Source organism: Nakamurella sp., assembly GCF_044224575.1.
GTDB lineage: Bacteria > Actinomycetota > Actinomycetes > Mycobacteriales > Nakamurellaceae > Nakamurella.
In genome coordinates, this window is the sequence record NZ_JBGAKE010000021.1 from 1 (window position 1) to 97,792 (window position 97,792).

Annotated in this window: 99 protein-coding genes, 1 tRNA gene and 2 pseudogenes; 56 read left to right on the forward strand and 46 right to left on the reverse strand. The window is 71.3% G+C overall.

What is annotated here, in order from left to right; genetic code table 11:
- Positions 1-477, forward strand: a 477-nt coding sequence (locus ACILSK_RS19570; RefSeq protein WP_395728862.1) for a hypothetical protein, incomplete at its 5' end; no start/stop codon positions are given.
- Here the strand turns inward: ACILSK_RS19570 and ACILSK_RS19575 are convergent.
- Entirely contained in the window at positions 456-1,262 is an 807-nt protein-coding gene (locus ACILSK_RS19575; RefSeq protein ID WP_395728863.1) for a hypothetical protein, read from the reverse strand. The two genes, ACILSK_RS19570 and ACILSK_RS19575, sit on opposite strands and share 22 nt — an antisense overlap.
- A gap of 95 nt (positions 1,263-1,357) precedes the next feature.
- The gene (locus ACILSK_RS19580; protein ID WP_395728864.1) at positions 1,358-2,452 is read right to left on the reverse strand and encodes a site-specific integrase; all 1,095 of its coding nucleotides are present in this window, start codon (positions 2,450-2,452) and stop codon (positions 1,358-1,360) included.
- A gap of 322 nt (positions 2,453-2,774) precedes the next feature.
- Between ACILSK_RS19580 and ACILSK_RS19585 the strand changes: the two genes are divergently transcribed.
- Positions 2,775-2,981: a hypothetical protein gene (locus tag ACILSK_RS19585; RefSeq protein WP_395728865.1), complete on the forward strand. Its 207-nt coding sequence runs from the start codon at positions 2,775-2,777 to the stop codon at positions 2,979-2,981.
- 6 nt (positions 2,982-2,987) lie between these two features.
- On the opposite strand, the gene ACILSK_RS19590 is transcribed toward ACILSK_RS19585, so the two are convergent.
- Both ACILSK_RS19590 and ACILSK_RS19595 read right to left on the reverse strand, forming a co-directional pair.
- Entirely contained in the window at positions 2,988-4,325 is a 1,338-nt protein-coding gene (locus ACILSK_RS19590) for a tyrosine-type recombinase/integrase (RefSeq protein WP_395728866.1), read from the reverse strand.
- 78 nt (positions 4,326-4,403) lie between these two features.
- Positions 4,404-4,486: transfer RNA gene (locus ACILSK_RS19595), tRNA-Leu, on the reverse strand.
- Positions 4,487-4,585: 99 nt separating this feature from the next.
- Between ACILSK_RS19595 and ACILSK_RS19600 the strand changes: the two genes are divergently transcribed.
- Positions 4,586-5,908, forward strand: a complete 1,323-nt coding sequence (locus ACILSK_RS19600) for a M20/M25/M40 family metallo-hydrolase (RefSeq protein ID WP_395728952.1) — start codon at positions 4,586-4,588, stop codon at positions 5,906-5,908.
- Between the two features lie 131 nt (positions 5,909-6,039).
- On the opposite strand, the gene ACILSK_RS19605 is transcribed toward ACILSK_RS19600, so the two are convergent.
- From ACILSK_RS19605 to ACILSK_RS19620, 4 genes are read right to left on the reverse strand one after another with little or no spacing between them, the layout of a single operon-like run.
- Entirely contained in the window at positions 6,040-6,354 is a 315-nt protein-coding gene (locus tag ACILSK_RS19605) for an AzlD domain-containing protein (protein WP_395728867.1), read from the reverse strand.
- Positions 6,351-7,100, reverse strand: a complete 750-nt coding sequence (locus ACILSK_RS19610) for an AzlC family ABC transporter permease (RefSeq protein WP_395728868.1) — start codon at positions 7,098-7,100, stop codon at positions 6,351-6,353. The genes ACILSK_RS19605 and ACILSK_RS19610 overlap by 4 nt, the downstream gene beginning before the upstream one ends.
- A gap of 9 nt (positions 7,101-7,109) precedes the next feature.
- Positions 7,110-7,400, reverse strand: coding sequence for a DUF5703 family protein (locus ACILSK_RS19615; protein ID WP_395728869.1), 291 nt, complete (start codon positions 7,398-7,400; stop codon positions 7,110-7,112).
- Positions 7,401-7,407: 7 nt separating this feature from the next.
- Complete coding sequence (locus tag ACILSK_RS19620; RefSeq protein ID WP_395728870.1) at positions 7,408-9,354, reverse strand: AAA family ATPase; 1,947 nt, start codon at positions 9,352-9,354, stop codon at positions 7,408-7,410.
- 725 nt (positions 9,355-10,079) lie between these two features.
- Here ACILSK_RS19620 and ACILSK_RS19625 point away from each other — a divergent pair.
- Complete coding sequence (locus ACILSK_RS19625) at positions 10,080-10,922, forward strand: type IV toxin-antitoxin system AbiEi family antitoxin (RefSeq protein ID WP_395728871.1); 843 nt, start codon at positions 10,080-10,082, stop codon at positions 10,920-10,922.
- A gap of 533 nt (positions 10,923-11,455) precedes the next feature.
- On the opposite strand, the gene ACILSK_RS19630 is transcribed toward ACILSK_RS19625, so the two are convergent.
- Complete coding sequence (locus tag ACILSK_RS19630; protein WP_395728872.1) at positions 11,456-12,379, reverse strand: aldo/keto reductase; 924 nt, start codon at positions 12,377-12,379, stop codon at positions 11,456-11,458.
- Between the two features lie 170 nt (positions 12,380-12,549).
- Here ACILSK_RS19630 and ACILSK_RS19635 point away from each other — a divergent pair, with 170 nt between their 5' ends.
- From ACILSK_RS19635 to mshC, 8 genes are all read left to right on the forward strand, one after another.
- Entirely contained in the window at positions 12,550-13,602 is a 1,053-nt protein-coding gene (locus ACILSK_RS19635; RefSeq protein ID WP_395728953.1) for an LLM class F420-dependent oxidoreductase, read from the forward strand.
- Positions 13,599-14,441, forward strand: a complete 843-nt coding sequence (locus ACILSK_RS19640; protein ID WP_395728873.1) for an undecaprenyl-diphosphate phosphatase — start codon at positions 13,599-13,601, stop codon at positions 14,439-14,441. The genes ACILSK_RS19635 and ACILSK_RS19640 overlap by 4 nt, the downstream gene beginning before the upstream one ends.
- A 140-nt stretch (positions 14,442-14,581) precedes the next feature.
- A complete protein-coding gene (locus tag ACILSK_RS19645; RefSeq protein WP_395728954.1) occupies positions 14,582-15,304 on the forward strand; it encodes an MSMEG_4193 family putative phosphomutase in 723 nt (240 codons plus the stop codon).
- A 29-nt stretch (positions 15,305-15,333) separates the two neighbouring features.
- The gene (locus ACILSK_RS19650) at positions 15,334-15,894 is read left to right on the forward strand and encodes a DUF3090 domain-containing protein (protein ID WP_395728874.1); all 561 of its coding nucleotides are present in this window, start codon (positions 15,334-15,336) and stop codon (positions 15,892-15,894) included.
- Complete coding sequence (locus tag ACILSK_RS19655) at positions 15,887-16,687, forward strand: SCO1664 family protein (protein WP_395728875.1); 801 nt, start codon at positions 15,887-15,889, stop codon at positions 16,685-16,687. The genes ACILSK_RS19650 and ACILSK_RS19655 overlap by 8 nt, the downstream gene beginning before the upstream one ends.
- Before the next feature lie 34 nt (positions 16,688-16,721).
- Complete coding sequence (locus ACILSK_RS19660; RefSeq protein WP_395728876.1) at positions 16,722-17,477, forward strand: matrixin family metalloprotease; 756 nt, start codon at positions 16,722-16,724, stop codon at positions 17,475-17,477.
- A gap of 67 nt (positions 17,478-17,544) precedes the next feature.
- Complete coding sequence (locus ACILSK_RS19665) at positions 17,545-19,797, forward strand: hypothetical protein (protein ID WP_395728877.1); 2,253 nt, start codon at positions 17,545-17,547, stop codon at positions 19,795-19,797.
- A 354-nt stretch (positions 19,798-20,151) separates the two neighbouring features.
- On the forward strand, positions 20,152-21,369 hold the full coding sequence (gene mshC / locus ACILSK_RS19670; RefSeq protein WP_395728878.1) for a cysteine--1-D-myo-inosityl 2-amino-2-deoxy-alpha-D-glucopyranoside ligase: 1,218 nt from the start codon (positions 20,152-20,154) through the stop codon (positions 21,367-21,369).
- A 4-nt stretch (positions 21,370-21,373) separates the two neighbouring features.
- Here mshC and ACILSK_RS19675 read toward each other — a convergent pair whose 3' ends face one another.
- Positions 21,374-22,549 carry an ROK family transcriptional regulator gene (locus tag ACILSK_RS19675; protein ID WP_395728879.1) on the reverse strand — a complete coding sequence of 392 codons (1,176 nt, stop codon included), beginning with the start codon at positions 22,547-22,549 and terminating at the stop codon, positions 21,374-21,376.
- A gap of 170 nt (positions 22,550-22,719) precedes the next feature.
- Here ACILSK_RS19675 and ACILSK_RS19680 point away from each other — a divergent pair, with 170 nt between their 5' ends.
- The 3 genes from ACILSK_RS19680 (at position 22,720) to ACILSK_RS19690 (ending at position 25,937) form a co-directional block, all read left to right on the forward strand.
- Complete coding sequence (locus ACILSK_RS19680; RefSeq protein ID WP_395728880.1) at positions 22,720-23,112, forward strand: WhiB family transcriptional regulator; 393 nt, start codon at positions 22,720-22,722, stop codon at positions 23,110-23,112.
- Positions 23,113-23,303: 191 nt separating this feature from the next.
- Complete coding sequence (locus ACILSK_RS19685; protein ID WP_395728881.1) at positions 23,304-23,696, forward strand: hypothetical protein; 393 nt, start codon at positions 23,304-23,306, stop codon at positions 23,694-23,696.
- Between the two features lie 168 nt (positions 23,697-23,864).
- On the forward strand, positions 23,865-25,937 hold the full coding sequence (locus ACILSK_RS19690) for an AAA family ATPase (protein WP_395728882.1): 2,073 nt from the start codon (positions 23,865-23,867) through the stop codon (positions 25,935-25,937).
- Between the two features lie 13 nt (positions 25,938-25,950).
- Here ACILSK_RS19690 and ACILSK_RS19695 read toward each other — a convergent pair whose 3' ends face one another.
- Positions 25,951-26,811, reverse strand: coding sequence for a PAC2 family protein (locus ACILSK_RS19695; RefSeq protein ID WP_395728883.1), 861 nt, complete (start codon positions 26,809-26,811; stop codon positions 25,951-25,953).
- A 151-nt stretch (positions 26,812-26,962) separates the two neighbouring features.
- On the opposite strand from ACILSK_RS19695, the gene metH reads away from it, so the two are divergent.
- Complete coding sequence (metH, locus tag ACILSK_RS19700) at positions 26,963-30,526, forward strand: methionine synthase (RefSeq protein WP_395728884.1); 3,564 nt, start codon at positions 26,963-26,965, stop codon at positions 30,524-30,526.
- 22 nt (positions 30,527-30,548) lie between these two features.
- On the opposite strand, the gene ACILSK_RS19705 is transcribed toward metH, so the two are convergent.
- The gene (locus tag ACILSK_RS19705; RefSeq protein ID WP_395728885.1) at positions 30,549-31,337 is read right to left on the reverse strand and encodes a methyltransferase; all 789 of its coding nucleotides are present in this window, start codon (positions 31,335-31,337) and stop codon (positions 30,549-30,551) included.
- Between the two features lie 106 nt (positions 31,338-31,443).
- On the opposite strand from ACILSK_RS19705, the gene ACILSK_RS19710 reads away from it, so the two are divergent.
- Both ACILSK_RS19710 and ACILSK_RS19715 read left to right on the forward strand, forming a co-directional pair.
- The gene (locus ACILSK_RS19710; protein ID WP_395728886.1) at positions 31,444-32,121 is read left to right on the forward strand and encodes an HAD family hydrolase; all 678 of its coding nucleotides are present in this window, start codon (positions 31,444-31,446) and stop codon (positions 32,119-32,121) included.
- 7 nt (positions 32,122-32,128) lie between these two features.
- Entirely contained in the window at positions 32,129-32,512 is a 384-nt protein-coding gene (locus ACILSK_RS19715) for an SRPBCC family protein (RefSeq protein ID WP_395728887.1), read from the forward strand.
- 76 nt (positions 32,513-32,588) lie between these two features.
- Here the strand turns inward: ACILSK_RS19715 and ACILSK_RS19720 are convergent, their stop codons facing one another.
- Both ACILSK_RS19720 and ACILSK_RS19725 read right to left on the reverse strand, forming a co-directional pair.
- Positions 32,589-34,046, reverse strand: a complete 1,458-nt coding sequence (locus tag ACILSK_RS19720; protein ID WP_395728888.1) for a reverse transcriptase domain-containing protein — start codon at positions 34,044-34,046, stop codon at positions 32,589-32,591.
- 512 nt (positions 34,047-34,558) lie between these two features.
- Positions 34,559-35,050 carry a DinB family protein gene (locus ACILSK_RS19725; protein WP_395728889.1) on the reverse strand — a complete coding sequence of 164 codons (492 nt, stop codon included), beginning with the start codon at positions 35,048-35,050 and terminating at the stop codon, positions 34,559-34,561.
- Positions 35,051-35,078: 28 nt separating this feature from the next.
- Here ACILSK_RS19725 and ACILSK_RS19730 point away from each other — a divergent pair, with 28 nt between their 5' ends.
- Positions 35,079-35,825, forward strand: a complete 747-nt coding sequence (locus ACILSK_RS19730) for a YaaA family protein (RefSeq protein ID WP_395728955.1) — start codon at positions 35,079-35,081, stop codon at positions 35,823-35,825.
- A 3-nt stretch (positions 35,826-35,828) separates the two neighbouring features.
- On the opposite strand, the gene ACILSK_RS19735 is transcribed toward ACILSK_RS19730, so the two are convergent.
- The 7 genes and pseudogenes from ACILSK_RS19735 to glgX all read right to left on the reverse strand — a co-directional run bounded on the left by ACILSK_RS19735 (position 35,829) and on the right by glgX (position 44,962).
- Entirely contained in the window at positions 35,829-36,038 is a 210-nt protein-coding gene (locus ACILSK_RS19735; RefSeq protein ID WP_395728960.1) for a hypothetical protein, read from the reverse strand.
- Positions 36,039-36,216: 178 nt separating this feature from the next.
- A pseudogene (locus ACILSK_RS19740) lies at positions 36,217-36,333 on the reverse strand (CopG family transcriptional regulator); the annotation flags it as partial.
- 38 nt (positions 36,334-36,371) lie between these two features.
- Positions 36,372-37,883, reverse strand: a complete 1,512-nt coding sequence (locus ACILSK_RS19745) for a cryptochrome/photolyase family protein (RefSeq protein WP_395728890.1) — start codon at positions 37,881-37,883, stop codon at positions 36,372-36,374.
- Positions 37,884-38,057: 174 nt separating this feature from the next.
- Entirely contained in the window at positions 38,058-38,480 is a 423-nt protein-coding gene (locus tag ACILSK_RS19750; protein WP_395728891.1) for an organic hydroperoxide resistance protein, read from the reverse strand.
- Between the two features lie 38 nt (positions 38,481-38,518).
- Entirely contained in the window at positions 38,519-40,261 is a 1,743-nt protein-coding gene (gene treZ / locus ACILSK_RS19755) for a malto-oligosyltrehalose trehalohydrolase (RefSeq protein ID WP_395728892.1), read from the reverse strand.
- 4 nt (positions 40,262-40,265) lie between these two features.
- Positions 40,266-42,566, reverse strand: a complete 2,301-nt coding sequence (treY, locus tag ACILSK_RS19760) for a malto-oligosyltrehalose synthase (protein WP_395728956.1) — start codon at positions 42,564-42,566, stop codon at positions 40,266-40,268.
- A gap of 5 nt (positions 42,567-42,571) precedes the next feature.
- Entirely contained in the window at positions 42,572-44,962 is a 2,391-nt protein-coding gene (gene glgX, locus ACILSK_RS19765) for a glycogen debranching protein GlgX (RefSeq protein ID WP_395728893.1), read from the reverse strand.
- Positions 44,963-45,299: 337 nt separating this feature from the next.
- On the opposite strand from glgX, the gene uvrC reads away from it, so the two are divergent.
- The 10 genes from uvrC to ACILSK_RS19815 all read left to right on the forward strand — a co-directional run bounded on the left by uvrC (position 45,300) and on the right by ACILSK_RS19815 (position 55,098).
- Positions 45,300-47,318 carry an excinuclease ABC subunit UvrC gene (gene uvrC, locus ACILSK_RS19770; RefSeq protein WP_395728894.1) on the forward strand — a complete coding sequence of 673 codons (2,019 nt, stop codon included), beginning with the start codon at positions 45,300-45,302 and terminating at the stop codon, positions 47,316-47,318.
- An 88-nt stretch (positions 47,319-47,406) separates the two neighbouring features.
- The gene (gene rapZ / locus ACILSK_RS19775) at positions 47,407-48,264 is read left to right on the forward strand and encodes an RNase adapter RapZ (protein ID WP_395728957.1); all 858 of its coding nucleotides are present in this window, start codon (positions 47,407-47,409) and stop codon (positions 48,262-48,264) included.
- A complete protein-coding gene (gene yvcK, locus ACILSK_RS19780; protein ID WP_395728895.1) occupies positions 48,264-49,271 on the forward strand; it encodes a uridine diphosphate-N-acetylglucosamine-binding protein YvcK in 1,008 nt (335 codons plus the stop codon). The genes rapZ and yvcK overlap by 1 nt, the downstream gene beginning before the upstream one ends.
- Positions 49,272-49,293: 22 nt before the next feature.
- On the forward strand, positions 49,294-50,274 hold the full coding sequence (gene whiA, locus ACILSK_RS19785) for a DNA-binding protein WhiA (RefSeq protein ID WP_395728896.1): 981 nt from the start codon (positions 49,294-49,296) through the stop codon (positions 50,272-50,274).
- A 323-nt stretch (positions 50,275-50,597) separates the two neighbouring features.
- Positions 50,598-51,605: a type I glyceraldehyde-3-phosphate dehydrogenase gene (gap, locus tag ACILSK_RS19790; protein ID WP_395728897.1), complete on the forward strand. Its 1,008-nt coding sequence runs from the start codon at positions 50,598-50,600 to the stop codon at positions 51,603-51,605.
- Positions 51,606-51,793: 188 nt separating this feature from the next.
- Complete coding sequence (locus ACILSK_RS19795) at positions 51,794-52,990, forward strand: phosphoglycerate kinase (protein WP_395728898.1); 1,197 nt, start codon at positions 51,794-51,796, stop codon at positions 52,988-52,990.
- 6 nt (positions 52,991-52,996) lie between these two features.
- Entirely contained in the window at positions 52,997-53,782 is a 786-nt protein-coding gene (gene tpiA, locus ACILSK_RS19800; RefSeq protein ID WP_395728899.1) for a triose-phosphate isomerase, read from the forward strand.
- A 55-nt stretch (positions 53,783-53,837) separates the two neighbouring features.
- On the forward strand, positions 53,838-54,074 hold the full coding sequence (gene secG, locus ACILSK_RS19805) for a preprotein translocase subunit SecG (protein ID WP_395728900.1): 237 nt from the start codon (positions 53,838-53,840) through the stop codon (positions 54,072-54,074).
- 28 nt (positions 54,075-54,102) lie between these two features.
- Positions 54,103-54,450 carry an RNA polymerase-binding protein RbpA gene (locus ACILSK_RS19810; RefSeq protein WP_395728901.1) on the forward strand — a complete coding sequence of 116 codons (348 nt, stop codon included), beginning with the start codon at positions 54,103-54,105 and terminating at the stop codon, positions 54,448-54,450.
- A 132-nt stretch (positions 54,451-54,582) separates the two neighbouring features.
- On the forward strand, positions 54,583-55,098 hold the full coding sequence (locus tag ACILSK_RS19815; protein ID WP_395728902.1) for a hypothetical protein: 516 nt from the start codon (positions 54,583-54,585) through the stop codon (positions 55,096-55,098).
- A 21-nt stretch (positions 55,099-55,119) separates the two neighbouring features.
- On the opposite strand, the gene ACILSK_RS19820 is transcribed toward ACILSK_RS19815, so the two are convergent.
- Positions 55,120-55,644, reverse strand: coding sequence for an amino-acid N-acetyltransferase (locus ACILSK_RS19820; RefSeq protein ID WP_395728903.1), 525 nt, complete (start codon positions 55,642-55,644; stop codon positions 55,120-55,122).
- A 157-nt stretch (positions 55,645-55,801) separates the two neighbouring features.
- Between ACILSK_RS19820 and rimO the strand changes: the two genes are divergently transcribed.
- The 3 genes from rimO to ACILSK_RS19835 all read left to right on the forward strand — a co-directional run bounded on the left by rimO (position 55,802) and on the right by ACILSK_RS19835 (position 58,439).
- Positions 55,802-57,232, forward strand: a complete 1,431-nt coding sequence (gene rimO, locus ACILSK_RS19825; protein WP_395728904.1) for a 30S ribosomal protein S12 methylthiotransferase RimO — start codon at positions 55,802-55,804, stop codon at positions 57,230-57,232.
- Positions 57,229-57,819 (forward strand): CDP-diacylglycerol--glycerol-3-phosphate 3-phosphatidyltransferase, encoded by a 591-nt coding sequence (gene pgsA, locus ACILSK_RS19830; RefSeq protein ID WP_395728905.1) that lies wholly within the window; start codon positions 57,229-57,231, stop codon positions 57,817-57,819. The genes rimO and pgsA overlap by 4 nt, the downstream gene beginning before the upstream one ends.
- 227 nt (positions 57,820-58,046) lie before the next feature.
- Positions 58,047-58,439 (forward strand): helix-turn-helix domain-containing protein, encoded by a 393-nt coding sequence (locus tag ACILSK_RS19835; protein ID WP_395728906.1) that lies wholly within the window; start codon positions 58,047-58,049, stop codon positions 58,437-58,439.
- Positions 58,440-58,444: 5 nt separating this feature from the next.
- Here the strand turns inward: ACILSK_RS19835 and ACILSK_RS19840 are convergent, their stop codons facing one another.
- The 4 genes from ACILSK_RS19840 to ACILSK_RS19855 form a co-directional block, all read right to left on the reverse strand.
- The gene (locus ACILSK_RS19840; protein ID WP_395728907.1) at positions 58,445-59,311 is read right to left on the reverse strand and encodes an ACT domain-containing protein; all 867 of its coding nucleotides are present in this window, start codon (positions 59,309-59,311) and stop codon (positions 58,445-58,447) included.
- Positions 59,308-60,102 (reverse strand): thymidylate synthase, encoded by a 795-nt coding sequence (locus ACILSK_RS19845; RefSeq protein WP_395728908.1) that lies wholly within the window; start codon positions 60,100-60,102, stop codon positions 59,308-59,310. The genes ACILSK_RS19840 and ACILSK_RS19845 overlap by 4 nt, the downstream gene beginning before the upstream one ends.
- Before the next feature lie 35 nt (positions 60,103-60,137).
- Positions 60,138-60,413, reverse strand: coding sequence for a GlsB/YeaQ/YmgE family stress response membrane protein (locus ACILSK_RS19850; protein ID WP_395728909.1), 276 nt, complete (start codon positions 60,411-60,413; stop codon positions 60,138-60,140).
- 80 nt (positions 60,414-60,493) lie between these two features.
- On the reverse strand, positions 60,494-62,125 hold the full coding sequence (locus ACILSK_RS19855; protein ID WP_395728910.1) for an alkaline phosphatase D family protein: 1,632 nt from the start codon (positions 62,123-62,125) through the stop codon (positions 60,494-60,496).
- Between the two features lie 71 nt (positions 62,126-62,196).
- On the opposite strand from ACILSK_RS19855, the gene ACILSK_RS19860 reads away from it, so the two are divergent.
- Positions 62,197-63,000: an inositol monophosphatase family protein gene (locus ACILSK_RS19860; RefSeq protein ID WP_395728911.1), complete on the forward strand. Its 804-nt coding sequence runs from the start codon at positions 62,197-62,199 to the stop codon at positions 62,998-63,000.
- Between the two features lie 54 nt (positions 63,001-63,054).
- Here ACILSK_RS19860 and ACILSK_RS19865 read toward each other — a convergent pair whose 3' ends face one another.
- Positions 63,055-63,615 carry a cysteine hydrolase family protein gene (locus ACILSK_RS19865; RefSeq protein ID WP_395728912.1) on the reverse strand — a complete coding sequence of 187 codons (561 nt, stop codon included), beginning with the start codon at positions 63,613-63,615 and terminating at the stop codon, positions 63,055-63,057.
- 110 nt (positions 63,616-63,725) lie between these two features.
- Here ACILSK_RS19865 and ACILSK_RS19870 point away from each other — a divergent pair, with 110 nt between their 5' ends.
- On the forward strand, positions 63,726-65,594 hold the full coding sequence (locus tag ACILSK_RS19870; RefSeq protein WP_395728913.1) for a Na+/H+ antiporter: 1,869 nt from the start codon (positions 63,726-63,728) through the stop codon (positions 65,592-65,594).
- Positions 65,595-65,655: 61 nt separating this feature from the next.
- Here the strand turns inward: ACILSK_RS19870 and ACILSK_RS19875 are convergent, their stop codons facing one another.
- Positions 65,656-66,990, reverse strand: coding sequence for an MFS transporter (locus ACILSK_RS19875; protein ID WP_395728914.1), 1,335 nt, complete (start codon positions 66,988-66,990; stop codon positions 65,656-65,658).
- 669 nt (positions 66,991-67,659) lie between these two features.
- Here ACILSK_RS19875 and ACILSK_RS19880 point away from each other — a divergent pair.
- The 5 genes from ACILSK_RS19880 (at position 67,660) to ACILSK_RS19900 (ending at position 73,499) form a co-directional block, all read left to right on the forward strand.
- Positions 67,660-68,697, forward strand: coding sequence for an alpha/beta hydrolase family esterase (locus ACILSK_RS19880; RefSeq protein WP_395728915.1), 1,038 nt, complete (start codon positions 67,660-67,662; stop codon positions 68,695-68,697).
- A gap of 674 nt (positions 68,698-69,371) precedes the next feature.
- Positions 69,372-69,806, forward strand: coding sequence for a hypothetical protein (locus tag ACILSK_RS19885; RefSeq protein WP_395728916.1), 435 nt, complete (start codon positions 69,372-69,374; stop codon positions 69,804-69,806).
- Positions 69,800-70,036, forward strand: a complete 237-nt coding sequence (locus tag ACILSK_RS19890) for a helix-turn-helix transcriptional regulator (protein ID WP_395728917.1) — start codon at positions 69,800-69,802, stop codon at positions 70,034-70,036. Before ACILSK_RS19885 ends, ACILSK_RS19890 begins: the two co-directional genes overlap by 7 nt.
- Entirely contained in the window at positions 70,036-70,998 is a 963-nt protein-coding gene (locus ACILSK_RS19895) for an NAD(P)-dependent alcohol dehydrogenase (RefSeq protein WP_395728918.1), read from the forward strand. The genes ACILSK_RS19890 and ACILSK_RS19895 overlap by 1 nt, the downstream gene beginning before the upstream one ends.
- Before the next feature lie 59 nt (positions 70,999-71,057).
- A complete protein-coding gene (locus ACILSK_RS19900; protein WP_395728919.1) occupies positions 71,058-73,499 on the forward strand; it encodes a M28 family peptidase in 2,442 nt (813 codons plus the stop codon).
- Here ACILSK_RS19900 and ACILSK_RS19905 read toward each other — a convergent pair.
- Positions 73,487-74,260, reverse strand: coding sequence for a DUF427 domain-containing protein (locus ACILSK_RS19905; RefSeq protein ID WP_395728920.1), 774 nt, complete (start codon positions 74,258-74,260; stop codon positions 73,487-73,489). The two genes, ACILSK_RS19900 and ACILSK_RS19905, sit on opposite strands and share 13 nt — an antisense overlap.
- 134 nt (positions 74,261-74,394) lie before the next feature.
- On the opposite strand from ACILSK_RS19905, the gene ACILSK_RS19910 reads away from it, so the two are divergent.
- Both ACILSK_RS19910 and ACILSK_RS19915 read left to right on the forward strand, forming a co-directional pair.
- Entirely contained in the window at positions 74,395-75,150 is a 756-nt protein-coding gene (locus ACILSK_RS19910; protein ID WP_395728921.1) for a hypothetical protein, read from the forward strand.
- Between the two features lie 170 nt (positions 75,151-75,320).
- Positions 75,321-76,106 carry a M35 family metallo-endopeptidase gene (locus ACILSK_RS19915; RefSeq protein ID WP_395728922.1) on the forward strand — a complete coding sequence of 262 codons (786 nt, stop codon included), beginning with the start codon at positions 75,321-75,323 and terminating at the stop codon, positions 76,104-76,106.
- 1 nt (position 76,107) lies between these two features.
- Here ACILSK_RS19915 and ACILSK_RS19920 read toward each other — a convergent pair whose 3' ends face one another.
- Together ACILSK_RS19920 and ACILSK_RS19925 are read right to left on the reverse strand one after the other, a co-directional pair.
- The gene (locus tag ACILSK_RS19920) at positions 76,108-76,572 is read right to left on the reverse strand and encodes an anthrone oxygenase family protein (RefSeq protein ID WP_395728923.1); all 465 of its coding nucleotides are present in this window, start codon (positions 76,570-76,572) and stop codon (positions 76,108-76,110) included.
- Between the two features lie 7 nt (positions 76,573-76,579).
- The gene (locus ACILSK_RS19925) at positions 76,580-77,419 is read right to left on the reverse strand and encodes an NmrA family transcriptional regulator (protein WP_395728924.1); all 840 of its coding nucleotides are present in this window, start codon (positions 77,417-77,419) and stop codon (positions 76,580-76,582) included.
- An 81-nt stretch (positions 77,420-77,500) separates the two neighbouring features.
- On the opposite strand from ACILSK_RS19925, the gene ACILSK_RS19930 reads away from it, so the two are divergent.
- On the forward strand, positions 77,501-78,499 hold the full coding sequence (locus ACILSK_RS19930; RefSeq protein WP_395728925.1) for a cupin domain-containing protein: 999 nt from the start codon (positions 77,501-77,503) through the stop codon (positions 78,497-78,499).
- On the opposite strand, the gene ACILSK_RS19935 is transcribed toward ACILSK_RS19930, so the two are convergent.
- The 3 genes from ACILSK_RS19935 to ACILSK_RS19945 all read right to left on the reverse strand — a co-directional run bounded on the left by ACILSK_RS19935 (position 78,463) and on the right by ACILSK_RS19945 (position 80,130).
- Positions 78,463-78,612, reverse strand: a complete 150-nt coding sequence (locus tag ACILSK_RS19935) for a VOC family protein (RefSeq protein WP_395728926.1) — start codon at positions 78,610-78,612, stop codon at positions 78,463-78,465. The two genes, ACILSK_RS19930 and ACILSK_RS19935, sit on opposite strands and share 37 nt — an antisense overlap.
- A gap of 10 nt (positions 78,613-78,622) precedes the next feature.
- A complete protein-coding gene (locus ACILSK_RS19940; RefSeq protein ID WP_395728927.1) occupies positions 78,623-79,630 on the reverse strand; it encodes a 1-aminocyclopropane-1-carboxylate deaminase in 1,008 nt (335 codons plus the stop codon).
- 86 nt (positions 79,631-79,716) lie between these two features.
- Positions 79,717-80,130, reverse strand: coding sequence for a VOC family protein (locus tag ACILSK_RS19945; protein WP_395728928.1), 414 nt, complete (start codon positions 80,128-80,130; stop codon positions 79,717-79,719).
- A 204-nt stretch (positions 80,131-80,334) separates the two neighbouring features.
- Here ACILSK_RS19945 and ACILSK_RS19950 point away from each other — a divergent pair, with 204 nt between their 5' ends.
- The 3 genes from ACILSK_RS19950 (at position 80,335) to ACILSK_RS19960 (ending at position 81,234) form a co-directional block, all read left to right on the forward strand.
- Positions 80,335-80,754 carry a hypothetical protein gene (locus ACILSK_RS19950; RefSeq protein WP_395728929.1) on the forward strand — a complete coding sequence of 140 codons (420 nt, stop codon included), beginning with the start codon at positions 80,335-80,337 and terminating at the stop codon, positions 80,752-80,754.
- Positions 80,751-80,957 (forward strand): DUF6186 family protein, encoded by a 207-nt coding sequence (locus ACILSK_RS19955; RefSeq protein ID WP_395728930.1) that lies wholly within the window; start codon positions 80,751-80,753, stop codon positions 80,955-80,957. Before ACILSK_RS19950 ends, ACILSK_RS19955 begins: the two co-directional genes overlap by 4 nt.
- A 127-nt stretch (positions 80,958-81,084) precedes the next feature.
- Positions 81,085-81,234, forward strand: coding sequence for a hypothetical protein (locus tag ACILSK_RS19960; RefSeq protein WP_395728931.1), 150 nt, complete (start codon positions 81,085-81,087; stop codon positions 81,232-81,234).
- 52 nt (positions 81,235-81,286) lie between these two features.
- Here ACILSK_RS19960 and ACILSK_RS19965 read toward each other — a convergent pair whose 3' ends face one another.
- Positions 81,287-82,387, reverse strand: a complete 1,101-nt coding sequence (locus ACILSK_RS19965; protein WP_395728932.1) for a serine hydrolase domain-containing protein — start codon at positions 82,385-82,387, stop codon at positions 81,287-81,289.
- Between the two features lie 92 nt (positions 82,388-82,479).
- Here ACILSK_RS19965 and ACILSK_RS19970 point away from each other — a divergent pair, with 92 nt between their 5' ends.
- On the forward strand, positions 82,480-82,983 hold the full coding sequence (locus ACILSK_RS19970; protein ID WP_395728958.1) for a metallophosphoesterase family protein: 504 nt from the start codon (positions 82,480-82,482) through the stop codon (positions 82,981-82,983).
- On the opposite strand, the gene ACILSK_RS19975 is transcribed toward ACILSK_RS19970, so the two are convergent.
- The 7 genes and pseudogenes from ACILSK_RS19975 to ACILSK_RS20005 form a co-directional block, all read right to left on the reverse strand.
- Complete coding sequence (locus ACILSK_RS19975; RefSeq protein ID WP_395728933.1) at positions 82,967-83,950, reverse strand: endonuclease/exonuclease/phosphatase family protein; 984 nt, start codon at positions 83,948-83,950, stop codon at positions 82,967-82,969. The genes ACILSK_RS19970 and ACILSK_RS19975 overlap by 17 nt on opposite strands.
- Before the next feature lie 88 nt (positions 83,951-84,038).
- Positions 84,039-85,181, reverse strand: a complete 1,143-nt coding sequence (locus ACILSK_RS19980) for an MFS transporter (RefSeq protein ID WP_395728934.1) — start codon at positions 85,179-85,181, stop codon at positions 84,039-84,041.
- Between the two features lie 48 nt (positions 85,182-85,229).
- Positions 85,230-85,454, reverse strand: coding sequence for a hypothetical protein (locus tag ACILSK_RS19985; RefSeq protein ID WP_395728935.1), 225 nt, complete (start codon positions 85,452-85,454; stop codon positions 85,230-85,232).
- A 26-nt stretch (positions 85,455-85,480) separates the two neighbouring features.
- On the reverse strand, positions 85,481-86,419 hold the full coding sequence (locus ACILSK_RS19990) for a hydroxymethylglutaryl-CoA lyase (RefSeq protein WP_395728936.1): 939 nt from the start codon (positions 86,417-86,419) through the stop codon (positions 85,481-85,483).
- A gap of 190 nt (positions 86,420-86,609) precedes the next feature.
- Positions 86,610-87,386, reverse strand: a complete 777-nt coding sequence (locus tag ACILSK_RS19995) for a class I SAM-dependent methyltransferase (protein ID WP_395728937.1) — start codon at positions 87,384-87,386, stop codon at positions 86,610-86,612.
- Positions 87,387-87,502: 116 nt separating this feature from the next.
- A pseudogene (locus ACILSK_RS20000) lies at positions 87,503-87,664 on the reverse strand (zinc-binding dehydrogenase); the annotation flags it as partial.
- A gap of 120 nt (positions 87,665-87,784) precedes the next feature.
- Positions 87,785-88,216 carry a GNAT family acetyltransferase gene (locus ACILSK_RS20005; RefSeq protein ID WP_395728938.1) on the reverse strand — a complete coding sequence of 144 codons (432 nt, stop codon included), beginning with the start codon at positions 88,214-88,216 and terminating at the stop codon, positions 87,785-87,787.
- Positions 88,217-88,374: 158 nt separating this feature from the next.
- Here ACILSK_RS20005 and ACILSK_RS20010 point away from each other — a divergent pair, with 158 nt between their 5' ends.
- Positions 88,375-88,734, forward strand: coding sequence for a VOC family protein (locus tag ACILSK_RS20010; protein WP_395728939.1), 360 nt, complete (start codon positions 88,375-88,377; stop codon positions 88,732-88,734).
- Between the two features lie 8 nt (positions 88,735-88,742).
- On the opposite strand, the gene ACILSK_RS20015 is transcribed toward ACILSK_RS20010, so the two are convergent.
- Positions 88,743-88,958 (reverse strand): hypothetical protein, encoded by a 216-nt coding sequence (locus tag ACILSK_RS20015; RefSeq protein WP_395728940.1) that lies wholly within the window; start codon positions 88,956-88,958, stop codon positions 88,743-88,745.
- A gap of 95 nt (positions 88,959-89,053) precedes the next feature.
- Between ACILSK_RS20015 and ACILSK_RS20020 the strand changes: the two genes are divergently transcribed.
- Positions 89,054-89,545 (forward strand): pyridoxamine 5'-phosphate oxidase family protein, encoded by a 492-nt coding sequence (locus ACILSK_RS20020; RefSeq protein ID WP_395728941.1) that lies wholly within the window; start codon positions 89,054-89,056, stop codon positions 89,543-89,545.
- A 184-nt stretch (positions 89,546-89,729) separates the two neighbouring features.
- Entirely contained in the window at positions 89,730-90,596 is an 867-nt protein-coding gene (locus tag ACILSK_RS20025) for an alpha/beta fold hydrolase (RefSeq protein WP_395728959.1), read from the forward strand.
- 17 nt (positions 90,597-90,613) lie between these two features.
- Here ACILSK_RS20025 and ACILSK_RS20030 read toward each other — a convergent pair whose 3' ends face one another.
- Positions 90,614-91,570, reverse strand: coding sequence for a squalene cyclase (locus ACILSK_RS20030; RefSeq protein WP_395728942.1), 957 nt, complete (start codon positions 91,568-91,570; stop codon positions 90,614-90,616).
- Positions 91,567-92,442, reverse strand: coding sequence for an HAD hydrolase family protein (locus ACILSK_RS20035; protein WP_395728943.1), 876 nt, complete (start codon positions 92,440-92,442; stop codon positions 91,567-91,569). Before ACILSK_RS20035 ends, ACILSK_RS20030 begins: the two co-directional genes overlap by 4 nt.
- 97 nt (positions 92,443-92,539) lie before the next feature.
- Between ACILSK_RS20035 and ACILSK_RS20040 the strand changes: the two genes are divergently transcribed.
- On the forward strand, positions 92,540-92,899 hold the full coding sequence (locus ACILSK_RS20040; protein WP_395728944.1) for a nuclear transport factor 2 family protein: 360 nt from the start codon (positions 92,540-92,542) through the stop codon (positions 92,897-92,899).
- On the opposite strand, the gene ACILSK_RS20045 is transcribed toward ACILSK_RS20040, so the two are convergent.
- On the reverse strand, positions 92,886-93,713 hold the full coding sequence (locus ACILSK_RS20045; protein WP_395728945.1) for a MerR family transcriptional regulator: 828 nt from the start codon (positions 93,711-93,713) through the stop codon (positions 92,886-92,888). The two genes, ACILSK_RS20040 and ACILSK_RS20045, sit on opposite strands and share 14 nt — an antisense overlap.
- Positions 93,714-93,813: 100 nt before the next feature.
- Here ACILSK_RS20045 and ACILSK_RS20050 point away from each other — a divergent pair, with 100 nt between their 5' ends.
- The 6 genes from ACILSK_RS20050 to ACILSK_RS20075 all read left to right on the forward strand — a co-directional run.
- The gene (locus tag ACILSK_RS20050; protein WP_395728946.1) at positions 93,814-94,272 is read left to right on the forward strand and encodes an SRPBCC family protein; all 459 of its coding nucleotides are present in this window, start codon (positions 93,814-93,816) and stop codon (positions 94,270-94,272) included.
- A complete protein-coding gene (locus ACILSK_RS20055) occupies positions 94,269-94,625 on the forward strand; it encodes an ArsR/SmtB family transcription factor (RefSeq protein WP_395728947.1) in 357 nt (118 codons plus the stop codon). Before ACILSK_RS20050 ends, ACILSK_RS20055 begins: the two co-directional genes overlap by 4 nt.
- An 11-nt stretch (positions 94,626-94,636) precedes the next feature.
- Positions 94,637-95,035, forward strand: a complete 399-nt coding sequence (locus tag ACILSK_RS20060) for an SRPBCC domain-containing protein (protein WP_395728948.1) — start codon at positions 94,637-94,639, stop codon at positions 95,033-95,035.
- 103 nt (positions 95,036-95,138) lie between these two features.
- Positions 95,139-96,392, forward strand: a complete 1,254-nt coding sequence (locus ACILSK_RS20065; RefSeq protein WP_395728949.1) for a tyrosine-type recombinase/integrase — start codon at positions 95,139-95,141, stop codon at positions 96,390-96,392.
- Positions 96,393-96,712: 320 nt separating this feature from the next.
- The gene (locus ACILSK_RS20070) at positions 96,713-97,003 is read left to right on the forward strand and encodes a hypothetical protein (protein WP_395728950.1); all 291 of its coding nucleotides are present in this window, start codon (positions 96,713-96,715) and stop codon (positions 97,001-97,003) included.
- 120 nt (positions 97,004-97,123) lie between these two features.
- Positions 97,124-97,792 (forward strand): hypothetical protein (locus tag ACILSK_RS20075; RefSeq protein ID WP_395728951.1); only part of this gene is annotated, 669 nt, incomplete at its 3' end.

Genomic DNA, 97,792 nt, shown 5'->3' on the forward strand with positions numbered 1-97,792 from the left:
GCCCGGGTCGCCGACTGGTTGGCCGGCGACCCCGACGAAGCCCTGGACAGCGTCGACCTGTCGGAGTTCCTGCTGGACCAGGAGGTCGCGCAGGGCAACCCGGACTGGGCCATGGATTACGCGCTGACGAACCTGGCCGCGGTCCGAACGATCAGCTGGGCGGCGGGAGCGGATAGCCTGCTCTCGGACTGTCATTCGATGCCCGAGTGCGATTCGGATCGATCCGCGCTGCAGGGGGCGGCGACCGTCGCGGAACTGGGCGCCCTGTACTTCCGGGCCCTACCCCAGCCGTCGGGTCAGCAGTCGGAGCTGCATTGGTGGCGGGGCGTGCTGGCGCGGATCGAGCAGATCGGTGAGGACAAGCAGGCGTTGCTGATCGGCCCGGTCGCCCAGATCGCTGACCGCCTGGTCAGCATCCGCGACGAGTACTGGCCGCTGCTGGAGAAGATCGCCGATCAGCCGGTGCCGTCAACCTGACCGGTCGGGCCGGCAGCCACCCGGTTCGCTGCGGTGACGGCTGCGTCCAAATCGGCGACCAGAACTTCCAGGTGGTCCAGCCGGCGGTCCAACCAGTGCAGGTCTCGCAAGGTGTCGGCCCGGTCCCATACAACCTGCTTTGGCCCATGCACCACCGGTGATAGGGGTGGCTCAATCAACCGGGTCCCGGTCGAAGCGTTCGTGTGACTCTGCCGCCGCCGGGAGGTGGCAGCGGTGATGGCGCGTCCACTGATCGGGCCCGTCACATCCACGTTGCCGTGCCGGTCGACCGCCGGCAGTAGCGGCATCAGCCGCCAACCCGGTCGAAGCGGCCGCTGGCAGTCGTGCTCCGATTCGTCGGCGGCCGCCGCGGGAAACTGGCCGGCCATCCGACGCTGCACGGATCGCCACCCGCCGACAGAGGCGACGGCCAGCACCCGCAGCCATCGAGTGAGACCACAGCGCAAGCAGCCGCCAGGCTCGGTGCCCAGCGTGGTGTCCGCCAAGACGGCCAACACTGCCACCGCGTCGGCCCGGGCCAGCTCCGGGCGGGTCAGGTGCGCCCGCATCACGATCAGGAACGCGTCGCGTCGACCGCTCACACCATCGGGCCAGCCCCGGACCTGGATCGAGCCGAGCACCGACGTCGCGCCGGGGTCGGCCGCCGGCTCACTCCTCGACGGCGGGGGCGGATGCCCGGCCGCGCGGTGTGCGCGCAGCACCTCCCGGCGACGCCGCAGCACGGTGGCCGGGGCAGCGGGGAAACGGGCGTCGAACGCGGCCAACAGGTCTGGGTCGGTCGGCAGAGGCTCCCGGCCAGTCGCTAGGCACCAGTCCCGGTACAACGCCCATCCCTGGTCCAGGTCGGGCGACCGACCGGTCATAGGCCGACGTCGGCGACCGCGTTGCCGATCAACGGGGCGTGTTCGCGAATGTAGGCCTCGACGACCCGGTCGCTGCTCTGCGCGGTCTGCCGCCGGATCGACCGGTTGTCCGCGCCTCGCCTGGCCGCCTCGGTGACGAACCCGGCCCGCAACGAGTGCGCGCCGAACCGTGCGGCGTCCAGGGCCTGGGGGAGTCGTCGCTTGACGACCAGGTTGACCGCGTGCCCGGTGATCGGGCCGGTCAGGTGTCCGCCGGCCCGGATGCCGCGCAACAGCGGCCGATCCGGGTCCAGGTCGTCGCCGACGGGTACGTCGTGGTCGTGACTGGTCCGGGCGGCCGGTCGTTCCAGGGCGGCGAGAAGGCCTACCCTCCCTCGGCGGTCGGCGTCGTCGATCAACCGACGCCAGTCGGTGTACGCGCAGAGCGGGCAGGTCAGGACGAGGCTCCCGACCGGCAACGCCTTCACATGTCCGGCGCCGACCTGGTCGGTCTTAGACCGGCGGATCCGAACGGTGAGCCCGTCGGCGCCCACGGTGATGTCGCCGACTCGGAGGGCGACCAGTTCGGAACGCCGACAGGCCAGCGCCCACCCGGCGAGCAGCAGCAGCCGGTCCCGCCGGCCGATCGCGCCGCGCGGGCTGCTGTCGGTGTCGATGCCGTCCAGGATCATCCGTAGGTCGGTGAGCAGCAGCGGCGCCATCCGTCGGGTCGGTCGGTCGACGCTGCGCCGAATGCCGTCAAGGGTCAGGGTGACCGCGGGATGCTGCCCGGGCGGCGGGTGACCCGACCACTGATGGACCTTGTTAATCGCGGCCAGGCGGCGCCCGATCGTGGAAGGAGCACGCCCCTTCTCGGCCAGGTTCGCCAGGTAGGCGCCGACGGCGTCGGGCTCCGCAGGCAGTGGGTCGACGCCGTGCGATGTGCACCAACGTTGGAAGTCGGTCCAGTCCGATCGGTAAGCGGTCATCGTGGAGCCAGCCAGCGCGGCACGGCGGAATCCATCGGCCAACCGTGACAGCTCTTCAGCGCTGGACGTGGCCCCAGACAACATCACCGGCGGCGCGTTTGCTGGGACCGAGGGACAGGGCATCACTCGATCCTGCCAGCGAGGTGGCCGGCCGACCCAATGCCGTCAGCTCGGGGATTGCCCCGTGGGATAGCCGTCGTGCCCGGCCGGCCGCTGCCGCGCATGAGACTGCCATGGACGTCAACGGGGCGAGCGGCTCGCGATGAGTGCACGGGCAGACGACAGTCCGATGCGGGACTTGGCGACCCTCGGGCCGGAGGAGGTTGCGCAGCTCATCGGGGCGTCGGAATGGTGGGTGCGAGAGCAAGCCAGAAGGCGGAAGGTTCCGCACCTGCGTTTCGGCCGGGATCAGATCAAGTTCCGGCGCGCAGACGTGGTCGCCCTGATGGATCTCGCCGCGATCACCCCCATTTCGATCGCCCGTGCCGACCCGGAACCGATCGACGACGCGGAGGCAGGCACCGATGGGAGACGGGCCGAGGCGGCCGCGGTCTATCGGACGGCGAAGGCGGCGGGGCGTCCGGAGCAGGCTGCGCGCCGGGCAGCTCGGAAAGTGCTGCCGGGCTTCATCCCCGAACGGACCGCCGTCTGACCCCTGCTACGTTCGCCGGTTCGACGGCTGCGCGGCCAGCTCGGCGACCCGCGCGGCTTCGATGTGCTGGCTGGGCATCAGATGGCTGTACCGGTCGATGGTAGTGGTCACGGACTCGTGACCGAGCCTGCGTTGCAGCACCATGAGGTCGATCCCGGCAGCGATCATCCATGAGGCGTGGGTGTGCCTCAGGTCGTGGATTCGCGGGGTCTTGATCAACTTCTCGACCGTCGCGGCTCCATCCTTCTTGCCAGCGACCAGCTTACCGGCAACCCGCCGTCTCGCCGGCTTTCCACTGGCGGCCTTCGCCTGGACCGGGCCGGGGTCGGCTGGGTTCTGCGCGGCCCGAACTGCAGCGATCCAGTTGGTCTCCCAGAATGTGTTGTGCCGGATCTGGCTCCCGCGGGCGTTGACGAACAACAGTTCGTCGGGCGTCCTGCCTTCGGCGAGGGCGAGCAGGTCGCGGCCGAGCGTTTCGCCGACCGACACCGTCCGCCGGCTGCGGCTGGTCTTCGTCGAGCCGACGTAGTGCTGTTGCTCGCCGTCCCTCTTCCAAGCCTTATTGACGCGTAGCGCGACCACCTCAGACGACTGCTGCACGTCCATCACCTGCAGGGCAGTGATCTCCCCCCAACGAAGTCCGGTCCCGACCATGGTGCGCAGCAGCAACTGGTACCGCGGCGACATCGCATCATGCAGCAGGTCGAACTCTTCGTGGGTGAGCAGGCACATCTCATCGCCCACCTCTTCCACCCGCGGCAACGACACCCCCTTGCAGGGGTTGTCCGCCCGCAGGCTACGTTGCACAGCCCACTCCATTGAGGCGGACAGCAGACCATGGATGTTCCGGATGGTCTTGGGCGACAGCAAGCGGTCCTGATCAACGACGCGGGATCTCCCGGCGCGGACGGGATGCACGTGCGTCTTCCGGGGCTGCGAGTTGGCGTGACCCACCTGCTTGGCGCGCATACGTCCGACCCAGCCCTGAATCGCATCGGCATCGACTCGGTCGATCGGTGTATGGCCCAACGTATCGTCGAAGTGATCCCGGACCTGGTTGCGGTACTTGCGCAGCTGCGCAGGGGCGGCACGATGGTTGGCCTCGATGTAGGCGAGCATGACCTCCCGCACTGTCTTGATGGCCATGTTGGCCCCGCCGACCGCAGCCGAGGCCTTCTCGCCGTCGCCACCGAAGGCGTCCAGCATTCGCATGAACCGTTCGGCATCGACCCGCTCGGCGAAAGTCATTGATTGGCGGACTATTCCGTCGGTCGTTCGTTGCTGCCATCGCACCCGCAGCCGCGGCTCTCCTCGGCGGGTGCGGTAGTCCTCGATCGTCGCCATGCCCATCGATGCTAGGGCTGATGGGCACGTTCTGCGATTTGATGGGCATCTGCCTTACGTTTCCGCAGGTCAGAGGGGTGTCCGAGGGGGGACTTGAACCCCCACGCCCTTGCGGGCACTAGCACCTCAAGCTAGCGCGTCTGCCATTCCGCCACCCGGACCGGGTTCGCAACATCCATGCGGGATGCTGCGACGGTCAAGCTTACTCGATACCCGGGTGCTTGGATGACGACATGACCTCCACCGATCCGCCGGGCTCCATGCGAGCCGCCAACGCCGTGGCAGCCGCGCAGGACGAGGTCGTCCAGCTGTGCAGTGAGCTGATCCAGATCGAGTCGGTGAACACCGGCGATCCGGCGACGATCGGCGACGGAGAAGCCCGGGCCGCCCGTTACCTGCAGGCCAAGCTGGACGAGGTCGGCTTCGAGACGACCTACCTGGAGGCCACCCCGGGGCGGGGGAACGTCATCTGCCGCTTGGCCGGGGCCGATCCCTCGCGGCCGGCGCTCCTGCTGCACGGTCACGTGGACGTCGTGCCGGCCGACGCGGCCGAGTGGACGGTAGATCCGTTTTCCGGCGCGGTGCAGGACGGTTACGTCTGGGGTCGCGGCGCGGTGGACATGAAGGGCATGGTGGCGATGACCGTCGCCCTGGCTCGGCAGTACCGGGCGCACGGCGTGACCCCGCCGCGGGATCTGGTGTTCTCGTTCATGTCGGACGAGGAGGCCGGCGGGGCGTTCGGCGCGCACTGGCTGGTCGAGAACTACCCGGAGCTGTTCGCCGGCGTCACCGAGGCGATCAGCGAGGTCGGCGGCTTCTCCATCCCACTGGACGACGAGCGCCGCGCCTACTTAGTCGCCGCCGCCGAGAAGGGGGTGGCCTGGGCGACTCTCAAGGCGACCGGCACCGCCGGGCACGGTTCGATGGTCAACCACGACAACGCGGTCAGCCGGGTCGCGGCCGCGGTCACCCGCCTGGGCACGCATGTGTTCCCCATCGTGCACACCGCGACCGTCGACGCGTTGCTGGCTCGGGTGCACGAGCTGACCGGTTTGGAATTCCCCGAGGACGATCTGGAGGGCGCCGTCGGCAAGATCGGTCCCGTCGCCCGCATCGTCAACGCGACCCTGCGCAATACCGCGAACCCGACGATGCTGCGGGCGGGCTACAAGGCCAACGTGATCCCGTCGACGGCGGAGGCGACGGTCGATTGCCGGGTGCTGCCCGGTCAGCAGGAGCACTTCCGGGAGGAGGTGGCGCGGATCGTCGGCGACGGCATCGAGATCGACTGGGTGTGGCAACCGCCGTTGGAATACCCGTTCGAAGGCCGGCTCGTCGATGCGATGGTGGCGGCAGTGACCGCCGAGGACCCGCAGGGGGTCGCCGTCCCGTACATGCTGTCCGGCGGTACGGACAACAAGGCGTTCGACAAGCTGGGCATCGCCGGGTACGGCTTCTCACCGATGCGGCTGCCCGCCGATCTGGACTTCAGCGCACTGTTCCATGGCGTCGACGAGCGAATTCCCGTCGACGCGCTGCAGTTCGGCGTGCGGGTGCTGGATCGGCTGATCCGCACCTGCTGAAGGGTGAATCCGTACCCCGCCGGGTCGGTGGACAGCCGCGCGGATGAACTGATCGACTCGCGTCCCTGCCGTCACATTCGGGGCGAGTTCAGCCGCGCAGACCGAGATGATCCGCGCGGAAACGGGTGGGGTCAGGTGCCGGGGAACGCGAGCCGGACCAGGGCCGTGGTCAGCGCCGCCAGCCCGACGACGACCAGGAACGGCGCCCGCCGCCAGACCGCGATTCCGGCGACGGCCAACCCGGCCGCGCGGGCGTCGAGGACCAGCGCGGACCCGGTGGAGAACGTCTGCACCGCCACCAGCGCGGACAGCAGCACGATCGGCAGCAGTGCGGAGATCCGGTGGACCCGGGGCCGCTGCAGCACCGACTCGGGCACGGACACGCCGGCCAGCTTGAGCAGGTAACAGCCCAGGCAGCCGACGAGCACGCCGATCCAGATCGTCATCGGTCGTCCTCGTCCGGCGGGTCGATCTCGGCCACGACCTCGTCGACCCCGGACGCCTGCGGGCCCGGGCGTCCGGGGAGGAACCCGGCGGCGAACCCGACCAGCGCGGCGATCAGCACCGGGAAGCCGATCGGCACGAACGGCACCGTCACCACCGCAACGACCGCCGCGACGAGCGCGATCGCCCACGCCTCCCGACCGCGAAGCCGGGGCGCGAGCAGCGCGAGGAACGCCGCCGGCGCCGCCGCGTCCAGGCCGAGTGCCCGCGGGTCGGCCAGCCAGGCCGCCCCGACGACACCGATCAACGTGCCGAGGTTCCAGAACGCGAAGACGCCCAGACCGGTGGCGTAGAAGCCCAGCCGGGCAGCCCGATGCGAGTCGCGCCCGATCGACATCGCGGTGGACTCGTCGATGATCAGCTGAGCGGCCGCCAACCGGCGCCAGCCGCGCAGCTGCAGGAGCTCGGTCAGCCGGAGCCCATACAGGGCGTTGCGGGCGCCGAGCATGATGGCGGTCGCCGCGCCGGCCAGCGGGGCACCGCCCGCGGCGACCACACCGACCAGCCCGAACTGGCTGCCACCCGTGAACATCAGCAACGACAGGGCCATCGTCTGCCACAGGTCGAACCCGCCGGCCAGCGCGATCGCGCCGAAGGAGATGGCGTACGCGCCGGTCGCGATCGACACGCCGGCCGCATCCCGGAGCACCGCCGACCGGGTCGAGCGCCAGGCGGCGTCCGAGGTCACCGGGCTGCGTTAGGGGATCAGGTCGGGCAGCAGCGCGGGGGAGCGCTTGCGCCGCAACCAGACCCGGCGGGTGCCGTCCGGGAATCGGAGGACCCGGGCCAATTCCCACCCGGCGAACTCGGCCCGGATGGCCAGCATCGACGCGGCCGCCGACCTGGACACGCGGGGATCGATGCGCAGCGGCTGGTACTCGAACTCGTCACTGGGCGCCCACCTCGGCCGGACGGCGGGGGTCGGCGCCCCGGCGGTCTCGCCGTCGCCGACCGCCGCCTCCGCGCCGGCATCGCTGGAACCGAACATCCGACCATCATGCCGAATTCGTCAGCGGGAGCTGAGCCGGCACGGGGGTGGGGGCCAGCTCGTCCCGCAGCAACCCGGCCAGCCGGGTCCGGCGGGGGAGCGAGCCCACCTCCCGCACGCCGCGGGCGACCGCAGGTCCGGCGGCATGAACGATCGACAGGTGCCGGCGGGCCCGGGTCAGGGCCGTGTAGACCAGCGGACGGGAGAGCATGCTGCCGGCCTCGGGCGGGAACACCGCGACGACCGCGTCCCATTCCGAACCCTGCGCGCGGTGCACGGTGATGGCCCACCCGTGCAGCAGATCGCCCAACGCCTTGCCGCTGATCTCCGCCTCGCCGCCGGTGAAGGCCACCCGCAGGGTGTTGTCGCCGCAGGTCAGCACCGTGCCGACCTCGCCGTTCGCGTACCCGGTCGGTTCGGCGTCCAGGTGGTTGGCGGTGGCCACCACCCGATCGCCGGCGTCGAACCCGCGGACCGTCCCATTCCCGGGATTCAGCTTGGCCTTGAGCGCCCGGTTGAGTGCCTGGGTGCCGGCCGGCCCGCGATGCACCGGCGTGACGACCTGGATCTGATCGGCCTCGCAGGCGAACACCCGCGGGATCGAATCGGTGACGACCTGCACCACCCGGTGCGCGGCTTCCTCGCTGCCCCGGGCTCCGACGACGACGACCTCGTGCGTCGGATCGGCGACGGCGGGCAGCTCACCGGCCCGCACCGCGGTGGCCAGCCGGGCGATGGTGCCGCCCTCCTCCTGCCGGTACAGCCGGGTGAGCTCGGTGACGGGGATGGCCCCGCTGTCGATCAGATCGCCCAGCACCCGCCCCGGCCCGATCGAGGGCAGTTGCGCCGGGTCGCCGACGATCACCAGGTGCACCCCGTCCGCGATCGCGGCGATCAGCGCGGCGCCGAGTTCGACGTCCAGCATGGACGTTTCGTCGACCACGATCACCTTGGCCTCGATCGGGTTGTCGGCGTCCCGGTCGAACAGGTAGCGCGTCGACCCCTGCTCCGGTGGTCGCGCCTCGAGCAGCCGATGCACCGTCGAGGCGGCACTACCGGCCAGCTCCTCCAACCGCTTGGCTGCTCGCCCGGTGGGCGCGGCGAGCGCGATCGACGCGCCCACCTCGGAACACAGCTTGACGATGGCTTCGACGGTGCGACTCTTGCCCGTGCCGGGACCCCCGGTGAGCAGGCTGACCCCGTGCTTGGCGGCGAGCGTGACGGCGCCGGACTGCACATCGTCGAGGTCGGTGACGGCCCGTTTGATCGCCCGCTCACCGGCCAGGGTCTGCGCGGTGCGGGTCAGCCGGGCGAGCCCGTCGGCGATGGTCGTCTCGGCGTCGGCGAGCTGCTTGCGGGCAAGCCACCGTTCCTGCGTGCCGCCGTCCGGGGCGGGCACCGACAGCACGTCGTCGGACAGCAGGGCAGCGCCGATCGCCGGGTCGGGGTCGACGCCGAACGGCCGGATTCCCTGCGCGACCAGGGAGGCGGGGGACGTGGTGTGGCCGTCCCGGGCATGCCGGGCCAGCGTCCACTGCACCAGGGCGCGGCCCCGTCGTGGGTCGTCCCGCCGGACTTCCGGATGCAGCTCGCGGGCCAGCCGGTCGGCCTGCGCGACGGTCGCGTCGGGCAGGACGGCGAGCAGCCGCCACGGGTCCTCCCGCAGGACCGACGGGGCGTCCCCACCCAGCGCCTCGGCCAGCCGGTTCGCCCAGCGCGCCGGGATCTCCACCGGCACCAGGAGTTCAGCGATGTCGTAGAGCTGCCCGGCGCCGATGAATCCGGTCAGCAGCCGGCTGGCGCGACGGTCGGTCATCCGGGGCAGCGCGGCCAGGTTGGGCGTGGTCACGTCGGCGGGGGAGCGGATTCCGGCCGCGTCGAACTGTTTGATCAGGCCCGGCCCGACCCCCGGCCACAGGCCGGCGGCGCAGAACTCGGCAAACACGTCGGGCACGCCCGGCAGGCTACCCGCCGGTGGGCACCCGGCGACGCCATGCGCCTCCTGCGGGCCGGATTCGGTTCCGCCGGCACCGCCTGCAGTGCACCGCCGGCGGGCCATGCTGCGGAACATCCACCGGCTCCAGCCCGGCCGAACATCCGCGGCGCCGCGTCCGCAGGCCCGTCCGCCCCGCCGGCGAGCCCGGCTGCGGAACATCCACCGGCTCCAGCCCGGCCGAACATCCGCAGCCCCGCGTCAGCAGGCCCGTCCACCCGCAGGCGCGGCCGACCGCGGAACAGTTGCCGGCCCCAGCCCGGCCGAACATCCGCAGCTCCGCCTCCCCGAACCAGTCACCCGAAGGCGAGCTCGGCTGCGGAACATCCACCGGCCCCAGCCCGGCCGAACATCCGCGGCGATGGTGATCCCACTCCCGGACGCGCACCGGATGCCGGTCCCGGCGGCCCGGGATTGAGCCGCCGTCGCTGGAGCCAAGAATGTGGACAATTGCTTCACCTGGCGACCGGGCACCGGTCAAGCCGCGCGAATGTGGACAACTCGGAGAGTTCCCGCGAGATGGCGTCACCATCGTCGTCATGCGGATCAGGAAGATTGCCTCCGAACCGACCTGGCGTGCCGTCGCCGACGAGCAAGGCGGGCTCGTCAGTCGCCAGCAGCTGATCGAGCTCGGGTTGACCCGAGCTCAGGCCGCGGCGAACGTCGACAACGAACGGTGGCAACGGGTGCACCCCGGCGTCTACGCCACGTTCACCGGACCGATCGACGCGTCCCAGCAGGTGTGGGCGGCGCTTCTGCACGCCGGGCCAGGGTCGGCTGCGTGCTGCTCGACCGCGTTGTGGCTGTTCGGCGTGCTCGATCGCGCGCCCGAAACACTGCACATCTCCATCCCCGAGGCTCGCCGCGTCAGTCCGCCGGCCAACGTCCGCATGCACCGCCGCCGTGCCCTGAACCGCCCGGAGCCGCCGATTCACCCCGCGGCAGCGCCGCCCCGCATCCGGGTAGAGGAGTCGGTGCTCGACGAGTGCAATCGTCTCGCCGAGGACGAGGTCGTTGCGCTCGTCCTTCGCGCGGTCCAGCGGGGAAAGACCACCGCGGGCCGTCTCGAAGGAGCGCTGGCCGCCCGCAGCGTGCAACCCAAGCGATCGCTGATCTACGACGTGCTGGCCGACGCTCGGTCGGGCGTGGCCTCGCCGCTGGAGGCGCACTACCGGCGCCGGGTCGAGGCGCCACACCGGCTGCCGACCGGCGCGCGGAACCTGGTCGACGTCGACGAGCGCGGACGGCGAAGGTTCCGCGACGTCGAGTACCGGCGATGGGGTCTCATCGTCGAGCTCGATGGTCGAGAAGCGCATCCGGTTGAGGAGGCCTTCCGGGACATGCGCCGCGACAACGACGCCATCGTGAGCGGACGGGCAACACTGCGCTTCGGGTGGCGCGACGTCGTCGGCGAACCATGCGCCGCTGCCGCGCAGGTGGGGTTGGCGCTCCGCCAGCGCGGCTGGTCGGGCGCGCCGCGGAGATGCGGTGCGGAATGTCCGCTGCCCTCGCCGAGTGTTGCCGCCTGACCGCTGCCGCCCTTGAACACTGCGACTACGCGACCGCGGAACATCCACCGGCCCCAACCCGGCCGAACATCCGCAGCCCCGTCCCCACGAACCGGCAGCCCCGCGGGAGATCCTGACTGCGGAACATCCACCGGCCCCAGCCCGGCCGAACATCCGCACCTCCGCGTCAGCAGGCCCGCCCACCCGCAGGCGAGCCCGACCGCGGAACATCCACCGGCCGCACATCCGCAGCCCCGCCTCCACGAACCAGCCACCCGCAGGCGAAACCGACCGCGGAACATCCACGGGCCCCAGCCCGGCCGAACATCCGCACCTCCGCGTCAGCAGGCCCGCCCACCCGCAGGCGAGCCCGACCGCGGAACATCCACGGGCCCCAGCCCGGCCGAACATCCGCAGCCCCGTCCCACGAACCGGCAGCCCGCGGGAATGCCCGGCTGCGGAACAATCACCGGCCCCAGCCCGGCCGGACATCCGCAGTAAGTGCTGCCCGAGCCGAGCCGCACCCGCACCGTCACGCCGCGCCCGCGAGGCGCCTACGCGCCCGCGCTCACGTCGTCCAGCGCGCTGCGGATCTCGGCCGGGAGCTCCATCGACTCCGCGCCGATGGAGGCGAGCAGTTGGGTGCGATCGCGGGCACCGATGACCACGGAGGTCACGGCCGGGCGCCCGAGCACCCAGGCGCAGGCGACGGCCAGCGGCGAGGTGCCCAGGCCGTCGGCCGCCGTCACCACCGCCTCGACGACCCGCGCCGCCTGGTCGGTGCGGTGCCGGCCGACGTAGCGGGCGAAGTGGGGGGAGGCCCCGCGCGAGTCGGCCGGGGTGCCATGCCGGTACTTGCCGGTGAGCACTCCACGCCCGAGCGGTGCCCAGGCCAGGAAGCCCAGCCCGTGTACGTCCAGCGCCGGGTGCAGCATGCTTTCCCCGGAGCGGTCCAGCAGCGAGTATTCGGCCTGCGCACAGACCAGGGGCGCCGGTCCGACGGCCCGCATCCAGGCGGCCAGCGTCGCGGCCTGCCAGCCGGTCATCCCGGACACCCCGACGTACCGGCACCGTCCGGACGACACGGCCAGCGACAACGCCGAGCAGGTCTCCTCGAACGGCACGCCCGAATCGAAGCCGTGCACCTGCCAGAGGTCGACGTGATCGGTACCCAGCCGGGCGAGCGAGCCGTCCAACGCGGCGAGCAGCGGTCCCCGGCCGCCGCCGGCGCCTACCGTGGTGGTGGCCAGCAGCACCGCGGACCGGGCCACGACGGACGGCACCAGCGTGCCGACGATCGTCTCGGCCGCTCCGTCGCCGTAGACGTTGGCGGTGTCGACGAGCGTGCCGCCGGCCTCCACGAACGCCTCGAGCGCGGCGGCGGCCGCATCCGTGTCGGTGTCCCGGCCCCAGGTCATGGTGCCCAGCGCGAGCCGGGAGACCTGCAGGCCGCTGCGCCCGAGGTAGCGCAAGTCCATGACCGTCAACCTATCGACACCGGCCGGTTGCCCGAGGCGCGGGTGCACGGCCGGTACCGTGGCCCTGCGGCGCCGCACCCCGGCGCGACAGCAGAATCAACATTCGAGCGTGGCCGGTGACCGGCCGTCGTTCGTCGATCCGAGGGGCACCGGCATCAGTGGCACGCAGACTGCGCATCGGCCTGAATCTGGGCTACGCGACCACCGCGGAGGAGATCGCCGACAACCTGGCGTTGGCCGTGGCCGCCGAATCGTTGGGTTTCGACTGCGTCTGGGCGGCTGAGGCGTACGGATCGGATGCGGTCACCGTGCTGGCCGCGGTCGCGGCCCGCACCCACCGCATCGACGTCGGATCCGCGGTCCTGCAGATTCCCGGACGCAGCCCGGCCATGACGGCGATGACGGCGGCCACCCTGGACGCCGTCTCCCAGGGTCGGTTCAACCTCGGCCTGGGCGTGTCCGGGCCGCAGGTGTCCGAAGGCTGGCACGGGGTGAAGTTCTCCGACCCGATCGGCCGCACCGAGGAATACGTCCAGATCGTCCGCCAGGCCATCGCCCGGCGGCGGGTCACTGCCGGGGGTGAGCACTTCACGCTCCCGTTGCCCGGCGGTGAGGGCAAGTCGCTCGTGCTGTCGTTGCAGCCGGTGCGCCCGCAGATTCCGATCTACCTGGCCGCCATCGGGCCGAAGAACCTGGATCTGACCGGCCGGATCGCCGACGGGTGGCTGGGCATCTTCTTCGATCCGGAGACCGCGGGTGGGTCGATCACCCGGATCGCGGATGCGGCGCGCGCCGCCGGCCGGGACCCGGCGGACATCGACATCTGCGTGACCGTCCCGACCTCGGTGCACCCCGACCCCGCCCGGGCGGCCGACCGGGCCCGTGGTCACGCCGCGCTCTACATCGGTGGGATGGGGTCGCCGAAGACGAACTTCTACCACCGCACGGCGACGGCGATGGGGTTCGGCGAGCAGGCCGACGAGGTGCAGCGGCGATTCCTGGCCCGGGACTACACCGGTGCCGCGGCCGCCGTGCCGCATGAGTTCCTGGACCGGACGGGCCTGTTCGGCGACGAACACCGGATCGCGGAACGGCTCGACCGGCTCGTCGACGCGCACGTCACGTCCGTCGCCATCGGCTGCTTCGACCGGGACCTGGACAGCAAGATCGCCACGCTGAGCACGGTGGCGGCGGCCGCGCGGCGGGCCGGAGTCGACGGATGACCCTGATCCAGGCGGTCATCCTCGGCATCGTCGAGGGCCTCACCGAGTTCCTGCCGGTGTCCTCCACCGGGCACCAGACCATCGTCGCCGGCCTGATGGGCCTGCAGATCGACGACCCGTCCATCACCGCGTTCATCGCGGTCATCCAGGTCGGCGCGATCGCGGCCCTGGTGCTGTACCTGCGCAAGGACATCGCCCGGCTGCTCCTGGCCTGGTTCCGCGGGCTGTTCAATGCCGCGAACCGCACGGACCCCAGCTACCGCGAAGCCTGGCTGGTGATCATCGGCTCGTTGCCCATCGCCATCGTCGGGCTGGCCGCCAAGAACCTGATCGAGGGCCCGCTGCGCTCGCTCTGGGTGGTCGCGATCGCCCTGATCGCATGGGGTTTCGTCATGCTGGTCGCGGAGGCGCTGGCGAAACAGAACCGGCACGAGAAGGACATCGGTCTCAAGGACGCACTGATCATCGGCGGCACCCAGGCGCTGGCCCTGATCCCCGGGGTCTCCCGCTCCGGCGCCACCATCTCGGCCGGCCTGCTGCTGGGCATCGACCGGGTCACCGCAGCCCGGTTCGGCTTCCTGCTCGGCATCCCGGCGCTGGCCGGCGCCGCGGTGCTGGAGATCCCGGCCGCGGTGAAGACCGGGGGAGTGGGCATCGGGCTGACCCTGGTCGGCACCGCCGTCAGCTTCGTCGTCGCCTACTTCACCGTGGCCTGGATGCTGAGATTCGTCGGCAAGCACAGCATCCGGGTGTTCGTCTGGTACCGGTTCGCCTTGGCCGCGGTGCTCATCGTCATGCTCACCACCGGCTTTCTGACCGCCACCGGGGTCCGCACGTGAGCGCGGACCCGACGACCGACCGGCCACCCGGGACGGCGGGCGAACCGGGCGGGCCCACGGCCAAGAACGACGAGCCGGGCAAGCAGGACGAGCCGACGGGCAAGCAGGACGGGCCGAGCAAGCAGGACGAGCGGCCGCCGGTGCTCACGGTGCTGCTCGTCCGGCACGGCCGCTCCACTTCCAACGCCGCGGGCACCCTCGCCGGCCGCACCCCGGGGGTGGAGCTGGACGAGCAAGGCCACCGGCAGGCGGCCAACCTGGCCGGGCGACTGCGCGACATCACCATCGACCGGGTGATCTCCTCGCCCCTGGAACGGTGCCGGCAGACGCTGGCCCCGCTCGCCGACGAGCTGGGCGTAAGTGTGGAGACCGACGACCGGTTGCTCGAGGTGGACTACGGCAGCTGGTCCGGGCGGGAACTGAAGGACCTGCTGCACGAGCCGCTGTGGCGGGTCGTGCAGGCCCATCCCTCGGCGGCGGTGTTTCCGGGCGGAGAGGGTCTGGCCGAGATGTCGGCCCGGGCGGTCGACGCGATCCGCAGCATCGAACGCGCCGCCGTCGCCGATCAGACCGTGCTGGTCTGCTCGCACGGCGACGTCATCAAGGCGATCCTGGCCGACGCCCTGGGCCTGCATCTGGACGCCTTCCAACGCATCGTGGTCGCCCCGTCGTCGGTGTCGGTGGTTCGCTACACCCCGCTGCGACCGTTCGTCGAGCGCATCAACGACACCGGCGATCCGATCCTGGCCAAGCCGCCGCCCGCGACGGCCCCGACGGACGAGTCGACCCCGCCGGAACGGCCGGCCGCCGGAGGCGGCTCCGACCACTCCTCGGACGCCGTGCCTGGTGGCGTCACCCGCTGATCCCCACGACGACTAAGCTCGGGACCGCCATGCCGCGTCAGATCCATGTCTTCCGCTCACCCGAACGGTTCCTCGCCGGGACCATCGGGCAACCCGGCGAACGCGAGTTCTTCCTGCAGGTCGTCGACGGGCGCCGGATCCTGTCCGTTTCCTGCGAGAAGCAGCAGGTCGCGGTACTCGCCGACCGCCTCGGTTCGCTGATCACCGAGGTCGCCCGGCGGTTCGGGGCGCAGGCCGATCCGGGCGGCGCCGGTGACCCCGAGCTGAGCCTGACCACCCCGGTGGACGCCGAGTTCCGGGTCGGCACCATGGGCCTGGCCTGGGACGGCGAGGGCTCGCAGGTGATCGTCGAACTCCTGGCGCTGTCCGAGGAGGAGGTCGGCGAGGACATCGTCCTGGAGGACCGGGAGGACGGTCCGGACGCGCTACGGGTGTTCCTGTCGCTGGCCGCCGCCCGCGACTTCGCCAAACACGCCGAGCAGGTCGTCGCCGCCGGCCGGCCGCCGTGCCCGCTGTGCAGCAACCCGCTGGACCCCGATGGCCACATCTGCCCGCGGCTCAACGGCTACCACCGCGGGGCCCTTGCCTGACGACGACCCGGCGGACGTCATCGGCGACGTCCTGCGGCAGGGACAGATCAGCGTCACCGGGCGGTTGTCCGACGCGTCCAACCTGACCCTGCTGGGCACGGCAACCCTGGACGGCGCGTCGGTGGACTGCATCTACAAGCCGGTTCGCGGCGAGCGCCCGCTCTGGGACTTCCCGGACGGCACGCTGGCCGAGCGCGAACTGGCCGCCTACCTGGTCTCCGCGGCCGCCGGCTGGGACTGCGTGCCGTTGACGATCATCCGCGACGGTCCCTACGGGCCGGGCATGGTGCAGCGCTGGATCGCCGACTGCGACCCCGACCTGATGGTCGACCTGGTCCCGATCCGCAAGGTGCCCGACGGCTGGTTGCCGGTGATGCGGGCGGTGGATGTGACGGGCAACGACGTCGCCGTCGTGCACGCCGACAATCCGGCTCTGGCGGTGCTCGCCGGCTTCGACGTCGTGGTGAACAACGCCGACCGCAAGGGGTCCCACGTCCTGCCCACCCCGGACGGAAAGATCCTCGGCGTCGACCACGGCTTGTGTTTCCACCAGGACGACAAGCTCCGGACGATCCTGTGGGGGTGGGCGGGGAAGCCGTTGCCCGGCGCGGTGCTGGACGGCCTGGCCCGGCTGCACCGGGAACTCGACGGGACCCTCGGCGAGCAGTTGGACGAGCTGATCACCACGACGGAGATGGCCGCGTTACACCGCCGGATCGAGCGCCTGACGACGACGAAGAAGTACCCCACACCGCCGGGGCACCGCACCCCGATCCCGTGGCCGCCACTATGACCGGGGAGCGGCACGATGACCGGGGGGCGGCACCATGAGCAAGGTGCTGGCCAACCTCGGTCGCACCGCCACCCGCGCGGTGGGTGGGCTGGCCCTGGACGCGGCGAACGGGGTGCTGACCGCCGCCGACACCGTCCGGGCTGCGGTGACCGGGCAGGACGTCGGCCCGGCCACCCTGCGGGTCCATGTGGTCATCCTGTCCGACGAAAAGGGGCGGCCGCTCTGCGCGCCGGCCCAGGTGCAGCCGTCGCTGCGGACCGCGGACGAGGTGCTGCGGGAGCAGGCCGACATCCGGGTGCGGGTCGCCCGGCTGCAGGTGATCGACGAACCGGCGCCGTCCCGCGCGCTGGACCCCCGGGCCAATAAGCGGCTGCTGCTGGACGACGTCCTGGGCCGGACCGAGTTCTACCGGCGGCATCAGGCTCCGGTCAACGTGTCCGCGGCGGTCGTCGGCACCCCGGTCACGGTGGTCGTGGTCCGGGAGATCGCCGGCCGGACGACCGGCTGTTCGCTGGGCATCAGCGCGGACTGGGTGATCGTGCAGGCGTCGCTGTTCGACCGGTCGAACTCGGGCACCTACGACGAAACGGTGCTGGTCCATGAGCTGGGGCATGCGTTGAACCTGCCGCACGTGCGGGACCCTAGGAACTTGATGTTCCCACAGTCGTCGCCACCGGACGGTGTGCGCGGTACCCGGCTCCATCCCTGGCAGGAGGCGGTCCTGCACGCCAACCGGCATGTGGTGCCCGGGGTCGCGCACACGCGCTCCGACCCGTCGTCGGCGTTGTAGGTTCCCGGCACTCGATCGTCGGCGCAGACGGAGTCGGCGTACCGTCCCCCTCGGCGGAGGGGGTTCCGTGGATCATCGACCGGCCAACGTCTCGGCCCGTGCCCACGCCCGGCTCCGAGCCACCGTGAATCGAGCCGATCCTCGGCTCTGGACGCGGTGGTGGACCTTCCTGGACGAGAACCTGATCAGGTCCGCCGAGCGGGTGCACCGTGAGGAATGGCCGAGCGACTACTGGGTCGCCCAGGGCATCAACGATCAGGCGGTCCCGTTCATCGGCGTCTCCTGGCGTGACGTGCGCTGTGCGATGGACGAATGGCCCCTCCTGGGCGCCGACCGGCTCCCGCCGCCGCCCGGTGCCGTACGGACGAACTCGCCGTGGCTGGGCACGGTCCTCGATTCGGCCGTTCCGGCCGGTCCCGAACACCCGCCCGCGCTGGTCCGGTTCCGGTCGTACCTGACCCGGCAACCAGACCGTCGCGGCGATGTGATCTGGATCGGCCACGGCAAGACCCTCCATGATCCGAACTCGTGGAAGGCCGACTACGTCCGGGCCTTCGTCACGATGATCCTGGGCAAGGGACTGGCCGGGATCGCACTGTCCAGCTTCGACGATGACGGTCTGCTGCAGACCATCACCCTGAACCGGTTGGTCACGGCCTTCGAGTTCGGCGGGCAGGTCGATGACGCACCACAACTGGGGACCTGGCTCCGCATCACGACGGCGATCGAGTCCCTCTACGCCGCACCATGGCGCGATGGGCGCATCCACCCGGTCCTGGTCGACCAGGGCATGTCCGCCGAGTCACTGGATGCGATGCAATGGCTGAGCCACGCGGACGATCCGGCCGCTCTGCTCGAGGCCGTCCAGGTCGCGGCCGACCTCCTCGTCTCGCCCACCATGGCGCGGACCCTGGCCGCGATCGCCCGAAGCGGGGACGAGCTGGCCCCGTTGGGTCTGTGCGTGCTCCGCCGCTGGGCACTCGGTCTTCGCGCGCTCGCCTGGCTCGAGGACGCACTGTCCCACACCTGGATCGATGTCCGCCCGGCCGATCTGGCGATGTTCGCCTACACCTCGTTGGCGCCATGGTGGCCCCGCCCGGTGATGGGCATCAGCCACCGGTCCGCGGATGTCAAACCCACCCTGGCCGGCCTCGAACTGTGGGGCGACGCCCGCGTGGCGATCGACGCGATGACCGTCCCGGGCTGGGAGACGAACACCGCAATGGTCTGGCGGCTCTTCGGGGCCACCCCCATGATCATCCGCGTCCGGTCCGCGGAGTACGAGCGAAGCGTCTGGTGTCGGCGCGAAGCGGAACTCACCCAGTTTCTGATGGCGCGCAGTGATTTTCTGAGCGGCCGCCGGGTGATCGATACCCCTGTCGGCGAACTCACCCGGATGGTCACGGTCCTGAATTCCGTCCGGACCGGACCGGATTCTGGACCATCCCGCCGGGAACCCGGCACGTTTCCGCCGGCGACGTTCGTGCTTGAGGTGCCCAGCCATCCGCCACTCACTGTCAACCTGCTGGCCGCGGTCGGCACGATGCGGTTCTTGAACGCCGCCTACGGCGGTCGGGACCCGGCGCACCGGATCATGCGGAAGTTGGTCAGCGGGCGTCGGATCGATGAACCACCACCGACGAACCATCCCGACGGGTGGGGGATCCACTACGAGGCGTTCTCCGCGCTGGCCCGCGTCAGCCGGGGGCGTCGACCGGTGGCGCTCCGCCGCGGGTATCCCGCCGAACTGATGGCGCACGATCTGGAGACGTTCGGAGCTCAGATCCCCGACATGCGTCACCTCGCCTGCAGCGGGATCGACCTGTTCGCGGCCATGGAATGGAACGGGGAGGTCCGCCGTTGGCTGGTCGACCGGTGGGGCTGGCGGCGCTGCGTCATCGACTGCCGCGCTCTGTCCGCAGCGGAGTGGGCGCAAGGCCCGGAGCATGCCGTCCCGCGCGGCATGCTGGCCATTCGATCACCGGACATCGTGATGGCGACCCAGCGCGCCGACCAGCAGGTCGACCGATGGGCCGGATTCGCCGATCGGGAGACACCCGTGCTGACCGAGCACGTCGAGGGCCAATGGGCGTGGATGAATCGCGTGCACACCCTGCCGACCTGGATCGTCGCCTATCTGTCCCTGCCGGAGTTCGAATTCGACCACGAGCTGTCCGGGGCGGCGCTGGCCGACTACGCCGGACAGCTGCGGGCCACACCAGGACTCACCATGCCGCAACGCTTCTCGGACGTCTTCGGGGTGCCCTGGGCTCCGGGGGAGCAGCTGTCCGACCTGATGGGCCCCGAGCCGGGACCGTGACCGCCCGGAATGTCGGCCGGACGCGCCGTCCGGCCGAGTAGGACGCCTCGCAAGGTCGGCCGACCAAGGACCGCGCTGAACAATCACGCTCCTACGTCGCCAGATTGCCTGCACCCGGTCCTACGGCCTACATGGCGGCCTCGCAAAACTCGGCCGACTAGGACCGCGCTGAACAATCACGCTCCTACGTCGCCAGATTGCCTGCGCCCGGTCCTACTGCCTACATGGCGGCCTCGCAAGCTCGGCCGACCAGGACCGCGCTGAACAATCAGGCTCCTGCGTCGCCAGATTGCCTGAGCCCGGTCCTACTGCCTACATGGCGGCCTCGCAAGCTCGGCCGACTAGGGTGGTGCGGTGCAATCGTGGCCGTCACCCCCCATTCCCGGGATTTCCGGAACGGGCCGCCAGTTGCGGCTCTACGACTCGGCGTCGGGGGAGGTGCGGCCGTCGGACCCGGGTCCGACGGCGACGATGTACGTCTGCGGGATCACCCCGTACGACGCCACGCACCTGGGTCATGCGGCCACGTACCTGACGTTCGACCTGGTGCACCGGATGTGGCTGGACGCGGGCCACCGGGTGCATTACGTGCAGAACATCACCGACGTGGACGACCCGCTGCTGGAGCGTGCGCAGCGGGACGGCGTGTTCTGGCGCAAGCTGGCCGAACGGGAGATCGGCCTGTTCCGCGACGACATGACCGCGTTACGGGTGATCCCACCGGCCGATTACATCGGTGCCGTGGAGGCCATGGACGAGATCACGACAGCCGTGCAGCAGCTGCTCGACTCCGGTGCCGCCTACCGGGTGGCCGACGCCGACTATCCCGACGTGTATTTCGACGTCACGTCGTCCGGGCACTTCGGCTACGAGTCCCGGTACGACGAGCCGACGATGCTGCGGTTGTCCGCGGAGCGGGGCGGCGACCCGGACCGGCCCGGCAAGCGACAGCCGCTGGACCCGTTGCTCTGGCGGATGGACCGGCCCGGCGAGCCGTCCTGGCCGTCACCGATGGGACGCGGTCGGCCCGGCTGGCACATCGAGTGCGCGGTGATCGCGTCGAACCGGCTCGGGCCGACGATCGACCTGCAGGGCGGCGGCAGCGACCTGATCTTCCCGCACCACGAGTGTTCGGCCGCACACGCCGAAGTCCTTTCCGGCAAGCGCCCTTTCGCGCGGCTGTACACGCACGCCGGGATGATCGGGCTGGACGGCGAGAAGATGTCGAAGTCCAAGGGCAACCTGGTGTTCGTGTCCCGGCTGTTGCACCAGGGGGTGGATCCGATGGCGATGCGGTTGGGCCTGCTGTCCGGCCACTATCGGCAGGATCGAGCCTGGTCGGACGAGGTGCTGATCACCGCACAGGAGCGGCTCGACCGGTGGCGCAAGGCCGCGGTCCGCAGCGGCGCGCAGGCTCCCGCGGTGGTCGAGGCGATCCGGGATCATCTGGCCGACGATCTGGACACGCCCGCCGTGCTGGCCGAGGTCGATGCCTGGGCGGCCGACGACACCCTCGACGGGTCCGCCGTCGGCGACGCGGTGGACGCGCTGTTGGGCGTCAAACTGACATGACGAATCAGATCTCCAACAGCGCGTGTTGACCCGCGAGCCCGACGGCGCCGAGCAGCTCCGAACGCAGGCCGAGCGCGGCGAGCTTGACCTCGACGGCGGACGCGACAGTCGGCTGGGCGTACCGGTTGATCGACTCGCGGACCCCGTCGGCCAGCGCTTCCCCGGCCGTCCCGAGTTCGCCGCCGAGCACGATCAAGGCTGGGTTCAGGCAGTTGCTCAGGTCCGCGAGGACGCGGCCCAGGGTGCGGCCGGCCTCCGCGATGAACCGGCCGGTCACCGGGTGCCGGGCCACCTCGGCGAGCGGGAAGATCTCGTCGCGGGCCGGGGGCAGACCGATCTCGCGCATCAGCTGGCGCACCAGCGTGCTGGACACGACCGTCTCCAGGCAGCCGCGGTTGCCGCACCGACACCAGGCGCCCTGCTCGCCGAGTCGGGTGTGGCCGATCTCGCCGGCGGCGCCGGTGGCCCCGCGGTAGACCGCCCCACCCAGCACCAGGCCGGCCCCGATTCCTTCGGATGCCTTGACGTAGATGAAGTCTCGCGCGCCCTTGGCCACCCCGAAGCGCAACTCGCCGGCCGCTCCGAGATCCGCGTCGTTACCGATGACGACCGGCCGGCCCAGCCGATCGGCCAGTTCCCGCGCCGGGTCCAGCCCCACCCAGCCGCTGAGCACCGACGCCTGGTGGATGCGACTGGACTTGACGTCCAAAGGAGCGGGCACGCCGGCCGCCACCGCCCGAATCTCGCTCAGGGTCATGCCGGTCTGGCCAAGCAGCCGGTGAACCATGCCGGCGGCGACGTCCAGCGCGGCCGCCGCCTCGCTGTCGACGTTCACTGCCGCGTGTTCCTCGGCCCGGATCTGGCCGTCGATCTGGGCCACTGCGACGGTGACCCGCTCATGGTCGAAGTCGATGCCGACGACGTAGCCGTCGCCGCCGCTGGCCACCAGCAGGGCCGAGGGACGCCCCCGGCCGACCCCTCGACCGCCCGCCGCCAGCACGTCCTCGGCGATCAACCGTTCGTTCATCAGGTCCTGAACGGCCTCCGCGACGGCGCTCCGGGACAGACCGGTGATCAGGCTTAAGTCCGCCCGGGTCACGCCGTTCTCACGTCGGATCACCTCGAGCAGCTGCTGTCGGGAACGCTGCCGGCGGGCTGAGGGTGACTCGGGCGTGTTCATTGCGATCAGATTAGCATTTATTCCTGTAAGACGACAGAAGTCTGCTAAATTAATGTGCACCGGCCGGAGGTGCTCTTGAGGCCCCCGCTGGCTCCGCGGCCGACATCGTTGTCTAATCCGGCCTGGCATCACTGATCGTGCCCACCGCGCAAACGGGAGGACCTAGCAAAGTGGCTTTCATCGGACGACTACCGGTGCCGACGACCGAGGCCTGGGACTGGCAGGCCCAAGCTTCCTGCCGAGGGATGGCCAGCTCGTTCTTCTTCCATCCCTGGGGCGAGCGAGGCCCGTCCCGGGACCAGCGGGTCGTCCGCGCGAAGGAAGTCTGCGCCTCGTGTCCGGTGATCGATGCGTGCCGGCAACACGCGTTGGAGGTTCAGGAGCAGTACGGAGTGTGGGGCGGCCTGTCCGAGGAGGAACGGCTCGTCCTGCTCAATCGGGGGCGGCGCAGCCTGCGCCGCAAGGTCCTGGCCAAGTCGGCCGACCTGCGCGAGATGATGGCCGGCGAGCAGGCCACCGGGGCCGCCGAGCCCGATATCAGAGTGGGCGTACCGTCCTGCTGACCGCGCCGTCCGTTGGCCGAGCCTGCCGGGTCACCGGTGGGCACGGCCGTCGACCACCCTGACGGGCGGGCTGAGCGGAAAGTGAGCGGATTCCGGTCTGGGAACCGAGCGGAACCCGGACCTACCTTTTCTCCTGTCACCGACCGGAAACACCACAGAAGTTCCGGTCATCGCCACAGGAGGTCCTTGACATGAGCCGCACCCTCGTCGCCCGCATCGCCGGTGCCGTCCTGGCCACCGGAGCCGCCGGAGCGATCGCCCTCGCCGGCGCCGGCGCGGCCGACGCCCAGTCGTACTCGTCCACCCCGCTCTCGCCGGGTCAGGGTGCGTGTTCGGCAACGCAGTACGCCTCGTACCAGGTCCGCGGTGACGGTTGGGCGACCGGTCAGGGCGCCAAGTTCAAGCTGCTGCGCAACGGGGTGGTGATCACCAATACGCCCGGCCGGGTCAACAACTGGGCGTTCGAGTCCCGCACCGCCTACGGCAATTTCGCGGGGCCCGGCTACTACAGCGTGTGCGCCCAGAACACCGGCACCGCCAACACCGTCGTCACCCTCCAGCTGCGCACCGACGCCGAGTTCTGATCCCGGCCGGCCGATCCCGGTCGGCTCGCCGCCCGGGTCCGCCACGCCGGCGGACCCGGGCGGGTCCGGGCCACGCCGGCCCGGCCTTGCCGCGAGAGCCGGTCGTCCGACATGCTCTGTTCCGCCGATCCGGACATGCGGCAGGCAATGGGGCAAGGAGCGCGGTCAATGGTGCAGACGATGGCCGACCGCCTCGATTCCGCCCGCCGGCGACGCTTCGTCGGACGGGCCGCCGAGCTCGCCCGGCTGCGGGCGCTGCTGGATTCCCCGGACCCGGCCGTCGTGATGATCTCCGGGCCGTCCGGCGTCGGCAAGTCGACCCTATTGCGCCGGTTCGCTGAGACGGCCGGCGCTGCCGGCGCCGCCGTCACCCTCATCGACGCCCGAGACATCCCGCCGACGCCCGACGCGCTGGCCTTCCGGTTGAGTCGGGTGGGCGGCGTCGACCGCACCGGCCGGCCCGTCGTCATCGTCGACACCTACGAGCTGCTCACCGACATCGACGCCGCCTTCCGCGAGGAGATCGCTCCGGGCCTGCCGGCGGACACCCTGCTCGTGCTGGGCGGGCAGCATCCCGCCCTCCCCGGCTGGCGCACCGACCCCGGCTGGGCGGAGCTGCTGTCCAGCATCCGGCTGCCGAATCTGGACCACCACGAATCGGCCGCCTACCTGGCCGGTCGCGGCATCCCGGCCGCGGCCCACGCGGCCGCGATCGAATTCACCCACGGGCACCCGTTGGCCCTGGCGCTGGTGGGCGAGGTGTTGCTGGAACAGGGGACCTTCGCACCCGGCCGGGCCGCCGACGTGATCGGAGTGCTCCTGAGCTCCCTGGTCCAGCACACGCCGACCGTGCTGCACCGGCGCGCGCTGGAGGCATCGGCGCAGGTGCGGTTCGTCACCGAGCCGCTGCTGGCGGCCCTCATCGACGTCCCCGACGCCGCCGACCACTTCGATTGGCTCCGCGCCCGACCGTTCGTCGAGTCCGGGCCGTCCGGCCTGTACCTGCACGACCTGGCCCGCACCGTGCTGTCCACCGACCTGCGCTGGCGGCATCCGGAGCTGTTCGCACGGATGCACGACAGCGCTCGCGGGTACTACCTGGGCCGGCTGGACAGCCCCGATCCGATCGCGCAGGCCGCCGCCCTGCTCGACCTGATGTTCCTGCACGCCGACCTGCGGCCGTTCCTGCAACCGCCGGACGAACCTGCAGGGCTGTGGCTGGACCGGGCGGCCGAGGACGACCGGGCGGCCGTGCTGGCGCTCGTCCGGCGGCACGAGGGACCGGTGTCCGCCGACCTGGCGGCGCTCTGGTGGGAGCGGCCGTCGGCGGCCTGGTCGGTCGTCCGCGGCGCCCCCCGCTCGACGGCCTCGGCGGCCTCGGCGGCGTCGGCGGCCTCGGCGGCCGGTGAAGTCGTGGGAGCCGTCTGCCTCCTGGGGATCGGACCGGACGACCAGGGGTGTCCGGACGACCCAGCCGTCCAAGCCGCCCGCCGGCAACTACGCACGATGCCACCGATTCGACCCGGGGAACGGGTGACCCTGGTCCGGTTCTGGCTGACCCGGGACGCCGATCAGTCGGTGTCCCCGGGGCAGGCCCTGATCACCGCCCACCTGGGTCGCCACTACCTCGGCACGCCGGGTCTCGCGGTCTCGCTGATCCCATTCCGGCATCCCGACGAATGGATCGACGCCTGTGCGTACACGGATCAGGTCCGGATGCCGGCCGCCGACTTCACCGTCGACGGGCGCGCCAGCACGGTGTTCGGGCACGACTGGCGGCTCGCCCCACCGGCCGCCTGGATCGCCGGCCTGTCCGCCCGCGAGGTCGGCGCACCGGCCGCCGCCCCAGCCGGGGTCCCGTTGCTGGTGCTGGACGAACAGCAGTTCGCGATCGCCGTCAAACGGGCACTGCGCGACCTCACCCGGGCCGACCGGTTGCGGGACAACCCACTGCTGCGTTGCCGGCTCATCACCGCGGCGACCGGCGACGACGCGCCGGTCGGCGACCGGGTGACCGCGCTGCAGCAGGTCCTGCGGGACGCGGTTCGCTCACTCGGTGCTGGCGCGCCGGCCGATCAGCGGCTGGCGCGGGTGCTGCACCGGGCCTATGTCGCCCCGGCGCCGACCCTGGAGCGGGCCGCCGACGTTCTCGACCTGCCCTCCAGCACGTTCCGGCGCCTGCTGTCCACCGCGCAGGGGCGAATCGTCGACTCGCTGTGGCTGCGGGAACTCGGCGCCTGACGGGTCCGGCCGGTCAGCGCCAGGAGTCTCCGCCCGGCTTGGGCCCGCGGCGGCGCAGATAGCGCTCGAACTCCGCGGCGATCGACTCGCCGGAGGCCGGCTTGAGCGGCTCGTCCTGCTCCTCGCGTTCCTCCAGGGACCGGATGTACTCCGAGATCTCCTCGTCGTCGGACGCGATCTGGGTCACCTCGGTCTCCCACTCGTCGGCCTGGGCGGGCAGGTTGCCCAACGGCACCTCGATGTCGAGCACTTCCTCGACCCGGTGCAGCAACGCGAGCGTCGCCTTGGGGGAGGGGGCCTGCGACACGTAGTGCGGCACGGAGGCCCAGAACGACAGGGCGGGAATCCCGGCCTGCACGCAGGCGTCCTGGAACACCCCGGCGATGCCGGTCGGACCCTCGTACCGGGACCGGGTCAGGCCCAGCCGGGTCGCCGTCTCCTCGTCGTGCGCGGAGCCGGTGACCTGGATCGGACGGGTGTGCGGCACGTCGGCCAGCAGGGCGCCCAGCCCGATCACCTTGCCCACCTGGTGGTCGACGGCGATCTTGAGCAATTCGTCGCAGAAGGCCCGCCAGCGAAAATTCGGCTCGATGCCGTGCACCAGAATGACGTCGGCCGGCGCATCGGGCAGCCGGCACACGGACAGCCGGGTGGTCGGCCACTCGATCGTCCGGGTGACCCCGTCGACCAGTCGCACCGTCGGTCGGGTGACCTGGAAGTCGTAGAAACCTTCCGGATCCAGTTCGGCCAGCGGCACCGCGTCCCAGATCAGGCCCAGCTGCTCGACGGCAGCGCTGGCGGCGTCGCCGGCGTCGTTCCAGCCTTCGAACGCGGCGATCATCACCGGGTTGCGCAAGGGCATGAACTCACTCATCACGCCCCCATTGGATGCCATGGTTCGCCGTCCAAATCACACGCATCAGCGTACGTGCGATTGTCCGCCGTGACGGCCCGACGACCGGGCGATCCGCCCACCGGGCCTGGCGGAATACGACTTGGTGTGCTAACCGCCCTACTCTGTACCGGTGACCGCTGCCTCCCGCCACCCGTTGCTGACCGCCCTGAGCGAGCGCGTGCTCGTCGCCGACGGCGCGATGGGCACGATGCTCCAGGCGCAGGACCCGTCGCTGGACGACTTCGCCGGCCTCGAGGGCTGCAACGAGATCCTGAACGTGACCCGACCCGACATCGTCCGGGCGGTGCACCGCGCCTACCTGGAGGTGGGCGTCGACGCGATCGAGACCAACACCTTCGGCGCCAACCTGGCCAACCTCGCCGAATACGACATTCCGGACCGCATCTACGAGTTGAGCAAGGCCGGCGCGGCGCTGGCCCGGGCCGAGGCGGACGAGTTCTCCACCCCCGATCATCCGCGTTTCGTGCTCGGCTCGGTCGGTCCGGGAACCAAACTGCCCACGCTGGGCCACGCCGGCTACGTCGCGCTGCGGGACGCCTACCAGCAGGAGGTCGCCGGCCTGCTCGACGGCGGGTCGGACGCGGTCATCGTGGAGACCTGCCAGGACCTGCTGCAGGCGAAGTCGGCCATCCTGGGGGCGCATCGGGCGATGGATGCGGCCGGCATCGTCGTGCCGATCATCGTGCACGTCACGGTGGAGACGACCGGCACGATGCTGCTCGGCTCGGAGATCGGCGCCGCGCTGACCGCATTGGAGCCGCTGGGCATCGACCTCATCGGCCTGAACTGCGCGACCGGTCCGGCCGAGATGAGCGAGCATCTGCGCTACCTGTCCCGGCACGCGAAGGTCGGCGTCTCGGTCATGCCGAATGCCGGTCTGCCACAGCTGGGTCCGCACGGTGCGGTGTACCCGCTGACCCCGCCGGAGCTGGCCGCGGCCCTGTCCGGGTTCGTCACCGAGTTCGGCTTGGGTTTCGTCGGCGGCTGCTGCGGCACCACCCCCGAGCACCTGCGACAGGTCGTCGAGGCCGTCCGCCAGGTCACCCCGCCGCCGCGGCGACCTCGGCCCGAGCCCGGGCTGTCGTCGCTGTACCAGGCGGTGCCGTTCCAGCAGGACGCGTCGGTGTTGATGATCGGCGAGCGGACGAACGCGAACGGCTCCAAGGCGTTCCGGGAGGCGATGCTGGCGCAGGACTGGCAGAACTGCGTGGAGATCGCCCGCGGGCAGACCCGGGACGGTGCGCACCTGCTGGACCTGAACGTGGACTACGTCGGCCGGGACGGCGCGGCCGACATGTCTGCCATGGCATCGAGATTGGCCACCGCGTCGACGCTGCCCATCATGATCGATTCGACCGAGCCGGAGGTCATCCGGGCCGGCCTGGAGCAGCTGGGCGGCCGCTCGATCGTCAACTCGGTCAACTTCGAGGACGGCGACGGCCCCGACTCCCGGTACACCCGGATCATGAAACTGGTGGTCGAGCATGGCGCCGCGGTGGTCGCGCTGACCATCGACGAGCAGGGCCAGGCCCGCACCCGGGATCACAAGGTGGCCATCGCCGAGCGGCTGATCACCGACCTGACCGAGAAGTGGGGGATGGCCGAGAACGACATCGTGGTCGACTGCCTCACCTTCCCGATCGCCACCGGCCAGGAGGAGACCCGCCGGGACGGCATCGAGACCATCGAGGCCATCCGCGAACTCAAGCGCACCCACCCGGATCTGCATTTCACGCTGGGCATCTCCAACGTCTCGTTCGGCTTGAACCCGGCCGCCCGGCAGGTGCTGAACTCGGTGTTCCTGGCCGAATGCACCGCGGCCGGCCTGGATTCGGCGATCGTGCACCCGTCGAAGATCCTGCCGATGGCCCGGATCCCGGAGGAGCAGCGGACCGTCGCGCTCGATCTGGTCTGGGACCGGCGGCGGGAAGGTTACGACCCGCTGCAACGGGTCCTGGAGATGTTCGAGGGCGCGACGACCGCGGCCGGCCGGGCGACCCGGGCCGCGGAGCTGGCGGCCCTGCCGCTGGACGAGCGGCTGCAGCGCCGGATCGTCGACGGCGAACGCAACGGCCTGGAGGCCGATCTGGAGGAGGCCCTGTCCAGGCGTTCCGCTCTCGAGATCATCAACGACACGCTGCTGGAGGGCATGAAGACGGTCGGCGAGCTGTTCGGTTCGGGTGCGATGCAGCTGCCGTTCGTGCTGACCTCGGCCGAGGTGATGAAGACCGCCGTCGCCTACCTGGAACCGCATATGGAAAAAGACGATTCGGCTGGCAAGGGCACCATCGTGCTGGCCACGGTCAAGGGCGACGTGCACGACATCGGCAAGAACCTGGTCGACATCATCCTGTCCAACAATGGCTACTCGGTGGTGAATCTCGGCATCAAACAGCCGATCTCGACGATCCTGTCGGCGGCGCAGGACAACGGTGCGGACGCCATCGGGATGTCCGGGCTGCTGGTCAAGTCCACGGTGATCATGAAGGAGAACCTGGAGGAGATGAACGCGCGCGGCATCGCCGAGAAGTATCCAGTGTTGCTGGGCGGGGCCGCGCTGACCCGGTCGTACGTGGAGAACGACCTGTCCTCGGTATTCAAGGGCGATGTCCGGTACGCGCGGGACGCGTTCGAGGGCCTGCGGTTGATGGACGGGGTGATGGCCCGGAAGAAGGGCCTCGACCCGCAGGCCGCGGCCGCGGATGCGGCCAAGGTCGCCGAACGCAAGGCCCGGCACGAGCGGTCGCTGCGGATCGCGGAGAAGCGCCGGGTCGCGGCGCAGGCCGAGGAGGCCGGACTGGTGCTGCCGGCGCGCAGCGACGTGGCCACCGACAACCCGGTGCCGACCCCGCCGTTCTGGGGTTCCCGGGTGGTCAAAGGTGTTGCCCTGGCCGACTACTCGACCATGCTGGACGAGCGGGCCACGTTCCTGGGGCAGTGGGGGCTGCGCGGTGCCCGTGGCGGTCAGGGCCCGTCCTACGAGGAGCTGGTGGAGAAGGAGGGCCGGCCGCGACTGCGCTACTGGCTGGACCGGTTGCACACCGACAAGGTGCTGGAGGCGGCCGTCGTCTACGGCTACTTCCCGTGCGTGTCGGAGGGCGACGACGTCGTCGTGCTGGCCGAGCCGCGGGCCGATGCCGAGGAGGTGTGCCGGTTCACCTTCCCGCGGCAACGGCGGGACCGGCACCTGTGCCTGGCCGACTTCTACCGGTCGCGCACCGCGGCCCAGGAGACCGGCCAGGTCGACGTCATCGCGTTCACCGTCGTGACGATGGGCCAGCGGATCGCCGACTTCGCCAACGAGCTCTTCGCGGCCAACGCCTACCGGGACTACCTGGAGGTGCACGGCCTGTCGGTGCAGCTGACCGAGGCGCTGGCCGAGTTCTGGCACCAGCGGATCCGCACCGAACTCGTCCTGCCCGACGGGTCGAACGCGGCCGCCGACGATTCGGCGGAGATCGAGAAGTTCTTCGACCTGGAGTATCGGGGTGCCCGCTATTCGTTCGGCTACCCGGCCTGCCCGGACCTGACCGACCAGACCAAGGTGATGGCCCTGCTCGAGCCGGGGCGGATCGGCGTCGAACTGTCCGAGGAGTACCAGCTGCATCCCGAGCAGTCGACCTCGGCGCTGGTCGCCCATCACCCGGAGGCGAAGTACTTCGCGGCGCGGTGACCGGGGACCGGGGACCGGACCGTCAGCCCTTGCGTCCGATGAGGTGGAACACCCGGCTGAGCTGCCGGTAAGGGTCACGCCGGGCGGCTTCCCCCTCCACGGCCGCGATCGCGGCGAGTCGCCGTTCGTCGCCCGGCCGCAGCCCGGCTCCGCCGAACTCGAGCCAGTCGACGAACAACCACACCCCGTACCAGCGGACCGGTTCGACGTCGCCGGCCCGCAGCAGCCGTTCGATCTCCTCGACCGTGTCGGCCCGGCCGGGCACGCCCAGCACCCCGACCTCGGTGCGGGCGTCGAACGCAGCCAGCGCATCGTCCCACCGTTGTTCCAGAGCCGGCCGGACCGCCATGGCCCGGGCGTTGGCCGTCATGATCGAGACGATCCCACCGTCCGTTACGCACTCGCACAGCTGTCCGACCATCGGCCCGGGATCGTTCAGGTAGCCGAGCACTCCGTGACAGAGCACGGCGTCGAACCGGCGCCCCGCCACGGCCGCGGCCGCCTCCTCGCCGGCCGCCCGCAGCAGGTTCACCCGGTGTCGGGGCGCCTCGGACAGCCGGTCCAACCGCTGCCGAGCCCGATCCAGCATCGCCGCCGACGAATCCAGAAGGGTGACCCGATAACCGATCTCAGCCAACGGGAACGACTGGTGACCGGCCCCACCACCCACGTCGAGCACCGTCGCCGGGGGCGGCGGCAGGTGTTCCAGCAGCTGCCGGTGCAGGACCTGGGTCCGGACATACCCCTTGACCGACGCGTAGGCGTCGTCGGCGAAACGATCGGCCAGGCCGGCCCAGGTGTCCTCGGCCACCCCCGCACGCTACCGCTCGGCGGGCCCCGATCGGGCAGGCGTGGACTACCATCGCTGGACCGCCCGGCGCGGACGGCCCGACCGACCTTCGAAGGTGGTGCCCGGAATGAGTTCCCTGCAGGCCGTGCTGTTCGATCTGGACGGGACGGTGGTGGACTCCGAACCTCTGTGGGCGGACGCCATGCGGGTGATCGCGACCGACCTGGGCGGCACCCTCACGGAGGAGGTGCTGGCCCGCACCACCGGCCTGTCCGTGCCCGCCTCGGTGGATCTGATGCTGGCGGAGCTCGGCTCGGACCTGCCCCATCACGAGGCCACCCGGCAGCTGCTCGACCGGGCGGCCGAGGTGTTCGCGACCGAACTGATGTGGCAGCCGGGAGCGCAGGAACTGATCGACGCGCTCCGCGCCGAGGGGGTGACCACCGCGCTGGTGACCAGTTCGCCACGGGTCGTGGTCGATGTGGCGATGCAACGGCTCGGTTCCCACCGGTTCGACCTGGCGGTGTGCGGCGACGAGGTGAGCTCGCCCAAGCCGGACCCGGAGCCCTACCTCACGGCGATGCAGCGGCTGGGGCTGCCGGCCACCGACTGTCTGGCCGTGGAGGACTCCCCGTCGGGCACCGAAGCGGCGGTGGCGGCCGACATCCCGGTCCTGGTCGTGCCGTCCGAGGTGGCGGTGCCCGAGGGTCCGGGCCGGATCTTCGCGGCGTCCCTGCTCGAGGCGACCGTGGACGAACTGCGGCACCTCCATTCGGCGTTCCACCGGGCCGGCCGCGGGGCATAGGGATGAGGTGCGTCGTTCCTTCGCGGTGACCGGTCCCGCCCCGCCCGACGTGGTGTGGGCGCGGTACGTCCGGCCCGCACGCTGGCCCGGCTGGTCACCGCAGATCCGGTCGGTGGACTACCCGCTCGCCGAGCTGGCGCCGGGCACCGCCGGCGTCGTCCGGGGCCCGTGCGCGCTCGCCGTGCCGTTCGAGATCCTGGCCGTCGACGTCGAGCAGCGGTGCTGGACCTGGCGGGTGCACCCGCCGGTGGTCGGCGAGCTGACCCTGGTGCACGGCGTCGAGCCCGCCGGCACCGGCACCCGCACCACGCTGGAGGTGACCGGGCCGGCGCTGGTGGTGCCGGCGTACCTGCCCGTGGCGTCGCTCGCCCTGCGGCGGCTGGTTCACTGACCTGGCCCGATCGGGACGTCCCCCGCCGCCGGCCGCGGGTCGCGCCGGATCATCCTGGACCGGACGACGTCCGGCCTCATCGGGGAGCACCCCAGTCGATGCCGTCGAACTGCTCGCGCAGCCGGGCCCCCCGAGCCGGATGCACCGAAGCGACCCAGCTGATCCGGCCGAGCAGGTGGGCGCGGAAGTCCGGATGGCCGGAACGATTGGCCCGGTCCGGACCGGCGCGTCCGCAGTCGTGCAGGATCGCCCGGAGCCGATCGACGTCGTCGCGACGGACGGCCGGATGCTCGTTGACCACCACGCCGGTGACCGTCTGACGCTCGTGCCGTCCGCGGAACCGGGTCTTGGCCTCGTTCAGACGCAGGCCCTCCTCGCCCACGATCCGGCCGACGGCCCGGGCGAATGACTGGACGTGTGCCGTGTCCCGGAAGGAGCCGGAGAACGTCAGGTCGTCGGCATACCGGGTGTAGGCCAGGCCGGCCGCCGCGGCGTACCCGGCCAGCCGCCGGTCCAGGCCGAACGCGACCAGGTTGGCCAGCGCCGGTGACGTCGGCGCACCCTGCGGCAGATGCGGAGTGGCCAGTCGCCGGCGCAGGCGGAACCGTCGATCCGGATCGGGACCGTCCGGCATCGCCGACAGCACGTGGACCGGGGTGGCGGTCGTCGTCAGGCCGGCCAGCAGGTACGCGACCGGCTCCGGGAACCCGGCCGACCGCAGCACCCCCCACACCCGCCCCGCGGTCACCGCGGCAAAGAAGTGCTCGAGGTCCAGGGTGAGCACGGTGTCCGCCCCGACGTGGACCGCGGCCCCGGTCACGACGGAACGCCCGGTCACGAATCCGTGCGCCGCCGGGTGTACCGGGATGCCGGCCACCACCCCGTGCAGCACGGTGCGCTGGGCCGCCCGCAACCGCGGCCGGGGCGCCTCCAGCAGCCGAGGCCCGGCCGGCCTCGGCAGCCAGCGGTGGCGATAGTTGGCGATCCGACCGCTGTTGGCGCGCCGGCCCCGCAGCGCCGGATCGGCCAGCGCGGTCAGTTCGTCGATGGTGATGCCGAGCAGTCCGGCCAGATCCCCGGCGTGGTCGATCCGCGGAGTCGGGAACGGCCGGTGCACCGTCCGGGTCGGCGCGGCGAACCGGCGGATGGGTCGCGGCACCGGCGGCGCGGGCGTCGCCGCCTCCTCGACGTCGACATCCCCGGCTGCGGTGGCGGTGTCGGGTGCGGGTCCGGTCAGGGCAGCCGGCAGCAGGACCTCGACCACCGCCCGCAGCTCCCGCGGACGGTCGGCCGGCGGCCGCGGGTACAGCTCGAGCACCTGCTCGACGAGCCGGGGAACCCAGTCCCTCGGGCCGACGAACACCGCACCGGCTCGATCGATCATCGCCGGCCGCGTCCAGCCGTCCGGATCGGCCATCAGGGCGTCGGCCAGCGCCGCGCTGAGCGCCGCCGGTCGACCGGGTCGATCGTCGCGGAACGGAGTCGGGCGGCCGCGCGGTCGACGGCGTCCGGGACGGACCGCCGGCCCGGTCATGCCGCCACCCGGGGCCGGCGGCGCACCCCGGCGGACGGAGCCGTCCGCGTCGTCGCCGGGATCGCGGCGAGCCGGCGTGCCCGGATCGGGGTCGCCGGTCACGAAGCAGCGGCGGTGGACGGCGACCTGTGGTGCTGGGCGGGCCCGCTCCCGCGCGGAGCGCGGCGACGGGCCTGCTCGGTGGTGCCTGGTGCGACATGCTCCCCCCGGGGGTGCCCCGGAGCGTCCGAACCGGAGACGGACCAGCCGGTTCCGATCGGAATTCTCGTCGTCCACCGCCGCATCGCGACAGTGTGCCGGATCTGTGGCTCCGGCCGCCCTCCGCCCCGCGCTGGCCGATCGAACGTCTGCGGGTCCGGCTCGTCGAGGCCACCCTGGGCGCGTGACCGGGCCGCACGTTCCCGTTCAGTAACGGTTCGGCCTCGTCGACGGAGCGTTCGACCTGCGGCACCGCAATCTCGGTGTCCATCGACCGAGCGGTGCTCGATCGATGCCGCAGGTTGCCGCAACCATCACTCGTTCCGCCCGGCCAGGATCTGCTCACGCAGAATGTCGGCGTGTCCGGCGTGGTGCGCCAGCTCACGCAGCACCTGCAGTTCCAGCGCCCACACGGGTCGATGCCCGCGCCCATCGACGGCGTCGCCTGGGTGCCGGCCGGCCAGGGTCGCCCGGGAGGCCGCGCATCGCTGCCGGTAGGCCGCGCGGACCGACTCGATGGTGTCGGCCTGGCGCAGGGTGAACGAGCCGTCGACAGTGCCGGCGATGCCGATCTCCCGGTAGGTCCGGCCGGTCACCGCCTGATCGAACCAAACACCCTCGACGAAGGTGACGTGTTTGACCAGGCCGAGCAGCGTGGTCCTGGACGGCACGAGCCGACGCCGAGCCTGCTCCTCGGTCAGCCCGTCCAGGCAGTCGTGAAGCGTGCGGCGGTACTCGTCGATGAGTTCGGCGATGCGGCCGCGTTGCTCGATGGCCCACGGCGGATCCGCCCTGTCGTCGCCCATCGGGCGAGCCTACGTAAGGTCCGTGACCGTGTATGTGTTGCTGCCCCCGTCGGAGACGAAGGCGCCCGGCGGTGACGGCCCGCCGCTGGAGCCGGCCACACTGGGCTTTCCCGCGCTGAACCCGCGGCGCACCGAGCTGATCGATCAGCTGACCGAGCTGTGCGCCGACCCGGCGAGGGCCAGGCCCGCACTCGGGGTCTCCGCCCGGCAGGACGCCGAGATCGCGGCCACCGCGAAGCTGCGGACCACGCCGACCCGGCCGGCCCTGCAGCGGTACACCGGAGTCCTGTACGAGCAACTCGACGTGGCGGGCCTGCCGCCGGCCGGCCGGGCCCGGGCGGCCGACCGGCTGCTGATCGCCTCCGCCCTGTTCGGGCTGGTCCGGGGCGGCGACCCGATTCCGACCTATCGGTTCTCGGCCGGCTCCCGGCTGCCCGGTCGCGGCCCGGTGGCGGCGGCGTGGCGGCCGGTGTTGATGCCGGTGCTGGCCGGACTCGACGGGCTGGTCATCGACCTGCGGTCCGGCGCCTACGCCGCGTTCGCCCCGGTGCCGGGCGCGGTGGTCGCCCGGGTGCTGTCCGAGGCGGTGCCCGGCGATCCGACCACCCGCAGCGTGGTCAGCCACTTCTCCAAGGCGGCCAAGGGCCGGTTGGCCCGGGCCTTGGTCGCCACCCGGGCCGCCGTCGAGGACGTGCCCGCGCTGATCCGGGTCGCCCGGCGGGCGGGTCTGCAGATCGAGCGGACGGGGGAGCGGTCGATCGACCTGATCACCTGAGGATCAGCAGGCTCCGGCCGGCCGAAAGGTGGGCAACAGGCCCGCCGGATTGAAGCTGAAGATGCCCCGCGCGACGGTGATCCGCTGGCTGCAGGCCGGGCAGACCACCTGGCAGCCGGTGACCTCCATCGTCGTGCGGCCCTCGGAGGACACCGTGCCCAGCCGGCTCTCCCGCCCGCACGTCGCACATCCGATCCGAACTTCCTGCACCATCGTTCCCCCCGGGACTAGCGCAACCACGCCCTACTACTGAGCGTAGCGCGATGGCCACGCTATGCAACTGGTCGCTCCGTTGCCGCTCGTACCCCTCCGAAATGTCGCTGCGTCCGCTCCGGCCGGCCCCGGCTGCCCCCAGCCGACGGTGGGTCGACGACCCGCCGAGATGGGCCTCCAACGCCTCCCGGGTGATCTCGGCGATGGTCGTCCCCCGACGCTGCGCCTCATGCCGGAGGCGAGCATCCAGATCGTCCGGAATCTTGACCATCGTCCGCTTCACGTATGCCAGCATGCCCGTGGCTTCCGATGGGCCCGGGTCGGATCCGGCGGCTACGGCGCCGCCGAACCGCGCCGCCGTTCCTGGTCCAGCAGCGGCTCCAGATCGGCCAGCCGGTCCAGCCCGCGCAGGAGCTGCGCCATCCGGTGGTTGCCGGCCAGGTCGGCCCGGTGCCGGTGCAGGAAGGCCCAGTAGCCGGCGGTGAACGGGCAGGCGTCGTCGCCGACCCGCACCGTCGGCCGGTACCGGCACGGCCCGCAGTAGTCGCTCATCCGGTTGATGTACGCACCGCCGGCGGCGTACGGCTTGGTGGTGATCCGGCCGCCGTCGGCGTACTGCGACATGCCGACGACGTTGGCCACCATGACCCACTCGTACCCGTCGACGAACGCGCGGTGGAACCAGTCGGTCACCTCGGCCGGCTGCCAGCCGCGCTGCAACGCGTAGTTGCCCAGCACCATCAGCCGCGGAATGTGGTGCACCCAACCGTGGTCGCGCAGGTCTGCGAGGACCCCGGACAGGCAGCGCGCCTCGACCGAGTCGGCATCCAGCTCGGCGAACCAATCCGGCAGCGACTGCCGGGCCCGCAACACGTTTCGCGCCGGATAGTCGGGGCCGAGATGCCAGTACAGGTGCCAGACGTAGTCCCGCCAGCCGATGATCTGCCGCACCGCGCCCTCCGCCGCGGCGATCGGCACCTCACCCGCCCGGAAGGCGTCCTCGATGCGGTGGACCACCTCGATCGGATCAAGCAGACCCAGGTTCAGCGGCGCGGACAGCAGCGAGTGCGCCATCCAGGCGTCGTCGGCGAGCATCGCGTCCTCGTACCGGCCGAAGAACGGCAGGCGCTCGGCGACGAACCGATCCAGAACGTGCCGGGCCTCCGCACGGGTGGCGGCGAACCGGCGCGGCCCGTCCCGGCCGATGAACGCGACGTCCCCGTCTCGCGCCCAGCGGTCCAGGTCCGCGCGCACCTGCTCGTCGATCTCATCCTCGGCCGGCCACCACGGCTCCGGCACGCCCAGCGTGTGCGGCTCCCCGGAGCGGCTGCGCCCCGGGCGCTTCGGCGGCGGCTCGCGGTTCTCGTCGTCGAAGTTCCACCGGCCCCCGGCCGGTTCGTCCCCGTCCATCAGCACGTCCAGCCGCCGCCGGGCCGTCCGGTAGTGGTCCTCCATCAGCAGCCGCCGCGCACCGCGACCGGCCGCCCACGCGGCGAACTCGTCCATCGACGTGGCGAACCCGCGGGCCGGCAGCACCTGCACGTCGGGCAACCCCCGGACGAAGGCGAGCGCGCCGCGGGTGGTCGGATGGCACACCGACAGGCTCCGGCCCCGCACCGCCTCGGCGTACCCGCCGACCGACCGGAAGTCGCAGCGATCGCCCAACTCGGCCGCCCGGTGCCGGATGGCCGACAGCACCAGATGCGCCTTCTGCCGGTGGAACCGGCGGCGTGCGAACGCCCGGCGGGACTCCACCAGCAGCACCAGCTGGTCGTCGGAGTCCAGGAAGTGGGGTCCGAGCTGATCGCCGAACAGCCAGCGGCGGGTGGGGGAGTGCGGGCTCACCCCTCCAGGTTTCCCCCGGCGCCGGACGGCAATCAGCGGCCCCTGTTCCGCTGCGCCGCGTCCGGCGCACGCCGGCGTACGCCTGTCGAGGACCGGCGACGCCCGGGCAGCTGCGGAAACGTCGCCACCCCCAGGCCGGCCGATGGCCCGCGGGGCGCGATCAGCAGGCTGCGGTCAGCCCTCGACCAGGACCAGTTCCAGATCGTGGTTGCCGCCCAGCGCCCGGCTGTAGGGGCAGCGTTCGTGCGCGCCGTCGAGCACCTGCTGCGCGGTTTCCCTTTCCAGGCCAGGGATCTCGGCCTCGATCCGGATGGACAGCCGGTAGCCGTCGGCCAGCGTGCCGGCGATGGTGACGGTGACCGACACCGCCGAGTCGGTCACGTCCACCTTCAGCTTGCGGGCGACGGACCGCACCGCATTGTGGAAGCAGGCGGCGTACCCGGTGGCGAAGAGCTGTTCGGGGTTGGTGCCATCGCCGCCGTCACCGCCCATGCTCTCCGGCATCGACAGCTGGACGTCGAGCCGGCCGTCCGAGGTCGCGACCCGACCCATGCGGCCGCCCCAGGCGGTGGCGGTGGTGGTGTACGACAGGGCCATCGTGGTGTGCCTCCCGGCGGTGCGATGCTCGATCCGGATCAGCTTGCCGGACCGATCACCACCGCCGCCTTGGGGGGCAGGGTCAGCCGCTCGCCGCCGGCGTCGACCGGGCCGTCGATCGCCGTGGTGGCCAGCAGCACCGGGCCGGCCGGGCCGCCGAGGGGGATCGAGCGGGGCTCGTCGGCGAAGTTGATGACGATCCGGACCCCCGATCGGTCGATCACCAGCCACCGCTCGTCGTCGTCGGCGGCGACGGAGAGGTCGCCGAACCACGGGTCGGTGAGTTCGGGCCGCGCCCGGCGCAGCGCGGCCAGCTCCCGGTACAGCGCGAGCAGGCGAGCGTGCCGACCGGTGTGGAGTTCCGACCAGTCCAGCTTGGAGTTCTCGAAGGTGGACCGGGCCTGCGGATCGGGCACCAGCTCCTGGTCCCAGCCCATCCGGGCGAACTCCTCGACCCGACCCTGCCGGGTCGCGTCGGCCAGGAACTGGTCGGTGTGCGAGGTGAAGAACTGCCACGGGGTGGACGCGGCCCATTCCTCGCCCATGAACAGCATCGGGGTGAACGGCGCGGTCAGCACCAGCACGGCCGCGATGGCCAGCTCGTCGGCGGACAGCGTCGCGGTGAGCCGGTCCCCGGCCGCCCGGTTGCCGACCTGGTCATGGTTCTGCGCGTACCCCAGGAACCGCCAGGCCGGGGTGATCAGCGTGTCCACCGGTCGGCCGTGATCCCGGCCGCGGAAGCTGGAGAACGTGCCGTCGTGGAAGAAGGCTTTGGTCAGCACCTTGCCGATGTCCGACATGCGACCGAAATCGGCGTAGTAGCCCTCCTTCTCACCGGTCAGTGCGACGTGCAGGACGTGGTGGAAGTCGTCGTTCCATTGCGCCGTCAGCCCGTAGCCGCCGGCCTCCCGCGGGGTGATCAGCCGCGGATCGTTCAGATCGGACTCGGCGATGAGCGACAGTGGCCGCCGCACATGGGGACTCAGCGCGCCGACCCGTTTGGCGATGTCCTCGAGCAGGTGGGTCGCCTGGCTGTCGTTCAGCGCGTGCACCGCATCCAGCCGCAGCCCGTCGACGTGGTAGTCCTGCAACCACATCACGACGTTGTCCAGGATGTACCGGCGAACCTCCCCCGAGTCCGGTCCGTCCAGGTTGATGCTGTCGCCCCACGGGCTGCCGCCCGCCGTCGGGTTGAGATAGGGCCCGAACAGCGGAATGTAGTTGCCACCCGCGCCGAGGTGGTTGTAGACGACGTCCTGGATGACGCCGATGCCCCGCTGGTGGCAGGCGTCGACGAAACGCTGGTAGGCCCGGGGCCCGCCGTAGCTGTCCTGCACGGCGAACCAGAGGACGCCGTCGTAGCCCCAGTTGTGCGTGCCGGCGAACGCGTTGACGGGCAGCAGCTCCACCATGTCGACGCCGATGGCGAGCAGATGGTCGAGCTTGTCGATGGCCGCGTCGAGCGTGCCCTCCGGGGTGAACGTGCCGATGTGCAGTTCGTAGATGACGCTGCCCGCCAGCCGCCGGCCGGTCCAGGCCCGGTCACCCCACACGTACTCGCCGGGGTCGAACACCCGGGTCGGCCCGTCGACGCCGGCCGGCTGCCAGCGGGAGCGCGGATCGGGACGCACGTTCTCGTCGCCGTCGAGCCGGAACCCGTAGTCGCGCAGCCCGGCCGGCGGGTCGACCGTCCACCAGCCACCGTCGACCGGCGTCATCGGATGGTCGGTCGTCCCGTCGACCAGGTCGACCCGCTCGGCCCTGGGCGCCCACACTCGCATCGGATCAGCCCTCTCGCACCAGCAACGCGACCGGGTAGGCGTCCAGCAGGTCCCCGACCGGCACGTGCTCGGATACCGCCGGCCGTCCGGTGAGGTGGTCGCGCCAGTCACCGGGCGGCAGGTGCAGCACGGTGTCCCGCCAGCCCCCGGCCGCGGCCAGCCCGACCGGCAACCGGGTCGTGACGGCCAGCGCCCCGCCGCGGTCGAAGGCGAAGACATGGTCGGCGGCCGCACCGTCGGCGGCGACCGCCGCGTACCCGGTGAACAACTCCCGCCGGTCCCGGCGCAGCCGCAGGGCCCGGCTGGTGACCAGCAGCTTCGCCGCCCCGCCGGCGTCCACCGGCGGGCACCACCCGCCGTCGAGCCGGGTCAGCATCTCCCGGCGGACCGCGTAGTCGACCGGGCGCCGGTTGTCCGGGTCCACCAGCGAACGGTCCCACAGCTCGGTGCCCTGGTAGACATCCGGAACGCCGGGCGCGAGCAGCTGGACCAGCTTGGCGGACAACGAGTTCGACCACCCGGGCGCGGTGATCCGGTCGGCGAATGCGGCGATATCAGCAGCCAGCTCGGGGTCGTCGTAGACCGCGTCGACCACCGCATGCAGGCGCTCCTCGAACGCGGTGTCCGGATCGATCCACGCGGTGGACACCCCGGCCTCCCGGGCCGCCTTCTCGGCATAGGCGTGCAGCCGGTCCCGCTCGATCGGCCAGGCCCCGACGACCGCCTGCCACAGCAGGTTGGCCAGCGCGCCGTCGCGCAGGGGGGCGAGGCGGTTCCAGCGCCGGACCGCCGCCGCCCAGTGCTGGGGCAGCTCGGAGAGCACCGAGATCCGGGCCCGGACATCCTCGGCCCGCTTGGTGTCGTGGGTGGACAGCGCGGTCATGGTGTGCGGGAACTGGACGAGCCGGCGGGCGTGCACGTCGTGCAACGCGGCCGGCGACAGCGCGAACTCGCCGGGCTCGCCGCCGACCTCGGTCAGGCTGGTCAGCCGGCTCCAGCGGTAGAACGCGCAGTCCTCGACGCCCTTGGCCATGACCATGCCGGACGTCTGCTGGAACCGGGTGGAGAACTCGGTGCCGACATCGCGCAGCCGGCGGTCCAACTCCCGCAGCGTCGGGGCGAGTTCGGGGCGCGCGGTCATCGCCCGGTCCACCGCGTCCGTCAGCTGGTCACCGCCGATCGGCAGGTAGGTGCGGTACACCGCCAGCGACGCCAGCAGCTCGCCGATCGCGTCGTCGGCCCGCTCCACGTCGGGTACCAGCCGGGCGAGCCGGAGCACCTCGGACCGCAGCAACCCGTCGGCCACCGCCCGTTTGGTGCCACGGGTCATTGCCGACCAGTCCACGGTCAGCCCGCCGCGCAGCTGGGTGTCCAGCACGTCCAGGGCCGGCTCACCGGCCGGATCGACGAACAGCCGGTCGACCGCGGCGAGCGCGTCGTAGCCGGTGGTGCCGGCGCACGCCCAGGCGGCCGGCAGCGTCTCGTCACCTTCGATGATCTTCTCGACCAGTACGTACCGGCCGCCGGTCAGCTCGGCCAGGTCGTCCAGGTACCGGCCGGGGTCGGCCAGCCCGTCCGGGTGGTCGATGCGCAGGCCGTCCACCCAGCCCCGGTCGATCCAGCGGCGGATCTCGGCGTGCGAGGCGGCGAACACCTCCGGCAGCTCCACCCGGATCGCGGCGAGGTCGTTGACCACGAAGAAGCGGCGGTAATTCAGCTCGGTGTCCGCCCGCCGGTAATTCATCAGCTCGTAGTGCTGGCGGCCCGCGACCTCCCGGGGCGACCCCTCCCCGGTGCCGGGCGCGATGGGGAGCCGGTGGTCGTAGTACCAGAGCGCGCCGTCCTCGACCCGCAGCTGGTCGAGCTGATCGTCCCCGTCACCCAGAATAGGCAACCGGACCTTGCCGCCGGCCGCCGCCCATTCGATGTCGAAGTACCGGGCGTAGGGGGAGTCCTGCCCGTGCGTGAGCACATCCCACCACCACACCGACGCCTCCGGGGTGGCCACCCCGACGTGGTTGGGCACGACGTCGACCAGCACCCCCTGCCCGGCCCGGTGGGCGGCCTCCGCCACCCGGCGCAGGCCGGAGTCGCCGCCGCGGTCCGGGTCGACCTCGCCGTGATCGACGACGTCGTAGCCGTGCCCCGAACCGGCCTCGGCGGCCAGGATCGGGGACAGGTACACCCAGTCGACGCCCAGGTCGACCAGGTAGGGGACGAGGCCGGCCGCGTCCGCCAGGGTCCATTCGGCGGTGACCTGCAGGCGGTAGGTGGAGACGGGGACGTCCGGTTCGCGCACGGTCACCCCGCTCACCCCGACGACTTCTTCCGGCGGGGCTTCCGGGCCGGCGCGGGGGGCGATGACGCCTCCGGTGCCGCTGCGGTCGACGACTCGGACGCCGGCGGCTCGGCGGCCGGCGATTCCGCGGCCGGCGGGGTCGCCGGTGCGTCCGAGGCGCGGCTGCTGTCGCTCGGGTCCGGCGCCGGGCCGGCGTCCGGGGCGGGCCGGGATTCCGGCCGGGTCGGCACCGGGACGGGCGCCACCGTGGGCACGGCGGCCGCGGCGGCCACCCCACCGGCGATCGGCTCCGTCACGGCGGCCAGCGCCTGCAGCACCACCAGCCCCTTGCTCGAGACCGGCACCGATCCACCACCGGGGATCGCCTCGAGATGCTCGGGCACCCCGGAGGTGTCGATGACCAATCGCCACGCCGGCGCGAACTCCTCCGGCGGCAGCACCCAGTCCATGCCCTCGTCGTGCGCGTTGAACAGCAACAGGAAGGAGTCGTCGACCACCCGCTGACCGCGGGTGTCGGTGCCCCGGATCCCGTTGCCGTTGAGGAACATGCCGACCGATCGGCCGAAGCCGGCGTCCCAGTCCTCGGGCTTCATCAACGCCCCGCCGGGGGTGATCCAGACGATGTCCGGCAGCGGCTCGCCGGCCGCATGCCCCACCGGGCGGCCGTCGAAGAAGCGTCGGCGGCGGAACGTCGGGTGCTGACGGCGGAGCCGGGTGACGGAGGCGGTGAACTCGATCAGCGCCTCGTCCGATTCCAGCCAGTGCATCCAGCTGAGCTCGTTGTCCTGGGCGTACACGTTGTTGTTGCCGAGCTGGGTGCGCCCCAGCTCGTCGCCGTGCGCAATCATCGGCACCCCCTGGGACAGCAGCAGGGTGGCCAGGAAGTTGCGCTGCTGCCGGGCCCGCAGGGCCAGCACGTCGGGATCGTCGGTCGGGCCCTCGACCCCGCAGTTCCACGACCGGTTGTGCGACTCGCCGTCCCGGCCGTCCTCGCCGTTGGCCTGGTTGTGCTTCTCGTTGTACGAGACCAGGTCCCGCAGCGTGAAGCCGTCGTGCGCGATGACGAAGTTGATCGAGGCGACCGGCCGGCGTCCCGAGTACTCGTACAGGTCGGCCGATCCGGTGAGGCGGGAGGCGAATTCTCCCAGGGTGGCCGGCTCCCCGCGCCAGAAGTCGCGAACGGTGTCCCGGTACTTGCCGTTCCACTCGGTCCACTGCGGCGGGAAGTTGCCGACCTGGTAGCCGCCGGGGCCGATGTCCCACGGTTCGGCGATCAGCTTGACCTGGGAGACGACCGGATCCTGCTGCACGAGTTCGAAGAAGGTGGACAGCCGGTCGACGTCGTAGAACTCCCGGGCCAGGGTCGCGGCGAGGTCGAAACGGAAACCGTCGACGTGCATCTCGGTGACCCAGTAGCGCAGCGAGTCCATGATCAACTGCAGCGAGTGCGGGTGCCGGACGTTGAGCGAGTTCCCGGTGCCGGTGTAGTCCATGTAGTACTGCTTGTCGTCCTCGACGAGCCGGTAGTAGGCGCCGTTGTCGATACCCTTGAACGACAGGGTTGGACCGAGGTGATTGCCCTCGGCCGTGTGGTTGTAGACCACGTCGAGGATGACCTCGATGCCGGCGGCGTGCAAGGACTTGACCATCGCCTTGAACTCCTGCACCTGCTGGCCGCGTTCACCGAACGCGCTGTAGGTGTTTTGCGGGGCGAAGAAGCCGATGGTGTTGTAGCCCCAGTAGTTCGACAGTCCCTGATCCATCAGGGTGCTGTCGTTGACGAACTGGTGCACCGGCATCAGCTCGATGGCGGTGACGCCGAGCCGGGTGAGGTGGTCGATGATCGCCGGGTGGGCGACGCCGGCATACGTGCCGCGCTGGCTGGCCGGCACCTCCGGGTGCAGCATCGTCAGGCCCTTGACGTGGGCCTCGTAGATGATGCTGTCGGCGTAGGGGATGTTCAGCTGCCGGTCGCCGGTCCAGTCGAAGAACGGGTTGATGACGACGCCGTGCATCATGTGCGGTCCGGAGTCGGCGTCGTTGCGGCTGTCCGGCTCGCCCATCTTGTAGCCGAACAGGGCCGGATCCCAGTCGATCGCGCCGGACACCGACTTCGCGTAGGGGTCCAACAACAGCTTGTTCGGGTTGCAGCGGGAACCGTGCTGCGGTTCGTACGGTCCGTGCACCCGGTAGCCATAGCGCTGACCCGGTTGCACCGTGGGCAGATAGCAATGCCACACGTACCCGTCGACCTCGGGCATCGTGATGCGGGTCTCCCCGCCTCGCTCGCCGATCAGGCACAACTCGACCTGGGTGGCCGCCTCGCTGAAGATCGCGAAGTTCGTGCCAGTCCCGTCGAAGGTTGCGCCCAGCGGATACGGTCGTCCCGGCCAGATCTCCATCGGTGCTCCTACCTGCGCTTCGATTCAGTTACTTCGTCACCGTTGACTCGGCCGCACGACGCACCGGATGGTGCGGGCTGCCGGATAACCCTATCCGTGGCGGACCCGCCGGGACCCGCCGAACAGGTGTCGGCAGCGTCCCGGTTGAGTGCCCCGGGCACGGGGTACCCCGCCGATTTCACGGTCGCCCGCTGGCCGGCCGCACCGACCGGGTCGCCGGCGCGCGGCGCGGGATCCACCGGGCGCCGGGTGTCGAACCGGGTACCGCGGCGCCGGCGTCCCCCAGGCCGGCGCCGGCCGGCCGGGGTTGTCGGGCGGTTCGATTACCCTCGCCGGTGTGCCGGATCCCGCTGTCTACCGTCCCGCTCCCGGGACGATTCCGGACTCGCCCGGCGTGTACAAGTTTCGCGATCCGAAGGGCCGCGTCATCTACGTCGGCAAGGCCAAGAGCCTGCGCCAGCGGCTGAATTCCTACTTCGCCGACATCGCGGCGCTGCACCCGCGGACCGCCCAGATGGTGACCACCGCGGGCAGCGTCGAGTGGACCGTGGTGACCACCGAGGTCGAGGCGCTCCAGCTGGAATACAACTGGATCAAGGAGTTCGATCCGCGGTTCAACATCCGCTACCGCGACGACAAGTCCTACCCGTTCCTGGCGGTCACCGTGGGGGAGGAGTACCCCAGGCTGCAGGTGATGCGCGGCGCGCACCGCAAGGGCGTGCGCTACTTCGGTCCGTACGCGCACGCCTGGGCCATCCGGGAGACGCTGGATCTGCTGCTGCGGGTGTTCCCGGCGCGGACCTGCTCGGCCGGGGTGTTCCGCCGGTCGGCGCAGATCGGCCGGCCGTGCCTGCTCGGCTACATCGGAAAGTGCTCGGCGCCCTGCGTCGGCCGGGTGAGCGAGCAGGAGCACCGGGCGATCGTCGACGGGTTCTGCGACTTCATGGCCGGCAAGGCCGACCCGTTGATCCGCCGGCTGGAGAAGGAGATGACCGCCGCCGCCGCCGACCTGGACTTCGAACGGGCCGCGCGGCTGCGCGACGACCTCGCCGCGGTGCGCCGGGCGGTGGAGAAACAGGCGGTGGTGTTCGGGGACGGTACCGACGCCGACGTCATCGGCATCGCGGCCGACGAGCTGCTGGCCTCCGTCCAGCTGTTCCACGTCCGGGACGGGCGGGTGCGCGGCGAGCGGGGCTGGATCGTGGATATGGACATGAACACCGGCGCCGACCCCGACGACGGGTTGCCGTCCCTGGTGGAGAACTTCCTGCTGCAGTTCTACGGCGACCTCGCCGGCGATGCGTCCGCGGACGGGTCGACGCCGTCGGTCCCGCGGGAGATCCTGGTGCCGGTGCTGCCCAGTGAGGACGCCGGGACCAACGACGAACTGGTCGGCTGGCTGTCCGGGCTGCGCGGGTCGCGGGTCTCGCTGCGGGTCGCGCAGCGCGGCGACAAGCGGGCCCTGGCCGAGACTGTCGCCCGGAACGCGAAGGAGGCGCTCACCCGGCACCGGCTCAAGCGGGCCGGCGACCTGACCGCGCGGTCCGCCGCGCTCGCCGAGCTCGGCGAGACCCTGGGCATGGACGTGGCCCCGCTGCGCATCGAGTGCATCGACATCTCGCACGTGCAGGGCACCGACGTGGTCGCCTCGCTGGTCGTGTTCGAGGACGGGCTGGCCAAGCGCAGCGACTACCGACGCTTCGCGATCCGGGACCGGCCCGGCGACGATGTGGCCTCGATCGCCGAGGTGGTGCGCCGCCGGTTCAGCCACCAGGCCCGCGCCGAGCAGGAGTCGGACATGGGGTCGACCGCCACCCCGGCCCCGGCGCCCGACCCGGGGGTGCCGGCCGGCATCGACCCGACCACCGGCCGGGTCCGCCGGTTCGCCTACCCACCCCAGTTGCTCGTCGTCGACGGCGGAGCCCCCCAGGTGAACGCCGCGGCGTCGGTGCTCGCGGACCTGGGCATCGTCGACGTCACCGTGTGCGGGTTGGCCAAGCGGTTGGAAGAGGTCTGGTTGCCGTTCCAGCCGGACCCGGTCATCTTCCCGCGGACCAGCGAGGCGCTGTACCTGCTGCAACGCCTGCGCGACGAGGCGCACCGGTTCGCCATCACCTACCACCGGGCCAAACGGTCGAAGTCGATGACGGTGTCCGCACTGGACGACGTGCCCGGCCTGGGCGAGGTGCGGCGCAAGGCGCTGGTCCGGCATTTCGGATCGGTGGCCGCGTTGCGCCGGGCCGGGGTCGAGGAGATCCTCGAGGTCCCCGGGGTGGGCCGACGCACCGCAGAGGCGGTTGTGGCCGCCCTCGCCGGTCCGGCCAAGCGTGGAACCGATACCGTTACCGGTTCGTGACGCAGGGATCGAGCGAAGAGGGGGGATCCCGGTGAGCGCAGCAGGGCAAGGGGGCCGCACGGAACCCGGACGGTCCGATGAGCCGGTCATTCAGGTGGCTATCGTCTCGGGACTGTCCGGCGCCGGTCGGTCGACCGCGGCCAAGTGCCTCGAGGACATGGGCTGGTTCGTGGTGGACAACCTGCCGCCCGAACTGATCAGCACGATGGTCGACCTCGGATCGCGGACCAGCGGCGACGTCACCCGGATCGCGATCGTGCTGGACGTCCGGTCCCGGGCATTCACCATGGACCTCGCCGCGGTGATCAAGGACCTGGACGCCAAGGGCTACCGGCCCCGGGTGCTGTTCCTGGAGGCCAGCGACGCGGCGCTGATCCGCCGGTACGAGGCCAACCGGCGCAAGCACCCGCTGCAGGGCGGCGGGCGGCTGGCCGACGGAGTCGCCTCGGAGCGGGCCGTCCTCGAGCCCTTGCGCCAGGAGGCCGACGTCGTCGTCGATACGTCCGAGCTGTCCATCCACCAGCTCCGGGCCGAGGTGGAGCGCGCCTTCGGCCACGCCTCGCCGGAACGGAAGGCGTCGATGACCGTCGTGTCCTTCGGTTTCAAATACGGCCTGCCGCTGGACGCCGACCTGGTCATCGATATGCGCTTCCTGCCCAATCCGCACTGGATCCCGGAGCTGCGCGACCACACCGGCCTGGAGCAGGAGGTCTCCGACTACGTGCTGTCGCAGGAGGGCGCCGCGGAGTTCCTGGACCGCTACGTCGGCCTGATCGATCTGATCAGCGGCGGCTACCGGCGTGAGGGCAAGCGGTACCTCACCCTGGCCGTCGGCTGCACCGGCGGCAAGCATCGCAGTGTCGCCGTCGCCGAGGAACTCAAGCGCCGCCTGGATGCCGACACGCTCGCCGTTCAGGTCGTGCACCGCGACCTGGGCAGGGAGTGATGGGCGGCGCCGAGATGGGTCGGGAGGCGGCCCGTCCGAAAGTGGTCGCCCTCGGCGGCGGCCACGGCCTGCACGTGATGCTGTCCGCCCTGGTGCGGTTGCCGGTCGACATCACCGCCGTGGTCACCGTCGCCGACGACGGCGGCTCGTCCGGGCGCCTGCGGCACGAGATGCCCGGGATCGTGCCGCCCGGTGACCTGCGGATGGCGCTGACTGCGCTCGCCGATCCGGGTGAGCACGGTGCATTGTGGCGGACGACCTTCCAGCACCGGTTCCGCGGAGACGGCGCGTTGGCCGGGCACCCGGTGGGCAACCTCGTCCTGGTCGGGCTGTCCAAGGTGCTCGGCGACCCGGTCGCCGCACTCGATGCCGCCGGCGCCCTGCTGGGTGCCCGCGGGCGGGTGCTACCGATGGCGTGCCAGCCGCTGGACATCGTCGCCAAGGTCGCCGGGTTGGACGAGGACCCGTCGGCCGTGCGCCGGATTCGCGGCCAGGTGGCGGTGGCCAGCACGCCGGGCCGGGTGCGGTCGGTCACGCTCGACCCGCCCGATGCGGCCGCCTGTCCCGACGCGGTGAAGGCCGTCGAGGAGGCCGACCTGCTGACCCTGGGGCCCGGCTCGTGGTTCACCAGCGTGCTGCCCCACCTGATGCTGCCGGACCTGGCCGGGGCCATCCTGGGCAGCCGGGCGCACCGATTGGTGGTGCTGAACCTGGCCGCGCAGATGGGTGAGACGGAAGGATTCTCGCCGGAGCAGCACCTGGACGTACTCTCTGACCACGCTCCCGCGCTGCGCATCGATTCGGTGCTGGCCGACCGTGCGTCGGTGGCGTTGCCGCAACGACTGGCAACCGCGGCGGCCCGGCTCGGGGCGCGACTGGACTTGCACGACATCGCGATTCCCGGCACTGCCCGGCACGATCCGGCGGGCCTGGCGGCATCGCTCGCGGCCGTGCTGGCCCTGGGTGGACCGGCCGTGGTCGCGGGACGATCGGGGGACGAATCATGAGCGACAGCAGGGAGCGCCCGGGATGGCGATGACGGCCTCGGTCAAGGACGAATTGAGCCGGGTAGCGGTGACGAAGGTGTCCGCCCGGAAGGCGGAGGTGTCGGCGATGCTGCGGTTCGCCGGCGGGTTGCACATCGTCGCCGGGCGAGTGGTCGTCGAGGCGGAACTTGACACCGGCGTGGTGGCCCGCCGGCTACGCAAGGAGATCGCCGAGCTGTACGGGCATGCCGCCGAGGTGCAGGTGCTGGCGGCCTCCGGCATCCGCAAGAGCACGCGGTACGTCCTCCGGGTGGTCGGCGGCGGCGACTCGCTGGCCCGGCAGACCGGCCTGATCGACCAACGGGGCCGGCCGGTGCGGGGGCTGCCGCCGCAGATCGTCGCCGGTTCGGTCGGCGACGCCGAGGCGGCCTGGCGGGGCGCCTTCCTGGCGCACGGGTCACTGACCGAACCCGGGCGCAGCGCCTCCCTGGAGATCACCTGCCCGGGGCCGGAGGCGGCCCTGGCCCTGGTCGGCGCGGCCCGCCGGATGGGCATCGGGGCCAAGGCCCGGGAGGTGCGGGGCGCCGACCGGGTGCTGGTCCGCGACGGCGACGCCATCGCGGCGTTGCTGACCCGGCTGGGCGCGCATTCGTCGATGCTGGCCTGGGAGGAGCGGCGGATGCGCCGCGAGGTCCGGGCCACCGCGAACCGGCTGGCCAACTTCGACGACGCGAACCTGCGCCGGTCGGCGCGAGCCGCGGTGGCGGCGGCCGCGCGGGTCGAGCGGGCGCTGGAGATCCTCGGCGAGGGCGCCCCCGAGCACCTGAGCCAGGCCGGCCGGTTGCGGATCGCCCACGGTCAGGCATCGCTGGAGGAGCTCGGCCAGTTGGCCGACCCGCCGATGACCAAGGATGCGGTCGCCGGCCGGATCCGGCGGCTGCTCACGATGGCCGACCGGCGCGCCGCGGAACTGGGCATCCCGGACACCGAATCCGCAGTGACCGCCGACATGCTCGACTCCTGAGCGAGCCGCGACCCGGTCGACGGTCCGCGGGAGGTGAACTTCCGGTGAATCGGACCGGCCCGGCAGGCTGAATTGATTCAGCCCAGGTGACGACCCCGACCAGGGCAGATGGACCGCATTCGGGGAGTCCGACGACCCGATTCGGTCCGGGTCCTTCGTCCCGAATTCGGCCGGACACCTGTAGCCGACGCGCTGCGATCGGACCACCCCGATACAGTGAATCCGGCAACGTCCCCAACGACGTGGGCGAAGTCTCTTGATCGATCCCGTTCGAGCGGATTACGACCCTGCTGCGGGAACCCCAATGAGGAGGGCGGACAGACGTGACTGTGCGCGTCGGTGTGAACGGATTTGGCCGGATCGGCCGCAACTTCTGGCGAGCGGTGGACTCGTTGGATACGGACGTCGAGATCGTCGCCATCAACGACCTGACCGACACCAAGACTCTTGCTCATCTGCTGAAGTACGACTCCATTCTCGGCAAGCTGCCGTACGAGGTGAAGGCCGGCGACGGCGTCATCTCGGTGGACGGCAAGGACATCAAGGCGCTGTCCGAGCGCGACCCGGGCGCGCTGCCCTGGGGCGACCTCGGCGTCGACATCGTCATCGAGTCGACCGGCTTCTTCACCAAGGCCGACGCCGCCCGCAAGCACATCTCCGCGGGCGCCAAGAAGGTCATCATCTCCGCGCCGGCCAGCGGCGAGGACCTGACCGTGGTGGTCGGCGTCAACGACGACAAGTACGACGGGTCCCAGACGATCCTGTCGAACGCGTCCTGCACGACCAACTGCGTGGCCCCGATGGCCAAGGTGCTGCACGAGAACTTCGGTCTCGTCCAGGGTCTGATGACCACCATCCACGCGTACACCAACGACCAGGTCATCCTGGACTTCCCGCACTCGGACCTGCGTCGGGCCCGGGCCGCGGCCATCAACATCATCCCGACCACCACCGGGGCCGCCAAGGCGACCGCGCTGGTGCTGCCCGAGCTCAAGGGCAAGCTGCACGGCTACGCGCTGCGCGTGCCGGTGCCGACCGGCTCGGTCACCGACCTGACGGTCGAGCTGGAGAAGGGCACGACCGTCGACGAGGTCAACGCCGCGTTCAAGGCGGCGGCCGCGGACGGCCCGCTGGCCGGCCGGCTGTTCTACAGCGAGGACCCGATCGTCTCCAGCGACATCCAGGGCTCCCCGGCGTCCTGCACGTTCGACTCGCCGCTGACGATCGGGCTGGGCGGCAACTTCTTCAAGATCGTCGGTTGGTACGACAACGAGTGGGGCTACTCGAACCGGCTGGTCGACTTCACCTCGATCGTCGCCAGCAAGCTCTGAACCATCGCGCGGCTGCTGCCCGTCCGGCCAACCGGACGGGCGGCAGCCGTGTGTCGTCTGCGCCGCGGCGCGACCCTGCTCCATCGATCCACCCGCGCCACGATCCACCCGCGCCACGATCCACCCGCGCCACGATCCACTGCACCACGATCCACTGCGACATCCCGTAACTGCCTGAGGAGTTTCGCGTGCACACCCTCGATGACCTGCTGGCGTCCGGCGTCGCCGGACGGACCGTGCTGGTCCGCGCCGACCTGAACGTGCCCCTGGACGGCGACGTCATCACCGACGACGGCCGCATCCGGGCGTCCCTGCCGACCCTGCGGGCGCTGCTCGCCGGTGGGGCCAAAGTGGTGGTCACCGCGCATCTGGGTCGGCCCAAGGGGGCCCCGGATCCCAAGTACTCGTTGGCCCCGGCGGCCACCCGGCTCGGTGAGCTGCTGGAGACGTCCGTCCCGCTGGCCGACGACTTCGTCGGGCCGTCGGCCAAGGCCACCGTTGCCGCGCTGTCCGACGGGCAGCTCGCGGTTCTGGAGAACGTCCGCTTCGACGCCCGGGAGACCAGCAAGGACGCCGCCGAGCGCGGCGCACTGGCCGACGACCTCGTCGCGGTGGTCGGTGCCGATGCCGCGTTCGTCTCCGACGGCTTCGGCGTGGTGCACCGCAAGCAGGCGTCCGTGTACGACGTCGCCCAGCGGCTGCCGCACTACGCCGGTTACCTGGTGTCGAACGAGACCGCCGTGCTCAAGAAGCTGACCGTCGACCCGGAGCGGCCGTACGCGGTGATCCTGGGTGGCTCGAAGGTCTCCGACAAGCTGGGCGTGATCACTCACCTGCTGCCGGAGGTCGACAAGCTGCTGATCGGCGGCGGCATGGCGTACACCTTCCTGGCCGCACAGGGTTACGGCGTCGGCAAGTCGTTGCTGCAGGAGGACCAGATCGAAACCTGCAAGGGCCTGCTCGCCGGCAGCGGAGACAAGATCGTCCTGCCGACCGACGTCGTCGTCGCGGACGCCTTCTCGGCCGATGCCGCCATCAAGACGGTCGGCGTCGACGGCATCGAGGACGACTGGATGGGTCTGGACATCGGCCCGACCAGTGCGGCGAACTTCGCCGAGGTCGTCTCCGGCGCCGCAACGGTGTTCTGGAACGGCCCGATGGGCGTGTTCGAGCTCGCACCCTTCGCCGCGGGCACCAAGGCGGTGGCCGAGGCGATCGCCGCGTCCCCGTCGTTCTCCGTGGTCGGCGGCGGCGACTCTGCGGCCGCGGTCCGCACTCTCGGCGTCGACGAGGCCGGGTTCACCCACATCTCGACGGGCGGCGGTGCCTCGTTGGAGTATCTCGAGGGCAAGGAACTGCCCGGCATCGCCGTTCTGGAGGACTGACTCACCATGGCCACGCGCAAGCCGCTCATCGCCGGCAACTGGAAGATGAACCTGACTCATCTGGAGGGCATCGCCCTGGTCCAGAAGATCTCGTTCACCCTGCCGGAGAAGTACCTCAAGCACGTCGACGTCGCGATCTTCCCGCCCTTCACCGCGCTCCGCTCGGTGCAGACGCTGATCGAGGCGGACAAGATCGACTTCACCTACGGCGGGCAGGACATTTCGCCGAACGACTCCGGCGCTTACACCGGTGACATCTCCGGCATCCAGCTGGCCAAGCTCGGCTGCACCTACGTGCTGGTCGGCCACTCGGAACGGCGCGAGTACCACCAGGAGTCCGACGAGCTGCTGGCCAAGAAGGTCGCCGCCGCCTACAAGCACGGGTTGATCCCGATGCTGTGCATCGGCGAGGGGTTGGAGGTTCGGGAGGCCGGCAACCAGGTCGAGCACTCGGTCAACCAGGTACTGGCCGGGCTGTCCCAGATCAGCGATGAGCAGGTGAAGTCGGTCGTCCTGGCCTACGAGCCGGTGTGGGCGATCGGCACCGGCCGGGTGGCCACCCCGGCCGATGCCCAGGAGGTCTGCGGCGCAATTCGGGCCGCGCTCGCCGAGAAGTACGGGCAGGAGACCGCCGACGGGATCCGGATCCTGTACGGCGGTTCGGTCAAGTCCGGCAACGTCGGGGAGATCTGCTCGCAGACCGACGTGGACGGGGCCCTGGTCGGTGGCGCGTCGCTGGACGGCACCGAGTTCGCCACGCTGGCCGCGAACGCGGTGGGGGTGTTGCCCTGATCGGGCGGGTTAAACTCGACGCGCCCCGTTCCACCCGTCGCACCGCAAGGCAGTCATGACCCTTTTCCTGCAGATTCTCCTCGTCATCACCAGCCTGGCGCTGATGGCGTTGATCCTGTTGCACCGCGGCAAGGGTGGCGGGCTGTCGTCGCTGTTCGGTGGGACGATGCAGTCGTCCCTGTCCGGATCGTCGGTGGTGGAGAAGAACCTGGATAGGCTGACCCTCTTTGTGGCGGCCATCTGGGCGATCTCCATCGTCGGCGTCGGGTTGTTGTTGAAGGTCGGGGCCTGAACGAGGCTCGCCGAAAGGGCAGGTCGTCATGGCAGCTGGCAATCCGATCCGGGGGTCCCGGATCGGCGCAGGTCGGATGGGCGAGGCCGATCGTGGTGAGTCCGCCCCCCGGCAGCGCTTCGAGTTCTTCTGTGCCAACGGTCACATGACCACCTTGGCCTTCGCCATGGACGCCGAGGTGCCCGACGTGTGGGACTGCCCGCGCTGCGGCTTTCCGGCCGGCCAGGACAGCGGGGCGCCACCGCCCGCGACGCGGGTGGAGCCTTACAAGTCGCATCTGGCGTACGTCAAGGAAAGGCGCAGCGACGAGGACGGCGAGGCCCTCCTGGCCGAGGCGCTCGCCCGGATCGAGGACAAGCGCACCCCGCGGTTCTGAGTCCGCGGGGCGCCGGGGACGGCCGGACCGGACGCCGCGGACCATCCGCCGGCCCCGGCCGGGTCCGAAGTTCCGTGACCCGATCGGGGGAGTGCGCCGGTCGCCCGGCGATTCTTCGGCGATGATGCTCGGGTGAAGCGCTTCTTCGCGGTCCCCGGTCTGCTGCTCGCCGGCGCGGTCCTGTGCGTCGGCTGCGGTTCGTCCGGCAACGCCGTGGCGACCGTCGTCAACGCGCCGAGCACCGTCACCGCGACCACCACCGTGGTCAAGACGGCCCGCTCCACCACCGAGGAGACGGTCACCACCACCGTCACCGCCGGCGCCGATGGCTACCCGCCGGCCGATTTCCACGACCACGGCAACGGGGTCTACAGCGGGTTCGAGACCGACAAGGACTCGTTCGACTGTGCGGACGGCGACAATCGCTGCTGGGGCGTGAAGGTGACCGCGCCGGCCGGCTGCGCCAACGGCGTGGCGCTCAAGCTGACGATCTTCCCCGTCGGCAGCGATCAGGCGGCCGCCACGGTCGAGCAGTCCGACTCCGCGGCCCTGGCCCCGCAGGAGATCAGGACGATCATCGTCGGCTCCAACAAGTTGCCGGACGATCAGCGCTTCGAGGCCGAGATCACCGAGGCGCGCTGCGGCTGACCCGGGCGCCGGCGGGGCCGGTCAGAGGTGCTTGAGCATCCTGGTGTTGCCCAGGGTGTTCGGCTTGACGAATGGCAGATCAAGGAACTCGGCGATGCCTCGGTCGTAGGAGGCCCGCAGCTCGGCCTGCGCCTCCAACGACAGATCCAGCTCCCGGATCGGCTCGAAGCCGAGCGAGGAGAAGAACGGCACCTCGAACGTCAGCACGAACAGCCGGTGCAGGCCCAACTCGACCGCTTGCGCGATGATCTCGGTGCAGACCGCATGGCCCACCCCGCGGCGACGGGCCCGCGGGTCGGTCGCCACGGTGCGGATCTCGCCCAGGTCCTCCCAGAACACGTGCAGGGCCCCGCAGCCGACGACGGCTCCGTCGAGGCGGGCCACCCAGAACCCGGTCACGGCCTCGTAGAGGTCGGCCAGCGTCTTCTCCAGCAGGATCGGACCGGCGTACTCGTCGACCAGCCGCTTGATCGCCCGGACGTCCCCCACCCGGGCCCGGTCGACGGTGACCCGGGCGCCCGGTCCGGTGGTGGATGGGTCGGTCACGTCGGTAGACGCTAGTCGGTCCACCCCGTGCGACCGCCATCGAACTCGACCGGGCGGATCGACCCGTTCGGCGCCGCAGCGTCGGATCGGCGGCCGGCCGGGGCGGTCGGGGTCGACGCGGGCACGGCAGGCTCCCGGCAGCGATTAAGGTGAGCAAGTGTCCACAGGATCGACGTCGGCCGTCACCCGGGTGGGTCTGGTGACCCTGGGCTGCGCCCGCAACGACGTTGATTCGTCCGAACTCGCCGGCCGGCTGCACGCCGACGGCTATCGGCTCGTCCAGGACGACGACCGGCCGGACGTCATCGTCGTGAACACCTGCGCGTTCGTGGACAGCGCGAAGAAGGACTCGATCGACGCGGTGCTGGCCGCCGCGGACACCGGCGCGAAGGTCGTCGCGGTCGGCTGCCTGGCCGAGCGGTACGGCCGGGAACTGGCCGACGCACTGCCCGAGGCGGATGCCGTGCTCGGCTTCGATGCCTACCCACGGCTGGGCGCGCTGCTCGGTGATGTGCTGGCCGGGCACCGGCCCGCGCCGCACACCCCGATGGACCGGCGGACCCTGCTGCCGATCAGCCCGGTGGACCGCACGGCGGCGGCCGCGGCCGTGTCGGTCCCCGGACACGCCTCCGGCCCGGCGGTGCCCCGCACCCTGCTCGATCCGGGCCCGGTGGCCCCGCTCAAGATCGCGTCCGGCTGCGACCGGCGCTGCACCTTCTGCGCGATCCCGTCGTTCCGGGGTGCGTTCGTGTCGCGGCCGCCCGCCGAGATCCTGGCCGAGGCCGCCTGGCTGGTCGACCAGGGCGTCCGCGAGGTCGTGCTGGTCAGCGAGAACACCACCTCCTACGGCAAGGACCTGGCCGGCGACCGGCAGCTGGCCGACCTGCTGGCCGGCCTGGCCGACGTGCCGGGGCTGACCCGGATCCGGTTGTCCTACCTGCAGCCCGCCGAGACCCGCCCCTGGCTGATCCAGGCGATCGCGGAGATCCCGGCGGTCGCGGACTACTTCGACATGTCGTTCCAGCATTCGTCGGCGGCGGTGCTGCGGCGGATGCGCCGGTACGGATCGACCGACTCGTTCCTGCACCTGGTCGACCAGATCCGGGACGCCGCCCCCGACGCCGGCATCCGGTCCAACGTGATCGTCGGCTTCCCCGGCGAGACCGAGGACGACCTGGCCGAGCTCGAACGGTTCCTGATCGGCGCCCGGCTCGACGCGGTCGGCGTGTTCGGCTACTCCGACGAGGACGGCACCGAGGCGCTGCGCCTGGACGGCAAACACTCCCCGGACGTCATCGCCGAGCGGGTGGAACGCATCACGGAACTGGTCGAGGAGCTGACCTCCCAACGCGCGGAGGACCGGGTGGGTTCGCCGCTGCTGGTGATGGTCGACCGGGTCGACGACGGGATCGTGATCGGGCACGGCGACCATCAGGCGCCCGACGTCGACGGTGAGGTCCAGGTGGCCTCGGCCGAGGATCGTCGCCCGGGTGACCTGGTTCGGTGCCTCGTCACCGGCAGCGAAGGCGTGGATCTGATGGCCACGGCCGAGCCGGCCGTCGACGTCGAACCGGTCATGGCCCGATGACGGACCGGCCAGCTCCGAAGGTGTCGCTGGTCAACCTGCCGAACGCGCTGACCGTGCTCCGGCTGATCCTGGTACCGGTCTTCCTGCTGGCCCTGTTCGCCGAGGGTGGCCACGACACCACCTGGCGGTGGATTGCCTGGGCGGTGTTCGCGCTCGCGGCGATCACCGACCGGTACGACGGGCACATCGCCCGCAAACGCGGCCAGGTCACCGACTTCGGCAAGATCGCCGACCCGATCGCCGACAAGGCGCTGACCGGCTCGGCCTTGATCGGCCTGTCCATGCTCGGCGACCTGGCCTGGTGGGTCACGGTGGTCATCCTGGTCCGGGAGATCGGGATCACCCTGCTGCGCTTGGCGGTCATCAGGTACGGCGTCATCGCGGCGAGCCCGGGCGGCAAGGCGAAGACGTTCGTGCAGATCATCGCGATCGGGCTGTACATCCTGCCGCTGCCGGCGGCGCTGCAGTGGGTGGCGATCGGCACCATGGGGCTGGCGGTGGTGCTGACCCTGGTCACCGGCATCGACTACTGCGTACGGGCCGCCCTGCTGTACTCACGGGCGCACCGGCCCGCCGGGCAGGCCTGAGCGGGGCGCTTCGGCAACCGCCGACCGGACCTCGGCGGGCACGACAAGTCTCGACGCAATGGTTTCGTAACCGGCCGGTGATTCACGTCGTGGAACATCGGAGTCAGCAATCGCGTTGTGACCAGTGGTGAAGAAGGAGTGTCGCCCCGACCTGGTGGATGAAATGGCCAGCCGGGCAGATCCGTTGCACGGTAACGTAGCAACCGACCGCAGAGAGGAGGTGCGACATGCTCCTGCGTAACGCTGTGGGGGAGACCCTGCGGGATGCCCGGACCCGACAGAACCGGACGCTTCGTGACGTGTCGACCGCCGCGAACGTCTCACTCGGCTACCTTTCGGAGGTCGAGCGCGGACGCAAGGAGGCATCCAGCGAGCTGCTCGCGTCGATCTGCGACGCCCTGGACCTCGAGCTGTCGGACCTCCTGGATTCGGTCAGCCGCAGCATGCGGACCGGCCCCGTGCCGGACAAGCGGGCGGTGGTGGCCAACTCGGTCAAGACCGGCATGGGGGCGTCGAACCGCGAACGCCGGGTGCCGAGCATGAGCCAGACGCGCATCGATCCGGAGCTGCGAATCGTCGTCCCGTACGACGCGACGCGCCCCGGAGCGCCCGTCGCCTGAGTGGGTCAGTCGGCCCGGGTGTGCGTCAGCGCCGCCAGCGCGGCCATGGCCCGGTCCGCATCCTCGGCCGGCACGAACAGATGATCGTGGTGGAAACCGGCGACCACGTTGCACGGGATCCCGTCGCCCGCCAGCGCCGTGGCGAACGCCGCGGTCAGGCCGACCGCGTCCAGCGCGGAATGTACCTGCAGGGTGATCTGCCGGCACCGGAACGGGCCGGCCAGCCCGGCGGCCGCGGCCTCGTCGACCGGGAGCACCAGGGTCAGCCCCTCGGCTTCCCGCACGGTCGCCACCGGCAACAGGCCGGCGGGCACGGCCGGCCCGGGCACCGTGCAGTAGACGAACTCGCCGGCCTGCAGCTCGGGTTGCATGGACCGGATCAGCTCGTCCAGGTGGCGGACGGGGCGCCGCCGGTCGTAGGTCACGAATGCGAAGCCGTCGGCGTCCTCCCGGTCGGTCACCTCCCACGCGGCCGGGTCGATCACCGGGAACACGGTGTCGCCCGGCGCGGCCCGGTCGAGATGGGTGATCTCCAGCCGGTCGGCCCGCTCCATCGCCTGGGCGTAGACCTGGCCACCGCCGACCACCATGACCAGGTCGTCCGTGTCGGCCGCCATGGCCAGCGCGGTGTCCAGCGAGTCGGCGACCTCGGCACCGTCGGCCCGCCACGACCGGTCGCGGGTGACGACGATGCTGCGCCGCCCGGGCAGCGCGCCCATCGATTCGAACGTCTTGCGACCCATCACCATCGGATGGCCCATGGTCAGCCGTTTGAATCGCTTGAGATCGGCCGGGATATGCCACGGCATGCCACCGTCGGCGCCGATCACCCCGTTGCAGGCGACCGCGGCCACCAGCACCACGGTCGTCATATCGCGATGGGCGCCTTGATCGCCGGGTGCGGGTCGTACCCGCGGATCACGATGTCGTCCAGGGTGAACGCGTCGATCTCCCTGACGTCGGGCTTGAGCTCAAGTTCCGGCAGCGGCCGCGGCGTGCGGCTCAGCTGCAGGCGGGCCTGCTCGAGGTGGTTCGAGTACAGGTGCGCATCGCCCAGGGTGTGCACGAACTCGCCCGGCCGCAGACCCACCACCTGCGCCATCATCGCGGTCAGCAAGGCGTAGGAGGCGATGTTGAACGGCACGCCGAGGAACACGTCGGCCGACCGCTGGTACAGCTGGCAGGACAGCCTGCCGTCGGCGACGTAGAACTGGAACATCGTGTGGCACGGCGGCAGGGCCATCTCGTCGACTTCGGCCACGTTCCAGGCGGACACGACGTGCCGTCGGGAGTCGGGGTTGGTGCGCAACGACCGGACGACGGCGGCGATCTGGTCGATCTGCCGCCCGTCCGGGGCCGGCCAGGAACGCCACTGATGGCCGTAGACGGGGCCGAGTTCACCGTCGGCGTCCGCCCACTCGTCCCAGATGGTGACCCCACGCTCCTGCAGCCAGCGCACGTTCGTCGAACCCTGCAGGAACCAGAGCAGCTCGACGATCACCGAGCGGGTATGCACCTTCTTGGTGGTGACCAGCGGAAACCCGTCCGCCAGATCGAACCGCATCTGGTGACCGAAGATGCTGCGGGTGCCGGTGCCGGTCCGGTCGGACTTGACGGTTCCGGTGGTGAGGATGCGGTCCATCAGGTCCAGGTACTGCTGCATCCGCCCACCCTAGCGCCGTCGGGGCGCCGTTCCGGTCAGCTGCGGCGGCGGTCGCCGGGGGTGCGTCCGGTCGCCAGCTTGTAGACCCCGGTGACCACGATCGCGCCGATGATCGAGCCGATCAGCCCACTGGGCCTGATGTTGAAGCCGTCCCCGAACAGCAGGCTCAGGATGATGCCGCCGACGAACGAGCCGATGAGGCCGACGACGATCGCCGCGGTCCAGTCGATCGGACGCTTGCGGCTGCGGAAGATCAGCTGCGCGGCAGCGCCGGCCAGCATCCCCACCAGGATGATCGCGATGATGAGCACGGGGCATCACGTTACGCGATGGGACCGGGCGGACGGCCCGGCTCACCCGTCCCGGGTGACGGCGCGGCGCTGGCCCGCAGTCAGGCCAGCCGCAGCCGGGTGACCTCGTGCAGCTCGGGACGGTCGGCGTCCGGCCCGGCCTGGTCGAGCCGCACCTGGGCCCGGGGCCCGTCCAGGGTCAGCGACATCACGTCGTTGCCGAACAGCGGGCCGGCCAGCCGGTGCCACCGGGTCTGCGGCCGGGGAATGCGGGCGACGGTGCCGATGAGCACACGGACCGAGTGCTCGGCGACGCTGCTCCAGCCCGCCCGGAAGGCCAGCTTCATGGCCGCGGGCACCCGGTTGTGCAAGGGCGAGCAGGTCAGCTGATACACCGCCGATTCGGTTCCGCCGGCCATCGACGCTGCCGCGATGTAGGCGTGGTGCACGTCGCCGGACAGGACGCAGATGGTCGAGGGCGCCCCGCCGGCGCCGCCGTACTCACCCCGGCCGACGGCCGCGATCAACCCGGAGAGCCGCTCGAACGACCGGCCGAAGGCCGCCCAGTGCTCCAGGTCGGCGGCCCGCCGGAGCCCTTCGGACCAGCGGGCGACCAGCCGGCCGCGGCGACCCGCACACAGCGCCTCGTTCCACGCCTCGATGTCGTGCAGGGCAGGCGCGAGCAGCCAGGGGAGCGAGGTGCCGATCAGCAGGTGCCGGTAGTCGCCACCCAGCTGATCGGTGATCCAGTCGAACTCGGCGTTGCCGATCATGCCGCGGGTGCCGTCCAGGACGCGGCCGCAACGCGAGTCGATCACCAGCAGCCGCACCGGGCCGAAGTCGCGACGGTACGACCAGCGCGCGCCCTTGGCCCCGTCGGCCTCGGCGTCGGCGGCCACCGCGAACTCCCGCAGCAGCGGTTCGACGTCACCGCCGGCGGTCCGGACCCGCTGGTACAGCTCGCTTTCGGCCAGCTCGGCCGGGCCGAGATTGCCCAGGTGCTGATACACCCAGTACGACGTCAGGGCGCCGACGATCCGCTCGCGCCACCAGGGGAGTTCGGCCATGTCCCGGCGCCAGGACTGCGAGGTGTTCCAGTCGTCCCGGACGTCGTGGTCGTCGAAGATCATCGACGTCGGCACCGTCGACAGCAGCCACCGCACGTCGGGGTCGGTCCACGACTCGTGGTAGAGCCAGGTGTACTCCTCGAAGTCGGCGACCTGTTCCTTCGCGCCCTCGGTGATGTCCCGACGCCGACGGATCTTCTCCTGGGTGCCCGCGGACGTCTCGTCGGCGTAGACCTGGTCGCCGAGCATGAGCAAGGCCTGCGGCCACTGCTCCTCCGGCCGGGCGACGAGTTGACGGGCCAGCGACGCCAGGGCATCGGCGTCGTACCTGGGATCGTCCACGGCGGAGGAGCTGGCGTAGCGGCAGGACCCGAATGCGATGGAGACCGGCCGGTCGGCGGCCACGGTGCGGATCCGGGGGGCCGGCCGGTCGTCGTCGGCGGGCGGCCACACCCGTTCGCCGTCCAGTTCGACCTGGTACTGCGTGCTCGTCCCCGCGTCCAGCCCGGTGATCGGGACCAGCGCGTAGTGATGCCCGCGAACCGTCCAGGTGCGTTCGCTCGCACCGAGAATGCGTACCTCGCAGGGACTGTCCGTTTCCACCCAGATCGTCGCGTCCGTGGGTCCGACATGCCGCAACAGGGGGCCGAGCAGCAGTTGCGTCACCGCCCCTGTGTACCAGGCCACGCCACGACCCGCCCAGCGCGATCGGTCCCGCCGGCTGGTTAGCTGGGACGGTGACAGAGATCCTTTCGGACGCACAGATCGCCGCCGGACTCGTGACCACCGCGGGCCGGCTGGCCGCTCGGATGAGGGCGGACGGACTCCGGGTCGAGGAGAAGACGAGCATCAGCGACGTGGTGTCCGACGCGGACAAGGCCGCCGAGGCGCTCATCGTGCAGCGGCTGGCCGCCCTGCGCCCGGCCGACGGGCTGCTGGGCGAGGAGGGCGCGGCCGCACCCGGCCGGCGGACGTGGGTGATCGACCCCGTCGACGGCACGTACAACTTCGTCTCCGGGCTGCCGGCCTGGTGCTCCGCCCTGGCCCTGGTCGACGGCCCCACCGACAGGCTCGATCCCGAGGGCGGCCCCCTGGCCGACCTCGTCCTGGGCGCGATCTACCAGCCCACGACGGACGAGCTGTGGGTCGGCGGACCGTCGATACCCCCCACCCTCAACGGTGCACCCCTGCCCCGGATCACCGACCGGGAGATCTCCGAGGTGGCCATCACCACCTACCTGCACCCGCCCCGCCTGCTCAACCCGACGCTCCGGGACGGGCTGGTCCGGGCGATCGCCGGAGCGGCGTCCGTCCGGATCATCGGCTCCGGTTCCATCGAGCTCGCCGCCGTCGCGGCCGGCCGGCTGGGCGTCTGGCTGCACGCCGATCCGCCGCTGTGGGACTGGCTGCCGGGCGCCGCCCTGGTGCTCGGGCTCGGCGGGACGACCGCGGTGTTCGACTACGGCGGCCATCGGTGGCACGCCGCCGGCCCGCCCACCGCGGTCGCCCAGGCCCGGGCGGCCGTCCTCGGCGAGGGCTGACCAACCACCACCGGGACGCCCTGCTCGTGGAGACCGGTCAGCTCGAGGAGCCGGTCAGCCGTTGGCGCCGAACCGAACATCCGACGACCCGACCGTCGCGGCGGTCCGGCCGGGCGCGTCCTGAAAGCTCCAGTACAGGTTGGTGTGCGCGATCACGGCCGCCGGCGGCGGCGCCCCGTAGGCAGTGAGGTCCTCGGTGGTGTGCGCATCGGCGACCAGGGTGGCGTCGTAGCCGCGGGTGAACGCGCCGTGCAGCGTGGACCGCACGCAGGCATCGGTCTGTGCGCCGGTCACCACCAGGCGCCCCACCCCCAGTTCGGCCAGCACCTCCTCGAGCGTGGTGTCCTCGAACGAGTCGCCGTAGCGCTTGTGCACCAGAGGTTCGCCGGCAGCCCGCACGAGCTCGGGCACGTACTGCCAGACCGGTGTGTCGGGCCGGAGCTCGTCGCTGGAGTGCTGGATCCAGACGACCGGAACGTCCGCGCCGCGGGCTCGATCCAAGAGCCGGTTGATGGTCGCGACCACCTCGTCGCGCCGGTAGCTGCCGTCCACCACCCCGTTCTGCACGTCGATGATCAGCAGCGCCGTGTTCGGCCGGTCCTGGAGAGTCGTCATGGCGCCACCCTAGGGAAGCGCAGTGCTGGATTGCGGCCTCGCAAGCTCGGCCGATTGGAAGGGCACCGACAGTCGACGTGGCCCGGACGCCGGGGTGCGACGATCTGCGGGTGCACACCGCCCTGTGGATTCTTGCGCTGATCGCCACGGTCACGGCGGCCAGCGTGCTGGCCAACCGAGTCGGGGTGCCCGCCCCCCTGCTGCTGGTGGTCGTCGGGATCGGCGCCTCCTTCCTGCCGTTCGTGGAACCGTTCGAACTCAGTCCTGAGCTGGTGCTGGTGGGGCTGCTGCCGCCGTTGCTGTACGCGGCGTCAATCCGCACGTCGTTGGTCGACATCCGGGCCGTCCGGCGCACCATCGCCGGCCTCGCGGTCGGCCTGGTCATCGTCACCACGCTGGTCGTCGGGCTGGTGACCTGGCTGCTGTTGCCGATCCCGTTGGCGGCCGCCTTCGCCTTCGGCGCGGTCGTGTCACCACCGGACGCGGTGGCCGCCACCTCGATCGCCCGGCGGATCGGGTTGCCCAGGCGGGTGGTCACCATCCTGGAAGGTGAGTCGCTGCTCAACGACGCCACCGCGCTGGTCGCGTTGCGCACGGCCGTCGTCGCGCTGGGCGGGGCCGTCACCGCGTGGGGGATCTCCCTCGATTTCGTGTGGGCGGCCGCCGGCGGGGTCGGCATCGGTGTGCTGATCGCGCTGGCGTTGGCCCTGGTCCGGCGCAAGATCAAAGACCCCCTGGTCGACACGACGGTCTCGTTCATGGCGCCGTTCCTGGCCTACCTTCCGGCCGAACAGGTGCACGCGTCCGGGGTGATCGCGGTGGTGACCACCGGCCTGGTCCTCGGTCACAAGGCACCGGTGATCCAGGACGCGACGTCCCGGATGACCGAGCGGATCAACTGGGAGACCATCCAATTCCTGCTGGAGAACACGGTCTTCCTGTTGATCGGCCTGCAGGTCCGCAGCATTCTGGACAGCGTCGGCCGGTCCGACCTCTCGACGGCCACCATCGCCGGGTTCTGCGTCGGCGCGCTGATCACCGTGATCCTGATCCGCCCGATCTGGGTGTTCCCGGTCGGCCGGTTGCTGATCATCCACCCGCACAACAAGGTCCCCGCCCGCTGGTCGTGGCGCACCAGCGCCATCGTGTCGTGGGCCGGCATGCGCGGGGTGGTGACCCTGGCCGCCGCGTTCGTGCTGCCGGCCACCGTGCCCAACGTGGAGATTCTCGTGCTGGGCGCCTTCGTGGTCACCGCGGGCACCCTGCTGATCCAGGGGTTGTCGCTGCCCTGGCTGGCCCGCCGGCTCGGCATCCGGGGACCGGACGCGCGGGAGGACGCGCTTCAGGAGGCCACCGTGCTGCAGGCCGCCGTCGAGGCGGGCCGGCATGAGCTCGACCGGATCGTCTCCGACGCGGACGACCCCGAGGTCGTCCGCATCCTGCGGGCGCGCGGCGAATCGCGGCTCAACCAGGTCTGGGAACGGCTCGGTGACACCGCCGGCGACGAGCCGCCCAGCGAGCAGTACCGCCGGTTGCGGACGGCGATGCTGGCGGCCGAGCGCGCCGAGGTGCTGCGCATCCGCAACGCGGGGGAGGTGGACTCGGACGTGCTCACCGGCGTGATGGAGGCGCTCGACGTCGAGGAGTCGATGATCGACCGGCGGGAGAGCCGGGCCGAGACCGACCTGGAGCGGACCCTGTTGACCCCACGGCCGGCCGTCGGCCTGTGCGCGGACCTCGACCAGGCCCCCGCCGACGCCACCCCCAACTCGACCCAAGGCTGTTACGACTGCCTGCGCGAGGGCACCCGCTGGGTGCACCTGCGGCTGTGCCTGGCCTGCGGCAACGTCGGCTGTTGCGACTCGTCCGAGCGGCGGCACGCCACCCGGCACTTCCACGCCACCGACCACCCGGTGATGCGTAGCTTCGAGCCCGGGGAGGCGTGGCGTTGGTGCTATGTGCACGAGGTCCTGGGGTGATCCTGGTCCTGGGCGGACCCTAGGTCCTGGGCTGATCCCTCGCCGGCATCGGGCCCGGCACTCACTTGTCGGTCAAGGGCACCGGCGCCGGGGCCGCCGCCGGCAGGTCGTCCAGCGGGTGGGCGAGTTCGTCCGGGCCCAGCTTGGCGATCCACAGGGTGACGACGGCCAGCACCGCGGACCCCACCCCCGCGATCAGGAAGGCCGGGGTGATGCCGACGGCGTCGCCGAACGGACCGGCCAACGCCATCGAGATCGGCATCAGGGCCAGCGAGACGAAGAAGTCCAGGCTGGACACCCGACCGAGCAACGCCGGCGGGACCCGCCGCTGGAGCAGCGTGCCCCAGATCACCTGCGCGGCCGAGTGGATGAACCCGACGACGAAGCAGACCGCGGCCATCACGCCGAGCACGGTGGTCAGCCCGATGACCGCCAGCGGCAGCGAGCCGACGCCCCACGCCAGGATCATCAGCGTGAGGTACCGGCGGGGGAGCCGGATGCTGGCCGCGACCAGCGAACCCGCCGCTCCGCCCACGCCGAAGGCGGCCAGCGTGAACGCGAACGCACCGGGACCGCCGCCGGTCCGGTCCTTGACCGCGAACGGCAGGAGCACCTCGATCGGCCCGATCACGATCAGCACCAGCACCGTGGCGAACAGCAGCGTGGCCAGCAGCCAGCGGGTGCGCACCATGTAGCCGAAGCCTTCGCGGACGTCGATGACGGCGCTGCGCAGGGGATGGATGTCGGGGTCCAGGTCGCGCCGGACCGCGGTGGTCTTCATCACCCACAGTGCCGTCGCCGTGCCCACCTGCAGGACGGCCACCAGCGCGAACGCCGCACCCGGCGACCACGCGGCGATCACCAGGCTGGCCACGACCGGGCCAAGTCCCTGCATGACGGTGGGCCGCAGCATGCCCTCGACGCCGTTCGCGGCCAGCAGCTCGTCGGGGGCGACCAGCGCCGGCAACCAGGCCGAGTACGCGGGGTAGAAGAAGCCGTCGGCCAGGCCGAGCACCAGACCGATGAGGGCCAGCTGCCAGATCTGCACGACGCCGGTCAGCGCGAGGACGGCGGCGACCGCGAAGCCCAGCCCACGGACCGCCTCGACCACCAGCAGGATCTTGCGTTGCGGCACCCGGTCGGCGACGACACCGCCGATCAGCACGGACAAGGTCAGGCCGAGCGCGGATCCGAAGGCGACCAGGGACAGGTCGGACGCGGTACCGCCGAGCTGGATGACCTGCCAGACCGAGGCGACCAGCCAGATCCCGACGCTGCACAACGAGCAGGCCAGCGCGGTGGTCAGCCATCGGTACTGCACGCTGCGGAACGGGCGCAGCGCCCGCGGCAGCCGCAAGCGGCGCGTCGCGCGGGAGGGAATGCTGCGCTCGGTCATGACCTTCATCTCCGTTGTCCCGCGGGGCCAACCGGTTCGGGCGCCCGCACGTCCTGATGCTGCCCGATGGACCAGGCTCGATTCCACTGTTTTGCCGGCCGACCGGGTGACCGCGGTCATGATCGAGGCGGCACTCCGCGTCGCCTCCGACGGTTGGCAACGAAGCGTGACTAGCATTTCATGACGCCCAATGGGGTCCCGTACGGCCCGGACGGCCCGCGGTGGCGCGAGACAGTGCCGCACAGCGCGGTTGCGGCTGCCGACCAGTCGGATGGGGTTGACCTGTAGATGCTCCGCACCGGACCGCAATGGCTCATGCCCAAACTGCGGCACAAGGAACTGACCAACCCGGCCGTGCCGGCCGAGCCGCCGCCCGAGACCTCCGGGCCGCCGGATCCACCAGACCCACCGGCACCGGCGGCACCGGCGGCACCGGCGGCACCGGCCACGCTACGGACTTATCAGACAAGCCGATCTCAGCGCTTGCCCATTTCGCCGCGACCACCGCGGAACCCGCACGGCCAGCGGGCACTCGCGCCGTCACCGGCGTCGCCATCGCCGTCACCGGCGCCGGAACCGTCGCCCCGGCCACCGCGGACGACCTCATTCCCGCGAACCCGGCTGTCGCCGCGGGCTCGGTCGGCTCCGCGCTCACCGGGGTCCGGACCCATGGGGTCGGGCCCGGCCGGTCGATGGATCCACCGCCAGTTCCAGGGCGAGCACGGCTCCCGCGAGTACTCCGTGTACCTTCCGTCCGGATCGTCACCCGGTCGACGGGTCGCGGTCGTCTTGCTGTTGCACGGATGTCAGCAGCGACCGGTCGATTTCGCCGAGGAATCAGGGTTTGTCGCCGCCGCCGACGCCGACGGCTTCATGATCGTCGCCCCCCGCCAGGACGGGCATCATCAACTGCAGCGGTGCTGGCGCTGGTACGAGTCCGGACATCAGGGCCGGGGCCGCGGCGAGCCGGCAATCCTGGCCGGACTGGTCGCGGAAGTGACCGCCGAGGAGGAACTCTGGCACGCGGACCGGCGCCGGGTCTACGCCGCCGGGCTGTCGGCCGGCGGCGCCATGTCCCTCATCCTGGCCACCACGTACCCGGACGTGATCGCCGCCGCCGGAGTGCACTCGGCCACCGCCTACCGCAGTGCCACCCAAGGTTTCAGCGCGCTCGGAGCGATGGCCGCCCAGGGCGCGTTGCCCGCGCACACGCTCATCGGCGGTGAGATGGCACCCGTGGTGCTGATCCACGGCACCAACGACCCGGTGGTCCGCGCCCCGAACGGGGATCGCATCGTCGACCAGTGGTTGGCCTCGCGCGACGCCGCGCCGCTGACCGGACTGGACCGGGTGCGCCCGCTGGCGACCACCAGGGCGCTGGTGGTGGACGGACGGCGGTGTATCCGGACCCGCTGGTACACCGCTCGTGGGCGCCGGGTGCTGGAATACTGGCGGATCGACGGGCTGCGGCACGCCTGGTCCGGGGGGCAGCGAAAGGGCGCGTTCGTGGACCCGAAGGGCCCCCGCGCAGCCGAGGTGATGGCCGCCTTCTTCCAACGGCACAGGCTGCCGCACTGGGTGGCTCGGCCGGACGTGACCGCGCCATCCGCCGGGGCCGTCACCGCCAGGGCCGCCGGTCCCAGCGCCGCCACCCCGAAGGAACGGCCCGATCGCCCACCGATGATCTGGTTCGACGACCCCGACTGAAAGCCTGCGCCGCCGGAACGACGGTTGGGCCTCCTATCGCACGGTCGGCCGGTTGACCCGCCACTTTTCCGCACCGCGCGGCAAGCCGGCCGGAACTCCTCTCTTCGCTGATCAAGGTCCCGCTGAATCGGGCTTTTCGGACGCAGATCTGCGACGTTGATCAGCGAACGACCCAGCAAGGCCGTCCCCGCAGGTTGAAACCTTATGCGGGTGGGCGAATCTGCGTCAGGCTGATCAACTCGGCGGAAAGTCCGACATTTCGGGCGGGTCTTGCCGAGATGAACGGCAGGAGCCGTCCCCTCAGGCTGAAACCATCCATGGCTCGGCCCGCGCGCCCTCGGGTCGGCTGCGCTGATTCAAGTCCCATCAATACGGATAAATCGGGCGTCAATTCGAGACTTCGATCAGCGCACCCATCGGCCCGGCCTGACGAAACGGTGCATTAGGCATATCGGTCACCTTTGGTTTCGACCGATCAGCCCGGCACCACACCGCGCCTGCAGCAACGTCGCATTTCGGGCATAGGGGTCGCCGATGGCTCCGACTGATCAGCGGGCCGGCTCATGGACCGCGACGCGCGGCCGGTTCGCACCGGTGAGTCAAAGATTCTTGACATCACGTCTGACTCGCTTTACATTCGAGATGTCAAAGATTTTGTACATCGGGGAGTCCGGATGCCGATCGCCCAGAAGCGGGCGTGGGCCATGATGATCGCCAGCACGCTGGCGTACGTGGTCTACGTCGTGCTCGTTGTGACCAACCTGCACGATCCGGTGGCGGACACCCCGTACGTCGCGCCGCTGTTGTGGACGGTTGGCGGCAGTGTGGTCGCGACCGTCCTCGCCGAGATCGGGTTCGCGGTGAGCACCCGGCGGGAGGGCAAGGCCGCGCTGCGCACCGACGAGCGGGACCACGAGATCAACCGGTTCGGTGACCATGTCGGGCAGGCGTTCGTCGTGATCGGGGCCATTGCCGCACTGATCATGACCATGCTGCAGGCGCCGTACTTCTGGATCGCGAACGTCATCTACCTGGCGTTCGTGCTGTCCGCGGTGCTCGGTTCGGCCGCCCGGCTGTCCGCCTACCGGCAGAACTTCCAGCCGTGGTGAAGCCCACCCGGGTGACGAATTCCATTCGCGCCCTTCGGTTCACGCGCGACGAGATGACCCAGGCCGAGCTCGCCGATCGGATCGGCGTGACCCGGCAGACCGTCATCGCGATCGAGCAGGGGCGGTACTCGCCGTCGCTGGAGATGGCGTTCCGGATCGCCCACGTGTTCGGCGTCGGACTCGACGCCGTCTTCCAGTACCAACCGGATCAGCACCCACAGGAGCAGTGATGAAGGCGATCGTGCAACACCGGTACGGCGGTCCGGAGACCCTGGAGGTCGCCGAGATCGAGCCGCCCACCGTCGGTCCCAACGACGTCCGGGTCCGCGTGCGGGCGGCGGCAGTGGACGCCGGCGTTCGTCATTTGATGACCGGCACGCCCTGGCTCGTCCGTCCGGTCATGGGCTGGCGTGGGCCCCGGCAACGGGTTCCCGGCATCGACGCCGCCGGCACGGTGGAGGCCGTCGGCCGCGATGTCACCGATCTGCGGCCCGGAGATCCGGTGGCCGGTGGGGTGCGCGGCGCCTACGCCGAGCTGTGCGCGGCGAAGCGCACGAGCTGGGTGCGCATCCCGGACGGGGTCTCGTTCGAGGAAGCGGCCGCGGTGCCGACCTCCGGCAGCACCGCATTGATCGCGGTGCGGGACACCGCCCGCATCGCGGCCGGGCAGCGGGTGTTGATCACCGGGGCCGGCAGCGGCGTCGGCACCTACGCGGTCCAGCTGGCCACTCGCGCCGGGGCCACCGTCACCGGTGTCTGCCGCCCGAGCAAGACGGAAATCGTCAGGGATCTCGGTGCGGACCAGGTCGTCGGGTACGAGTACCTGGCCGGCACCCGCAACCGGTACGACGCCGTTATCGACATCGCCGGCAACACGGGGCTGGCAGGCCTGCGCCGGCTGCTCGCCCCGAAGGGCACCGCGGTGCTCGTCGGCGGCGAGGGCAAGGGCGGCCTGTTCGCCGGGTTCGACCGTCAGCTGCGGGCACTGTTCGTCTCGCCGTTCGTCGGCGTTCGACTCAAGCCGCTGGCAGTGGTCACCCGCTCCGCCGACGTCGAACAGTTGTTGGCGCTGGTCGCCGGGGGCGAGCTGCGACCGGTCATCGACCGGACCTTCGGGATCGGCGAGGTCGCCGACGCACTTGCCGTCACCTGGACCGGGGCGGCGGCCGGCAAGGTGATCATCACCATGTGAGTCGCCGGACCGACGGCTCTCGCCCGGCCGCGCCGATCATCGTGCGCGACGATGGCCGCATGCAGATCGCGTCCCGCGCCCGGGTCGTCGCCGGGCTGCTGATGCTGGCGGCGCTCGCCGTACTCGGGGTGGTCTGCGTCCTCGCGGTCATCCCGCCCGCACCGCGCGCGGCGGACGCGCCGGCCGACGAGTTCAGTGCCGACCGCGCGTTCGTCCATGTCCAGCGGATCGGCCTGCGCGAACATCCGGCCGGATCGGCCGCGGCCACCGAGGTCCGGGACTACATCGTCGACTCCCTGACCGGACTCGGGCTCGACCCGCAGGTGCGCGAGGGGATCGGCGGGACGAGCGAGCTCGGCGGCCAGTACGGCATGGCCGACACCCGCAACGTCGTCGTCCGGATCCCGGGCCGCGCCCCCACCGGCACGCTGATCCTGATGGCGCACTACGACTCGGTGCAGGTCTCGCACGGCGGCAACGACGACGGCGCCGGCGTCTCCACGCTGCTGGAGATCGCTCGCGCGCTGGGCACCGGCCCGGCACCGACCAACGACGTGATCCTGCTGTTCACCGACGCGGAGGAGGCGTGCCTGTGCGGGGCCGAGTCCTTCGTGTCGAACGACCCGCTGGCCGCCGGCCGGGCGGTGGTGCTCAACGTCGAATCGCGTGGCTCGACCGGGCCGTCGGTGATGTTCGAGACGAGCCCGGGCAATGCCGATCTCGTCTCGGTGTACGGGTCGGCGGTCGAGAAGCCGGTCGCCACCAGCCTGGCCGTCGAGGTGTACCGGATCCTGCCGAACAACACCGACTTCACCCCGTTCCTGGACACCGGCCGGTTCACCGGGCTGAACTCGGCGTACATCGACGGGTCCGGGGTGTACCACGCTCCCGAGGACACCCCGCAGTCGATGGACCGGGCCAGCCTGCAGCACGAGGGCGACAACGCGCTGGCGCTGACCCGGGCGTTGGCCGCCGCCGACCTGGCCGCGCTGTCGGTGCCGGCCTCCGGCGACGCGACCTACTTCCCGGCACTCGGCGGGCTGGTCCGGTACCCAGGATGGCTGGTGTGGCCGCTGGCCGTCGCCGCGCTGCTCGCGGTGCTGGTGGCGGCCTGGTCGGCGGTGCGCCGGGGCGTGGCCGGCCCGCTCCGCCTGCTGGGCGGGCTCGGCCTGGCCACCGTCCCGCTCATCGCGGCCCCGCTGGCCGCGCAGGGCTTCTGGGCCCTGCTGGTGCTGCTGCGGCCCGGCTACGCGAACATGCTCGACCCGTGGTGGCCGGGCTGGTTCCGGGCGGCCGTCGTCGCCCTGGTGGCGGTGGTCGTGCTGGCCTGGTTCGGCCTGCTGCGCCACCGGATCGGCCCGTGGCCGCTGATCGTCGGCGCCTTCGGCCTGCTGGCCCTGCTCGGTCTGGTGATGGCCGCCGTCGTTCCCGGCGGCTCCTACCTGGCCGCACTGCCGGCGCTGGCCGGGGCGCTCGGGGCGGCGGCGACGATCACCTGGCCCGGATTCTGGCCGCGGATCGCCGCGAGCCTGCTGGCCGGCGTCGTCGCGGTGACCATCCTCGCGCCGACGGTGTACCTGTTCTTCCCCGCGCTGGGCCTGGCCACCGGCGCCGCCGCCGCGCTGTTCGCGGTCATGCTCGGTCTGGCCCTCCTGCCCGTCCTCGACCTCCTCTACCCACCCCTGCCGCGCGGATCAACGACGCCTGCGCGGATCAACTCCCCGGACATGGGAACGGTGGGACAGGAGTCGACGACTTCATCCGCGCGGCTGTCCACACCCGGACCGGCGCCGACCGGGGAGAGCTCGGCAGAGCCCGAACCCGAACCGCAGCGGCACCGGCTGTGGGCGGCCGTCCCGGCCCTGGCCGCGGCGGCCGCCGCGCTGGTATTCACCGGGATCGGCCTGCGGGTCGACCATTTCGACGCCGACCACCCGGACCCCGCCGAGCTGGCCTACGTCCTGGACAGCGACACCGGGCAGGCCCGCTGGGTCAGCACCGACGCCCACCCGGGGGAGTGGGTGAGCCGGTACGTGACCGCGCCGGGCACCCCGGCCGACACCTTCGGCCTGATCCGCGGGCCGGTGACGGTCGGTCCCGCCGAACCGGCCGACCTGCCGGCCCCGCGGGTGACGATCGTGGACGACACGACCAGCGGGGATACCCGCACGCTGACCCTCAAGGTCACCCCGCAGCGCCCGGCCCGCCTCGTCTACCTCGGACTGACCGGCGCCCCGGTGCTGGGCGCGACGTTCGAAGGTCGGGACGTGCCGGCCGGCGAACTCGCCGACGGACTGTCCGTGGTGTTCCATGCCCCGCCGGCCGACGGCGTCGACGTCACCCTGGAACTCGGCACGACCGGCCCGGTCGACCTGCGGGTGCTCGACGGCGCGGACGGCCTGGCCGGGCTGCCCGGGTTCACCCCTCGCCCGCCCGGCGTGGGTATCGCCGGCTCGCACACGTCCGAGATGACCGTCGTGGGCCGGAGCTACACCTTCTGACCGTCCACCAGCACGTCGACCTTGTCCGGGTAGAACGCGACCAGGCCGGCGATCGGCGCCACCGCGGCGGTCGGGAACGAGTAGCACCACGCGACGTCGGGCACGATGTCGTCCCCGGTCTCGTCGCCACGGCGGGCGGACAGATAGTACGACGTCGTTCCCTTGTACGGGCAGGCGGTTTCGGTGCCGGTCGACCGGGTCAGCCGATCGTGCCGCAGGTCCGACGCGGGCAGGTAATACCGGGTGGGCAGGCCGGTCTCGAACACGAGCACCGGGGAGGACGACTCGGCCAGCACGGCATCTCCCAGCCGAACCTGGACATGCCGGGACGAGCGCACAGCGTCCACCCGGACGTACGGGTTCCGGGGGTGGACGAACACCTCCTCGTCCTCCTCGTACCAGGCGTCCAGGGCGCCCCAGTCGAACCGCACGGTGCCGGTGACGCCGGCCAGGGGCGAGTCGACGACCACCTGGCCGGCCCCGGGTCGGTGCACCGTGCCGACCCGGAGTCCATGCACCTGCACGGTGCCGCGTCGGCCCTGGTGCCGCACTCCCTCGTCGACCAGCACGTCCGGATCGACGTCGTCGCGGGGCACGTAGTACTGCGGGTAGTGCGACCATTCCCATACATACCGGGCGCGAGTGGTGTCGAAGATCGTTCGCCCACCGAGCCGCCCACGGATCCGGCGGGGGACGGGGGCGACGTCGTCCGTGCGGGCGGCCGCGGGCGGGAAGGTCGTCGGAGGATCGGTTCGGCTCATCCCTCATAGTGCGCGCCACCGGTCCCGTCGTGACGGTGGCCGCCGACCGGGCCGACGGTCGGACGGACGGGTCCGTACAGTCGGTGACGCCGCCGACGCACCGCTGCGCCGGCGCCCCGTCGGACGGAGTCGAGATGCGCATCCCCGGACCTGGCGACGTGCTCCGGCTGACCGGTCAGACCTTCGACGCAGTACAGACCGCGGTCGGCCTGGTGCCGCGACTGGTGACCATCGTCGCCGACGTCGAGGGCCTGATCGGCCGGGTGCAACGGGTGGTCGGCCAGGTCGAGGTGATCCAGGCCCGGGTGGCGGTGGTCCTGGACCGGGTGGGCGAGATCCAGGCCGGGGTGGACGACGTCCGCCGGAACGCCGCCGGACTGGTCGACCGGACGGGTGTCGTGGTGGACGTCGCCGCCGCACTGACCGCCCGGCTGGAGCCGATCGTGCTGACCTACGAACCGATCCTGCGCCAGCTGCAGCCGGCCGTGTCCCGGCTGGCCACCACCACGAGCCAGGACGAGATCGACGCGCTGGTCGCCCTGATCGACATGCTGCCTTCGATCGTCGGCAAGCTGGACCGCGACATCCTGCCGGTGCTGGATACCTTGGCCACGGTCGCGCCCGATCTGCGTGACCTGCTGGATGTCTCGAAGGAGCTGAACGAGCTGATCGGTTCGGTACCGGGGCTGGGCCGGGTGAAGAAGCGCATCGAGGAGCGGCAGCAGGAGGCCGACGACGACCGCGCCGACGGCTACCGAGCCGACGAGGTTCCGCCGGCCGCCCCGGACCGGACGGCCATCACGGCCGAGTCAGCCGACTCGACCCCGGCGTCGTCGGCGGCGGCGTCGAACGGAGCCCCGGCCGGCGCACCGCCGCCCGGCCACGGCTGACGGTTCCGGGTGCCCTTTCGGGCAGCATGCCGTGCCCCATGGGCGACCCGATCGGTTCTTGGCGCGAACCTCGGGCGACCGGACCGTGAACCGGTGGGCGAGGCTGGTCGAGCGGGCACCAAGAACCCTCAGCGCAGGAATCGCTCCGGTGCGGCGGAGAGGGAGATGCAGTGAGAAGCACCACGACCGCCGGGCCGAGCCGCCCGGCCCGGTTGGTCATGGCGAAGCGGCTCGAGGTTCCGGCCCGGCCGGCCACCCACGGTTCGGCGCCGGACACCGGTTCCACCGCGGCGCAGTTGCTCGCCCTGCAACGGACGGCCGGCAACGGCGCCGTCCGGCATCTCATGCGCGACATCGACCGGCAACGCGCCAAGAAGGACTTCTGCGTCGGCGAGGCGGTGGACGCCGCCCGGGCGCAGACGGTCTTCAGCCCAGCCCAGTCGCAGGTCCTGCGCGTCGTCCGGCAGGCCGCTCTGCGGGTGTGCGCGAACGCGGCGGTCGCGGTGGACATGCCCGGGAACGAGGCGTCGGTGGTCCGCGTCGCCAGGGACTACTTCGGGGTGACCATCCGGATGAGCGCCCGGACCCGGCGCGCGCTGGCGCGGTCCATCCGCTCGGTCGAACAGGCGTTGACCCAGGCCCCGATCCAGGCCGGCACCTGCCAGGACGAGCACTGCAACGGCGGCGCGGTCGCCCATGTCGACGAGGCGCGGACGATGATCGTACTCTGCCCGCGGTTTTTCAACCCCGACCTGCACCCGGTCGCCTCCACGGTTCGGATGCTGATCCACGAGGCCGCCCACCTGGCGAAGCTGGACGCGAACGCCGAGAAGCCGTGGCTGGAGATGTACTGCAGCGAGGGCGCCAGCAAGACCGAGAAATGCCCCGTCCCGGACGCGATCCACAACGTCGACGCCTGGTCGCACGTCATCGACGACCTGGCGGCGACCGTCTGACTCACATCAGGAACGCGATCAGACCCAGCGTGGCGCAGCCGCCGCGCAGGTGGTTGGCCCACCGCCACCGCACCGAGATCGACTGCCAGCTGCGCAGATCCGCCGGGGACGACCCGTCCAGATTCGCGATCCGGCGGTTCCACGGCACGTTGGCCGCGGCCGTGACGGCGAACGCGGTCAGCGAGAGCGCCGCCCCGACCGTGGGCCACGGCTGCCGATCCTGGCCGGCGATCCACGGAGCCACCAGCACCCACCCGGAGCCGATCGCGGCCGCCGCGAACACCAGCCCGAACACCGGCCGCGGCGCGAGCAGGTTGATGCGTTGCATCACGGCCAGCGCCGGCGCCGGGGGAGCGGCCGCCAGCGCCGGCATCACCAGCACCGAGAAGGCCAGGTAGACACCGGCGGTCAGGCCGGTGGCGACCGCCGCCAGGGTCGTGGCCACGGCCGTCGCGTCCACGCTCATGACGACCTCACCGGACGGCGCCGGCGGGGGCCCAGGCCCCGGCCGCCGCGGCCCGCCGGGCGTACTGCTCGAACGTCGTCGCCGGCCGGCCGAGCACCCGTCCAACGGTGTCGGTGGTCGCCTGATTGCGACCGTCCAGCACGTCGGTCACCAGAGCACCCAGGCTCTCGGCGTCGGACCGATCCAGCCCGGCCGCCACCGCCTCGCTCACGAACGTCGCCCCATCCACCGGCTGATAGGCGATTTCCCGTCCGAGCGCGGCCGACAGGATGGTCGCCGCCCGCTCGAAGCCGATCGACTCCGGCCCGGTGAGTTCGACCACTCGCCCGTCGAATCCGCCGGTGGTCAACGCCCGGACGGCGATCTCGGCGACGTCGTCCAGGCTGACGAACGGTTCGGTGACGGCGCCGGCCGGCATCGCGATCCGGCCGGTCAGCACCCCGTCGCGGAGGAAGTGCTCGCTGAAGTTCTCCTGGAACCAGGCGCACCGCACCACCGTCGAGGCCACCGGGGCATTCAGGACGATGTCCTCGCAGGCCCGGGCACCCGCCTCGCCGCGGCCGGACAGCAGCACCAGCCGGCGAATCCCGCGTTCGACGGCAGCGGCCGTGAACTCGGCAATGATCGCGTCGACGCCCGGGAACGCAAGGTCCGGCGAATAGCACAGGTAGGCGGCCGTGCACCCGTCGAGATTGGCTGGCCAGGTGGTCCGGTCGTGCCAGTCGAAGGGCTGCGGCGCGGATCGAGAGCCCGGCCGGGTGGGCACGCACCGAGCCCGGAGCAGGTGGTCGACGCGACGGCCGCTGCGGCCGGTGGCGCCGGTGACGAGAACCGTGGATGTGCTCATGGGTTCATCTCACCGCCGATTGTCCGGACTTTGAATGATGCAGACTCGCTCTTTCATACTCCAACGTCTAGGCTTGCTCGAGTGGATCCGCTGTCCCAGCTGTTCGCCCACCCGCGGGCCGAGCGAGCGTTCGGCCTGCTGATGACCATGCGGCCACCGTGGGCGGTGCACATCGCCGATGAGTCCGCGCTGACGTTGATGGTCGTCACCGGCGGCCGGTGCCGGATCGAGGCGAGGGACGCCGGCCACGACCTGCACCCGGGCGACATCGCGCTCGTCCGCGGTCCCCACCCGTACCGGGTGAGCGATCGGGCCGGGAGTCCGGCGATCGCCCGGATCGAACCGGGCCAGCGCTGCATCACGCCGGACGGCCGGCCGCTGCACGTCACCTATGCGCACGGTCTGCGGCACTGGGGCAACGACCCGGATGGACCGGACACGGTGATCGTGGCCAGTTACCCGGACGCCGGCAGCGTCGGCCGGTTCGTCACCGACGTGCTGCCGGATCTGGCGGTCGTGCCCGCCGGGCGGATCGACGCCGCGCTGATCACCCACCTGCACCGCGAACTGAGCCGGGACGGCCTCGGGCAGAGCGTCGTGCTCGACCGGCTGATCGACATCGTGACGATCGAGGCGATCCGGGCATGGGCGGCCGAGCACCCGCCGGCCCGGGCGCCGTGGCTCGCCGGCGTCACCGACCCGGCGGTCGCGGCCGCGCTCGACGCGATGCATACCCGGCCGGAAAAGGGTTGGACCGTGGCCGATCTCGCGAGGGTCGGGACGGTTTCCCGGGCCACCCTGGCCGAGCGGTTCGGCCGGCTGGTCGGGCAGCCACCCCTGCGGTATCTCGCCCGCTGGCGGCTCGCGCTGGCCCGGGATCTGCTGGCCGACCCGGCGCTCACCCTGGATGCGATCGCTGCCCGCGTCGGCTATTCGTCGGGATTCGCGCTCAGCGCCGCCTTCTCCCGGGAATACGGGCACAGCCCGGCCGCTCACCGACGCCGGCTGATCGCCCCGGCCGTGGCACTCACGGCCGGACCGGATCAGCCGATGTCGGTGACGAAGAGGCAGAACGGGTGACCGGCCGGGTCGGCCAGCACGAACAGCCGCGCCTGCCCTTCCTCCGACCGGTCGTGCAGCACCTCCGCCCCGATGGCGACGGCCCGATCCCGGTGCCGGTGCCGCTCCTCCACCGATAGACCGTTACGAGAAGATGCCGGAGTAGGCATTCAGCGCCGGCTGCCCGCCGAGATGGGCGTAGAGCACGGTCGATTCCCTGCCGATCTCGCCCTGACGCACCAGGTCGATCAGACCGGCCATGGACTTGCCCTCGTACACGGGGTCGATGATCATGCCCTCCAGCCGGCCGGTCAGGGTGATCGCGTCGATGGTGGACCGCACCGGGATGCCGTACAGGTCGCCGGCCCAGCCGTCGAGCACGGTGATCTCGTCGTCGCGCAGGTCCCGGCCCAGCCCGATCAACTCCGCGGTGCTGCGGGCGATGCGGGCGACCTGCTCCCGGGTCGCGTCGATTTTCGCCGATGCGTCGATGCCGAGCACCCGGCGCGGCCGGTCCTGGCCGGCGAACCCGGCGATCATCCCGGCGTGGGTGGAACCGGTGACGCTGCAGACGATGATCGTGTCGAAGAAGACGCCGAGCTCGTCCTCCTGCTGCCGCACCTCCTCGGCCCAGTTCGCGAAGCCGAGACCGCCCAGCGGGTGGTCGGACGCGCCCGCCGGAATCGCGTAGGGCACGCCCCCGGACCGGCGCACGTCGTCCAACGCGCGATCCCAGCTGTCCTTGAACTCGATACCGAATCCACTCGGGTCCAGCCGGACGTCCGCGCCCATGATCCGGGACAGCAGGATGTTGCCGACCTTGTCGTTCACCGGGTCGTCCCAGTCCACCCACTTCTCCTGCACGAGCACGGCCTTCAGGCCGAGCTTGGCCGCGACGGCAGCGACCTGCCGGGTGTGGTTGGACTGGACGCCGCCGATGGAAACCAGCGTGTCGGCCCCCTGGGCCAGGGCTTCGGGCACCAGGTATTCCAGCTTGCGGGTCTTGTTGCCGCCGAACGCCAGGCCCGAGTTCACATCCTCGCGCTTGGCCCAGATCGAGGCACCGCCGAGGTACTCGGAGAGCCGGTCGAGCCGGTGCACCGGACTGGGACCGAACAGCAGGGGATAGCGGGGGAAATCGTCCAGGGCCATCGACGCACTCTACTGAGCCGGGAATGCCGGCGGCGATCAGGCGACGCAGGAGCCGGATCGCCGCCGCATGCGCTCCCGGCGGCGACTCAGGAGCCCGCGATGTTCACCAACCAGTTCACCCCGAACCTGTCCACCAGCATGCCGAAGTAGTCGCCCCAGGGCGCCTTCTCGAGCGGCACCGTCACCGTGCCGCCGGCGGCCAGGCCATCCCAGATCCCGCGCAGTTGGGCCTCGTCCTCGGCCCCGCCGGACAACGAGACGCTCCCGTTGGGGTTGTCGGACAGTGGCATGTGGCTCGGCGTGTCGGCGCCCATCAGGGTCAGGTCGGGGGTGACGAGCTGGCTGTGCATGATCAGCTCCTCCTCGCCGGGCTCGACCGGCATCCCGAATTCCTTGAACGTGCTCGCGGTCAGCTCGCCGCCGAACACCGAGTGGTAGAACTCCATCGCCTCCCGGGCCGAGGAACGCCAGTTCAGGTACGGGTTCAGGGTGGTGGACATCAGCAGATCCTTCCGAGTGCATCGTGGTGCGGTCCTGGGTTTGACCGTCGTCGTGGACCGTACTCATCGCCTCCGACAACGGCACCTTCGTCCGGGCCCGATGGTTGCCCGTTCGGCCGGCCGGCCGCTGGGATGCGATGGTCCATCCCGCGGCCGGTCCCGGCCCGGTGCATCCACCCGCCCGGTCGCCCGTACGCTCGGCCGGTGCCTCGGACGGTGCTGGGAACGTCGGTGGTGGCGGTCGGCTACGCCGCGGTCGCGGCCCTGTTCACCCCGTTGACGTGGCCGGCCATGCTGGCCACGCTGCCGCCGCTGGTCGTGGCGGGCTGGGCTGCCCTCCGACCGCCCTCCCGGCCGGCGGGACCCGCGCTCGGGCGGCGCCGGGTCGCCCCCTGGCTGGTCGTCATCGTGGCCGGCACCGGGTGGGAGCTGCTGGCGTTGTTCCGGACGCCGCGCGAGGACTTCCCGACGCTCAGTTCGATCATCAGCCCGCTCGCCGGCACCCAGTGGTGGTTCCGGTTCGCCGGCTACCTGCTCTGGTTTGCGGCGGGCGCCGCTTTGGTGGGCCGGTCGCGCGCGCCGGCCGGCGCCGCCGCGGCCCACGGCGGCGGTGCGCGGCGATGACCGGGCGGACCGTTTTCCTGGCCGGGTACGTCGTGGTCGGTCTCGCGCTGGTGACGTTGGTGCTGGTGTCGTCCCGCCGTCCGTCGGCGGTCGCCACCCCCACCGCGCTGGCCGACGCGGCGACCCGCCGCCGGGTCGGCCGGGTGATCGTGCTGCTGGTCTGGTGGTGGGTCGGATTCCACGTGCTCGCCCGGTCGGCCTGACGATTCGACAGCTTGTCCAGAGCGGTGAGGGGGTTCACATCTGTTTCGGGCATCCTTCCGGGGGGTCACGACGTCATTACTAGTGTCTGTAACGAACAGAACGACGCGTACGAAGGAGCGCTGAACGATGATGAAGAGTCGCAGGTCGATGACGGAACGGTTGGCGGAGCGAAAGTCCCGCCGGCTGATCAACAAGGCGATCGCGGAGGCACCGTCGCAGACGGTGCGCAACGAACTGTTGGTCGTTGCGCAGCGCCAGCTGGGGTCGCTTCGCTGATCCCGCGATATCGAACGAAGGATGGTGTCCGCACGGCGGCACCATCCTTCTGTCATGCCAGAGCCTGGTGCATCAGCGCGTCGTGGTCGTACCCGTGCGTGGTGTTGGCCATGGCGACGACTCCGACCCCCCGCTCCGGGTACAGCCGCATGACGTGGTGGAAGCCGCCGCCGGTGCCCCAGTGTTCGACGAACGCCGGCTGCGCCGACCTCGCCGCCACCGGCCGGAACCAGCCCAACCCGAGATCGAAGCGCTTTCCCGGGTAACGGATGTCGCGCATCGACCGGGCCGATCCGGCGGTGAGGATCTGGCGATGACCGACCCGACCGTCGGCCAGATGCAGGCCGACGAGTCGAGCGGCGTCCGACACCGGCCCGATCAGACCCCCGTAGCCCGCGCCGATCACCCGAAACCGGCGCAGGGCCACCAGGTCACCTGACCGATCGCCGATGACCCCGCTCGGCAGCACGATCCGGAGCAACGGGGCGAACGGGGGCGGCACCCGGACGTACCCGGTCGCCGCGGCCGCTCCGGCCACGTGCTCGAACCCGGACGCCCGCATGCCGAGCGGCTGGAGCACGGCCGCCCGCAGGTAGTCCTCGAACGGGCGACCCGACACCCGCGAGATCACCTCGGCCAGCACGAGAAAGCCCAGGTTGGAGTAGGCCGCCGGCCCACCCGGCGGGCGGGTCGGGCGACTGCGCCGCACCAGGTCGGCCCGGAGCCGGGCCGCGCGGTTGGCCGGCTCGCCCGCCACCTCGATCCACCGCAGCGGGAGCGGATTCGGCAGCCCGGCCGTGTGGTTCATCAACTGCCGGGCAGTCGGATTGAAGCGCCAACCGCCGGTGCGGGAGTCGTCCAGTACCTCGCCGACCGGAGCATCCGGGTCGAGCCGACCCTGATCGACCAGCGTCATCGCGGCGGTCGCGGTGGCCACTTTGGTCATCGAGAACCACGGGAAGCGGGTGTCGGGGGTGACCGGAGCGCGCGCGGTGAGGTCGGCGAAGCCGCCGGCGACGGTCGCCGTACCGCCAGGTCGGACCACCGCGACGCTCAGGCCGGGGATTCGGTGCCGGAGCCGGAATTGCTCCACCCGGCCGGCCAGATCGGCGTCGACACCCGCCGGCGGTGCGAAGATCGGTGACATGGGCATCGGCTCGCCTTCCATCAGAAATAGTACGAGTACGTAGTAGATATGATGCGATATCGCAGTATCTGCGTCAAGGCCGGGGTCCGATGTCCGCCCTGAGGTTGGTCGCCGTCGCCGATACCCACGTGCCGAAGCGGGCCCGTGAGCTGCCCGCACAGGTCTGGGCGGCGGTCGACGCGGCCGACGTGGTCGTCCATGCCGGGGATTGGGTCGCCGAGGCACTCCTCGACGAGTTCGAGGCGCGGTCCCGCCGGCTGGTCGCGGTGTGGGGCAACAATGACGGCCCGGAACTGCGGCGGCGGTTGCCCGAGGTCGCCCGCGTGACGATCGGCGGCCTGCGGCTCGCCGTGGTGCACGAGACCGGCGGGCGCGAGGGCCGGGAACGGCGGGCCGATGCGGACTATCCGGACGCCGACGTGCTCGTCTTCGGGCACAGCCATATCCCGTGGGACACTCTGTCGCCGAACGGACTTCGGCTGCTCAATCCCGGATCACCGACCGACCGGCGCCGGCAGCCGCACTGCACCTACCTGACCGCGCGCATCGCCGGCGGTGTGCTGGACGACGTCGTGCTGCACCGGCTCAATCGGCCTCGGTGACCCGCATGCCGATCGGGAAGTGGTCGGAGAAGCCCTTGGGGTCAACCGGTTGACCCATCCCGCCGAACGGCCGCGGCTTGGGGTAGTCACCCGGCACGACCGTCCCCGGGAAGCGCAGAATCGCCGCGGAGGCCGGCTCGGCCCGCACGACCGCCTGCTCGACGACCATCTGCCGGTTCACCAGGAACTGATCGAGCATGTTCGGCTGGTTCTCGTAGTAGAAGCTGCCGTCGGCGATACCCATGATCGGCCACATCAGGTTCCACCACCGCGGGGTGTCGGCCAGCAGCACGCGCTGCCGCTGCCGGGTGCTCAGCGCGTGGATGACCAGCGAGGCGTCGAAGGGTTCGTCATTGAAGTCGCCCATCGCCAGCACCGGGGTGGCCGGACCGTGCACCTCCAGGACACGCTGGTGGAAGTAGGCCAGGGTTTCGCCGGCGATGTCCCGGAAGCCGGCGGACTCGGCCGCCCCGCCGCTCCGGGAGGGCCAGTGGTTGCCGAACACCGCCCAGGTCCGGCCGCCCGGCCGGGTCCGGAAGTTGACCTGGACGATCTCCCGGGTGGCGTTGCGGCGCATCACCACATGGAAGAAGACCTCGTCCTCGGGTGCCTCGAACTGTCGCGGGTCGTACAGGAAGGCGACGTCGATGCCCCGGGCGTCGTCGGTGTCGGCGTGCACGATCGCGTAGACCCGGTTCGGCAGCAGGGCGGCGAGCTGAGCGACCAGCAGGTCGAGCACGCGACGGTTCTCGACCTCGCAGACGCCGAGCAGATCGGGGCCGGCCCCGTCGTTCATCTGCGCGATCACCGATGCCAGCTGCTTGATCTTCAGGTCGCGCAGCACCGGCGTCCAGCCCTTCAGGCTGTCCCCGAGGGTGCGCTTGACCTTCTCCGTGCGGAACGGCGAGTTCTCCTCGTCGAACAGGTTCTCCAGGTTCCACCATGCGACGTGACGCGTCACCGGCATCGCTGCCACCCCCTCGCGACAACTTCTCTACCCTTACGGTAGGCGCGCAGACGCCCTTCTGTCGCTCGGTTTTCGGCGACGGCGACCCCTACTGACCGGCCCCGCGGGCGGCGAGGACCGCCGCGACCGCGGACACCAGGACGAGCAGGGCGCAGCCGACCATGGCCGTGGTCAGGCTGGAACCGGCGGCGACCGCCCCGATGAGCAGGGCACCGACGGCGGTACCGGCGTCGTACGTGGCGTTCCACGCGGCACTCGCGCCCGCCCGGCGTTCGGGACCGGCAAGGTCGAAGCTCAGCAGCAGGGTCAGGTTCTGCACCCCGCCGTAGGCGATCCCGAAGACCGCGGCGCCGCCCGCGACGAGGACGGCGGACCACGCGACGGTGCCGGCGGCACCCCAGGCGAGCAGCGCCAGGCCGAGCGCACCGATCACCGCGACGGCCGGCAACAGGCGGGCGGGGCCGGCGCGATCGGCCAGACTGCCGGCCCGCCAGCGGGCGAGGGCGGAGGTGACCCCCAGCAGCAGCAGGGCCCACGTCACCACGGCGCCCGAACCGGCGAGCTGGACCGGGACGATGGCGAAAATGCCGCCGCCGGCCAGCGTCGTCGCCAACAGCAGGGCCAGCACACCGGCCAGGGACCACACCGGTGGCCGGGCGGCACCGGCTCGCCGTTGACCCCGCGGCGGCGGCTTGGGGAACCGGCCAACCAGCGGCAGCGCCAGCAGGGGCACCGCGCCGAGCCCGGCGACGACGGCGAAGTGGCCCGCCTCGGTCAGCGCGACGGCCGCGGGCACCGCGAAGATGTTGGGGACGGCCACCGCCAGCCCGTACAGGCCGATCGCGCGTCCGTGGCTGCCCGGCGGCGCGATCTGCGTGGCGACGAGCGGGGTGAGCACCGTCAGAATCGCGAACCCGAGCCCACGGACGGCCGACAGGAGCAGCAGCCACCACAGGTCGTCGCGCAGCAGCAGCAGGGGGGTGGGCGCGCCGAGCGCGATCAGCCCGACGGCCAGGGTGGCCGGCTGCCCGATCCGGCGGACCGCGGCCGGCACCAGCAGTTGGCAGGCGACGGTGGCGACCAGCATGACCGTGGTGACCAGACCGGCCAGCGCCTCCGGCACGCCCTGGCCCACCGCGTACACCGGCAGCGCGGACAGCGTCAGGAAGAACGAGGTGAAGCCCAGCAGGGACATCGCGACCAGCGCGGGCATCCCCGGAATGCGCAGCATCGACCCTCCCGACCCGCTGAGGGTACGGGGTGCGGCCGGCCCCGGCGATCAGCTCGGGGGATCGCCGGGCTGCGGGTTCGGGATCACCCGCTCGTCCTGCACCTGGATCTCGATCCGGGCCTGGTGGGCGGCCGGATGCCAGATCTCCTCGAACGGACCGGTGACCGCGCCCGCGGCCGCCCGGCCGCGGCTCCGGCGGGCCGCCCACCAGAGCCCGCCGAGCACGACACCGAACAGCAGCACCGTGGCCGCGACGAGCCAGACCGCCGACATGACCGCCTCCCGAGCCGTCTCGCCCCTTACGCCGGAACTCCGCGCGGGCGGTTGCGCCCGCCGGCCCGGAACAGATCGCTCTCCAACGGATGTCCGACCAGTTCGGTGGCCACGACGCACGCCTGGAGGACCTTGTCCAGATCCACGCCGGTGGTGATGCCGGCGTCGTCGAGCAGGTAGACCAGTTCCTCGGTGGCGATGTTTCCGCTGGCGCCGGGCGCGAAGGGGCAGCCACCGAGGCCGCCGACCGAGGCGTCCAGCTGGGTCACCCCGGCCTGCAGGGCGGCGAACGCGCTGGCGATGCCGGTGCCGCGGGTGTTGTGGAAGTGCGCGCCGAGCGGAACGGTATCGGCCCCGGGAGCGCCGCCGATCGCCGTCCGGACCGCGTCGAGCAGCCGCCAGACCCGTACCGGCGTGGTGGTGCCGATCGTGTCGCCGAAGCACAGCCGGTCGGCGCCGAGCTCCAGCGCCCGGGCCGCGATGGACGCGGTCCGCTGCGGGTCGGTCGGCCCGTCGAACGGGCAGTCCCAGCTGACCGCGATGATCACCTCGAGCCGGCCGCCGGCGTCGTGCACGATCGACGCGACCTGCGCGACGGCGTCCACCGCTTCCTGGGTGGAGCGTCGGGCGTTGGCCTGGCTGTGCCCGTCGGAGGCGGAGACCACGTATTCGATGGTGCGCAGTCCGGTCGCGATGGCTCGCTCGGCGCCGTGGGGAGAGGCGACGAGCCCGGACCACTCGACGCCCGGCACGGACTGCACGTACTCGGCGATGCGTTCGGCGTCGGCCATGGCCGGCACCGCCCGGGGCGAGACGAACGCGGTCGCCTCGATCCGCTGCACGCCGGTCGCGACCAGCGCCCGGATCAGCCGGATCTTCTCGTCCGTGCCGATCGGCGCCTCGATCTGCAGGCCGTCCCGCGGCCCGACCTCGCGCACGTCGACCCGGGTGGGCAGTTCCATCATCGTCCGACCTACTTCCTTGGTTCGGCTTCCAGTGTCCGGCCGGATCGATCCGGCGCACACTGTCCCGCGGGGACGACGCGCAGGCCCGCGACGTCCCCGACCCGTCGCCGGCCGAATCGCCACGCGCCGCCACTCCGCCCCCGGCGATGGGGCCGCCGGCGGGCCGGGCGGGCCGGCCGCCAACCCAGGTTCACCCCGGGCCCGTCATCGCGACCCGTAGTTGGAGGAAGCGGAACAGCCCGGGTTCGCCCACCTCGGCCTGGTAGGCGTCGACCACGTCATCGACCCAGGCGGAGACCTGCGCGGGCGGCAGCCGGGCCGTCCAGTCGGCGAACCCGACCGTGCACCAGTCGGTGAACGCCGCCCGGGAGCCGAAGTCCCAGCGGACGTCCCTGACCTGCTGGTCGATGACCCGGAGCCCGGCCTGCGCCGCGAGCCTCGGATAGCCGGCGGGGTCGAGATGGACGAACGGGACGGCAAACCCGGTGAACTCCGCCGCCCAGCGCGGCTGTGCGCACACCAGCATCGCGGTCTGCTCCAGGCTTCGCCGCGGACCGGCACAGACCTGCTGAACGACCACCCGCCCGACCCGTCGGAGGCTCCGGGCGATGGCCGTGAGCGCCGCCCCCTGATCGGTCACCCAATGCAGGGCATTGAACGACACAACGGTGTCGAACTCACCCCTGAACGGCAGGTCGCGGGCGTCGGCGACGAGGAACTGCGTCTCGGCACCGGGCGGGTCCGGCCGGGACCGGGCGACCTCGATCATCCGCGGCGAGGCGTCCACCCCGACCACCGACCCGGCCGGCAGCCGGGAGGCGATGATCCGGGTGATGTACCCGTCGCCGCAACCGACGTCCAGCACCCGCTCGTCACTCCGGAACTCCAGTCCGTCCAGTGCTTCCCGGGCCAGCCTGCGCTGCAGCCCGCTGATCCGTTCGTATCCGGCGCCGTCCCAGTCGGGCATGTCAGCTCCTCAGGCTCGGCACCCAGTATCGGATCGAGCCCGGCCCGCGCGCGACCTCACGGAACCAGCACGATCCGTCGAGTGGGTCCGGCCGACCCACCGAATTCCGCGGACCCCAACGGCGCGAACGCATCCGCTCCTAGTTCGGCCAGCGCGGCCAGCCGGTCCGGATCGCGACCGGCGACGACGACCCGGCCGGCGCCAAGATGCCGGGCGACCTGGACCGCCATCCGGCCGGCGTTGCCGGTCGCGCCGAGCACCAGCACGGACATACCGGGGCGAGCCGTCGACGTTCAGCTCACCGGCCGGGCGGGAGCTCGGACCGCGGCGGTGCCCGGGTCGCCGCGACCTGTCCAGGGCCGAACAGCAACAGCTCGCTGCCGCGCTGCGCCGAACGGTCAGCCGGCCGCCGGCCCGTCGCTGATCAGCCGCTTGCCCAACACCACGGTGTGGTCGGGCGTATAACCGTGCGCGACGTAGAACTCGAGCGCGGTGTCGTTGCCGGCCCGGATCTGCAACGACACCTTCGGACAGCCAAGGGTTTCCAGTTCCCGCTCGACCACGCCCAGCATCCGACCAGCGAGCCCGTCGCGCCGGTGGGCCGGGTCGACGGCCAGGTAGTTGATCGACCCGCGGTGACCGTCGTAGCCGGCCATCACGCTGGCGACGACGGCCGCGTCGAGCACCCCGACCAGGAACAGGTCAGGCTGGACGGAGAGCTTTCGCTCGATGTCCTTGCGCGGGTCGTTCCAGGGGCGGGTCAGCCCGCACCGCTCCCACAGCGCGACGACCGGCTCGGTGTCGGCGGGCACGAACGGCCGGATCAGCATCGATCGACGGTACGCCCGGCGAATCGACCCGGGTGGCCCATCGCCCATTCGCCCGGGCGTCGTCGGCACCGTCGCCCCGTCCGCGTCCAGGAACGCAGGCCGGACGCGATGAGTTTGCCGTCCCGATCGGGTCTACCCGGCCGGAGGAGGTTATTCGCATGGAGTGGGAGCTGTTCGCGGGCCTGCCGGTCGGCGACTATCCGCGTGCCGTCGGCTGGTACGAGCGGTTGTTGGGCACGTCGCCGACCTTCCACGCCCACGAGACGGAATGCGTCTGGACGCTGGCCGAGCACCGGTCGATCTACGTCGTGCTCGATCCGGCGCGCGCGGGTCACTCGCAGGTCACCTTCTTCCCCGATGACCTCGACCGGTTCGTGACGGCGGCCGCCTCGCGGGGTGTCCACCCGGACCGGACAGAGACCTTCGACAACGCCGTCCGCAAGGTCACTTTCATCGATCCCGACGGCAACGAGATCGGCGTCGGCGGCGTGGTCGCGGAGCCGTCTCACGCTCCCTGACGTCGACCTCACCAACCGTCCGGGATGATCGCCGGCCCGCTGCCCGGGGACCGCCTGATCCGGCGGTCCACCAGCAGCGGGATCAGAGACAGGCCGCAGGCGCCCACCGTCGCCAGCAGGATCAGGGCCTCCGTGAGCACCCCGAGCGCAAGCGCGGCCACCAACCCGGCGAGGACCACGCCCAAGCCGACCGGCAACCAGACCTGCCAGGTCTTCCCGTCCATCTACCCGCGTTCCCTTTCCCGTCGGCGCCGATTCCGGCCAGGAGTACCCCGGAATGCGAGGTGCCAAACCCGGCCCGACGGGTACCGTGTCGGGCGTGGTGACCTGGCGGGAGTTCGTGGACGAGGCACCGACGGTCTCCGGGGTGTTCCGCAGGCGGCATGCCGCCACCGGAAAGCTGTGTCTGCTGGCTACGTTGCGCGCGGACGGATTCCCCCGGATCAGCCCGATCGAGCCGCGCGTCTTCGAGGATCAGCTGACCCTGGTCGGCATGCCCGGCACCACCAAGTTCGCCGACCTGCAACGGGACCCGCGGTTCAACCTGCACACGGCGACGGTCGACTCGCAGCTCGGCGACGGGGACGCGAAGCTGTGGGGCCTGGCCCGTCACCTGCCGGACCCGGCATTGCACGAACGGTTCGCCGCCGATCTGTATGCCGAGATCGGACTGGATCTGCGCGGACAGGTCTTCGACCCGTTCTTCGTCGCCGACCTGACCGGCGGTTCGTCGATCGAGATGCGGGATGGGCAGCTGTTCATCACGATCTGGCGGCCCGGGGCGGGCGAACGCACGGTCCGCAAGTCCTGACCCGCCCGCGCCGCCGCTCGGTTCGAACCGGCCGGCCCGGGTCCGCGCCCCCGGCCGGTGACGCCGGCACGGCTGGCGACGGCTTCACGCGAGCGACCGATGAGTCGGGGCGCGCCCGCCGGTCAGTCACCGTGGACGTTCCCGATGCACCCGGAGGCCGCAGATGACGAGCAGCACGACCACCCTGACGACCCACACGCTGATCACCCCGCACGCCGACGTGGTGTACGACGTACGCGGCCCGTTGCCGGCCGCCGACGGCCGGCCCCCGCTGCTGATGGTCGGCCAGCCGATGGACGCCGGCGGCTTCGTCGACTTGGCCGGCCACTTCGGCGACCGCACCGTCGTCACCTACGACCCGCGCGGCGGGGAGGGTCGGACCACTCGCAAGGACGGCCGGACCGACGTCACGCCGCAGGACCAGGCCGCCGACCTGCACGCGCTGGTCGGCGAGATCGGCGGCCCCGTCGACCTGTTCGCGAGCAGCGGGGGAGCGGTCACCGCCCTCGCGATGGTGGCGGTTTACCCCGACGATGTGCGGGTGCTGGTCGCGCACGAGCCGCCATTGCTCGCAGTCCTGCCAGATGCCCCAGCGGCGTTCGCCGGACAGCGGGCCTACGAGCAGGCCTACCAGGACAAGGGCTGGGGCGCCGGCATGGCTGCCTTCATCGCGTACACCTCCTGGCCGGGGGAGTTCACGGACGAGTTCTTGGCCCGACCGGCCCCGGACCCGGGCCAGTTCGGCCTGCCCACCGGGGACGACGGCACGCGCACGGATCCGCTGCTGTCCGGCATCGCCGCGGCGATCACGTCCTACCGGCCCGACGTCGACGCCCTGACCGCCGCCCCGACCCGGGTGGTGATCGCCGCGGGCATCGAGTCCCGCGACCTGGTGACCTGGCGGGCGAGCCGGGCGCTGGCCGACCTGCTGGGCGTCGACCTGACCGTCTTCCCGAGCCACCACGGTGGCTTCCTCGGCGAGGGCGGGGGCTATGCCGGTCAGCCGGAAGCGTTTGCGGGCCGGCTGCGCGAGGTTCTCGACGCGGGTTGACCAGGCCTCCAGCGGGTTCAGGGTGCCAACCAGCGCAGCACCCGGAGCGCGAACAGGGTGATCCACGGGGACGGCTCGCCGGGTCCGTCATCCAGGTCGAACCAGACCCGGCCGCGCAGTCGACGGTCGGCCGCCCACCGCCGGTCCGGCCGGCGGCGGGATCGCACCTGCTCGACCGCCTCGGCCAGCCGCGGGTCGGGCGGCGCGCCGGTGGCCCGGAAGTAGTCCAGGGCCCGCAGCACGGTGTAGTGCCAGCGAGGCGGATACACCAGGTCGAGCATGGCCGGGTCGGCCGGTTCACCGGTGCTCAATCGCCGGAACAGGCCGCGCTGCAAGAGGTATTCCTCGCCGGCGGCCCGGGCGGCGCGGGATTCGGGGCTGCCACCGGTGGCGTTCTCGTCCTGCAGCAGGCCCTCGAGCACATTGATCGTGGTGTCAAACGACGACCTCACCGACCCGGTGGCCCGTTCGCAGTTCCAGCCGCCGTCGGGCTGCTGTTCTCCGACCAGCCGCGTCACGATGGGGGAGACGTCGACCCCGAAGTAGGCGCCGTCGGCAACGGTCCGGCCGTTGATGCACTCCTCGACCTCACCGGTCCAGAACGGCTGCCCATCGTGGTCCCACCGGCAGTGCCGGCCGACCAGTTCGACGGTGCGCCGGGCCCGATCGCTGTGCGGATCGAGGCCGAACTCACGGAGCTGGGTCAGTGCGTAGGCCGTCGCCGTCCAGGGTTGGCCCTCCTGGTCCCAGAGCTGCCGGGTGAAGTCGGCAGGCATGAACGAGCCGCCGGCCCACTGGCCGTCCGGGTCCTGGTGGGCCAGCAGGCGAGCACCCCAGCCCTGCGTCTCGACGCTGGCTCGTTCGGCCCTCCAGTCGTCGGCGGGCGCGTCGAGCAGATCGCGGAGCACCTGCCAGCGGATTGCCGGGTCGGCGGCGACCAACCACTCGATGACCCGGTCGGTGGGATCCGTCATGACCCAGGGGTGGACCGGTCGGCCGGCGAGGGGTTCGACCCGGTCAGCCCGAGTTCGGCGAACGCGGTGGCCAGGCCGGCCTGCTGTGGTCCTGCGGCGACGTGCGCGGCGGCAGCCAGCACCCGGGGGTCACTGCCCTCGATCGCCACGCCGAGCCCTGCGTACTCGAGCATCTCCAGGTCGTTGAGACCGTCGCCCACCGCGATGACGTGCTCCCGGGCCAGCCCGAGATGCTCGACGACGACCTGGATGCCGACCGCTTTGTGCACCCAGGTCAGGTACAGCTCGCCGGCCGAATCGCCCATGTCCGGGATCGAACTGGGCAGCGCACCGATCTCGGGGCCGGCCTGCGCGGCCAGTGAGGCGACCGGCTCCGGCGAGTCGAAGCAGGTGACCTTGCCGAACCGGACGCCGGCCAGGTCGGGCGCCATCCGCAGGGCGTCGAGGATGTCGCGCGGGCCTTCGTGCCCGGAGGCCCGCAGGTGCCGGCGCAGCAGGTCGGCCAGCCGGCGATCGACGCCCGGCGGCCCGTACACGGCCTCGGGAGTCTCGAGCAGGTAGGCGACGTCGTGCTCGTCGAGCAGGCGCACCAAGCGGGTTCCGAGTTCACGCGGGAACCGGTGATCGGTCAGCACCGCCCCATCGATCTCGACGTACCCGCCGGCCGCAGCGACGAGGCCGTCGAATTCGCCCAGCACCGCGGCCGCCACCATCGACCGGGGCCGGCCGGTGCACAGGAACACCAGGTGCCCCGCAGCGCGGGCGGCCCGGACCGCGATGACGTGCCCGTCCGGGACCACTCCGTGGTCGGCGTAGGTGCCGTCGAAGTCCAGAAAGACCGCTCGGCGCGTTGTCGATGACCCGGCTCCCACCCCGCGAACCTACCCCGGCGGTTCCGGCCGGCCCGCCGGCGCCGTCCGTCGAGCCCGCGCTTGACCCTCTCCCCGGGGGAGGGTCCACCGTGAGCGAATGACCACGCCTCCCGCCCCTGATGCCCTGTCCCTGGCCGATCTGCCCGTCCCGGTCGGCCGCTACCTCACCGCGCATCGCGACCGCGATGCCGATGCGACGCTGGCCGTGCTGACGCCGGACGCCACGATCGTCGACGACGGCCGCACCCATTCCGGTCAGGAAGCGGTCCGGGCCTGGCTCGGGTCGGAGGCCAGCGAGTACTCCTACACGATCGAGCCGATGACAGCCTGGCGAACGGGGGACGAGATCACCGTCGTGCAGCGCTTGATCGGCGACTTCCCCGGCGGGACGGTCGATCTGCGGTTCACCTTCACCCTGGCGAGCGGCCGGATCGACCGCTTGGTCATCGCGCCATGACCGACCCGCCGGTCACGCCGAGCACGGGCCAGCCGATCGCGGTGCGCCAGGAAGCCGGATCGGGATTGTCGGCCGGCCCGATCAGGTACGACTCCTCGACCGGGCCGGCCAGGGTGAGTGCGTTGCGCACGACCCACGAGCCCAGGCGTCCGTAGGTGACCTCGATATCGTCATGTGGCCCGGTGTGCACCGTCGTCGCCAGGTCCACCGGCTCCAAGGTGACGGCGTCCACCCGCCCCCGGGGACTGACCCCGCGCGCCGGGCGGAACACCATGGCCCGGCCGCGACCGTGGGTGAACAGCTCGTTGTCGTAGCGCCCGCCGAGCGGACCCCGCCGAGCCGCCGGCCCGACGTGCTGGTCCAACTCGGCGACGGCGCGGCCGTACCAGGTCAGCACGTCGTCCCGGGCGACCTCGGCCCGCACGGCGGCCACCGAGCGGGCGGGCAGGGACCGGATCTCGACGTCCACCGCGGGCGGATCCGGCCGCAGCAACTGACGCAGCGAGGCGACGGCGGAACCCAGACGAGCGAGCTCCGCCTCGGTGCGGGCCAGGTGACGCGCGAGGAGCTCGCCCCGCTCGCCGGGGTCCGTGGTTTGCAGGAGCCGACCGATCTCGGCCAGCGGTACATCCAGTTCGCGCAGGCGATGGATCATCTGGGCCGGCCCGATCTGCTCCTGGTCGTAGTACCGGTAGCCGGTGTGGGCGTCGACCCTGGCCGGTTCGAGCAGCCCGGCGTCGTGGTAGCGGCGCAGCGAGCGAATGCTGAGCTGGGTCAGCGCGGCGAACTCGCCGATCGTCAAGCCGGGGGACATGGGTGCAGTCTGCCTCGCCGGCCCGATACGCAACCAATTGTTGCGCGTCGACGGCCGTGCCGCTACCCTCATGTGCAACCACTAGTTGCAGGAGGCAGTCATGGAGCACGAGAGCATCGAGCGAGAGATCTTCATCGAGGCATCGCCGGAGATCGTCTTCGACGTGGTCAGCAGCCCGGAGCACCTGCGGCAGTGGTGGCCCGACGACGCCGTGTACGAGCCCACGCCCGGATCCAACGGCCGGATCGTGTTCGGTGACGCCGACACCGGCGGCGCGACCGGGTTCGCCGTCATGGACGCCCAGCCGCCCCGGCTGTTCTCGTTCCGCTGGACACAGCCCGTCGGCACCGCTGCCGAGGTCGGCAACTCTCTGCTGGTCACCTTCGAACTGACCCCGACGGCCGGCGGCACCAGGCTCCGGATGACCGAGACCGGCTTCCGCGACATGAGTTGGGACGCAGCGACTCTGGAGACGCAGTACGCGGAGCACCAGCATGGTTGGGACTACTTCCTGCCCCGGCTGGCTCCGTACGTCGCCACGCTGGTGACGCAGCCATGACCGCACCGATCGTCGAGCGGGTCGACGACGATCTCTGGTCGGCGATCGGCGACCCGACCCGCCGGCGGATGCTCGACCTACTCCTGCTCGACGGAGTCGGCACCGCGACCAGCCTGGGTCAGCAACTGCCGGTGAGCCGGCAGGCGGTGGCCAAGCATCTCGCGGTGCTCGACCGGGTCGGTCTGGTGCGGGCCACCCCGGCCGGCCGGGAGAAGAAGTACCGGGTGGACGAGGAACGGCTCGGACGCGCGGTCGCCCAGCTCGCGTCGGTCGGGTCGGCCTGGGATGCCCGGCTGCAACGGATCAAGCGGATCGCCGAGACGATCCACCGCCAACAGAACCAAACGGACTGAAGGGAATCGGCATGGTGGACATCCGGCACCGCATCGGCGTCAAGGACGCGACTCCGGAGAAGGTGTACGAGGCGTTGACCACGGTGCCCGGCCTCGCCGGCTGGTGGACCGACGACGCCAGCGGCCGCGGCGCCGTCGGCGGGGTGCTGGCGTTCCGGTTTCCGCCGATCGGCGGCTTCGACATGGAAGTGCTCGAGGCGGAGCCCGCCCGGCGGGTGACCTGGCGGGTGGTCGACGGCCCGCCGGAGTGGCTCGACACCACCGTCGACTGGGAGCTGCGGCAGGACGGCGACTACACGATCGTGCTGTTCACGCACCGCGACTGGAAGGAGCCGGGCGAGTTCATGCACCATTGCAGCACCAAGTGGGGCTCGTTCCTGATGAGCCTGAAGTCTGCGGCGTCTTCGTAAATGCGCAGTTCAGACGGCATACAGTCGTTGATATCGACGGATGCCGTACCCTGTGATTGGGTGTCTAGATGGATGCTCGACGGGGCGACCAACATCGGGGGATGTGAGCGAGATCACAAAGGATCGGCGACGCACGTACGGGTCGGGATCGATCTTCCAGCGGGCCGATGGGCGTTGGGTCGGCCGAGCCGAAGCCGGATGGACCCCCACCGGCAGTCGGCGGCGGGTGTCCGTCGTCGCATCCACCGAGGCCGAGGCGAAGCGTCGACTACGCGACAGAATGCGGGACCTCGACCGCGGCGTCACTACGGCGAGCCGACTCACGGTGAAGGCCTGGGCTGATCAATGGTTGGCGGCCAAGGTCGACCGCGTCCGACCGAAGACATTCACGGCCGACAGGGCGGCCGTCAGGCTCCACATCGTGCCGACCATCGGGCACCGACGCCTCGATCAGATCGGCGCCCAGGACATTCGCGCGGTTTCCGCCGCAGTGACAGCAGCCGGCCACTCGGCCGCCACTGCCCACCGAGTCCATGTGGTGCTGCACGGCCTCCTGGTGGACGCCGAGCGGGAAGGGCACACGGTGCCGCGCGCTGCGACCCTCGCTCGGCCACCATCACGCGGCAAGGGGGACAGGCAGGCACTTGAACTCGCGGACGCTCTCGCGGTCCTGAAGGTTGCGGCAGGTGATGACGACGGCTCGCGATGGGTGGCTGGCCTCCTGCAGGGGATGCGCCAGGGCGAGTGTCTGGGTCTGACGTGGGATCTCGTCGACACGTCGGCGGGATGGGTGGACGTTTCCTGGCAGCTTCAGGGCGTTCCGTCCGTTCATGGGTGCGGCGATCCGCCGACATGCGGGCACAAGCGGGGCGGATTCTGCCCGAAGCGGCGACGCCGGATCCCCGCCGGCTTCGAGATGCGAGAACTTGACGGCTGGCTGGCGCTGACGCGCCCGAAGACCGCAGCGGGGCAACGCATCATCCCATTGGTGCCCTGGATGCGCGACTCCCTCGACGCCTGGCGCCTGAAGGCGCCGAAGTCGGCCCACGGCCTCGTGTGGCCCGCAGCGGACGGGCGGCCATGCCTGGCTGAATCGGACCGCGCGGCGTGGGTGGATCTGCAGGCCAGGGCGAACGTCACTGGTCCTGGCCGGCCGTACGCCGTGCACGAGATGCGGCACACGACGGCCACACTGCTCGCCGAGGCAGGCGTCGACCCCTCGGTGATCATGGCGATCCTCGGGCACTCGACAGTCGCCACGCAGGCCGTCTACAAGACCGTGCGCCTCGACGCGACGGCGGCCGCGCTCGGCGAGGTTGCGGCGCGGCTATCGCTCGGCGGGACATACGGCACCTGATCACTCGACCGGGTCGGCGTGTCGGTCGGCGTGTCGAACACCTGTACTTGACCGGCTAGCATGGCGTCGCGTATATTGTGAACGACAGGGGATGAGTCGTACCCGCATGACGGAGGTCTGCGGCGAAAATCCACTCCTCGGTGGGCTGATCGGCTCGACGATCATCTCGCCGGCAAGTACGGCATGAGGTCCGCAACCGGACCGTAGCCCAACGTCGAGCCCGGCCCGTTGGCCGGCCAGTGCATCAAATCGACATCACCGAGTTGATGCCTATGAGCGCGACGTCGAACGCGCCCCGACCCCCGCCAGGAGGTCACCTCATGCTGTCTTTGACCCCCGAGGAGCGCACTCTCCGCGCTCGCGCAGCCGCTCACGACTCGTGGGCGAACACCAACGATCGCACCGCGCGGACCGCTGCCGGCCGAGAAGCGGCGGATCGGAGGTTTCTGGATCAGGTCGATCCCAACCGCGTGCTCCCGAAGGCGGAACGAGAACGCCGGGCACTCCACGCCCGCAAGGCGTTCTACGCGAAGCTCGCCCTGAAGTCCGCCAGGGCCAGGCGACTTCGAGCCGAGGCCGACCAACTCGACGCCGAGGCGGCGGCTGCGTGAACGGGTCCAGAAATGAGAAAGTCCCCGGGGCCACCATGACCGGGGACTTCTCTGCGGCTGTCCCACTCCCCACTTGGGGAATCAGCCACTAGCATCCGAATAGATTCAGGATACACGAGAATGACGGAAGTCGTCAAACGGCGTAAGCCATGGTCGAGCGGGCGGCAGCGCCAATCCCGCCAAGGCCGAGCGATTCAGATTCAGCGGATGGTCTCCAACCAAGTGGTCCCGCGCGCCACGAAGGAATTGGACGGTGGACGCGTGTCGGCGAACATGGTCCGCCAGGTACTCGCATTCCGGGCGCAGAGCGCCAACAACGACGGCGTGACGTTCATGGGCAAGAGGAAGGTCGCGCAGTTGCTCGGCATTGCCTACGTCGACGTGCAGCGGGCCGACCACGCACTCGCCCGAGTCGGCCTCCTGGTGCCGACCAGCCCGCCAGTCGGGGCGCCGGCCAACGTCGTGTGCTATCGGATCCCGGCCCTGTGTCGGAGGACCGACAGCTTGGCCGACCAAGCAAACTGCCCGACCTTGGTGATAGTGCAACGAGCCCCCTCACCTGGGCGGATAGTCACTGGTACCGGCATTGTTGCAGGTCAGGGCGTGCGCGGCGAGCCAAATGATAGTGCACCAACCGGGCTGACCTGCGAAAACGGAGCCCTACTCTACGAAGTAGAGGGGGCGTCCTGCGAGACGCCCTCCCTCCCGGTGGTCGGTCGGGACGTCACGCCGGCCCGGGAAGCTGAGGTTGATCTTCAGAGCGCGGACCCCGCAGTGACCGAAGGGCGA

Coding starts and splice junctions, on each gene's coding strand:
- ACILSK_RS20005 (WP_395728938.1), bottom strand. CDS start 88,216: ATGCTGATCCGGCCGTTCGTGCCCGCCGACACCGAGCCGGTCGTCGCG.
- glgX (WP_395728893.1), bottom strand. CDS start 44,962: ATGGAGATCTGGCCGGGACGACCGTATCCGCTGGGCGCAACCTTCGAC.
- ACILSK_RS19910 (WP_395728921.1), top strand. CDS start 74,395: ATGCGCATCCCCGGACCTGGCGACGTGCTCCGGCTGACCGGTCAGACC.
- ACILSK_RS19750 (WP_395728891.1), bottom strand. CDS start 38,480: ATGGCCCTGTCGTACACCACCACCGCCACCGCCTGGGGCGGCCGCATG.
- whiA (WP_395728896.1), top strand. CDS start 49,294: ATGGCGATGACGGCCTCGGTCAAGGACGAATTGAGCCGGGTAGCGGTG.
- ACILSK_RS20015 (WP_395728940.1), bottom strand. CDS start 88,958: ATGGACGGGAAGACCTGGCAGGTCTGGTTGCCGGTCGGCTTGGGCGTG.
- ACILSK_RS19885 (WP_395728916.1), top strand. CDS start 69,372: ATGCCGATCGCCCAGAAGCGGGCGTGGGCCATGATGATCGCCAGCACG.
- ACILSK_RS19840 (WP_395728907.1), bottom strand. CDS start 59,311: ATGACGACCGTGGTGCTGGTGGCCGCGGTCGCCTGCAACGGGGTGATC.
- ACILSK_RS19630 (WP_395728872.1), bottom strand. CDS start 12,379: ATGGACTTGCGCTACCTCGGGCGCAGCGGCCTGCAGGTCTCCCGGCTC.
- ACILSK_RS20010 (WP_395728939.1), top strand. CDS start 88,375: ATGGAGTGGGAGCTGTTCGCGGGCCTGCCGGTCGGCGACTATCCGCGT.
- ACILSK_RS19865 (WP_395728912.1), bottom strand. CDS start 63,615: ATGACGACTCTCCAGGACCGGCCGAACACGGCGCTGCTGATCATCGAC.
- ACILSK_RS19975 (WP_395728933.1), bottom strand. CDS start 83,950: ATGCCGGTGACGCGTCACGTCGCATGGTGGAACCTGGAGAACCTGTTC.
- ACILSK_RS19600 (WP_395728952.1), top strand. CDS start 4,586: ATGCGAGCCGCCAACGCCGTGGCAGCCGCGCAGGACGAGGTCGTCCAG.
- ACILSK_RS19895 (WP_395728918.1), top strand. CDS start 70,036: ATGAAGGCGATCGTGCAACACCGGTACGGCGGTCCGGAGACCCTGGAG.
- ACILSK_RS19585 (WP_395728865.1), top strand. CDS start 2,775: ATGGATCTCGCCGCGATCACCCCCATTTCGATCGCCCGTGCCGACCCG.
- ACILSK_RS19720 (WP_395728888.1), bottom strand. CDS start 34,046: ATGACCGGGCCGGCGGTCCGTCCCGGACGCCGTCGACCGCGCGGCCGC.
- ACILSK_RS19640 (WP_395728873.1), top strand. CDS start 13,599: ATGACCCTGATCCAGGCGGTCATCCTCGGCATCGTCGAGGGCCTCACC.
- ACILSK_RS20045 (WP_395728945.1), bottom strand. CDS start 93,713: ATGTCCCCCGGCTTGACGATCGGCGAGTTCGCCGCGCTGACCCAGCTC.
- tpiA (WP_395728899.1), top strand. CDS start 52,997: ATGGCCACGCGCAAGCCGCTCATCGCCGGCAACTGGAAGATGAACCTG.
- ACILSK_RS19810 (WP_395728901.1), top strand. CDS start 54,103: ATGGCAGCTGGCAATCCGATCCGGGGGTCCCGGATCGGCGCAGGTCGG.
- ACILSK_RS19900 (WP_395728919.1), top strand. CDS start 71,058: ATGCAGATCGCGTCCCGCGCCCGGGTCGTCGCCGGGCTGCTGATGCTG.
- ACILSK_RS20055 (WP_395728947.1), top strand. CDS start 94,269: ATGACCGCACCGATCGTCGAGCGGGTCGACGACGATCTCTGGTCGGCG.
- ACILSK_RS20030 (WP_395728942.1), bottom strand. CDS start 91,570: ATGACGGATCCCACCGACCGGGTCATCGAGTGGTTGGTCGCCGCCGAC.
- ACILSK_RS19990 (WP_395728936.1), bottom strand. CDS start 86,419: ATGATGGAACTGCCCACCCGGGTCGACGTGCGCGAGGTCGGGCCGCGG.
- ACILSK_RS19710 (WP_395728886.1), top strand. CDS start 31,444: ATGAGTTCCCTGCAGGCCGTGCTGTTCGATCTGGACGGGACGGTGGTG.
- ACILSK_RS19940 (WP_395728927.1), bottom strand. CDS start 79,630: ATGGCCCTGGACGATTTCCCCCGCTATCCCCTGCTGTTCGGTCCCAGT.
- ACILSK_RS20040 (WP_395728944.1), top strand. CDS start 92,540: ATGACCACGCCTCCCGCCCCTGATGCCCTGTCCCTGGCCGATCTGCCC.
- ACILSK_RS19615 (WP_395728869.1), bottom strand. CDS start 7,400: ATGTTCGGTTCCAGCGATGCCGGCGCGGAGGCGGCGGTCGGCGACGGC.
- ACILSK_RS19835 (WP_395728906.1), top strand. CDS start 58,047: ATGCTCCTGCGTAACGCTGTGGGGGAGACCCTGCGGGATGCCCGGACC.
- ACILSK_RS20060 (WP_395728948.1), top strand. CDS start 94,637: ATGGTGGACATCCGGCACCGCATCGGCGTCAAGGACGCGACTCCGGAG.
- ACILSK_RS19945 (WP_395728928.1), bottom strand. CDS start 80,130: ATGTCCACCACCCTGAACCCGTACCTGAACTGGCGTTCCTCGGCCCGG.
- ACILSK_RS19650 (WP_395728874.1), top strand. CDS start 15,334: ATGCCGCGTCAGATCCATGTCTTCCGCTCACCCGAACGGTTCCTCGCC.
- ACILSK_RS19995 (WP_395728937.1), bottom strand. CDS start 87,386: ATGCCCGACTGGGACGGCGCCGGATACGAACGGATCAGCGGGCTGCAG.
- ACILSK_RS19690 (WP_395728882.1), top strand. CDS start 23,865: ATGGTGCAGACGATGGCCGACCGCCTCGATTCCGCCCGCCGGCGACGC.
- ACILSK_RS19875 (WP_395728914.1), bottom strand. CDS start 66,990: ATGACCGAGCGCAGCATTCCCTCCCGCGCGACGCGCCGCTTGCGGCTG.
- ACILSK_RS20070 (WP_395728950.1), top strand. CDS start 96,713: ATGCTGTCTTTGACCCCCGAGGAGCGCACTCTCCGCGCTCGCGCAGCC.
- ACILSK_RS19955 (WP_395728930.1), top strand. CDS start 80,751: ATGACCGGGCGGACCGTTTTCCTGGCCGGGTACGTCGTGGTCGGTCTC.
- ACILSK_RS19880 (WP_395728915.1), top strand. CDS start 67,660: ATGGGGTCGGGCCCGGCCGGTCGATGGATCCACCGCCAGTTCCAGGGC.
- ACILSK_RS19735 (WP_395728960.1), bottom strand. CDS start 36,038: ATGGTGCAGGAAGTTCGGATCGGATGTGCGACGTGCGGGCGGGAGAGC.
- ACILSK_RS19985 (WP_395728935.1), bottom strand. CDS start 85,454: ATGTCGGCGGTCTGGCTCGTCGCGGCCACGGTGCTGCTGTTCGGTGTC.
- ACILSK_RS19980 (WP_395728934.1), bottom strand. CDS start 85,181: ATGCTGCGCATTCCGGGGATGCCCGCGCTGGTCGCGATGTCCCTGCTG.
- ACILSK_RS19925 (WP_395728924.1), bottom strand. CDS start 77,419: ATGAGCACATCCACGGTTCTCGTCACCGGCGCCACCGGCCGCAGCGGC.
- ACILSK_RS19660 (WP_395728876.1), top strand. CDS start 16,722: ATGAGCAAGGTGCTGGCCAACCTCGGTCGCACCGCCACCCGCGCGGTG.
- ACILSK_RS19675 (WP_395728879.1), bottom strand. CDS start 22,549: ATGAACACGCCCGAGTCACCCTCAGCCCGCCGGCAGCGTTCCCGACAG.
- ACILSK_RS19580 (WP_395728864.1), bottom strand. CDS start 2,452: ATGCCCTGTCCCTCGGTCCCAGCAAACGCGCCGCCGGTGATGTTGTCT.
- ACILSK_RS19695 (WP_395728883.1), bottom strand. CDS start 26,811: ATGAGTGAGTTCATGCCCTTGCGCAACCCGGTGATGATCGCCGCGTTC.
- ACILSK_RS19725 (WP_395728889.1), bottom strand. CDS start 35,050: ATGGGCGACGACAGGGCGGATCCGCCGTGGGCCATCGAGCAACGCGGC.
- pgsA (WP_395728905.1), top strand. CDS start 57,229: ATGACGGACCGGCCAGCTCCGAAGGTGTCGCTGGTCAACCTGCCGAAC.
- secG (WP_395728900.1), top strand. CDS start 53,838: ATGACCCTTTTCCTGCAGATTCTCCTCGTCATCACCAGCCTGGCGCTG.
- ACILSK_RS19685 (WP_395728881.1), top strand. CDS start 23,304: ATGAGCCGCACCCTCGTCGCCCGCATCGCCGGTGCCGTCCTGGCCACC.
- ACILSK_RS19845 (WP_395728908.1), bottom strand. CDS start 60,102: ATGCAGCAGTACCTGGACCTGATGGACCGCATCCTCACCACCGGAACC.
- ACILSK_RS19590 (WP_395728866.1), bottom strand. CDS start 4,325: ATGGCGACGATCGAGGACTACCGCACCCGCCGAGGAGAGCCGCGGCTG.
- ACILSK_RS19905 (WP_395728920.1), bottom strand. CDS start 74,260: ATGAGCCGAACCGATCCTCCGACGACCTTCCCGCCCGCGGCCGCCCGC.
- ACILSK_RS19960 (WP_395728931.1), top strand. CDS start 81,085: ATGATGAAGAGTCGCAGGTCGATGACGGAACGGTTGGCGGAGCGAAAG.
- treZ (WP_395728892.1), bottom strand. CDS start 40,261: ATGCGAGTGTGGGCGCCCAGGGCCGAGCGGGTCGACCTGGTCGACGGG.
- ACILSK_RS19965 (WP_395728932.1), bottom strand. CDS start 82,387: ATGCCCATGTCACCGATCTTCGCACCGCCGGCGGGTGTCGACGCCGAT.
- yvcK (WP_395728895.1), top strand. CDS start 48,264: ATGGGCGGCGCCGAGATGGGTCGGGAGGCGGCCCGTCCGAAAGTGGTC.
- ACILSK_RS19605 (WP_395728867.1), bottom strand. CDS start 6,354: ATGACGATCTGGATCGGCGTGCTCGTCGGCTGCCTGGGCTGTTACCTG.
- ACILSK_RS20050 (WP_395728946.1), top strand. CDS start 93,814: ATGGAGCACGAGAGCATCGAGCGAGAGATCTTCATCGAGGCATCGCCG.
- ACILSK_RS19920 (WP_395728923.1), bottom strand. CDS start 76,572: ATGAGCGTGGACGCGACGGCCGTGGCCACGACCCTGGCGGCGGTCGCC.